The sequence below is a fragment of the Rugamonas sp. GW822-FHT03B10 genome (genome assembly GCF_058801745.1).
Genome location: NZ_JBXANP010000004.1, coordinates 276028 through 383110 on the forward strand (window position 1 = coordinate 276028; position 107083 = coordinate 383110).

The window sequence follows — 107083 nt, forward strand, 5'->3', positions numbered from 1 at the left end:
CTCTTTTTTTCGACATTCTGTGCACACGCAATGTGGGCCGCCATCAAAGTCGATTTACTGTCACGAGTTCCCTTGATTTCACACTGCGCTGGGCATACGCTCGTATCGACGCGATGAATACTGCGGCCAAACTTTTTGCTGCGATGTGCACCCATCCGTTGGATTGGCGCCTGCACGACCTGCAGACCGTGGCGAGGCGAAGCGGGATCGCATGGCATCAAGAGGGTAGCCACTGCGTATTCGTTGATCCCAATGGCCGGGTACTGTCGGTGCCGGCCCACCGGCCCATCAAGGCAGTGTATGTCAAACGGTTTGTCACACTCGTGCGGGAGCAAAAACATGGCACACTTGAATGATTACCCTTTTGAGATCACACCACTGACCGCAGCTGACGGCGGCGGCTTTCTGATTACCTATACCGATTTCGACGGCTGCATATCGGACGGCGAAACCGCCGAGCAGGCGCTGGCAAACGGTCGCGAGGCGCTGGCCGCAACCATCGCCACCCTGAAGAAACACCACTTGCCGATCCCGGCACCACATAGCGGCACCGCGCGCCGCCGCGCAAGCTGACCTGGCCCGCCCGTCGAGCAGGCTCCCCGCCCCAGCGCCGGCATCACGTCGCCTCCATTGCAACAGATTTCGCCTGAACGGGCCGATATCTGTCTTCTTTTTCCCGGAATTTCCCCCTGCCGGCGCCAAGGTCATGCGTTCGGCCGGCGACGTCCCTTATAATGGTTGCTTTCGCAAATTTAACTCACCAAATCATGGAATTAGCCAAGTCTTTCGAGCCCGCCGACATTGAACAATTCTGGCGCAACGCGTGGGAACAGCGCGGGTATTTCGCCGCCAAGCTCGACGCCGGCAAGCCGTCGTTCAGCATCCAGCTGCCGCCGCCGAACGTGACCGGCACCTTGCACATGGGCCATGCGTTCAACCAGACCATCATGGACGGTTTGACGCGCTACCACCGCATGCTGGGCCATAACACGGCCTGGATCCCCGGCACCGACCACGCCGGCATCGCCACCCAGATCGTGGTGGAACGCCAGCTGGACGCGCAGAAGGTGTCGCGCCACGACCTGGGCCGCGAGAAATTCATCGAGAAGGTGTGGGAGTGGAAGGAGAAATCCGGCAACACCATCACCGGCCAGATGCGCCGCATGGGCACCTCGCCGGACTGGAAACGCGAATACTTCACCATGGACGAGACCCGCTCCAAGGTCGTCACCGAAGTGTTCGTGCGCCTGCACGAGCAGGGCCTGATCTACCGCGGCAAGCGCCTGGTGAACTGGGACCCCGTGCTGGGCACGGCCGTGTCCGACCTGGAAGTGGTGTCGGAGGAGGAAGACGGCTCGATGTGGTACATCAAGTACCCGCTGGCCGACGGCAGCGGCGCGCTGACCGTGGCCACCACCCGTCCGGAAACCATGCTCGGCGACGTGGCCGTGGCCGTGGACCCGACCGACGAGCGCTACACGGCGCTGGTGGGCAAGCTGCTCAAGCTGCCGCTGTGCGATCGTGAGATCCCCATCATCGCCGACAGCTATGTGGACAAGGAATTCGGCACCGGCTGCGTGAAGATCACGCCCGCGCACGACTTCAACGACTACGCCGTGGGCCAGCGCCACAACCTCGGCATGCCATCGATCCTGACGCTGGACGCCAAGATCAACGACAACGCCCCGGCCGCCTACCGTGGCCTGGACCGCTATGCCGCCCGCAAGCAGATCGTGGCCGACCTGGAAGCGCAAGGCTTGCTGGAACAAGTCAAACCGCACAAGCTGATGGTGCCGCGCGGCGACCGCACCGGCGTCGTGATCGAGCCGATGCTGACCGACCAGTGGTTCGTGGCCATGAGCAAGCCGGCACCGGAAGGCACCTTCTTCCCCGGCAAATCGATCGCCGAGACGGCGCTCGACAAGGTGGCCAGCGGCGAGATCCAGTTCGTGCCTGAAAACTGGAGCAACACCTACAACCAGTGGCTCAACAACATCCAGGACTGGTGCATCTCGCGCCAGCTGTGGTGGGGCCACCAGATCCCGGCCTGGTACGACGAGGCCGGCAACATCTTCGTCGCCAAGTCGGAAGCGGAAGCCCAGGCCCAGGCCGCCAAGGCCGGCAGCACCGGCCCGCTGCGCCGCGACAACGACGTGCTCGACACGTGGTTCTCGTCGGCGCTGGTGCCGTTCTCCACGCTGGGCTGGCCCGAGCAGACCCCGGACCTGGAAGCGTTCCTGCCCTCGTCGGTGCTGGTGACGGGCTTCGACATCATCTTCTTCTGGGTCGCCCGGATGGTGATGATGACGGCCCACTTCACCGGCAAGGTGCCGTTCAAGACCGTCTACGTGCACGGCCTGGTGCGCGACTCGCAGGGCCAGAAGATGTCCAAGTCCAAGGGCAACACCTTGGATCCGATCGACCTGATCGACGGCATCGGCGTCGAGGCGCTGGTGGAGAAACGCACCACCGGCCTGATGAACCCGAAGGCGGCGGAAAAAATCGCCAAGGCCACGCGCAAGGAATTCCCGGAAGGCATCGCCGCCTACGGCAGCGACGCCGTGCGCTTCACCATGGCCTCGTACGCCTCGCTGGGCCGCAACATCAACTTCGACCTGGGCCGCTGCGAAGGCTACCGCAACTTCTGCAACAAGATGTGGAACGCCACCCGTTTCGTGATGATGAACACGGAAGGCAAGGATTGCACGGAGAGCGAAGCCGACCTGTCGATGGCCGACAAGTGGATCATCTCGCTGCTGCAAAAGGCCGAGCTCGACATCGCCAAGGGCTTCGAGGACTACCGTTTCGACAACATCGCCTCCACCATCTACAAGTTCGTGTGGGACGAGTACTGCGACTGGTACCTGGAAGTGGCCAAGGTGCAAGTGCAGCACGGCACGGAAGGCCAGCAGCGCGCCACCCGCCACACGCTGCTGCGCGTGCTGGAAGTGGTGCTGCGCCTGGCCCACCCCATCATCCCGTTCGTCACGGAAGCGCTGTGGCAGGCGGTGGCCCCGCTGGCCGGCAAGATCAAGGCCGACGGCGAGCCGAACAGCGAATCCATCATGCTGCAACCGTACCCGCTGGCCAACACGGCCAAGATCGACGAGTCGGCCGAGGCGTGGATGCAGCAACTGAAGGCGCTGACCGACGCCACCCGCAACCTGCGCGGCGAAATGCAGCTGGCGCCGTCGCTGCGCGTGCCGCTGATCGTCGAGCCGGGCAACGCCGCCGACAAGGCCGCGCTGCAAATGTTCGCGCCCTACATCCAGTCGCTGGGCAAGCTGGCCGAAGTGCAGATCGTGGACGCGCTGCCGGAATCGCCGGCCGCCGTGTCCATCGTCGGCACCACCAAGCTGATGCTGAAGGTCGAGATCGACGTCAAGGCCGAGCGTGAGCGTCTGAGCAAGGAAATCACGCGCCTGGAAGGCGAGATCGCCAAGGCCAGCGGCAAGCTGTCGAACGAAAGCTTCGTGGCGCGCGCGCCGGCCGAAGTGGTGGCGCAGGAGAAGGAACGGGTCGCCAACTTCTCGGCCACGCTGGCCAAGATGCGCGAGCAGTTCGCCAAACTGCCAGCAGCCTAAGCATTACGGGGGTAAGCCCATACACCGGGGTCAGGTCATGCATTCAAGCATCTTGCTTGAATGCATGACCTGACCCCGGTTTTTCTTTGGGCTGGCAGATGGTCGTTGCGGATTAGAATCAAAATAGCACGAGTGGTCATTTTTTTTGCAACATGCGCTAAAATTGTGGCTCCAGTTTGCTAAACTGCCAAATACACAACAACTACTCCCGGAGACTTCATGATGCGTTCTTTGAAACAAGTAACCACGATCTTTGCCATCGCAGCGGCCAGCCTGGCGGCCAGCGCGCTGGTGGCCCCCGCCTGGGCGGACACCAATTCGCCCGTTGGCCTGTGGAAAAATATCGATGACGTGACGGGCAAGCCCAAGGCGCTGATCCGCATCACGGAAAGCAATGGCGCGCTGCAGGGACAGATCGAAAAGCTGTTCCGCGCGCCCACGGAAGACCAGAACCCCAAATGCGAGAAGTGCGAAGGCGCCCGCAAGGACGCGCCCGTGATCGGCCTGGTCATCATGTCCGGCCTGAAGAAGGACGGCGATGAATACACGGGCGGTGAAATCCTCGACCCGGACAACGGCAAGGTCTACAAGAGCAAACTGAGCCTGGGCGACGGCGGCAAGAAACTGAACGTGCGCGGCTACATCGGCATCTCGATGTTCGGCCGCTCGCAAACCTGGGTGCGCCAGGAGTAAGCGCGTCCCGCCAGCAACAAGAAACCGGCCACGTCACACTGGTCGGTTTTTTTATGCCCGCACGGTTGCAGGCGCCACCAGCCCTACCGCTGCGACAACAGCCGCGAATTGGCGTCGCTGCGAAACACCAGCGGCGCCTCCCTGCCCGCAGCCTCCTGGCTGGCCTGGGCCTGGCGCACGATGCGCACGATGTCGCCGTGCTGCGGCGACTTGCTGCACACGGGGTCGGCGTTGGCCGCGTCGCCCGTCAGCGCCAGCGCCTGGCAGCGGCAGCCGCCGTAGTCCTTGTGCTTGTCGTCGCAACTGCGGCACGGCTCCTTCATCCACGCGTCGCCGCGAAACTTGTTGAAGGCGTCGCTCTCGTACCAGATGTCTTTCAGGCTCTGCTCGGTCACGTTGGGGAAGGTCATGCCCGGGATGGTGCGCGCTGCGTGGCAAGGCAAGGCCGCGCCGTCGGCCGCCACGGCAAGGAACACGGAACCCCAGCCATTCATGCAGGCCTTGGGGCGCGACTCGAAATAGTCGGGCACCACGAACAGGATGCGCAGCCGTGAACCGATGCGCTCGCGGCAGGCATTCACCACCGCCTCGGCCCGCTCCAGCTGTTCGCGCGTGGGCATCAGCTGGGCACGGTTGACCATGCCCCAGCCGTAGTACTGCGTGTTGGCCAGCTCAAGATATTCCACGCCCATCTCCAGCGCCATGTCGATGATGCGCTCCACGTGGTCGAGGTTGTAGCGGTGCAGCACCACATTGAGCACCATCGGATAGTCGTACTGCTTGATCAGCTTCGCCACGCGCGCCTTCAGGTCGAAGGTGCGCGTGCTGCTGAGGAAGTCGTTCATCTCCTTGGTCGAATCCTGGAACGACAGCTGAATGTGGTCGAGCCCGGCCGCCTTGAGGGCGGCGATGCGCTGCTCGGTCAGGCCGACGCCGGACGTGATCAGGTTGGTGTAATAGCCGAGCCGGTTGCCGGCGGCCACCAGTTGTTCGAGATCGTCGCGCAGCAGCGGTTCGCCGCCGGAAAAACCCAGCTGCGCCGCGCCCAGCGCACGGCCCTGGCGCAACACTTCCAGCCACTGTTCCGTGCCCAGTTCATTGCGGTTGGCCGCATAATCGACCGGGTTGTAGCAGAACGCGCAATGCAGCGGGCAACGGTAGGTCAGCTCAGCCAGCAACCACATGGGCGGCGCGATGGCCGCCGTGCTGACCTGCGGGGTGGCCGCGCTAGCCAAGCCAGCCTCGCCGTTGCGCTTCGTCGAGGAAGGCCCGCACGTCCGCGTCCAGATCGCTGGCCTGGAACGCCGTTTCGAGCTCGCGCACGATGTCGGCCACTTCGCGCTTGCCGTCGCAGCGCTTGAGGATCTCAGCCGCGCTGGGGTTGAGCCGCACCAACCCTTCCGGGTACAGCAGCACGTACGCTTGCTGCGCTTCCTCCCATTGCAGGCGGAACAGCCTGGACAGTTTGGGCGTCGTCACTTCGGTCAGCATGATGGGTATCCCCGTTCAGTCGTAGGCGAGCGCGATGGCATCCATCATCGCCCACAGGATGTCGAGTTTGAATTGCAGTATGCCCAGCGCCTGCTCCTGCTGCGCGCGCGTGGTGAAATGGGCCAGCGTGACGGCCAGGCCGTGTTCGACGTCGCGCTCGGCCAGCGAGATGCGGCTGCGGAAGTAGGCCAGCCCTTCCGGCTCGATCCACGGGTAATTCTTCGGCCAGCTGGCCAGCCGGTCCTTGTGGATCTTGGGCGCGAACATCTCCGTCAGCGACGAGCAAACGCCCTCCTGCCACGGCGCCTGGCGCGCGAAGTTGACGTAGGCGTCCACCGCGAAGCGCACGCCGGGCTGCACCGCGCGCAGCGACCACAGATCGTCACGCGCGATGCCGACCGCCTCGCCCAGCCGGCTCCACGCTTCGATGCCGCCGGCGTTGTCACCAAGGCCGTCGTGGTCGTGGATGCGCTGCACCCACAGCCGGCGCGTTTCGCGGTCCGGGCAGTTGGCCATGATGGCCGCGTCCTTGCGCGGGATGTTGATCTGGTAGTAGAAGCGGTTGGCCACCCAGCCCCGGATCTGGTCCGGCGTCAGCGTGCCTTCTTGCATGCGCACGTTGAAGTGATGGTGGATGTGGTAGCCCGCGCCCTTGGCCATCAACTGTTCGGTGAATTCACGCTCGTCCCACGCTGGCCGGCGGTCCGGTTCTGGTCGCGACATCATGTTCATAAGGAAATCTCCATACCGTCATAGGCCAGCTCGATGCCGTGCGCGCCCAGCGTGGCGTGCTGGGGCGAGTCTTCATCGAGGATGGGGTTGGTGTTGTTAATGTGGATCAGGATCTTGCGGGCGGCCGGCATCTCATCGAGCACGGCGATCATGCCGCCCTCGCCCGACTGCGGCAAATGGCCCATGGACGCGGCCGGATTGGGCGAAAAGCCGAGCGCGATCATTTCGTCCTCGGTCCAGAACGTGCCGTCCACCAGCAGGCAATCGGCACCGCGCATGACGGCCGTGGTGGCGGCGTCGAGGCTGCCCAGGCCGGGCGCGTAGAACAGCGTGCGCCCGGTCATCAAGTCCTCCACCAGCAGGCCGATGTTGTCGCCCGGCTGGGGCCGTTCACGGTGCGGCGAATACGGCGGCGCCTTGCTGTGCAGCGGCACGGCCGTCAGCCGCACGCCGCTCAGCGCGGGGATCTCGAACGGTTGCGGCGCGCCCGCCACCGGCAGCGGATGCCATTGCACGCCGCAATAGTGCGACAACACGTCTGCCAGCGGGAAGCCGGTCTGCAAATCGTCCCACACGGAGGCGCTGCAATAGAGCGGGATGCGGCGGCCTTCGCGCAGCATCATCAGGCCCGTCACGTGGTCGACCTGGGCGTCCATCAACAGCACGGCGGCGATGCCGGTGTCGCGCGCGGCGCGTGCAGGCTGCAGGGCCGGCGTGGCGCGGATCTGGGTCAGGATATCGGGGGAGGCGTTGACCAGCAACCAGTCCGTCCCGTTGGCGGAAATGGCGATCGACGACTGGGTGCGGGGGCGGCTGTTGATGCTGCCGTTGCGCACGCCGCTACAGTTGTAGCAGTTACAGTTCCACTGCGGATAGCCGCCGCCAGCCGAAGAACCGAGTACGATGATTTTCATGTTGCCTCGAATCGACTACGCGCCATGGCCGCCGGCAGACACCGGATGGCCACGGCGCACGCCTGTTAGCGGTTGGCGATGTACATCGTGATTTCAAAACCGAAACGGAAATCGGTGAACTCTGGTTTGCTCCATTGCATGGCTGTCTCCTTGAATGTAGATAGATTGAGTGACCGTCCTGAACCACGGGGACATGGTTTCCGGACCATCGCAGCTATCTACGCAAGTTCCATGCCGTCAAGTTTCGGACGACGTGCAAGGGCCGCCGGCGCGGTCGACTGCGCCAGCGTGCAACAAAAGTGTGGAGAAATGGAGCAGCGCCGTGTCAGCGCGGGCGCAGCCGTTGCAGATGACGGTCCAGGCTGTTGGCGAAGTTCTGGCGGTCGGCCTGGCTGAAGGCGGCGGGGCCGCCCGTGTCCACGCCGCTGCCGCGCAATTCGTCGAGGAAGGCGCGCATGGTCAGCATCTGCTGGATGTTGTCGCGGGTGTAGAACTCGCCGCGCGGGTTGAGGGCGTAGCCGCCCTTGTCCAGTACGTCGGCGGCGAGCGGGATGTCGCCCGTGACGACGAGGTCGCCCGCCGCCAGCCGGCGCACGATCTCCTGGTCGGCCACGTCGGCGCCGGACGGCACCTGCAGGGCGCGGATGAAGCGCGACGGCGGCACCCGCATCAGCTGGTTGGCCACCAGTGTCACCTGCAACTGGGTGCGCTCGGCCACCCGGTACAAAATCTCCTTGATGACGGCGGGACAGGCGTCCGCGTCGACCCAGATCCGCATGGCCGCGGCCGGCGCGGTCAGCTCTCCCACAGCTCGCCGTTCGGATTGACGCGGGGCGGGTTGACGCCGAAATGCAGGTAGGCGGCCGGCGTGGCCACCCGTCCGCGCGGCGTGCGCTGCAGGAAACCTTGCTGGATCAGATAAGGCTCCAGCACGTCCTCGATGGTGTCGGCGGCCTCGCCGATGGCGGCCGCCAGGTTGCCGATGCCGACCGGGCCGCCGCCGAACTTGAACAGCACCGCCTCCAGCAGCTTGCGGTCCATCACGTCGAAGCCGACCGTGTCCACGTCCAGCATGACGAGGGCCGCGTCCGCCACGTCCTTGGTGATGTCGCCGTTGCCCTTCACCTCCGCGTAATCGCGCACGCGGCGCAGCAGGCGGTTGGCGATGCGTGGCGTGCCGCGCGCGCGGCGCGCCACCTCGGCCGCGCCGTCGGGTGCGATCTCGGCCTTGAGCAAGGCGGCGCTGCGGGTGACGATGCGGGTCAGCTCGGCCGTGTTGTAGAACTCCAGCCGCGCCACGATGCCGAAGCGGTCGCGCAGCGGATTGGTCAGCATGCCGGCGCGCGTGGTGGCGCCCACCAGCGTGAACGGCTGCAAGTCCAGCTTGACCGAGCGGGCCGCCGGGCCTTCGCCGATCATGATATCGATCTGGTAATCCTCGAGCGCCGGATACAGGATTTCCTCGACCACCGGCGACAGGCGGTGGATCTCGTCGATGAACAGCACATCGTTCGCTTCGAGGTTGGTGAGGATGGCGGCCAGGTCGCCCGGACGTTCGAGCACGGGGCCCGAGGTCTGGCGCAGGTTGACGCCCATCTCGCGCGCGATGATGTTGGCCAGCGTGGTCTTGCCCAGGCCGGGCGGGCCGAACAGCAAGGTGTGGTCGAGCGCCTCGCCGCGCTTGCGGGCGGCCTTGATGAAGATCTCCAGCTGGTCGCGGATCTTTTCCTGCCCGACATATTCATCGAGATGCTTGGGGCGCAATGCGCGCTCGATCGCCTCTTCGTTCGGCGAGGCGGGAGCGGCGTCGATGATGCGCTGCTCGGTGAAATTGTCGGTTTGGATGCTCATGCAGTGATCGGTCAGATTGGATGGTGCTATTTTAATGGTGCTGTTTGAAAGATTCGTTCCATGTAGCCGCTGATTTGCCTCTTGGTGGCCCTGAGCTGCTCTAATTCATCGTCCGATAACATCCTCGGCACACCCGCCAAATGCTGCGGCGTATCGATCTTTACCACCAGCGGCTCGACTTTCCCGTCAGCCAGCAATTTCCTCCAGGCGCGCAACGATTCTTTCGCTCGTAGGAGTTCGGATGAGATATCTGGCTTCTGACGCGGTGAGACACTCGAATCCGAAACCGAAGCGCTGCCTCCACCAGAATTCGATTGTTCCATGTTTCCTCCTTAGCTCGACGAGGCAACTATCAGTCAGTGCAAGGCTTGCCGAGTAACTTTTGCCAGTCAGTACGGTGGCACCCAGCACCTCGCTTCCCTGCTTCAAGATATGGCCTCGCAAATTGGCAAGAGTTCCCCCTTGTCCAATAAAATCGTCAACCAGCACATAGTGTAGGCCACTTGGCACAATACCGGAAAAAAGCGCCTGTCTTTGCAAACGCACGAAACCGTTTGCTCCAGTATGTCCCACCATATTGGCCTGAACCACATTGAGCTCAAGCGGCCACTTCAAGAAAGCGGAAATGGCTCCCGCCATTGCCTCTGGTATGGCGTTGACACCTGAGGCCTCGTCAGCGTGGGCGCTCACCAGTATCGGCTGCAGCGCATCAAAGACCTGCCACATATGGTCAAGGATATCCAGCGACAGCGTCTCCGCGACCAGTTCCGCCGCAGCGATAACGTCGCCCGCTTTCGCCGCCGCGTAGGCCCGATGTTGTTTCACCAGACTCTCTGGAGCGTGGATCAAAACATCTGGAAAATCACTCCATGGGAACCGCGCAACCCGATTCATTGGGGCCTCCTTCACCATGCCCAAATTCCAGCATAGGAAGGAGTACAAGTACGCTATTTGAGGTACATCAACCCTTCGACAGCGCCTTCAACGCCAGCTTGATGCCGTCCGACACACTGCCGCCGGCCGGCACGGTCTTCAACGCGGCCAGCGCCTCCTTGTCCGAGTAGCCCAGCGCCAGCAGCGCGTTCAGGATGTCGGACTGCGCGTCGGGCACGGCGTGCGCGCCGCCGGGGCCGATGTCGGCGCCCAGCTTGCCCTTCAGCTCCAGCAGCAGGCGCTCGGCCGTCTTCTTGCCGATGCCTGGCACCTTGACCAGCCGGCCCGATTCCTGCAACGTCACCGCCTGCGCCAGGTCGGCGATCGACATCCCCGACAGGATGGACAGCGCCGTGCGCGCCCCCACGCCGCTGATCTTGATCAGCTGGCGGAACACGGTCCGCTCCTCGGCGTTGCCGAAGCCGAACAGCAAATGCGCATCCTCGCGGATGGCCTGGTGCGTGAACAGCACCACCTTCTCGCCCACGTGCGGCAGGTTGTAGAACGTGCTCATCGGCACGTCCACCTCGTAGCCCACGCCCTGCACATCGACCAGCAATTGCGGCGGATTCTTTTCCAGCAGAACGCCGGACAGACGACCTATCATCGTGATACCTTTTTGGTATAAGTAAGGAGTTAACCGACCAGCCGGCCGCGCCGCACACGCAGCCCGGCCAGCGGCCCCGGCAGGCCGGCGGCGGCGACCGTGCCGCCGGCCGCGCCAACACCGGCGCCGGCGCTGGCGATCAGGGTCAGCGTCTCGCGGCTGTGGGCATGGCAGATGGCCACGCCGAGCGCGTCGGCCGCGTCCGTGCCGGGCAGGCCGGGCAGCGCCAGCAGCCGCGCCACCATCGCTTGCACCTGGGCCTTCACGGCCCGGCCCGTACCGACCACGGCCTGCTTGACCTGGGTCGGCGAGTACTCGGCCACGGCCAGCTCGGCCGTCACCAGCGCGCAGATGGCCGCGCCGCGGGCCTGGCCCAGCAACAGTGTCGATTGGGGATTGACGTTGACAAACACTTGCTCGATGGCCGCGCAATCGGGCCGGTACTGGCGGGCCACCTGGCCCACGCCGTCCAGGATCACCTTGAGCCGCGTGGGCAGATCGCCGTCGCCGCTCTTGATGGTGCCCGAGGCGACGTAGCGCAGCTTCGCACCCTGCTTGTGGATGACGCCAAAGCCGGTGGTGCGCAAGCCGGGGTCGATGCCGAGAATAATCATTCCCGGATTGTAACCGGGAAGATTGAATGCTGTATATAAAAACAGTGCGGCGGACCGCGCTGGTCCGCCGCACTGTGTCAACAACCTAAGTTGTTAATTTAACGTTTAATGACGGAAGTGACGGGTGCCGGTGTAGAGCATCACCACGCCGCGCTCGTCGGCCGCGTCGATCACTTCCTGGTCGCGCATCGAGCCGCCCGGATGGATCACGCAGGTCGCGCCCGCGTCCACCACCACGTCCAGCCCATCGCGGAACGGGAAGAAGGCGTCCGACGCCACCACCGAACCGGTCAGCGACAGGCCGGCGTTCTGCGCCTTGATCGAGGCGATGCGGGCCGAGTCGATGCGGCTCATCTGGCCGGCGCCCACGCCCAGCGTCATGTTGTTGCCGCAGAACACGATCGCGTTCGACTTGACGTACTTGGCCACGCGCCACGCGAACATCATGTCCTGCAGCTGCTGCTGGGTGGGCTGGAGCTTGGTCACCACTTTCAGGTCGGCGATCAGCACGTTCTTGGCGTCGGCCGACTGCACCAGCAGGCCGCCGCCGACGCGCTTGAAGTCCATCGCGTTGACACCGTTGCCCAGCGGGATTTCCAGCAGGCGCACGTTCTGCTTGGCCGACAGGATCAGCAGCGCTTCATCGGTGAACGATGGCGCGATCAGCACTTCCACGAACAGCTTGGCCAGTTCCGTGGCGGCCACGCCGTCCACTTCCGTGTTGAAGGCGATGATGCCGCCGAAGGCCGAGGTCGGGTCGGTCTGCAGCGCGCGCTTGTAGGCGTCCACCGCGTTGGCGCCCAGCGCCACGCCGCACGGGTTGGCGTGCTTGACGATCACGCAGGCGGCGCTCTGGTCGAAACCGCCCAGGCTCTTCACGCATTCCCAGGCCGCGTCCGCGTCGGCGATGTTGTTGTACGACAGTTCCTTGCCCTGCAGCTGGCGGTAGTTGGCCAGCGCGCCGGCCGACGGTTGCAGGTCGCGGTAGAAGGCGGCGCTCTGGTGGGGGTTCTCGCCGTAGCGCATGTCCTGCACCTTCTCGAACGCCACGTTCAGCGTCTGCGGGTAGGCGGCGCGGCTGGCGTGGGCCTTGTCGGCGCCCAGGCTGGTCAGGTAGTTGGTGATGGCGCCGTCGTACTGGGCCGTGTGGGCGTAGACCTTGGTGGCCAGCTTGAAGCGGGTGTCGTAGCTGACCGCGCCGGGGGCGTTGTCGGTGCCCTTCATCTCCGCCAGCACCACGCCGTAGTCGGCCGGATCGCAGATCACCACCACGTCCTTGTGGTTCTTGGCGGCCGAACGCAGCATGGTGGGACCGCCGATGTCGATGTTCTCGATCGCGTCTTCCAGCGTGCAGGTGTCCTTGGCCACGGTGGCCTGGAACGGGTACAGGTTGACCACCACCATGTCGATGGTCGGCATGTTGTGCTCTTCCAGCTTGGCCATGTGCTCTGGCAGGTCGCGGCGGGCCAGGATGCCGCCGTGCACTTTCGGATGCAGCGTTTTCACGCGGCCGTCGAGCATCTCCGGGAAGCCGGTGTAGTCGGCCACCTCGGTCACGGCCAGGCCGTTGTCGGCCAGCAGTTTGGCGGTGCCGCCGGTCGACAGGATGTTGACGCCCATGGCCGCCAGGGCGCGGGCGAAGTCCAGGACGCCGGTCTTGTCGGATACGGAGATGAGAGCTTGTTTAATCATGGCTATGGCTAGTTGGTTGAGTATTCTGGTGTTCAGGCCCGCCGGCGCCGGCGGCCATGCTCAGCCACCGAGGTGCCGGAAGGTCGCGCGCGCTTACAGCAGGCCGTGCTCTTGCAGTTTCTTGCGCAGGGTGTTGCGGTTGATGCCCAGCATTTGCGCCGCGTGCGACTGGTTGCCGTCGGCGCGCGTCATGACGACTTCAAGGATGGGCTTTTCCACGGTCAGCACGACCATGTCGTAAATATTCGATGCTTGCTGCTCGCCCAGGTCGTTGAAGTAATCTTCAAGGCTTTTCTGGACCACTTCCTGGATGCTTTCTTTGCTCATTTTGTTACCGTTCGGCTAATTGATCTGTTATGACGCCGTTGTCGCGGATCACGCGGCAGCAGCGTTTGCCCTTTTTTTTCTACCTTGTTTGAAGCTCCGGAGGACCGTTATGCGGCCTCCGCTGGTTCCGGGAGGCGGTATTGTAACCGCTCGCCAAAACGCCACTGCGATTCAAAGAACTGGTCGACGGCCTGCAACTGCTCGTCCGTCGATTCCAGCAAATTCATTTGCTGGCGGAACGCTTCTCCGCCCTCCAGGTCGCGCACATACCAGCCGATATGCTTGCGCGCCGTGCGCACGCCCAGGTATTCGCCGTAGAACGCGTAGTGGGCGCGCAAATGCTCGTCCATCAGCGTCCGCACCTCGTCCACATACGGCGCCGGCAGGTGAATGCCGGTGCGCAGGTAATGATCGATCTCGCGGAAGATCCAAGGCCGGCCCTGGGCCGCGCGGCCGATCATGACGGCGTCGGCGCCGGTCTGGTCGAGCACGTAGCGGGCCTTTTCCGGCGTCGTGATGTCGCCGTTGGCCACCACGGGGATGGCCACGGCCCGCTTGACGGCGGCGATGGTGTCGTACTCGGCGTCGCCCTTGTAGCCGTCGGCGCGGGTGCGGCCATGCAAGGTCAGCATGGCGATGCCGGCGTCCTCGGCGATGCGGGCGATGGTCAGCGCGTTCTTGTTGGCGCGGTCCCAGCCGGTGCGGAACTTGAGCGTGACGGGCACGTCGACCGCGCCCACCACGGCGTGCACGATGGCCTTGACCAGCGCCTCGTCCTGCAACAGGGCCGAACCGCACCAGCTGTTGCACACCTTTTTCACGGGGCAGCCCATGTTGATGTCGATGATCTGGGCGCCGCGCTCGACGTTGAAGCGTGCGCAGTCGGCCAGGTCTTGCGGATCGGCACCGGCGATCTGCACCGCCTTGGGCTCCATTTCACCGGCATGGTCGATCCGGCGCGCGCTCTTTTCCGTGGCCCACAGGCGCGGATTGGAGGCGGCCATCTCGGATACGGCGTAGCCCGCGCCGAGCTGCTTGCACAGCTGCCGGAACGGGCGGTCCGTCACCCCCGCCATGGGGGCGACGAACACATTGTTACGCAATAAATGAGGGCCGATTTGCACTGGACTTGCCTGAACTGGAACAAGGAACCTTCTATTTTAACCGAAGGACTGCTCAATTAATAAGCACTATTTTCAACAGAACTGTCGTCCAGGCGCTTGACAGACGCGAATTAATATTGCTGGCGTGGAAAAATTAGAACGCGCGTTCAGCTCAATTCATCGAGCGCGGCCGGGCTCAGGTGGTCGACTTCGCCCCAGCTGGCCAGGATCAGCTTGCCGTCGCCATAGGTGAAACGGTTGACACTGGCGTTCTTGACCTGGAAGTCGCGCGGGCTGTCGAGCGTCATGCCGACCGCTTCCCGGTACGCGCATTCGAGCACGCCGCCATGGGCCACCACGGCGATGGTCTGGCCCGGATGGCGGCCGGCCCAGTGGGCGATGCCGCCGATGGCGCGCCGGTAGAACTGGCGGAAGCTCTCGGCCGGACGGGCGCCGGCCGGCATCACGGCGTCCACGTCGCGCGCCTGCCACAGCGCATACTCGTCCGGATAGCGTTCGGCGATCTCGGCGTACAGCATGCCTTCGAACACGCCATAGCAGCGCTCGCGCAGGCCGGGGTCGGTGTGCACGGGCATGGCGTGCTGGCCGGCCACGGCATGGGCCGTCTGCACGGCCCGCTCAAGGTCGCTGGCGACGATGGCGTCCAGCCGTTCGCCGGCCAGCGCGCGGCCCAGCGCCTCGGCCTGGCGCAGGCCTTCCTCGTTGAGCGCGATGTCGGTGTGGCCCTGCAGGCGGCGCGCGGCGTTCCAGGCCGTTTCGCCGTGGCGAATCAGCAAAATATTCGTGTGTTTCATGCAATGTTATTTGTGAGGGGGCGCCAGCGCCAGGTTCAGCGCCGGGTTGAGCGTATAAGTGCCGATCAATTGTGCTTCATCAATAATATGGCCGTGGAGGGCGGCATAGGCTTCGGGGCCGGTGAAGCGCCCTTCCACCGCCAGCCTGGGCACATCGAGCGCATAGATGCGGAAGATGTAATGGTGCAGGCGCAGGTCGTTCCATGGCGGACAGGGGCCATCATACCCGTAATAGTCGCCGGCCATCCGCGGGTCGCCCGCGAACCAGTCCGTGTAATCGTTGACGCCCTGGCGCAGCGCGTGGGCGGCGCCATCGGCCGTCAGCGTCACGCCGGGTCCGCGCTTGCCGTGCGCCACCACGCCGGACGCCAGCGCGCCCTCGGGCAAGGCGCGCACGGTGGGCGGCAGGTCGATCAGGGTCCAGTGGAAGAAATCGCCGCGCGCCAGCGTGGCCGGCAAGGTGCGGCCTTCCTGGTTGACGTCGCCGCCGTCCAGGGGCGCGTCGCCGTCGATGCAGAACAACACCAGCGACTCGGTGCCGGCCGGCACCTCGCCCCAGGCCAAGTGGGGATGGCGGTTGTCCGACGGGCGCACCCGGTTGACGGGGTCCATGGCCGCGAACGCGCAGCCGGCGGGCATCGCGCCACCGTCACGGAATGTCTCGCTCCACAGTTTCATCGTCGCCCCGCTCCGCTCTCCAGGTCCCGGCCAGATCCGCGCGCCATGATGCGCGCGCGCAATCCATCATACTTATTTGGGCGCAGTTTGCAGCCAGAACGTCACGGGACCGTCGTTCGTCAGCGACACTTGCATGTCGGCGCCGAACTGGCCCGTGGCCACCACCGGATGGCGGGCGCGGGCCTGCGCGACGAAATGGGCGAACAGGCGGCGCCCGTCCTCCGGACTGGCCGCCGGCGTGAACGACGGGCGGCTGCCGGATTTGGTGTCGGCCGCCAGCGTGAACTGGGGCACCAGCAGCAGGCCGCCGGCCACGTCCGTCACGCTCAGGTTCATCTTGCCCGCCGCATCGGCGAACACGCGGTAGCCGAGCAGCTTGGTCAGCAGCGCATCGGCTTCGCGCTCCGTGTCGCCGCGCTCGGCGCACACCAGCACCATCAGGCCGGCGTCGATGGCGCCGATCACGGCGCCCTCCACCACCACGCTGGCGCGCGTGACCCGTTGCAGCAGCGCGATCATGCGCCCAGCGTGACCCGCGCGAACTTGCGCTTGCCCACTTGCAGCACGAAGGTGCCTGCCTCGATCTTGACGGCTTTGTCGCTGATCACGGTGCCATCGAGGCGCACACCGCCCTGGTCGACCATGCGCATCGCTTCCGAGGTCGACGGGCACAGGCCGGCCTGCTTGAGCAACTGGGCGATGCCGACCGGCGCGCCGGTCAGCGCCACCTCCGGCACGTCGTCCGGAATGCCGCCCTTGGAACGGTTGACGAAGTCGGCCAGCGCCTCCTCGGCCGCCTGCTGCGAGTGGAAGCGGGTCACGATTTCCTGCGCCAGCGCCACTTTCGCGTCGCGCGGGTTCTTGCCGTCGGCCACTTCCTGTTTCAGCTGGGCCAGTTCGGCCAGCGAACGGAACGACAGCAGCTCGTAGTAGCGCCACATCATCACGTCGGAAATGCTCATCAGCTTGGCGAACATGGTGTTGCCCGGTTCCGTGATGCCGATGTAGTTGTTCTTGGACTTGGACATCTTGTCGACGCCATCCAGACCTTCGAGCAGCGGCATGGTCAGGATGCACTGCTGTTCCTGGTCGTAATCCTTCTGCAGCTCGCGGCCCACCAGCAGGTTGAACTTCTGGTCGGTGCCGCCCAGCTCCAGGTCGGCCTTGAGCGCGACCGAATCGTAGCCCTGCATCAGCGGGTAAAGGAACTCATGGACCGCGATCGGAGTCCCACTCTTGAAGCGTTTGCTGAAATCGTCGCGCTCCATCATGCGCGCCACCGTGTAGCGCGAGGCCAGCTGGATCATGCCGCGCGCGCCCAGCGGATCGCACCACTCGGAGTTGTAGCGGATTTCCGTGCGGGAAGGATCGAGCACCAGCGAGGCCTGCTTGAAATAGGTCATCGCGTTCTGCTCGACCTGCTCGCGGGTCAGCGGCGGACGGGTGACGTTGCGGCCGGACGGGTCGCCGATCATGGAGGTGAAGTCGCCGATCAGGAAGATCACCTGGTGGCCGAGGTCCTGCAGCTGGCGCATCTTGTTGAGCACCACGGTGTGACCCAGGTGCAGGTCGGGCGCGGTCGGGTCCAGGCCCAGCTTGACGCGCAGCGGCACGCCGCTTTGCTCGGAACGGGCGAGCTTTTGCGCGAACTCGCTTTCGACCAGCAACTCGTCGACACCGCGCTTGGTGATGGCAAGAGCTTCCTGGACGCGGTCGGACAACGGCAGGACGGGGGCGGGTGCCTTCTTAGGCGATGCAGACGAGGTATCCATATGTTTGTAAACGATTTTCCGAAAAAGGTAGGCTGGCTCAGGAGTTTGATATAATGCTCGATCCCATCAATCTTGCCGTATGAAAACGAACCGAATAAAGAATAAGAAAAATTAAACGTTCCTGAATAGTTCAAGCGGCAAATTTTAACTGATTGCATGAACCCTACAAACAAAATCACAAGCTCACGCTTGTTCACACTGCTAGGTTCGACGCGCAAGGCACGCATCATCAGCGCCTCCGCACTGTTTCTGGCAGTGTGCGCGTTTGGTGCGGCCGGCGTCGCGCCACTGGCGCCGGACGCCTCGGATCTGCCAGTGAAATCGGTGTCAGAGGAACTGGCGCTGCCCAACCTGTCCACCCAGATCGCGGCGCTGGAACAACAGCAAACCAACGCGCACTACATCCACGAGGAGAAAGTCCGCGCTGGCGACACGCTGGCCGCGCTGCTGAACCGCCTGGGCGTCGACGACGAAGCGGCCGAGACCTTCATCAAGAAGGACAAGGTCGCGCGCGGCGTGATGCAACTGACCACCGGCAAGCGCGTCCAGGCGCAGACCGACGACGAAGGCAACCTGCAATGGCTGCAAGCGACCGTGGTCGATGGCAAGGACATGCCGGTCAAGAACATCTCGATCACGCGCAAGGGTGACGGCTTCGTGGCCACCGAAGAGGCGGCCAAGCTGGAGCGGCGCATCGAGATGCATGCGCGCACCATCAGCTCGACGCTGTACGCGGCCACCGATTCGAGCGACGACGGCGCCAAGCTGCCGGACACGATCGTCAAGCAGATCATCGAGATGTTCTCCACCAACATCGACTTCCGTGGCGACCTGAAGCGCGGCGACCATTTCAACGTGGTCTACGAAACCTTCTGGCAGAACGGCGAGTTCGTGCGCGCGGGCCGCATCCTGGCCGGCGAATTCACCAACCACGGCACCACCTACCAGTCGGTCTGGTTCGAAGACCCGCAAAGCAAGCAAGGCGGCGGTTACTTCAGCTTCGACGGCAAGTCGCTCAAGAAAGCCTTCCTCAAGTCGCCCGTTGAATTCAGCCGTATCTCATCCGGTTTCGCCATGCGCGTGCACCCGATCTCGGGCCAGTGGAAGCAGCACAAGGGGATCGACTTCCCCGCCCCCACCGGCACCCCGATCCGCGCGGCCGGCGATGGCGTGGTCGACTTCGAGGGCACGCAGAACGGTTACGGCAACGTGATCGTGCTCAAGCACTGGGCCAACTACAGCACCGCCTACGCGCACATGAGCCGTTTCGCGCCCGGCATCAAGAAGGGCAGCAAGGTCAGCCAGGGTGACGTGATCGGCTACGTGGGCACCACCGGCTGGTCCACGGGCGCCCACCTGCACTACGAATTCCGCGTCGGTGGCGAAGCCAAGGACCCGTCCAAACTGAACGTGCAAGCGCAGGCGCCGCTGACGGCGGCCGAAATGGCCCGCTTCAAGACCTACGCCGCCGACATGTCGCACCGCTTCGCGCTGCTGCAACCGGTCGGCGCCGGCAGCACCCGTGTGGCTGCCAAGTAAGCCCGGCCAGCGCCGACGAGAAAACAGGCCCGCGCGGCCTGTTTTTTTTTAACAACGCTCTACCAAGGATGTCCTCATGGCCCTGTACATCGGCCTCATGTCCGGCACCAGCCTCGACGGCGTCGATGGCGCGCTGGCCGACTTCGGCGGCGGCGCCGTCCGCACGCTGGCCGCCGCCTACCTGCCCTTCCCACCCGGGCTGCGGGCCGAACTGCTGGCGCTGCAGGCGGCCGGCCACAACGAAATCGAACGCGAGGCGCTGGCCGCCAACCAGCTGGCCGCATCCTATGCTCATTGCGTGGCGGACTTGCTGGCGCAAGCCGGCCTGGGGCCATCGGCCGTGCAGGCCGTGGCCGTCCATGGCCAGACCATCCGCCACCGGCCCGAGCTGGGCTTCACCCGCCAGACCAACAATCCGGCCCTGCTGGCCGAACTGTGCGGCATCGACGTGATCGCCGATTTCCGCAGCCGCGACATCGCGGCCGGCGGCCAGGGCGCGCCGCTGGTGCCGGCCTTCCACCAGGCCATGTTCGGCCTGCCCGGACAGGCGCGCGTGGTGGCCAACATCGGCGGCATCGCCAACATCAGCGTGCTGCGTGGCGATGGCCGCGTGACCGGCTTCGACACCGGCCCCGGCAATGTGTTGATGGATGGCTGGATCGCGCGCCACCAGGGCCAGGCCTACGATGCGGACGGCGCCTGGGCCGCCAGCGGCGCCGTCATCACACCGCTGCTGCACGCCATGCTGGCCGAACCGTTCTTCGCCCTGCCCGCCCCCAAGAGCACGGGACGCGACCTGTTCCACATGGACTGGCTCGACACCCATCTGGCATCGTTCCCCGGCGCCGCCCCGGCCGACGTGCAAGCGACGCTGACGCAACTGACGGCGACCACGCTGGCGCAGGCGATCGAGCGTGACGGCGCGCAGGCGGACGCGGTCTATGTGTGCGGCGGCGGCGCTTGCAACAGCACCTTGCTGCGCATGCTGGCGGTGGCGCTGGACGGTAAGGTGAACGTGGCGTCGACCGACGCGCTGGGCGTGGCGCCGAACCGGGTCGAGTCGCTGGCGTTCGCCTGGCTCGGCCACCGCTTCACCGAGCGGCTGGCGGGCAACCTGCCGGCGGTCACGGGCGCGGCCGGCGAACGGGTGCTGGGTGCGCTGTATCCGCGCTGAGTCAGCCGCAGGTCAGAAATGACCAGGCACAAATAACAACGGCGGAGCAGCTTGCGCTGTCCGCCGTGGATGCGAAAACGCCACAGCCGCGCGTGCGGCTGTGCGTTCGACGCCGTAACTCAGACCGAGAACGAGGAACCGCAGCCGCAGGTCGAGCTGGCGGTCGGGTTCTTGATCACGAACTGGGCGCCTTCCAGGTCATCCTTGTAGTCGATTTCCGCGCCCACCAGGTACTGGTAGCTCATCGAATCGATCAGCAGCGTGACGCCGTTCTTGATCATGGTGGTGTCGTCTTCATTGATGATTTCATCGAACGTGAAGCCGTACTGGAAGCCGGAACAGCCGCCACCTTGCACGAAGACGCGCAGTTTCAGGTCAGGATTGCCCTCTTCCTCGATCAGCTGGGCGACCTTCTCAGCCGCGCTATCGGTAAAATTGATAGGCGACGGGATTACATCTTGCGCTTCAGCAACAGCACTCATATCAGACTCCTACGTAAAATCATTCCGTACATTATAGACCTTTGGCGCAATTTATGCTCCCAACCGTGCCATTCGCCGCGTCGTGGCTGACCGTGCCGGCGGCGTCGCGCCAGGCCAGCCGACCCAGCACCTGGGCGCCACCGTGCATTTCCAGCACCTTGTAATACACATCCCCTACGATACGGGCTTTGGGCTGAAATTCAACCCTTTCCGTCACATGGATAGCGCCGCGGATTTCGCCGTTGACGATCAAGTGGTCGCAGCGCACCTCGCCCTCGATGCAACCATGTTCGGACACCACCAGGTAACTATCCTGACCAGCTTCCGCGCACACGCTGCCCACCACTGTACCATCGATGCGCAACCCGCCCCGGAACCACACATGGCCATCGATCCGGGTGGCCGGGCCGACCAGGCTTTCCATCGGATTACGGGCTTTGGCGAACATGGCACTCCCCGGCAAGGCCGGCACCGGATGCCGGCATGCCTGACTATGCCCAAGTTTGGCGCCGTCCGCCTTGATCTGTCTCGCCGTTTTCGGAAGCCGCGCGCGGCCGCAGCAACGCGCGGCCGCGCCTCAGGGCAGCAGCGCGACCTGATTCAGGCCCTTGCCCTCGTCCAGGCCGAACATCAGGTTCATGCACTGCACGGCCTGGCCCGAGGCGCCCTTGACCAGGTTGTCCTGCACCACCAGCACGATCACCGTGTTGCCGTTGCGGTGCAGCGCCAGGCGCAACATGTTGGAGCCGCGCGTGGAGCGCGTTTCCGGGTGGGAGCCGAACGGCATCACGTCCACGAACGCCGCGTCCGCGTATTGCGCCTCGAACAAGGCTTGCAGTTCCTCGTTGCTGATGTCGCGCGTCAGGCGCGCGTACAGCGTCGAATGCATGCCGCGGATCATCGGCACCAGGTGCGGCGTGAAGATCAGGTTGACGGGCTGGTCGGTGAAGGTCTGCAGCTGGGCCACGGTTTCCGGCGTGTGGCGGTGGCCGGCCACGCCGTAGGCCTTGAAGTTGTCGCTCGCCTCCGAGAACAACGTGGCGATCTCGGCCTTGCGACCCGCGCCCGACACGCCGGACTTGCAGTCGGCGATCAGGCCGCCCGCGTCGACCAGGCCGGCCTTGAGCAGCGGGTGGAAGCCCAGCTGCATCGTGGTCGGGTAGCAACCGGGGTTGGCGATCAGCTTGGCGCCCTTGATGGCGTCGCGGTTCAGCTCAACCAGACCATACACGGCCTGCTCCAGCAATTCCGGGCAGGTGTGGGGAATCTTGTACCACTGCTCGAACGTGGCCCGGTCCTTCAGGCGGAAGTCGGCCGCCAGGTCGATCACCTTCACGCCGGCCGCCAGCAAGGCGGGCGCCTGGGCCATGGCCACGCCGTGCGGGGTGGCGAAGAACACCACGTCGCACTGGGTCAGGTCGGCCTTGTCGGGCGCCGAGAACGCCAGGTCCACGCGGCCGCGCAGCGAGGGGAACATGTCGGCCACGGGCAAGCCGTCCTCCTTGCGCGAGGTGATGGCCGTCAGCTGCACATCGGGGTGAACGGCCAACAGACGCAGCAATTCCACTCCCGTGTATCCGGTGCCGCCGACGATGCCAACTTTGATCATGTTCTTTCCTTGAAGGGTGGGGGTAAATGGAGAATGGCTGCCATTTTATCAGGCATGGGCGGCATCCGTGCGGCGCCGCAGCATAAAACAAAAAAGCCGCCAGACGGAGTCGGCGGCTTTTTTGGCACAGCGCACTGCGGGCAGCGCGCTGACAAGGCGTGAAATTAACGCTTCGAGAATTGCTTTGCGCGACGTGCTTTGCGCAGACCAACTTTTTTACGTTCAACTTCACGTGCATCGCGGGTCACGAAGCCGGCGCGGGCCAGATCGCCCTTCAGGCCTGCATCGTAGTCGATCAGGGCGCGGGTGATACCGTGGCGCACTGCACCTGCCTGGCCGGACTCGCCGCCGCCGTGCACGTTGACTTTGATGTCGAAACGCTCGACGTTGCCGGTCAGTTCCAGCGGTTGACGGATGACCATCAGGCCGGTTTCGCGGGAGAAGTACTCAGCCGCTGGCTTGCCGTTGACGATGATTTGGCCAGTGCCAACTTTGATGAACACGCGAGCCACTGCACTCTTGCGACGGCCGGTGCCGTAATTGTAGTTACCGATCATGTCAGTTCCTTAGATTTCGAGTGCTTTAGGTTGCTGAGCAGCGTGCGGGTGCGAACCTTCGGCGTACACTTTCAGCTTCTTGATCATGGCGTAGCCCAGCGGACCTTTAGGCAGCATGCCCTTGACCGCTTTTTCCAGCGCACGACCTGGGAAACGCTGTTGCATTTTCAGGAAGTTGGTTTCGTAGATGCCGCCTGGATAGCCCGAGTGACGGTAGTAGGTCTTCTCGGTGGCTTTGGTGCCGGTCACGCGCAGTTTGCCTGCGTTGATGATGACGATGAAATCGCCGGTATCGACGTGAGGAGTAAATTCTGGCTTGTGTTTGCCGCGCAGTCGGAGTGCCACTTCGCTGGCAACACGTCCGAGGACTTTGTCCGTCGCGTCAATCACGAACCAGTCGCGCTGGACTTCATGTCCTTTAGCGGAAAAAGTTTTCATGTTGACTTCCTAAATGAATTACACACGCTCATATGGTGGTTCCGCCATGGTTTCAGCGGACTCGGCCTTTTTGTTGATTCTTTCCTGAGCGAACGGAAAGCCGGCAATTATAACCGTCGAACGGCGGCCGGGTCAAGCGCCATGCGGCTTTGGGGCGCCCCGCCACAGGGCCGGGCCGCCTCCATTACAATACAGTCCAGTTTTTTAACCGGAGAATGGCATGGAATGCAAAGTGAGCTGGAACGGCCCCTCGGGCATGAGTTTTTTGGCACAGACGGGCTCCGGCCACCTGGTCAACATGGATGGCGCGCCCGAGGGCGGCGGCCACAACCTGGCGCCGCGTCCGATGGAAATGGTGCTCCTGGGCACGGGCGGCTGCACCGCCTATGACGTGGTGCTGATCCTGAAAAAAGGCCGCGAGGACGTGCGCGGCTGCGAATGCACGCTGAAGGCCGAGCGGGCCGACACCGAACCGAAGGTCTTTACCAAGATCAACTTCCACTTCACCGTCACCGGCAAGAACCTCAAGCCGGCTTCCGTGGAACGGGCGATCAAGCTGTCGCACGAAAAATATTGCTCGGCTTCCATCATGCTGGGCAAGACGGCCGAGATCACCCACTCGTTCGAGATCGTCGAGGTCGCTTAACGAGGTTGCTTAACGAGGTTGCTTAAATGTAGTAGGCGCTGCCGGTCATGACCTTGGCCATGGCCGTCATCGCCAGTTTGACCGGCACCGGCGGCTCGACGGCGCCCAGCGCCTGCGCGGCCGCGCCGTGCGCCACTTCATCGACCCGCATCTGCTCGACGATGGCGCGCGACTTGGCGTCCTGCGGCGGCAGTTTTTCCAGGTGGCTGGCCAGATGCGCTTCCACCTGGCGTTCCGTTTCCACCACAAACCCGAGGCTGCGGGCGTCGCCCAGATAGGCGGCCACCGTGCCCAGCGCGTACGCGCCGGCGTAGAAGAACGGGTTGAGCACGCTCGGCTGCGAGCCGAGTTCGGCCAGCCGCTGCGCGGTCCACGCCAGGTGATCCTCCTCCTCGCGTCCGGCCTGCTCGAACTGGGTGCGCATGGCGTCGCCGTGGGCGAAACGGGCCTGGGCGTCGTACAGGGCCTGGGCGCACACTTCGCCCACATGGTTGACGCGCATCAGGCCGGCGCTGTGGCGCTGCTCGGCCTCGCTCAGCACGGCGTCGGCCGCGTGCGCGCCCGGCGTGGGGCGCGAGGCGGAGGCCACGCCGGTGATCACGCGCAGCGCCTTGTCGGCGCCGGCGATGAAACGGTCCAGGGGATGGTGGTAACGGTTCGCTGCCATGGTCATCATCACAATCATATGGAAAGCGCCATTATAGGACGATCGCGCGATGCTGGCGCCCGATGGGCGGCGCTCAGGCTTCCGCTTCCTCGCGCAACTGGCGCTGGCGCTCGATGTAGTCGGCCACCGGGCCGCGCACGTCGATGCCGGAAATATCCTTGGCCACGCCCAGGTTCAGGCCCAGCAGGAAGGGGATGCTGTCCACCGGCACCTCGGGACAGTGGGTGGCGAACGCCTGCAGGAAGCGCTTCGATTCGACCACCGGCACCACCTTCTCGCCGCTCATGAACTGCAGCACGCTGGTGATGCTGTGTCCCTTGCCGATGCTGCGGTAGATGAAGCGGTTGTAGGCGCGGTCGATCAGCTTGAAGTCGAGCTTTTCCTTGGTCATCAGGCTGGCCAGGTAGCACAAGCCCGTGGCCACGCGGAAAAAGCCGGTGCCCTCGCTCTTGCTGGTGCCGCAACGTGTCACGGCCAGGATGTTTTGCTGCAGTTGCGGATTCATGGGGCAGACTATAGCAAGAGATTCTCCGCTTGTGCCTTGCACGCCAGAATTTTTACATGCTACTCTTGCTTACCGACCCAAGAGGATGGCCCGATGATCGAGGTCAAAGGTTTGGCCAAGCGTTTTCGCCTGCCGTCGCACAAAGGCATGCCGTACCAGCTGCATGATCCGCGCGAGCATGACGGCTGGTTCCATGCCGTGCGCGACGTCAGCTTCCGCTGCGCGCCCGGCGAGGTGCTGGGCCTGCTCGGGCCCAACGGCGCCGGCAAGACCACCACGCTGCGCCTGCTGTCGACGGCGCTCAAGCCCGACGCCGGCAGCGTCATGGCCAACGGCGAGGACTTGCTGGCCGACCCGCTGGCGGCACGCCAGCGCATCGGCTTCCTGTCCGGCACCACCGGCCTGTACGGCCGCCTGACGGCGCGCGAGAACATCGAATATTTCGGCCGCCTGCACGGCATGAGCGCGCCCTACCTGAAACGCCGCTGCGACGAACTGTTCGAGCTGCTGCAGATGCATGATTTCGGCAACAAGCGGGCCGACCAGCTGTCCACCGGCATGAAGCAGAAATGCGCGATCGCCCGCACCGTCGTGCACGAGCCGCAGATCGTCATCCTCGACGAACCGACCACCGGGCTGGACGTGATGTCGTCCAAGATCCTGCTCGACTTCATCGCCAGCTACAAGGCCTTGCACATCCCGCTGATCTTCTCCACCCACCACCTGCACGAGGTGGAAAAGCTGTGCGACCGGGTCTGCATCATCAACCACGGCAAGACGGCCTTCCACGGCACCACGCAGCAATTGCGCCACCTGGGCGGCAGCGCCGACCTGTACGACGCCTTCATCTGCGTCATCAACCACGGGGGCGCGCCATGTGGACCATCTACCTGAAGGAAATGCTGGAGCTGGTGCGCGACCGCAAGACCTTCATCTTCACGGTCTTCATCCCCATCTTCGCCATGCCGCTGATCTTCACCGGCTTCGGCTACCTGTCGTCGTCCATGTTCCGCCACGCCAGCACGGCGGAAATGACCTACAGCATCTTCGGCCAGCAAAACGCGCCCGGGCTCAGCGCCCGCTTCGCGCGCGAGAAAGGTTTCCGCGAAGTGAAGCTGGCCGGACCGGATGAGATCAAGGCCGCCATCGCGGACGACCGCATCAAGTTCGCGCTGGTGATCCCCGACGGCTTCGAGGCCGCGCTGGCGCGCCAGCAGCAGGCGGCCGTCGCCCTGCACTACAACAACGCCACGCCGATCGACGTGACGCGCAAGCGCGTGATGGCCGTGATCCATGCGCAGAACGGCGCGCTGCGCGCACAGGTGTTGCTCGCGCTGGGCCTGAGCCAGAACCAGCTGCGCTTCGCGCTCGACCCGATCACGCTGGAGGAACATTCGACGGCCGACAAGCGCGAACAGATCGGCGCCCTGTTCGGCGGCTTCCTGCCCTACATCCTGCTGATGGTGTGCCTGATGGCGGCCATGTACCCGGCCATCGACACGGCGGCCGGGGAGAAGGAGCGCGGCACACTGGAAACGCTGCTGCTGGCGCCGGTGGCGCGCTCGGCCATCGTGGTGGCCAAGTTCCTGGTGCTGTTCACCATCGGCCTCACCTCGGCCCTGTTGATGGTGGTCAGCCTCGGCCTGCTGCTGTTCTTCTTCGGCCACGCCATCGAGGGCAACCTGGCCCTGGTGCTGCACGCCATCGGCGTGCTCGACCTGGCCATGGTGGCGCTGATGCTGATCCCCACGGCCGCCATCTTCGCCGCCATCCTGCTGGCCATCTCAGTCTACGCCAAGAGCTACAAGGAAGCGGCCGGCCTGATCTCGCCGTTGATCATCGTCACCATCCTGCCCACCATCGTGGCCCTGCTGCCGGGCGTGGAAATGAACTGGTTCTGGGCCATGGTGCCGCTGACCAACGTGTCGCTGGCCATGAAGGAGCTGGTCAAGGGCACCATGGATTACCGCATGTTCTCGGTGATCCTGCTGTCGACCACGGTGACGGCCGGCGCCACGCTGGCCCTGTGCCGCTGGTGGTTCAACCGCGAACAGGTCCTGTTCCGCAATTAAGCCGGCCCGCGCCCCCGTCCGGACGGTCCGCGTTCCAGTGCGCCGATTGCGCACTCTGGCGCATCCTTCGCGCCGCCTGTCGCAATCGCCCCCCGCGGCTGTCCCAAATTCAATACAATGCACCATGTAAAAAGTGCTTATTCGTTCTGCAATGGCGCAAACCGGCCGTTACAGAGCCAAGACAGGAGTCCCAATGGAATTGCGCATCAGCAACTTGTCCAAGACCTACGCCAACGGCGTGGTGGCGCTGGACAATATCTCGCTCACGATCCCGGCCGGGATGTTCGGCCTGCTCGGCCCCAACGGCGCCGGCAAGTCGACCCTGATGCGCACGCTGGCCACGCTGCAGGAATGCGACAGCGGTTCCGTGTTCTTCGGCGAATACGATGTGCTCGATGAAAAGGATGAGATCCGCCGCCTGCTCGGCTACCTGCCGCAGGACTTCGGCCTGTACCCGAAGGTGACGGCCTACGAATTGCTCGACCACTTCGCCGTGCTGAAAGGCTTGTCGCACCGGGGCCGGCGCCGCGAGGTGGTGGAAGGACTGTTGCAGCAAACCAATCTGTACGACGTGCGCCACCAGCGCCTCGGCGGTTTCTCGGGCGGCATGCGGCAGCGCTTCGGCATCGCCCAGGCGCTGCTGGGCGACCCGCGCCTGATCATCGTGGACGAGCCGACGGCCGGCCTGGACCCGCAGGAGCGCGTGCGCTTCCACAACCTGCTGTCGGACATCGGCGACGACCGCACCGTGCTGCTGTCGACCCACATCGTCAGCGACGTGGCCGACCTGTGCGCCAACATGGCCATCATCAACCACGGCCACGTGCTGCTGTGCGGGCCGACCCAGCAGCTGATCGACGAGGTGAGCGACAAGATCTGGGTGCGCTTCATCGACAAGCGCGACCTGCCGAGCTTCCAGCTGCGCCACCCCGTGATCTCGTCGCGCCTGCTGTCGGGCCGCACGCTGATCCACGTCTACAGCGAGGACGATCCGGGCGACGGTTTCGAGGAAGCCATCGGCGACCTGGAGGACGTGTATTTCGCCACCATCGCCGGCCGCCACCACGCCGCCCAGCCCTGTGCGTAACGCCAACGGGAAAGGCCAGCCATGTTAGCCATCGCCCTGTTCGAGGCGCGCCAGCGGCTCAAGCTGCTGTCGACCTGGGTTTATTTCGGCATGTTTCTGTTGCTGGCCCTGCTGTGGATGGCGGCCGCCGGCGGCGTGTTCAAGGCCGCCGTGGTGTCGTTCGGCAGCGTGGCCATCAACGCGCCGCGCTCGGTGATGATCACGGTCAGCTACCTCGGCTCGCTGGGCGTGATCGTGATGGCGGCCATGATGGGCCGCTCGGTGCAGCAGGATTTCGAATACGACATGCACCATTTCTTCTTCAGCGCGCCGATCGGCAAGCACCAGTACATCTTCGGCCGCTTCCTGGGCGCCTTCCTGAGCCTGGCCGTGATCTTCACCAGCCTGCCGCTGGGCGCCTGGCTCGGCACCTATCTGCCCGGCATCGACGTGGAACGGCTCGGCCATCCGGGGCCGCTGGCCTACCTGATGCCGTACCTGAACACCATGCTGCCCGACATCTTCATCTTCGGCGCCGTGTTCTTCGTGCTGGCCGCGCTCACGCGGCGCATGCTGCCGGTCTACATCAGCAGCGTGGTCATGCTGATCGGCTACATCGTCGCGCCCGACCTGGCGCGCGACCTCGACTACAAGACGCTGGCGGCCCTGATCGACCCGTTCGGCACCACGGCCATCATCCGCCTGACCGAGTACTGGCCGATCGCCGAGCGCAACACGCGCATGGTGTGGCTGGAGGGCGTGTTCCTGCTCAACCGCGCGATCTGGTGCGGCCTGGGCCTGGCCGCACTGCTGCTCGGCTACTGGCGCTTCCACTTCATCGCCAGCGTCGACAGCGGCGCCGACCGGCGCGCCGACAAGGAGGCCGCGCCGCCGGCCCCGGCCACCGCCGCCACACAGGAGCGGCCCGATTTCGCGGCCCGCAACCTGGGCCTGCTGCTGGCGCGCATGAGCTGGCTGAACCTGCGCGAGACGACCAAGAACATCTACTTCCTCGTCATCGTGCTGGCCGGCGTGCTGATGATGTACGCCAGCGCAATCGACCTCGGCTCCATGTTCGGCACCAACACCTACCCCGTCACCTACATGGTGCTCGACGCCGTGTCCAGCATGTTCGCGCTGTTCATGCTGATCATCACCACCTTCTACGCGGGCGAACTGGTGTGGCGCGAACGCGAGGCGCGCATGGCGCAGATGCTCGACGCCCTGCCCGTCCCCAGCTGGCTGCCGCTGATGGCCAAGCTGATCGCGCTGGTCGGCCTGCAGGCGCTGCTGCTGGTGGTGGTCATGCTGTGCGGCATGTCGATCCAGATCTTCAAAGGCTACTTCGTGCTCGAACCTGGCCTGTACCTGTTCCAGCTGTTCCTGATCCAGCTGCCCGGCTACGCGCTGGCGGCCGTGCTGGCCATCACGCTGCAAGTGCTGGTCAACCAGAAATACCTGGGCTACTTCGCCATGATCGTCTACTACCTGGCGACCATCACCCTCAGCACGATCGGCCTCGACCATCCGATGCTGCTGTACGGCGTCACGCCCACGCTGGTCTACTCGGCCCTCAACGGCTACGGCCACGCGCTGGCGCGCGAATGGTGGTTCGACCTGTACTGGGGCGGCGCGGCCGTCGTGCTGGTGGTGCTGTCGCTGCTGTTCTGGGCGCGCGGCACCAACGCCGAATGGCGCCAGCGGCTGCAGCTGGCGCGCCACGGCCTGACGGCGCCCGTGCTGCGCACGCTGGCGGCGGGTTTGCTGATATTCGGCGGCGCCGGCGGCGTGCTGCTCTACAACATGCACATCGCCAACGATTACCATTCGACCTGGGGCAAGGAGGAGCAGCGGGCCCGCTACGAGCGCCAGTACAAGAAATTCGCCGCCCTGCCCCAGCCCCGCATCACGGATGTGACGCTGAACCTCGACATCGTGCCGGAACAGCGCCGGCTGCTGGCCAAGGGCCGCTACGTGCTGCGCAACCGCACGCCGCAGCCCATCGCCACCGTGCTGGTGCAGCAGGACATGACGGCGACCATCCGCGCCATGCGTTTCAGCCAACCCGTGCGGCCCGGCCTGCGCGACACGGAACTGGGCTTCTACAGTTATCAACTGGCCACGCCGCTGGCGCCGGGCGCCGCACTGGCGCTGGAATTCGACCTGGAATTCGCGCCCAAGGGCAGCTTCGGCCTGGGCCAGGAGACGCCGGTGGCGGCCAACGGCACCTTCTTCAACAACGACGTGCTGCCCCACATCGGCTACCAGCAGCGGGCCGAGCTCGACGACGCGCGCGACCGCCGCCGCCACGACCTGCCCGCGCGCGAGCGCATGTTGCCGCGCGACGATCCGCGCGGCCTGGCCAACAATGAGGTGAGCAACGACGCCGACTGGATCAACTTCGACGCCACCGTCAGCACCAGCGCCGACCAGACCGCCATCGCGCCCGGCACGCTGGAGAAGGACTGGCGCGCCAACGGCCGCCACTATTTCCACTACAAGGTGGACCAGCCGATACTGAACTTCTACGCCGTGCAGTCGGCCCGCTACCAGGTGCGGCGCGACTGGTGGCAGGACGTGGGCATCGAGCTGTACTACCATCGCGGCCACGAGTTCAACCTCGAGCGCATCGCCCACGGCCTCAAGGACGGGCTGGCCTACTGCACCAGCAACTTCGGCCCCTACCAGTTCAAGGTGCTGCGGGTGGTGGAGTTCCCCCGCTTCGCCGCGTTCGCGCAATCGTATCCGAACACGATCCCGTTCTCGGAGAGCGTGGGCTTCATCGCCAAGGTGGACGACGGCAATCCCAAGGACATCGACTACCCGTTCTACGTCAGCGCGCATGAGGTGGCGCACCAGTGGTGGGGCCATCAGCTGGTGGGCGGCAACGCGCGCGGCGCCAGCGCGCTGAGCGAGACGCTGGCCGAATACTCGGCGCTGATGGTGATGCAGCAGCGCTACGGCGCCGGCAAGATGCGCCGTTTCCTGCGCTACGACCTCAACAAATACCTGCTGGGGCGCGCGCTGGAACGCAAGAAGGAATTGCCGCTGGCCGAGAACGAACACCAGGACTACATCCACTACAGCAAGGGCAGCCTGGCCATGTACCTGCTGCAGGACCGGATCGGCGAGGCGCGCGTCAACGCCGCGCTGCGCACGCTGCTGGCCGACTACGGCAAGCGCAGCGGCCCCTACCCCGGCGTGAACGTGCTGGTGGACGCGCTGCGCCGCATCACGCCGCCCGAACACGCTTACCTGATCGACGACCTGTTCGAGCGGATCGTGCTGTACGAAAACCATGCCGTGTCGGCCACGGCGCGCAAGCTGGCCGACGGCCGTTATGAGGTGCAGCTGGCCGTCAGCGCGGCCAAGGTGCAGGCCGACGAACAGGGCGCAGAACAGGACATGCCGCTGCACGACTGGATCGACATCGGCCTCGACGATGCGAACGGCAACCCGCTGCTGCGCCAGCGCGTGCGCATGGACCGCAGGGACAACCGCTACACGCTGCTGGTGCAAGGCCGCCCGGCCCGCGCCGGCATCGACCCCGACAACAAGCTGATCGACCGCAAGCCGGACGACAACATGGTCAACGTGGAGCTGGAAACGCGCTGACGACGTCCAGCGGGTCAGGCGGTCGCGAACAGGGTGCTGACGAGGCTGGAGTCGACGGACGCCTGGATCACGGCGCCGGCCAGCGAGGGGTTGGTCTTGAGCAAGTCGGCCCAGTTGGCCGACGCCTGCGTGGACGGCAGGCCCGACAACACGCCGGCGCCGTTGTAGATGCCGGACGTGGTCGTGGTGCTGGTGTCGGTCAGCGTGCCGATCACCCCCAGCTGCAACGCCTGCTGGGCCAGATCCGCCGTATTACTGCCCGGCACCGGCACGGTGGCCGGTTCCGCCAGGATGCCCGCCTGCTGCAGCGATGCCAGCAAGCCGCTGGGCGTGTACACGGTCACGCCGGTGGAGCCGCCGAGCGAAGCGACCACCGCTTCCTGTGCCGACAACGCGACGGCGGCAGCGGGCAGGCCGAGGCCGCCGTTGGTCTGGGCCGGCGGCACATAGGTCTGGTACGGCGACGGGTAGGTCACGGAATTAAGGGCGCTGGTCATGGCTGACACTCCTGACCATTTCACTATAGGTGGCGAACCCGGCGCACGCAAGTGTGGGCCACGGCCGGGGACGACAGCATGGGCAGGCCAGTCGTGACGCCGGCGCAACAGTGGCGCACAAAAGGTGACTGGCCAACTGCGCCGCGCAGCCCCGCCACCTATAATGGTCATAAATTCATCCCGCCGCGGCGCATGCGCCGTCGCCCTCCTGCCCATGCCCTCATCTTCCGCCGTAGACCACAGCACGCCCCTGATCATCAACCTCGCCCCCACCGGCATGGTGCCGACCCGCGCCATGTCGCCGCACGTGCCGCTGACGCCGGAGGAAGTGGTCGAGGACGTGGTGCAATGCGCGGCATTGGGCGCGGCCATGGTGCACTTGCACGCGCGCGCGCCCGATGGCACGCCTACCGAGGATCCCGCCGTCTACGCACGGATGATAGGCGCGCTGCGGGCCGCCGCGCCCGACCTGATCGTGGTCACCTCCACCAGCGGCCGGCTGGTGCGCGAAGTGGAAAAGCGGGCCGCCAGCCTGTTCCTCGAAGGCGATCTCCGACCCGACATGGCCAGTCTGACACTGGGCTCGATGAATTTCGCCACCACCGCCAGCGTCAACGAACCACAGACCATCATGCGGCTAGCCCAACTGATGCAGGAGCGCGGCATCAAGCCGGAACTGGAAGTGTTCGACCTGGGCATGGTGAATTTCGCCAAGGTCATGATCGACAAGGGCTTGCTGGAGCCGCCCTTCTACTTCAACATCCTGCTCGGCAACCCGGGCACGGCGCAAGCGACATTGATGCACCTGGCCGCCATCGTCGGTGACTTGCCGCCGCAATCGTACTGGTCGCTGGCTGGACTTGGCCGTTTCCAGGCCCGCGCCACGGCGCTGGGCGTGGTCATGGGCCACGGGGTCCGCATCGGACTGGAAGACAACCTGTGGCTGGACCAGGAACGCACGGCGCTGGCCACCAACGCCCAGTATGTGCAGCGCATCGTGGCCCAGGCCCAGGCCATGGGCCGGGCCGTTGCCACGCCGCGCACCGTGCGCGCCATGCTGGGCCTGGCGCAGCGAGGCTGACGATGGACGCACAAAAACTGGTCATCTTTGGCACCAGCAACATCCTGTCCGACCTGTTCGACTGTGCGCTGGCGCGCGGTCTGCAGCTGCACAAGGTGGTGCCGCATCTGGGCGAGGAGGTGGGCCAACGCGACGTCAGCCTGGCCGAGCGCCTGCGCCAGTTGAGCCAGCATTGCACGCCGCCCCAGATCGAGCCGTTCGACGCATTCCGGCCGGAACCCGGTGAGCTGTATCTGTTGGGGCCGACCACGCCGGCCCGGGCCGCGCTGGCCGACGAGCTGACGGCGCGCCACGGCCTGCGCTTTCACACGCTGGTGCACCCGACGGCTTATGTGTCGCCGCTGGCGACGCTGGGGCCGGGCGTGTTCGTGGGCGCCAACAGCGTGATCGGTCCGGGCGCCGTGCTGGCCGAACATGTGTTCGTCAATCGTGGCGTCACCATCGGGCACGACACCCGGATCGGCGCGTTCTCGCGCATCCAGCCCGGCAGCAACCTGGGCGGGCTATCCAACATCGGCCGCGGCGTCACGGTCGGCATAGGCGCCACCCTGCTGGAACGGCTGGTGGTGGGCGACCACGCCTTCATCGGCGCCGGCGCCGTGGCCACGGCCGACGTGCCGCCGGCCACGCTGGTGGTCGGCATTCCCGCCAAGTTCAAGAAGACGCTGGCATAGCGCTCCGGCGCTGGAACAACGCCAGCGCCGCCTCACTGGCCGCGCGCAGCGCGCCGCCGCCGCGTGCCAGGTCCAGCGTCTCGGCAAACAACTCCCGCATCGCCGAACCGGCGCGGACGCGGGCGGCCGGATCGGCCATCAGCATGCCCAGCGCGGCGAAATAGGCGTCGCTGTCGTTGACGGCCGCCGCGCCGATCTTGTCACCGCCATCGGAGCCGGCGAACGCCACCACCGGCAAGCCGGCCGCCATCGCTTGCGCCACACTCAGGCCGCCGCCCATGCGCGGCGGGTTGACGCAGATATCGCAGCACGCGAGCACCTCCTGCACATTGGACAGGTGCCCCATGGCGCGCACCCGCTCCGGCGGCAGCCCCTGCAGCGCGGCCGGCACGCTGGCGCAGCCGGGCAACAACCAGACCGCGTCCGGCGCCGCCAACATCATCGCCACCATGCGCTCCGCCCACGGTCCGGCGATCTCTTCGCCCAGCCGGTAGCCGACCGACACCAGCACCAGCGCCGACGCCGGCAAGCCCAGGGCCGCACGCGACAGCGGCGCCCCGGGGCGCTCCAGTTGCACCCGGTACGGGTAATGCCAACCCGTGCTGGGCGGCATGTCCGGTCCCCATGGCGCGCGCGCCATACCCGCTTGCGCCGCGTCGGCCGCCAGCCAGACATCGACCGGCGCGATGGGTGCCGTCGACTGCACCGACAAGCCCAACACGGGGCGTTGCGGATACAGCAGTTCAATCCACGGTGAATACAGGCCGACAAACAAAATCAGGTCGGGGTCGAACGCCACCATCCGTTCCAGCAAGGCGCTCCAGCGCCGCAGCAACGACATGCGCACATCGGCCAGGTGGATCGTCATCGGCCGCCGCAGCGCGCGCGCCCATGCGTCCGGCGCCGGCAGCTCACTGGCCGTGGTACGCCCGCAACCCAGCAGGTTCGGCATCTGCGAGATGTTCAATTCACGGGCGCAGTACAGCTCCACGCTCATCCCGTCGGCCTGCAGCATGGCGCCGTGCGCGAACGCCATCCTGGTCGGCGCGTGGCCGGCCAGGCCTAGTTGTGGCACCACCAGCGCCACCCGCTCGATACGGGTGACGGCACGCGTCGGCAAGCGCAGCGCCGTGTGCGCCGCCAGCCGCTGGCCGGCGCGGCGCGCCAGCGCCGGCATCTGCATGGCGCGCATGGCGTCCACAAAGGCGCTGCGACCCGCCTTGCCCGCCAACGCGTCGTACCAGCTGACCCCCATGTGGGCGGCAATGCGGTCGGCATCGACTGGCTGCAGCGCCAGCAGCGCGGCCGACGCGGCCTGGTACCAGCGATCTTCGCGGGTCACGAACGCGAGGAAGGACGCGCGCAGGAAGCCGGGCACCCCGCCCTCGTCCACATGCTGCGCCAGCATGGCAAGCACCGCCGACTGCAAAGGCTGCGGGGCGGCCTCGTACAGGGGACGCAGGCGATGCCAGCAATGCGCGGCCGAGGGGTTGCAGAGGACCTGTTCCAGCGCATCTTCTAGCAAGTGTCGGGTGACGGTTTCCTGGTTCATAGGCAGATGGTCGAATGGGCGCATGGCGCCGTTGGCGGCGCCTGAAACTATACGGGCGGCGGCGGCGAATTCCAAGCTTTCGCTGGACGGCGCTGTTGCATTTGCGTCCCCATCCACGCCCGCCAGCCGCTTGGACGGGAGAATTGCGGCGTTTGTTTGATCCATTCGACACCACCTCCCTGCGCGGCCTGCGCCATCGATGTCATAGTAGGCCACTGTACCCGCCCTGAACGACTTGGCCGCAAGCGGGTATATACGGAAGCCGCTGGTCACCCCAACTGGCGCAACACCGGAGGACACCGCCATGCCCGCACACCGCCCGCCACCTTGGCGCCGCACCGCCGCCGCCCTCGCGCTGTTCTGTGCCGCCGGCACGGCGCAGGCCGTGCCCAGCTTCGCCCGCCAGACCGGCCTCGATTGCATGACCTGCCACCTGAGCTGGCCCGAGCTGACGGCCACCGGCCGCCAGTTCAAGCTCAACGGCTACACGCTGGGCGACCGTTTGCGCCTGCCGCTGGCGGGCATGGTGCAGGCCTCCGCCACCTCCACCGCCAACGTCGATCCGCGCCTGGCCGACAGCTTCCCCAAGGACGGCCAGGCGACGCTGCAGCAGGCCAGCGTCTTCCTGTCCGGCAAACTGGCCGACCACGTGGGCCTGTTCTCCCAGTACAGCTATGACGGTGTGGAACACCACGCCAGCATCGACAATGTCGACCTGCGCTACGCCAACCACGCGGGCCAGGGAACAAGCAAGCTGGTGTACGGCTTCACGCTGCACAACAACCCCACCGTGCAGGATGTCTACAACACGGGGCCGGCCTGGGGCTTCCCGTACGCCAGCTCGCCGGTGGCGGCCGCGCCCAACGCGGCCACGGCCATCGAAAGCCTGGGCCAGCAGGTGGCGGGGCTGGGCGCCTACGCCCTGTGGCGCGACACCGTGTACGGCGAGCTCAGTTTCTACCGCACGGCCGACGGCCCGTTCTCGCCGCTGCGCCTGGGCACCGACCATGCGGAGGACGCCGCGCTGCGCGGCTATGCGCCGTACTGGCGGCTGGCCCTGCAGCACGACTGGGACCATGCGCGCCACTCGGCCATGGTGGGCGCCTACGGCCTGGTGCTCGACCGCTATCCCGACAACACGGTGCGCAGCGGCCCCACCGACCATTACCGCGACCTCGGTGTCGACGCCCAATACCAGTACATCACGGACCGGCACCGCGTGTCGGCCCAGCTCAACTACGTGAGCGAACGGGCCCGCATCGGCGCGGCCAGCAACGCCAGCGACGACTTGCACAGCCTGCGCGCCAAGGCCACCTACTACTTCGACAAGCGGTTCGGCATCAGCATCGGCCGCTTCGCCACCCGGGGCACGGCCGACGACGCGCTGTACAACACAGGTGAGCCCGTCAACGGCAGCGCCACGGGCAGCCCCAACAGCGCCGGCTATCTGTGGGAGTTCGACTACCTGCCCCGGCGCGACGTGCGCCTGATGCTGCAATACACGCGCTACAACAAATTCAACGGCGCCGCCACCAACTACGACGGCCAGGGCCGCGACGCGCGCGACAACAACGCGCTGTACCTGATGCTGTGGCTGATGTTCTGAATCCTGAAACGGTATAAACGGTATAAACCAGATCGAAAGGAGTACACCATGGACAAGGAAGCACCCTCCCGGCGCCGGGCGTTGCGCGGCGCGCTGGCGCTGGCCGCGCTGGCGGCGGCCGGCGGCCTGGCGCGGCCCCGCATGGCACTGGCGGGCAACGGCGCCAAATCGGATTTCCAGTACCAGGACCACCCGCAGGACGGCCACCGCTGCGCCCAGTGCGCCGCGTTCCAGCCCGGCGCCGATGGCGAGCCCGGTAGCTGCCGCCTGATCAGCGGCGCCATCAATCCGAACGGCTGGTGCATCGCGTTTTCGAAACGCTAGACCGTCAAACTTGTTACGTCCCCATTTGCCCATTTACCCGAAACGGGCGAAAAAAAACCGGGACGCTGTGGTCCCGGTTCCGTTTTACTCCGCTGCCGCCGCCGTCTTTCTGGCCGCGGGCTTCTTGGCTGGCGCCTTGGCCGCCGTGGCCCGTTTGGCTGGGGCCTTGGCCTTGGTGGCGGTGGCTTTCTTGGCCGGCGCCTTGGCCGCCTTGGCCGCCTTGGCTGGTGCATCCGCCGCTTCCGCGCCGGCGCCGCCTTCCGCGCCCTCGTCCGCTACCGCCCCGGCCTTGGCCTTGGCGCCGGGCTTGGCCTTGCGCTCCTCGAACTCGAAGCTGATCTTGCCATCCTTGCCTTTGACGAGGAAGGCCTTGAACGGCCGCCGCGTGCGCTGCGAGATGAAGCCCGGCAGCAAGTCCGTCTTGCCGTCGTTGAGCAACTTGGCCATCTGCTCGGGCAGGATCTCCTGCTGCAGGATGATGCGGCCGCTGCGGAAGTCGCAGGTCTTGGGTTTGGCCACGCTGTGCTCGCACACATAGGCCAGGCCCATCTCGTACACGCCGCCCGTGCATTTCGGGCACGGGCCGAGCGGGGTCTGGCCGGTGAAGTCCACGCCCTCGCCGTCCTCGCCCGCCTCATCGTTCTGGCCGAAGTCGAACTCCAGCTTGAAGTTGTTGATGTCCTCGTCGCGCACGATGCGCAGGATGGCGGCGAACGGCCGGCCCATCTTGGAGCGGAAACCCTGCAGCGGACCGATGGTGCGGTTCTTCAGCAGTTCTTCCACTTCCTCGATCTCGAACTGGCGGCTGCCCGGCGTCTTGCTCATCGAGAAGTCGCACTTGGTGCAGGCGAAACGGCGGTAGTTTTCCTTGACCACGCCGCCGCAGTTCGGGCATGGCGTGTGCATCGTGTGGTAGTCGCCGGGGATGGTCTCGTTGTCGTATTCCTTGGCGCGCTTGACGATGATCTGGGTCATCTGGGCGATTTCACGCATGAACTCCTCGCGCGAGATCTTGCCCTTCTCCATCTGCGACAGCTTGTATTCCCATTCGCCCGTCAGTTCCGGCGCCGTCAGTTCGTTCACGCCGAGGCCGCGCAGCAAGGTCATCAGCTGCGACGCCTTGGCGGTCGGGATCAGTTCCCGGCCTTCACGCACCAGGTAGCGTTCCGTCAGCAAGCCCTCGATGGTGGCCGCGCGCGTGGCTGGCGTGCCCAGGCCCTTGCCGGCCATGGCGTCGCGCAACTCGTCGTCCTCGACCAGCTTGCCGGCGCCTTCCATGGCCGACAGCAGCGTCGCTTCCGTGTAGCGGGCGGGCGGCTTGGTGACCAGGCCGTTGGCCGTCACTTTGTCCGTGTGCACGTTCTCGCCCTTGGCCACCGGCACCAGGTTGCCGCCCGTGTTGTCGGCCTTGTCCTCGTCGGACGACGCTTCCTTGCCGTAGATGGCCAGCCAGCCGGGGTTGGTCATCACCTTGCCCTCGGTCTTGAACTGGTGGCCCGACACTTCCGTGTAGCGGGTCGTCACCTGGAACTCGGCCGGCGGGAAGAACACGGCCATGAAGCGGCGCGTGACCAGGTCGTACAGCTTCTGCTCGGGCTCGGACAGGTTCTTGGGCGCGATCGTGGTCGGGATGATGGCGAAGTGGTCCGAGATCTTGGTGTTGTCGAAGATGCGCTTGTTCGGCTTGACCCAGCCCTTGTCCAGGATCTGCTTGGCGAACTGGTGGTAGTTCGGGTTGTCCTTCACCACCTCCAGCGCCTGCATCACGGTCGGCATGTAGTCTTCGGGCAGGTGGCGCGAATCGGTACGCGGGTAGGTCAGCACCTTGTGCTTCTCGTACAACGCCTGGGCCAGGCCCAGCGTGTTCTTGGCCGAGAAGCCGAAGCGCGAGTTGGCCTCGCGCTGCAAACTGGTCAGGTCGAACAGGGCCGGCGCCATCGAGCTGGTCGGCTTGGCCTCCTCGGTCACCTTGCCCTGCTTGCCCACGCAGGCCATGGCGATGGTGTCGGCCGCGGCCTTGCTCCACAGCCGCTCAGCCTTCTTCTCGGGGTCGGTGTCGTCCTTCTTGAATTTGGTGTCGAGCCAGCGGCCTTCATACACGCCAGCCGCGCACACGAACTGCGCGCGCACTTCCCAGAAGTCGCGCGGCACGAATTTCTTGATCTTCTCCTCGCGCTCGACGACGATCGACAAGGTCGGGGTCTGGACCCGGCCCACGGTGGTCAGGTAGAAGCCGCCCTCCTTCGAGTTGAAGGCCGTCATGGCGCGCGTGCCGTTGATGCCGATCAGCCAGTCCGCCTCCGAGCGGCAGCGGGCCGCGTCGGCCAGCGGCAGCATTTCCTCGTCGCTGCGCAGATGACTGAACCCGTCGCGGATGGCGCCCGGCGTCATCGACTGCAGCCACAGCCGCTTGACCGGCTGCTTGGCCTTGGCGTTCTGCGCGATCAAGCGGAAGATCAGCTCACCTTCGCGGCCCGCGTCGCATGCGTTGATGAGGGTGGTGACATCCTTGCGCTTGATCAGCTTGTTCAGCACCTTGAGCCGCGCTTCCGTCTTGGCGATGGGATTGAGCGCGAAATACGGCGGGATCATGGGCAGGTGGGCGAAGCTCCACTTGCCGCGCTTGACGTCGTGTTCTTCCGGTACGGCAATTTCCAGCAAATGGCCGACGGCGGAGGACAGCACGTAATCGTCGGACTCAAAGTACTCATCGTGCTTGGTAAAGCCGCCCAGCGTCTTCGCGATGTCGTTCGCGACAGATGGCTTCTCGGCGATGATGAGGGTTTTGCTCATATTTTGTTGTCTCGTAGTTACTCTGGGGGTGGGTACAGCATGCGCATCATACATGGGCAATGCGGCCAAGGCTGAATTTTCGCGGTCCCGGACGGTGGCGACTTGTCAAAGCGCCAATAATAAACGGGTTGCGGCGCAAAGGGCAAGCGCGCCGCGCGGCGCCGCTGAACGGTCCGTCCGACACGAACGGACGGCGGGAACGCGGCGGAAGCGCGGCATCGACCGGGCCGGCGCGCCGGCGAATGCTAGTGCAGCAGGCGCGGCGCCTGGTCTTCGTCGGCGCCGAACAGGTCGTCGAACATCAGCGCATCCGGCTCCTTGCCCTGGCTCCACAGCAGCATCAGCACGATGACCTTGAGCTTGGCCAGCGACACGGGCACCTCGTCCAGCGCCAGCGCCCGCTCGATGACGATCTCGCGTTGCAGCGGCGACAGCACCTTGGCCGATTCCAGGAACTGGATGAAGCCGATGGCCGCCGTGCCCAGCACGTCGTGCTCCTCGTCCACGTAGTAACGGGTGCCGGTGGAGGAAGCGGTCAGGGTCTGTTCCATGCCGGCCATGGCCGTCAGGTCCGTCAGCCATACGAGCGCCTCGGAAATGTCCACGTCGTCGAAACCGACGGCCGACAGTTTCCTGGCCAATGCCTCCGGTTCCGGACAGGCATCGGGACGGTAATAGGTCTCGTAGAGATAAACAAGGATGTCGAACATGGCGCTACTCTATCAGTTAAGTCAGATTCGGCACAAGTGGCGCACGGGCCGTGCAAGCCACTCCCCTATCGCCCGCAACGCTGGAACACGCCGCCCGGCAAGCGCTCGACCAGGCCGGCCAGCTCCAGCGCCAGCAACTGGTTCTGCACGGCAGGCAAGTCCAGGCCGCGCCGCAGCGCCAGCAGGGCCGGCGTGGCCGGGTCGTCGCCCAGCGCCGCCAGCAGCGGATCGACGAAGCTGTCGTCGGGCGCCGCCAGGGCCACGCCCGGCGGCTGCCCGGCCAGCGCGGCCAGCACGTCGTCGGCCGATTCGACCAGTCTGGCGCCCTCTTTAATTAGTGTGTGGCAGCCCTTGGCCAGCGTGGCGTGGATCGAGCCGGGGATCGCGTACACGTCGCGCCCCTGCGCCAGCGCCAGCCGGGCCGTGATCAGCGAGCCGGAGCCGGCCGCCGCCTCCACCACCAGCACCGCGCGCGCCAGGCCGCTGATGATGCGGTTGCGCTTGGGAAAATTGGACGATTGCGGCACCGTGCCCAGCGGATATTCGCTGACCAGGCAGCCGTGCTGCGCGATGCGGCCGGCCAGCTCCGCGTTGCGTTGCGGATAGATCACATCGATGCCGGTGCCCAGCACGGCCACCGTGCCGCCCGCGCCGCGCAGCCCGCCTTCGTGGGCGGCCGCGTCGATGCCCAGCGCCAGGCCCGACACGATCACCAACCCCGTTGCCGACAGCGCCTCGGCCATCCGCGCCGCGTTGCTGGCGCCCTGGGCGCTGGCGTTGCGGCTGCCCACCATGGCCAACGCGTCGCGCGCCAGCAGTTCGGCCCGGCCCTGCACGTACAGCAACAGCGGCGCGTCGGGCGTGGCGCGCAGCGCGGGCGGATAATCGGGGTCGTCCAGCGCCAGCACGCGGCGCTCCGGTTGCCGCCGCCAGTCGTCGATGGCGTCGAGCTGGGCGGCCACGGCGCCGGCCGTCTCGCCCGAGGTGGCGGCGGCCAAGGCGCGCGCCTGGGCGGCGTTGAGCCAGTCCGGCAATGCGGCATGGCCGGCGGCGAAGATGGCTGTCGGGGAGATGAAGTCAGCGAGCAGGCGGTGCGCCGTCAGCAGCCCCACGCGCGGCGTCAGGCTCAGGCGCAGCCAGTCCGCCAGCGGCGCGCGGGACGCTGGCGGGGGTGTCGCGGCTAGGGTATCCGTGGCTTGCACGGCGCGGCTTACTCCGGTGACTGGGCAACGTCGCCCACCTCGACCGGCGCCGTGACCTGCATGATCAAGCCGTACGAAATATGCTTGAACACGCGGAAGATAAACAAGCTGCCCACTTCCTCGTCCGGCAGCTTGACCTGCGGATCGCTCATGCCGTGCCAGCCCTTGCTGGCGCCCGGATCGCTGACGGTCCTGCCCGTATGGTACAGCTGCAGCACGGAGCCGATATCGAGTCCGTCAAGCTTGCCGCGATTAATGCTCACCACCTGGTTCTGGCCCGCATGGGTCACGCCGCCGTAGATGGCCGCCACCCGCGCCTCCACCCGCTGCTCGGGCGGATGCGGCACATAGTTGCGCATCGGCGTGGGCGGCGCCTGCATCAGCTGGTCGCCCACGCCCATTTCCTCCTTGGCCGTGGCCACGGTGAAGGTGTGCACGTCGCTGCCCGGCTTGGCCGGGGTGCGCAGCTTGAGCGTGCCCAGATAGAACGCCTCGTAACCGATCACGGCCTTGGTGACGGGGTCCTTCAGCGCGTTGCCGGGGCGGAACGCCTGGAACGAGGTGCCATCCTTCAAATCGCCGCGCACATAGGCCTTGTCGTCCTTGCCGAGGAACACGTGGCCCTCCTGGGTGGCGATGATGCGCGGCGCGTTGTTCAGCTCGTCGTTCTCGATGATCAGCGGCTGGGTCAGGAACGGTTCGATCACCCCGGACGGGATGGACGGCACGGCGTCCTTGCCCAGGCCTTCCGTGCGCACCTGGGGCGACAGGCGCAGCGTGTTGGCGCCGCTGCCGTCGCCGGCCTCGATCTTGTTGCCCAGCCGCAGGCGGCCGGCGGCGCGGTCGAACCAGATGATCTGGCCCGGATAGATCCAGTGCGGGTTATGGATCTGTTCCTTGTTCAAGTCCCACACTTGCGGCCAGCACCAGGGCTTTTCCAGGAAGCGGCCGGAGATGTCCCACAGCGTGTCCCCTTTGACCACCAGATGCTGGTCCGGCGCGTCGGGCCGGAACTGGCAGTCCATGGCCTGCGCCGGGAGGGCGGCGGCCGCCGAAAAAAGGGCCGCCACGAACAAGCGGGTGCCGACTGTGCTAAAATTTTTCATTCATAATGTCCGTTAAGTGCAGCTCGGCGCTGGGCCGGGGGGCCTGCCCGCCACAGCAAAAAAGAGCGGCGATACGCTACCCTTTCGATGCGTGGGGAACGAGAAGGCTGGCCTCGGGCTTGCCATACTGAATCAAATTCTGCCCACAAAACCCTCAACTAGCAAGCGAAACCACGCTCAGGCGGCGGGCGCGGCTGTTGCATTTTTGACGGGGCCGGCGCACGATTTGCCGCACGCGACACCACGCCAGTTGTTAAGGCGATCACACAGTTATTAATTCGCTTACCCAGTTAAACTTAGTCAAAGTCAGCATGTCCATACTCAATATCCTGCGTTACCCCGACCCGCGCCTGCACAAGGTCGCCCAGCCCGTCACCCAGTTCGACGCCCGGCTCGAAAAGCTGGTGGCCGACATGGCCGAAACCATGTACGACGCGCCCGGCATCGGCCTGGCCGCCTCGCAGGTGGACGTGCACGAGCAACTGATCCTGGTCGACATTTCCGAAACCAAGGATGCGTTGGTCGCCTACATCAATCCGGAAATCATCTGGGCCAGCGACGAGATGCAGGTCTACGACGAGGGCTGCCTGTCCGTGCCCGGCATTTACGACGGCGTGGAACGCCACGCGCGCGTCAAGGTGCGCGCGCTGGACGTCAAGGGCCAGCCGTTCGAGGTGGAGGCGGAAGGCCTGCTGGCCGTGTGCCTGCAGCACGAGATGGATCACCTGAAGGGCAAGGTGTTCGTCGAATACCTGTCGCCGCTCAAGCGCAACCGCATCAAGGCCAAGCTGCTGAAGGAAGAACGCGGCATGGTGCGTGAAACGAGCCTGCGCGCCCAGGGCCGCCGTCACTGATCCCTCCCCGCCGCCCGGCGCGGCGGCACGCGTCACCAAGGAACAATAAAAATGAAAGTGATCTTCGCCGGCACGCCGGAATTCGCCGCCGTGGCCCTGCAGGCGCTGCACGAGGCGGGCTTTGAGATTCCCCTGGTGCTGACCCAGCCCGACCGCCCGGCCGGGCGCGGCATGCATCTGCAGCCATCGGCCGTCAAGCAATACGCCGTGGCGCATGGCATGGAAGTGCTGCAGCCGCTGTCGTTGCGCATGGACGCCAAGGACCCGCAACGCGCGGCCGAGGCGAAGGCGGCCCACGAACGCCTGCTGGCCACCGACTACGACGTGATGGTGGTGGCGGCCTACGGCCTGATCCTGCCGCGCAGCACGCTCGATATCAAACCCTGCCTGAACATCCACGGTTCGCTGCTGCCGCGCTGGCGCGGCGCCGCGCCCATCCACCGCGCCATCGAAGCGGGCGACGCGGAGACGGGCATCACCATCATGCAGATGGAGGAAGGACTGGACACCGGCCCCATGCTGCTGGTCGAACACGTGGCCATCGGCGCCGACGACACCACCGGCACCATGCACGACAAGCTGGCCGCGCTCGGCGGCACGATGATCGTGCAGGCGCTGCGCAAGCTCGAACAAGGCACGCTGGAAGCGGTGCCGCAGCCGGAAGCGGGCGTATGCTACGCGGCCAAGATCAGCAAGGACGAGGCGGCGCTCGACTTCAAGCTGAGCGCGGAGGAAATCAGCCGCAAGATCCGCGCCTTCAATCCCTTCCCTGGCGCGCACGCGAACGTGAACGGCACCACCGTCAAACTGTGGGGCGCCACGGTGCTGGACGAGGACTGCACGGCGCCGGCCGGCCACGTGATCGCGGCGGACCAGGAGCATGGCATCGTCGTCGCCTGCGGCGCCGGCGGACTGCGGCTGACGGAGCTGCAAAAGCCGGGCGGCAAACGCATGCCGGCCTCGGAGTTCATCAAGGCCTTCCCGCTCGAAGACCAGCGCTTCGCGTGAACGCGCACACTTCCCTCCTCGCCTGACCGGCCGCATGGACCAGCTGGCGGCCATGCGCGCCTTGCGCCGGGTGGTGGAACTGGGCAGTTTCACGGCCGCCGCCGACGCGCTTGGCGTCTCGCACACGGTCGTGTCGCGCCAGATCAGCCACCTGGAAGCGAAGCTGGGCGCGCAACTGCTGAACCGCACCACGCGTCGTTTCGCGCTCACCACGGCCGGCACGGAATACTACGCGGCCTGCAAACACATCCTCGACGCACTTGACGACGCCGACCGCGCCGTCGGCCAGCACCAGGCCAATCCCAGCGGCACCTTGCGCATCAACGCGCCGATGGCGTTCGGCACGCAGGAACTGGCGCGCTGGCTGCCGCAGTTCATGGCCAGCTATCCCGAACTGCGGGTGGACCTGGTGTGCAACGACCGCATCGTCGACCTGATCGAAGATGGCTTCGACGTAGCGCTGCGGCTCGCGCGCGAGCTGCCCGATTCCACCTTGATCGCCAAACGGCTGGCCAGCAGCCGCGTGATGCTGGTGGCCTCGCCCGACTATCTGCGCCGGCACGGCGCGCCGCGCACGCCGCACGATCTGCTGGAGCACAACTGCCTGACCTACACCCAGGTGGCGCGGCCGCAGGAATGGCGCTTCACGGCGCCCGATGGCGGGGATGTGGCCGTCACCGTGCGCGGCAGCCTGCAAGCCAACACCGGCATGGCCTTGTGCACGGCGGCGCTGGCCGGCACTGGCATCGCGACGACGGCATCGTTCATCGCCTACGCCGACCTGCGCAGCGGCGCGCTGGTGCAAGTGCTGCCCGACTACCCGATGCGCCCACGCGAGCTGTATGTGCTGTACCCGCACAACCGCCACCTGTCGCCGAAGGTGCGGGTGTTTGTTGACTTTGCCGCCGCACTCTACGCGCAACGGCAATGGGATTGAGCAGGCCTACCGTCCCAGCAACATAGGCTGCGCTTGCGGCAGCCCAGTTCAAGCAATCACCGGCAATTCCAGCAGCGTATTGGTGGTCAGCACCTGCGCGAAGTTGTCGGACAGGGCCGTCAACGTCACGTTGTGCAGGTCGGCCGCGCTGCTCACGCCGCCGTTCCAGCCGTCGATGTCGCGCGAGGCGCTGGCGTCGGCCACCACCAGCACGTCGTATTTCTGCGCGCCGAACTGGCGCGCGTCGCGCGCGGCCGTGGACACGCACATGTGCGTCATCAGCCCCGCGATGATCAGCGTGCGGATGCCGCGCGCCTGCAACTGCGCGTGCAGGTCGGTGCCGGTGAAGCTGCTGACGCGGTCCTTGCGCACCACGACATGCTGCGGCCGCACGGCCAGTTCCGGGTGGATCTCGGCCATCACGCTGCCTTCCGCAAAGATGGGCGCGGCCGGGCCGTTCACATGCTGGATGTGGAACACGGGCATGCCGTGGGCGTCGGCCAGCGCGGCCAGGCGGTTGGCGTTGCGCAGCGCCGGCAGGCCGTCCGGGATCGGCACGCGGCCGTTGTAGTACTCGTTCTGGAAATCGATCAGCAGCACGGCGGTGCTGGCGGCGGCCAGTTGCTGGACGGGGGCGATGCCGGCGATGCTGCGCAGGGTGGCGGTCATGGTGTGCTCCTCAAGAAGTGGTCAGTGCAGCCATCTTATTTGCACGCCCAACGTCACACCAGACGCTATCCATCACATGATTTGTGCATATTTTGCACAAATAACCCCCTTGTTGCTGCGACGCAGCAGCCGCCTGAAGCTTCCGCCGCGATGCCGTATAATTTTAGACCGCCGTCAACTTTTCCAGCGGCCGCCCTCCCGCCCACAGAAAGTATCAAATGAACAATACCGTGTCCCGTCCCGCCATGTCCAAGACCGATGCCCAACTGCGCGAGATCCTGTCGCGCCGGATCATGATCCTCGACGGCGCGATGGGCACCATCATCCAGCAGTACAAGCTGGACGAGACGGCCTACCGCGGCGGCCCCGCCGGTCGCTTCATCGACTTCGCCGCGCCGGTCGACAGCGGCGCGCGCGAGCTGTTCGTCAAGGGCAACAACGAACTGCTGACGCTGACCCAGCCCCAGGTGATCCAGGAGATCCACGAACGCTACCTGGCCGCCGGCGCCGACATCATCGAAACCAACACCTTCGGCGCCACCACGATCGCCCAGGACGACTACCACATGGCGCACCTGGCGCGCGAGATGAACGTGGCCGCCGCCAAGCTGGCGCGCGCCGCCTGCGACAAGTACAGCAGCGCCGACAAGCCGCGCTTCGTGGCCGGCGCGCTCGGCCCCACGCCGAAGACGGCCTCCATCTCGCCCGACGTGAACGACCCGGCGGCCCGCAACATCACCTTCGACCAGCTGGTGGCGGCCTACCACGAACAGGTGGAAGGCCTGGTCGAGGGCGGCGTCGACATCCTGCTGGTGGAAACCATCTTCGACACGCTCAACTGCAAGGCCGCGCTGTTCGCCATCGACCAGTTCTTCACCGACCACCCCGAGGTGCCGCGCCTGCCGCTGATGATCTCGGGCACGGTGACGGACGCCTCGGGCCGCATCCTGTCGGGCCAGACCGTGCCCGCGTTCTGGAACTCGGTGCGCCACGCCAGGCCGCTCACCATCGGCCTCAATTGCGCGCTGGGCGCGGCCCTGATGCGCCCCTACGCCGAGGAGCTGTCGCGCATCGCCGACACCTACGTCTGCATCTACCCCAACGCCGGCCTGCCCAACCCGATGAGCGACACCGGCTTCGACGAGCTGCCGGCCGACACCTCGGCCCTGCTGCGCGAATTCGCCGACGCCGGTTTCATCAACGTGGCCGGCGGCTGCTGCGGCACCACGCCCGACCACATCCAGGCCATCGCCCAGATGCTGGCCACGACGGCGCCGCGCACCGTGCCCACCGTGCCGGTGGCGCAGCGCCTGTCGGGCCTGGAGCCGTTCACCATCGACGACGACTCGCTGTTCGTCAACGTGGGCGAGCGCACCAACGTGACCGGCTCCAAGGCCTTCGCGCGCATGATCCTCAACGAGCAGTACGACGAGGCGCTCAGCGTGGCGCGCCAGCAGGTCGAGAACGGCGCCCAGGTGATCGACATCAACATGGACGAGGCCATGCTCGACTCGCAGGCCGCCATGACGCGCTTCCTCAACCTGATCGCGTCCGAACCGGACATCTCGCGCGTGCCCATCATGATCGACTCGTCCAAGTGGTCGGTGATCGAGGCGGGCCTCAAGTGCGTGCAGGGCAAGTCCATCGTCAACTCAATCTCGATGAAGGAAGGCGAGGAGGAGTTCATCCGCCAGGCGCGCCTGTGCCTGCGCTACGGCGCGGCCGTGATCGTGATGGCCTTCGATGAGAAGGGCCAGGCCGACACCTTCGAGCGCAAGACCGAGATCTGCGCGCGCGCCTACAAGGTGCTGACCGAGCAGGTCGGCTTCCCGCCCGAGGACATCATCTTCGACCCCAACATCTTCGCCATCGCCACCGGCATCGAGGAGCACAACAACTACGCGGTGGACTTCATCAACGCCACCCGCTGGATCAAGGACAACCTGCCGCACGCGAAGATCTCGGGCGGCGTGTCGAACGTCTCGTTCAGCTTCCGCGGCAACGACCCGGCGCGCGAGGCCATCCACACCGTGTTCCTGTACCACGCCATCAAGGCCGGCATGACCATGGGCATCGTCAACGCCGGCATGGTGGGCGTGTACGACGACCTGCCGGCCGAGCTGCGCGAGCGGGTCGAGGACGTGGTGCTGAACCGCCGCGAGGACGCGACCGAACGCATGATCGAATTCGCCGGCACGCTCAAAGCGGGCGGCAAGCAGGAGGCGCAGAACCTCGAATGGCGCGGCCATCCGGTCGAGAAGCGCCTGGCGCACGCGCTGGTGCACGGCATCACGCAATGGATCACCGAGGACACCGAGGAGATGCGCCAGCAGGTGGCCGCGTCCGGCGGCCGTCCGATCCACGTGATCGAAGGCCCGCTGATGGACGGCATGAACATCGTCGGCGACCTGTTCGGCCAGGGCAAGATGTTCCTGCCGCAGGTGGTCAAGTCGGCGCGCGTGATGAAGCAGGCCGTGGCCCATCTGATCCCGTTCATCGAGGAGGAAAAGCTGGCCGAGGAGAAGCGCACCGGCATCGTGGCCAAACCGAAGGGCAAGATCGTCATGGCGACGGTGAAAGGCGACGTGCACGACATCGGCAAGAACATCGTGTCCGTGGTCCTGCAGTGCAATAACTTCGAGGTGGTCAACATGGGCGTGATGGTGCCGTGCTCCGAGATCCTGGCGCGCGCCAAGCTGGAGAACGCCGACATCATCGGCCTGTCCGGCCTGATCACGCCGTCGCTGGAGGAGATGGCCCACGTGGCCAAGGAACTGCAGCGCGACGAGCACTTCCGCATGATGAAGATCCCGCTCTTGATCGGCGGCGCCACCACCAGCCGCGCCCACACGGCTGTCAAGATCGCCCACAACTATGAGGGCCCCGTGGTGTACGTGCCGGACGCGTCGCGCTCGGTGTCGGTGGCGCAGTCGCTGCTCACGCCCGAGAGCCGCGAGCAGTACATCGCCGAGATCGCGCAGGACTATGTGCGCATCCGCGAGCAGCACGCCAGCAAGAAGGCGCTGCCGATGGTGACGCTGGCCCAGGCCCGCGCCAACAAGGCGGTGCTGCCGTTCGCGCCCGTCAAACCCAAGTTCATCGGCCGCCGCGTGTTCAAGAACGTGGACCTGGCCACCATCGCCCAGTACATCGACTGGGGCCCGTTCTTCCAGACCTGGGACCTGGCCGGCCCCTTCCCCGCCATCCTGAAGGACGAGGTGGTGGGCGAGGCGGCCAGCAAGGTGTACGAGGAAGGCCAGGCCCTGCTCAAGAAGCTGATCGACGGCCGCTGGCTGACCGCCAACGGCGCGGTGGCGCTGCTGCCGGCCAACAGCGTCAACGACGACGACATCGAGGTCTACACCGACGACAGCCGCGAGACCGTGGCCTTCACCTACTACGGCCTGCGCCAGCAGGGCGTGCGCCCGGTGATCGACGGCGTGCAGCGCCCCAACCAGTGCCTGGCCGACTTCATCGCGCCCAAGGCGTCGGGCGTGCACGACTACATCGGCATGTTCGCGGTGACGGCCGGCCTGGGCATCGAGAAATACGAACAGCGCTTCGAGGATGCGCACGACGACTACTCGTCCATCATGCTCAAGTCGCTGGCCGACCGCCTGGCCGAGGCGTTCGCCGAGTACCTGCACGAGCGCGTGCGCAAGGACCTGTGGGGCTACGCCACGGCCGAGACGCTCAGCAACGACGACATGATCGCCGAGAAGTACCAGGGCATCCGCCCGGCGCCCGGCTATCCGGCCTGCCCCGAACACACGGTCAAGGCCGACCTGTTCAAGGTGCTGCAGGCCGAGGAGATCGGCATGGAACTGACGGAGTCGTTCGCCATGTATCCGGGCGCGGCCGTGTCAGGCTTCTACTTCGCCCATCCCCAGTCGAAATACTTCGTGGTCGGCAAGATCGGCCAGGACCAGCTGGACGACATGGCGGCCCGCCGCCACGTCAGCAAACAGGATCTGGAACGCTGGCTGGCGCCGAACCTGTCGTAATTCCCGGCCGTCCGGCGGGCGGCCGCGCCAGCAGCCGCGAATCGGGCGGCAGGCTGGCCTGCAGCAGCTTGAGCGCCTCGGCCGTCAGCGCCACGAAGGCGTTCTGGTGCTCGGCCAGCTGGCGCGTCATCCACTGCCAGCCTGCCTCCGTCTCCTGCAGCCAGACGCTGCCGTCCGGGAACGCGGACGGCAGCGCATCCAGATCCGCCCGCAGCACGATCTTGCTGCGCGGCCCCCACAGGTAATCGGGCGGCGTCTCCTTGCGCCACGCGAAACCATTCCTCTCCGCGTAGGTATGGTTGTGGCGGAACGTCAGGTCCACCACGTCCGGCTCGCCGAGCCCGTCGGCCGACTCGATCCAGCAGTGATAGGCGCCGCCGGCCGGGTTGGCGAACGCCGCGTCGTCGGCCATGCGCATCAGCTGGCCGCCGCCGCAATCGACGGCCGCCAGCCCCGCCACGGGGCGGTACACGCGATCGAGCACGATGCTGATCAGGTTGGCGCCGACCACCGCGTACACATGGCATAGCGAGCAATACTGCCGCGGATAATAGGTCCGTATCGTCTGGTTGACGCAGTGGGCGATCAGCGACTGGATGGCGAGGGGCATGGGACTGCTTTCGAAACGCGCTTGTATCCTTATGTAACGGCATGTTTCAAGGAAACTTTACCCTAAGGCAACTCACTTCGCACGGGCAAGCGTGCGCCATGGGGCGGCGGGAACTGGCTACCATGGGTCTTCGCTAGCCCCCGGCCCACCGCCGCAGCGACCGGGCCGGGAACTTTTGGCGTGAACGGCGGCCTAATATGCATGGCCGCCGCAGGCGCCGGCCATCATTTCATGGAGGCATTTATGGCAACCAATCCCGATACCACGTCCATTTCGGCCCGGCGATGGCAGGACCAGCTGATCCTGCTGCTGGGGCTGTGGCTGTTCATCACCCCCTGGGTGTTTTCCTACGCGATCCCGTCGGCGCCGGCCTGGAACGCGTTCATCTCCGGCGCCGTGATCGCGGTGCTGGCCGCGTTCGAGCTGTACCGCACCTACTTCTGGGCCGTGCTGCTCAACCTGTTCGTCGGCTTGTGGGTGGCCATCTCGCCGTGGGTGCTGAAGGTGGCGGACCAGCGTCCGCTGATGTGGAACGAGCTCATCGTGGGGCTGGCCGTGGTCGTGCTGGCGCTGTGGGAAATGCAGACCGATCCCGAATTGCACAAGCACTGGCCGGGCGCCGGGCACGCCACCTGAACCTGGCGGCCGAAAAAAAAACGCCGCGCGGGGCGCGGCGGTCGGAGCAAGGCGGCCGGTCGTTACAGCGCGTAGCGCACCACGTTGTCGCTCCATTCGAAGGCGGCCATTTCCAGCTCCACCAGTTCATCGGTGGACATGGCCAGGTCGCGCAGCGTGGGGATGATGTGCTGATCCATCTCCTCGATGCGCTCGATGCATTCGGCCAGCTTGAGCAGGTCGCCGAAGAAGCCGCCGCGGAACATCAGCGCCTCGGCCACCTCGTCGTTGACGGGGATCTGCTGCAGGATGTCGGCCATCGGCATGCCGAACAGCGTGTCCATCAGCGACATGATGCCGACCGTGAACGCGATGTCGGCCGCGTGGCGGTGGCTGGGCCGCAGCTTGCTGGCCAATAACTCCAGCAGGCGGCCGCGCGTGGTGGCCAGCATCAGCAGCGGGGTCATGCTATGGCCCCGCTTGCTCGGTTCCGCGTACAGCATGATCTGCAGCCAGCGCTGCAGCTGGCGCCGGCCCAGGATGGTGACGGCCTGGCTCAGCGAGTCGATGCGCTGGCGCGCGCCCACGGCCGGCGTGTTGACCAGGCGCAGCAGGTTCAGGGCCAGCGACACGTCGCGCTTGATGGCGCGTTCGATCTCGAGGTTGTCCGCGTCCGACGTCACCAGCGTCATCAGCTCCATGACGGCCAGTTGCGACGGCGACAGTTTCTTGCCGCTCATGATGACGGGCTTGGCGAAGTAATAGCCCTGGAAGTAGTCGAAGCCCAGATCGAGGCAATTCTTGAACTCGTCGCGGGTTTCCACTTTCTCCGCCACCAGCTTCTTGTTGTCCTGGCGGAAGCGCGGCGCCAGCTTCATCAGATCGGCCAGCGGCATGTGGCGCATGTCCATCTTCACGTATTCCACCAGCGGCAACAGGGCCTGGACGTGGCCCGTGTCGGAACTGACGTCGTCGAGGGCGAAGCTGAACCCCTGGCCCACCAGCTCCGTCATCCGGCGCAGCACGTCCGGCGCGAGGGCCACCGTGTCGGCCACCTCCAGCACCACCTTCTCGCGCGGCAGGAAGGAGAAGATGTCGCTCATGATGACGTCGGCGTCGGCGTGCACGAAGCCGAGCGCGTCGCCCACCACCCGCTCCATGCCCAGCTGGGCCGCATGGGCGATGACGGAGGCGGTGGCCGACAGGTCGTTGGTGACATGGGCCGGCCCCACGGGCGCGTTGCGGAACAACAGCTCGTAGCCGAACAGCGCCTGCTGGCGGTCCAGTATCGGTTGACGGCCCAGGTAAAACTCGCGCACGCGCAAGCTTTGCGGGGACGTATCGTTGCGGGATAGATCGATCATTGCCTGGTCTGGTCGGGCGGCAGCGGCGGCTCACAGGCGACACCCAACACCACTGCGCGCGGTTGAAAACGGAGAATGGCTCTACTTTACTGCATTTATTCCCTATTCCTCATATTTTGCCGTCCGTGGCCGCCCGATACTTATACTATTTCAATGCTATCCCCTACTTGCGGCATGCCATCTACAAATAGTTTCAGTTCGCCTGGCACGAACGGCGTCCACTGCTCGTTGGTCGTCAGCGGCTGGGTGACGATGATGGCCACCCGGTCGTCCGGTGTCGTCACCTGCGAAAAGTCGACGCTCACATCCTCGTCCGACAGCTTGGCCGTGTCGAACGGGTATTGCCGCACCAGGTAGTACAGGGCCGTGGAACAGTGGGCGAACAGTTCCGTTCCGCTCGACAACAGCATGTTGAACGTGCCGTGGGTCGCGATCTCGCGCACCAGTTCGCCCAGCGCGGCCCGCAATTGATGGAGCGGCGGGCGCGTGTCGCCGAAGCGGGCGCGCAGTTGCTGCAGCAGGTAGCAGAAGGCCCGTTCGCTGTCCGTGTCGCCCACGGGCCGGTAGGCGCCGTCGAGCACGGGCGCGAATTGCTTGAGGTCGCCGTTGTGGGCGAACACCCAGTAGCGGCCCCACAGCTCGCGCACGAACGGATGGCAATTCTCCAGCGCCACGTGGCCCTGGGTGGCCTTGCGGATATGGGCGATGACGTTCCTGGACTTGATCGGGTAGCGTTTGATCAGCTCGGCCACGGGCGAGGCCACGGCCGCCTGGTGGTCGACGAAGTGGCGCACGCCGGCGCCCTCGAAAAAGGCGATGCCCCAGCCGTCGTGGTGGGTATCGGTCTGGCCGCCGCGCATGGCGAAGCCGGTGAAGCTGAACACGATGTCCGTGGGGACATTGCAGTTCATGGCGAGAAGTTGGCACATGGTTCGGTGTCGGGAAAGGCGAAGCAAATCCCAACCATACCATGGCCCGGAGGCGGCGTCGCCGGAATCCGGCGCCCGCCCCCGTCATCCGTGCGGCGAACGCTCAGTGCAGCAGGACGGGCTGACTCATCAGCGAGTCATAATTGCCGAGGAATTCGTCGATCTCGGCCATGGTCGGTTCGCCGGCGATCAACTGGTTGACGTCGCGCCGGAATGACTGGGCAAGCACGCCGGCGATGAAGATTTCACGTTTGCCGCCCTTGTCGACGATTTCATAGCCGCCGAACCGCAAGGCCTCAAGGTCCCGGTCGGCGCCGAACTCGACCACACTGTATTGCTCGCTGTTGTAGATGAGATTCATTTTGCTTCCTTCACGCTAAGGGGCGGAACGCCGGCGATCCGCCTTCAGCAACCACGTGGGGCTGGCGGCGGGCGTTTTCAAGGGACCGCAAGACGGCCCGCGAAGCAAGCGGGGTCAGGCCGCGATGTCGGCTTGCAATGCCAGCAAGGAACCATAGGGCGCCTCGGACAGCCAGCTGCGCAGCTGGTCGAGGTGGCTGGCCGTTGCCAGGCTGATGTAGAGCCGCGCGGGGGCATGGCGCAGCACACGGTTCAATGTTACGCGCAAAACGAGATTGCCGCTGCAATGCAGGCAGCCCGGGGCGATACGCAACAGTTGCGGCGCCGGGGACGCGGGCGCCGCCCCCGCCGGATCGGCAGGATCGGCCGGATCGGCCAGGTCGGCCAGCGCGGAGTTGCCATCCGACAATCCCTCGAGGATGACGGTGGTGGCCAGCCCCGGCCGCAGGTGGGCGGCGATGGCGGCCTCGCGGGCCCCGGCGGACGGGCCCGTGACCAGCCAGGTGGCGACGGGGGCGCGCGGCGCGGGGCCGCCCGCCCGCCCCTGCGCCGTCATGCGTTCTTCTTAGCCAGCTTGCCCGGTTCCACGCCCAGTTGCTTGAGCTTGCGGTACAGGTGGGTGCGCTCCAGGCCCGTCTTCTCGGCCACGCGCGTCATGCTGCCGCCTTCGCGGCCCAGGTGGTGCTCGAAATACATGCGCTCGAACGCGTCGCGCGCTTCACGCAGCGGCAGATCGAACGACAGGTTGAACATGTGGTTGTCGCCACCGGCGATGGTCGCGCCGGGACGGGCCGCGGCCGCCTGCGGCGCCTGGGCGCCGAAGCCGCCGCCGGCGCTTTCCTCGGCCTGGGCCTGCTGGGCGGGACGGGCCGCCAGCGCCGGCGCGCGCACGGTTTCCTGGGCCCGGGTCAGGCCCTGCTGCACGGCCTTGAGCAGCTTTTGCAGCGCGATCGGTTTCTCCAGGAAGTTGAGCGCGCCGATGCGGGTCGCCTCGACGGCCGTGTCGATGGTGGCGTGGCCCGACATCATGATCACGGGCATGGTCAGCAAGCCGTCGCGCTGCCATTCCTTGAGCAGGGTGACGCCATCGGTGTCCGGCATCCAGATATCGAGCAGCACCAGGTCGGGCGCCCCGCCGGCGCGCGCTTCGCGCGCCTGCTGCGCGTTCTCGGCCAGCTGAATTGCATGTCCTTCATCGCTGAGGATTTCCGAGAGCAACTCACGGATCCCCATTTCATCATCCACTACCAGTATGTTTGCCATCTATCCCTGCCCTTCCTCATTTCGCCGCTTTATTCGGCAATGATTTTTTGTGGTCATTGCAACGTTAGGTATTTTGCGTCGCCGGCGCTAACTTTAACAGCAAAATCAGCACGGACGCACCACTTCTATCGACATGGTTCTGGATATCGATCCTGCCGCCATGTTCGTCGATAATCTTTTTCACCATCGCCAGGCCCAGGCCGGTGCCGCGCGCCTTGGACGTGACATACGGTTCGAACGCCCTGGCCAGGATCTTGGGCGCGAAACCGGGGCCGTTGTCGGCGATGGCCAGCCGCACGGCCGTGCGCGTGCTGCCGTCCGCGCCCTGATAATGAATGGCTTCCGTGACGACGTCAATCCGCGGCGTCACGCCGCCCGCGGGCAGCTCGGCCATCGCGTCCTGGGCGTTCTGCAGCAGGTTGTGGATCACCTGGCGCAGCTGGGTCGGATCGCCCATCACCAGCGGCAGGCCCGGGGCCAGCTGCGGGTGGATGATGTCGTCGCCCTCGCCGCTCACGTACAGGTGCAATATCTCGTCGACCAGCCCGTTCAGGTCCAGCGGCTCCAGCACGGCCGGCGGGGTCTTCGCGTAGTCGCGGAAGTCGTCGACCATGCGCTTCATGGCCGCTACCTGGTTGACGATGGTGGTGGTGCCCCGGTTCAGCAGCTCCGCCTCGGGCGGGGCCAGCTTGTCCTCCAGTTTCATCTGCAGCCGCTCGGCCGACAGCTGGATCGGCGTGAGCGGGTTCTTGATCTCGTGCGCCAGCCGGCGCGCCACCTCGCCCCAGGCCACCGAGCGCTGGGCCGAGATCACGTCCGAGATGTCGTCGAACACGACGATGTAGCCGCTGCCGCTTTCGACCGGCAGGCGCGAGCCGCGCGTGAGCAGGGTCAGCTCGCTGTCCTCGCCGCCGCCGGGACGGCGCGGCACCTCGATCTGGCGCTGCCAGTGCAGGCGCCCGGCGCTGCGGCCGGCGGCCGACTGCGCGCTCTGGGCCGCGAACGCGTTGACGATGGCGCCGCCGAACTCCTGCAGCCCGTCCACGTCCGTCAGCCGGCGCCCGATCAGGGCCGGGCCCGGCTGCTGCAGGATGCGCTCGGCCGAGTCGTTGCAGCTGACCAGGTGGAATTCGCCGTCCAGCACCACCACCCCGGCCGACATATTGGCCAGCACCGACTCCAGGTGGGCCTTGGCGTTCTGCAGCGCGGCGCGGTTGCGCTCGACGGCGCTGCGCGCCTCCGACAGCTGGCGCGTCATGGTGTTGAACGACTGGGTCAGCGTGCCCAGCTCGTCGGAGGTGGCCACGATGGGGCGCGGCGACAGGTCGCCCTCGGCCACGGCGCGCGTGCCCTCGGCCAGCAGCAGCAGCGGCTGGGCCAGGTCGCTGGCGATCAGGAAGGCGCTGGCGATGGCGCCGAACACGGCCAGCAGCAGGGTCAGGGTCAGCGTCTCGATGTACATCTTGCGCAGGCCCACGCGGGCCACGAAGCGCTCCTTGTATTCGCTGTAGGCGCTGCGGATGGTCTCGCCGTTGCTGGCCAGCTGGGCCGGCGCCAGCTGGATCAGCTGCAGGAAGCGCGGCGCCAGGTGGGTGCCGTTCGGCTGCACATGGTCGGGGATGGCCATCAGCACCCGCAGGCGCAGCGTGCTGTTGGCTTCGGGTAGTTCGCGCGGGGCCGTGATCATGTCGCTGCGCAGCTCGCTGCCGCCCTCGGCCGCGCCGTACGAGGCGTCGGTCTTGGCCTTGTCCATCATCTCGGTGGTGGGCAGGTCGGCCGACAGGTTGCCGCTGTTGTTGGCGCGCGCGCTGACGATCAGGCCGCCCTCGGCGTCGACGATGATGGCGTTCTGCATGCCCGGCTGCAGCTTGACCAGGCGCGCCAGCATGGCCGGCTCGCTGCCGTAGGGGTTGTCGGCCAGCTGCTGCACCGTCTTGCGCGCCGTGCTATCGAGCTCGGCCAGCACCGTGTCCAGCCCGGCCCGGCCCAGGTTGATGCCCGATTCGAGCGCCTCCTCCACGTGCACGTTGAACCACGATTCGATCGAGTGCGACACGAACTGCACCGAGACCAGGAAGATCACCAGGCCCGGCAGCACGCCGATGGCGGCGAACAGCAGCACCAGCCGCGTCATCAGGCGCGAGCCGAACTTGCCGCTCTTGAAGCGCGCGTACAGCCGGAACAGCGACACGGCCACCAGCACCAGCAGGGCCACGGCCATGGCCGCGTTCAGGCCCAGCAGCCAGGAATAGTAGCGGTCGAAGAAGCCGGAATTGTCGGACGCGGTGGCCAGCAGGAACAACAGGATGCTGACGATGGCGCCGCCAACGACGAACAGATACCGCAGGGCCTTGGTCACTTACTCCGCCCTGTACTGGAAGGTCTTCTTGTCCGACGCCAGGCGCCATTCACTGTTGTTGAAGGCGTTGACCTGGATCGGCTTGGGCAGGTAGTCGCGGTCCATGCCCATGCGCAGCGTCACGTTGTAGGTCTCGCCCACCTTGAGCGCGCCGCGCGGCGCCACCACCCAGCGGCTGGGCCGGCGGATCAGGAACAGCGCGTCCTCCAGCGACGAGAAGCTTTGCTGCACGCTGCCGATCACGGCCACGTGGTACTGGCGCGTGAGCACGTTGTAGGAGATGCGGGCCGTCTGGTGGGCCACGATGGCCTTCTCGTCGAACCAGTACCAGCGCGGGCGCGTGAATTCGATTTCGGTGGTGAAGTACAACTGCACGCCGTGCTGGATGGCGTCCTCCAGCCCGTGATTGAGGTCGAACGCGTAGTTGGCGGCCAGCCGGTAACCCTCGTCGGACGCCTCGATGTAGGCGCGCTTGATCTCCACCCCCTCGGCCGCCCGCGCCGCCGGCGCCAGCGCGCAGGCCACCATCAGCAGCAATTGCCAGGCGATGAGTCGGAGGATGCGTCGTGTCACGAGTGGGCCGGTGTTCAGTGGATCCGTCGGAAAATGGCGGGCAAAACGGTCACGCATTTTTCTGGAACAGCGCGTAAAACAATCCATCGTGATCGTGCTCCTGGTCGCCCACCGGCAGCAACTGACCGGGCGCCGCCAGCCGCGTCGCCCCGTGACGGACGGCGAATGCGGCCGCTTGCGCCTCCGATTCCTGCGGCCACAAGGAGCATGTCACGAACAGCAATTTACCACCCGGTGCCAGCATCTGCCAAAGGTTGTCGAGGATTTTGGCCGAAAGTGTTGCAAGTTGGAGCGTGTCGCCCTTGCGCCGCAACCAGCGGATATCGGGGTGGCGGCGCACGATGCCGGAGGCCGTGCACGGCACGTCGGCCAGGATGCGGTCGAACGGGCGGCCATCCCACCAGCCGGCCGACTGGGCCTCGGCGGCCCGCAGCGTGGCCTTCAATCCCAGCCGCTCCAGGTTCTCGCCCACGCGGGCCAGGCGCTTGGGGTCGGCGTCGAGCGCCGTCAGCGCGGCGTCGGCCAGCTCCAGGACGTGGCAGGTCTTGCCGCCGGGGGCGGCGCAGGCGTCCAGCACGCGCATGCCGTCGGCCACGTCCAGCAGCGGCGCGGCCAGCTGGGCGCCGGCGTCCTGCACCGACACCACGCCGTCGGCGAAGCCGGGGATCTGGGCCACGGCCACCGGCTTGACCAGCCGCACGGCCCACGGGCCGATCTGGGTGGCGGCCATGCCGGCCGCCTCCAGCGTGGCCAGGTATTGGGCCACCGTGGCCTTGCGGGCGTTCACGCGCAAGGTCAGCGGCGGCGCCATGTCGCCGGCCGCCAGGATGGCTTGCCATTGCTGGGGCCAGGCGGTCTTCATCGCGTCCAGCCACCATTGCGGGTAGTTCCATTTGGCCAGCGGCTGCAGCCGGGCCGTGTCCAGCAGGGCCTGGCGCTCGCGCAGGAAGCGGCGCAGCACGGCGTTGACCATGCCTTTGGCGCGCGCCGTGTCGGGATGGGCGTCGGCCGCCGTCACGGTCTGGTCGACCACGGTGAACGCCTCGTACGGGGCCACGGCGTCGGGCGCCGTCAACAGCGCCAGCGCGCAGGCCAGCAGGGCCGCCACCAGCGGTTCGGGCGCCTTGGGCGCCATCAGGCCGATCAGGGTTTCGCTCAGGCCCAGCTGGCGCATGCAGCGGTAGGCGATGTCCTGCATGGCGCCGCGCGCCTGCGGCGGCGCGTCCTGTTTGGCGAACACGTTGGCCAGCGCCTGCGGCAGGGCGGTGCCGGTGCGCACCTGGGCCACGGCGTGGGCCGCGCCCAGCAGGCAGAAGGCCAGCGCGTCGGGCTTGAGCGTCGTCTGGAAGCCGGTCTGCAGGGACGGCTTCAGCGCGCGCGCGTGGCTGGCCCGCAGCTTGGGCGCCGCCGGGGCGGAAGACTTCAAGGTGAGCGTCGGACGCTTGTTCATATGCTAATTCCAGGTGGGTTCCGCGCGCGATCCAGGGCGGGCCGGCGGCCGCGATCGCGCAGTATACAGCAGTGCCCGCAAGATGGGCCATGCGCGCGGCTTCGGCGGCCGGTTTGTATCGATGTTTTTACCGATAGTAGCAGGCCGCGGCCCCGGGGCCCGCTCCGCACGCCCGCGCCCCGCCCGCGCGGTGACCCGGCAGCGGCAAACCAGTATAATTACCGCTGTTTGGCCGGTGCCCGTGCGCCGGCCGTTTTCGCTTACGGACGTTTTTTTAGCGCGGCCCGGCCGCCAGATCGCACATGCTCGCCCAACAAAAACAAGATATCACCGCCCTGTTCCAGGCCGCCCTCGCCCCCCTGCTCGACGGCACCGGCATCGCCGCCAACGTCGTGCTGGAGCGCCCGCGCGACCCGTCGCACGGTGACGTCGCCTGCAACATCGCCATGCAGCTGGCCAAACAGCTCAAGATGAACCCGCGCGAACTGGCCACCAAGGTGGTGGCGGCGCTGCTGGAGAACCCGGCCGGCAAGGGCCTGGTGGAATCGGCCGACATCGCCGGCCCCGGCTTCATCAACCTGCGCGTGACGGCCGCCTCCAAGCAGGCCGTGGTCAAGTCCGTGATCGAGCAAGGCGCCGGCTACGGCATGAGTGCGGCCGGCACCGGCAAGCATGTGATCATCGAATTCGTGTCGGCCAATCCGACCGGCCCGCTGCACGTGGGCCACGGCCGCCAGGCGGCGCTGGGCGACGCGCTGTCGTCGCTGTTCATCTCGCAGGGCTACCAGGTCACGCGCGAGTTCTATTACAACGACGCCGGCGTGCAGATCCAGACCCTGGCCACCTCGGTGCAGGCGCGCGCGCGCGGCTTCAAGCCGGGCGACGCCCAATGGCCGGAATCGGCCTACAACGGCGACTACATCCAGGACATCGCCAACGACTTCCTGGCCGGGAAGACGGTGTCGGCCTCGGACGGCGCGCCCGTCACCGGCTCGGGCGACGTCAACGACATCGAGTCGATCCGCGCCTTCGCCGTGACCTACCTGCGCAACGAGCAGGACATCGACCTGCAGGCCTTCGGCGTCAAGTTCGACAACTACTACCTCGAATCGTCGCTCTACAAGGATGGCAAGGTGAACGCCGCCGTCGAGGCGCTGGTCAAGTCTGGCAAGACCTACGAGCAGGAGGGCGCGCTGTGGCTGCGCACCACCGAGTACGGCGACGACAAGGACCGCGTGATGCGCAAGTCCGACGGCACCTACACCTACTTCGTGCCGGACGTGGCCTACCACATCGTCAAGTTCCAGCGCGGCTTCACCCAGGCCATCAACGTCCAGGGTTCGGACCACCACGGCACCATCGCGCGCGTGCGCGCCGGCCTGCAGGCGGTCGGCATGGGCATCCCGCAGGGCTACCCCGACTACGTGCTGCACAAGATGGTGACCGTGATGAAGGGCGGCGAGGAGGTGAAGATCTCCAAGCGCGCCGGCTCCTACGTGACCGTGCGCGACCTGATCGAATGGTCGGGCGGCGGCGACATCGGCAAGGGCCGCGACGCCGTGCGCTTCTTCCTCATCTCGCGCAAGGCCGACACCGAGTTCGTGTTCGACGTGGACGTGGCGCTCAAGACCTCGGACGAGAATCCCGTGTATTACGTGCAGTACGCCCACGCGCGCATCTGCCGCATGCTGGAGCAGTGGACCGGCGACGAGGCCGCGCTGGCCGGCGTCGACCTGTCGCCGCTGACGGCGCCGTCGGAGGCGGCCCTGCTGGCCACGCTGGCGGCCTACCCCGAGGTGCTGGCGCGCGCCCAGGCCGAACTGGGCCCGCACCAGATCGCGTTCTACCTGCGCGACCTGGCCGCCAACCTGCACAGCTTCTACTTCGCCGAGCGCGTGCTGGTGGACGACGAGGCGCTCAAGCTGGCGCGTCTGGCGCTGATGGTGGCCACCCGCCAGGTGCTGCGCAACGGCCTGGCGCTGATCGGCGTCTCGGCTCCCGAGAAAATGTAATTGCGAAGGACATCGCCCACAATGAATCACCGCTCCGGTTTTATCCCGCGTCAGCGCCAGCAAGGCAACTTCCTGATCGGCTTTATCAGCGGCCTGGTGGTCGGCCTGGCGATCGCCGTCGTGGTCGCCCTGATGATCACCAAAGGCGCCTCGCCGTTCACCGACAAGGGCAAGACCGGCAGGGCGGCCGAGCCGACGGCCGGCCAGGTGGCCGATCCGAACAAGCCGATGTACGGCAACAAGGATGCGGCCCGCGAAGCGGCCAAGGACTTCGCGCGCGAGCCGAAGCCGCCGGCCGCCGATCCGCTGCAGCAGGCCGTCGACAGGATCCAGGCCGCGAGCGACGCCGCGCCGGCAGCCAAGGTGCCGGCGGCCCCCGCCGCCCCGGTCGTCGTGGACAAGGCCAAGCCGGCCCTGCCCGCGGCGGCCACGGCGCCGGCCGCGCAAACGGCGGCCGCCGCCTCCGGCGAGGACAAGTACATCTACTATCTGCAGGCCGGCGCCTTCCGCGAACTGGCCGACGCCGAAAGCGCGCGCGCCAAGCTGGCCCTGCTGGGCTTCGAGGCCAACGTTTCCGACCGCAGCACCGACACGGGCGTGCTGCACCGCGTGCGCCTGGGTCCCTACACGCAGGTTGAGGCGATGAACCGGGTGCGCAGCAAACTGTCCGAGAACGGCGTCGACGTTGCCGTTGTACGCAATCAAAAATAACCCACAGGAGTAGCAATGCGATTTCTGAAGCTGATTTTGGGCGCGCTGACCTTGAGCGCCATCGCCGTCACCGCCGCCGCCTCGCCGGCCGATCCCAAAGCGGGTGTCGAGTACCAGGTGCTGGCCACGCCGCAGCCCACGGACACGGGCAAGAAGGTGGAGGTGCTGGAGTTCTTCGCCTACTACTGCCCCCATTGCTACGCCTTCGAACCCTCGCTCGAAGCGTGGATCAAGAAGCAGGGCGACAACATCGTCTTCAAGCGCGTGCACGTGTCGGGCGGCGACGCCGTTTCGCCCCAGCAGAAGCTGTACCTGACGCTGGACGCGATGGGCCTGATGAACGACCAGATGCACAACAAGATCTTCAACGAGATGCATGTGGCGCACAACCGCCTGAACCGCGACGATCTGGTGTTCGACTTCGTGGCCAAGCAGGGCATCGACCGCCAGAAGTTCATCGACGCCTACCGCTCGTTCGGCATCGGCGGCCGCATCCGCCACGTCAACGCGCTGATGGAAGCCTACCACGTGGACTCGTGGCCGATGGTGGCCATCGACGGCCGCTTCATCACCTCGCCCTCGCTGGCCGACGCGGGCAGCAGGTCCGCCAACTCGGAGGCCCAGCTGCACGCGGAGGCGCTGCAGGTGATGGACGCGCTGGTGGCCAAGGCCAAAGCGGAGAAGAAATAACGATGACGGCGACCGGCGCGCGCGCACCCGCAGCATGACGCCGCAGCGCGTCTTCATCACCGGCGCCTCGAGCGGCATCGGCGCGGCGCTGGCCGCGCGCTACGCCGCCCAGGGCGCCACGCTGGGATTGCTGGCGCGCCGCAAGGACGCGCTGGACCAGCTGATCGCCACCCTGCCCCATCCCGAACGCCACCGCGCCTACGCGGCCGACGTGCGCGACCACGCCGCCATCGCCGCCGCCGCGCAGGCCTTCATCGCGCACGCCGGCGGCGCCGACGTGGTGATCGCCAACGCCGGCATCTCGGCCGGCACGCTGACCGAACACGCGGAGGACCTGGCCGCGTTCGAGGCCATCATCGCCACCAACGTGGTGGCCACGGCGGCCACCTTCGCCCCCTTCATCGCCACCATGCGCGCCCAGTCCACGCCGGCGCGGCTGGTGGGCATCGGCAGCGTGGCCGGCATCCGCGGCCTGCCGGGCGCGGAGGCGTACAGCGCCTCGAAGGCGGCCGTGATCAGCTACTGCGAATCGCTGCGGCTGGAACTGAAACCGTACGGCATCCGCGTGGTGACGATCTGCCCCGGCTACATCGACACCCCGATGACGCGCCACAATCCCTATCCGATGCCGTTCCTGATGCCGGTGGAGCGCTTCGCCGCCGCCGCCGTGCACACCATCGCGGCCGGCCGCAGCTACGCCGTGATCCCGTGGCAGATGGGCATCGTCGCCAAGCTCCTGCGCCTGCTGCCGAACGCGCTGTACGATCTGGCCTTCGGCAAGGCGCCGCACAAGCCGCGCCAGCCGGCCAAAGCCCTGTGACGCCATGAACAGCACCGCCTTACCCGCCCTGTCGGCCGGCGCCATCACCGACCGCTGCGCCTCCAGCGCCAGCCACGTGGCCATCGAAGTGGTGGCCGAAACCGGCTCCACCAACGCCGACCTGCTGGCGCGCCTGGGCCAGTTGCGCGGCCCCGTGCTGCGCATCGCCGAGCGCCAGACGGCGGGACGGGGCCGGGCCGGCCGGCCATGGCTGTCCGCGCCCGGCGCCACGCTGACGTTCTCGCTGGCCTGGCACTTCAAGGGCGGCCTGCACACGATGGCCGGCCTGCCGCTGGCGGTGGGCGTGGCGCTGGCCGAAACCCTGGGTTCGCTGGGCGTGCCGGTGCGGCTCAAGTGGCCCAACGACGTGCTGCGCGACGGGAAGAAGCTGGCCGGCATCCTGGTCGAAGCCCAGCAGGGCGCCGACGGCGGCTACTGGGCCGTGGTCGGGGTGGGCCTGAACCTGATCATGCCGGACGAGCTGGAAGCGCAAATCGGGCGCGACGTGGCCGGCGCCCCGTGGCTGGCCCAGATGGACCGCAACACCCTGATGGCCACCCTGCTCAGCCGCCTGGCCGCCGTGCTGGCCGAATTCGACGACACCGGCTTCGCCCCGTTCTGCGAACGCTGGAACGCATTGCACGCATGGCAGGGCCAGGACGTGACCATCATCGATGGCGGCCAGGTGCTGCAGCAGGGGCGCGCGGCCGGCGTCGACCACTGCGGCCGCCTGCTGCTCGACACGGCCCTGGGCCGGGCCGAGGTGCTGTCGGGCGACGTCTCGTTGCGGCTGGTGCAGCCATGATCCTGCTGATCGACGCCGGCAACACCCGCGTCAAATGGGCGCTGGTGGCGGCCGACGCGCCGCTGGCCGCGTGGCTGGCCACGGGCGCCGTGCTGCACGCGGAACTGGAACAACTGCCGGCGGTCTGGCAACGGGCGCTGGCCGGCCGCACAGCCACCCGCGCGCTGCTGGCCAACGTGGCCGGCGCCGCGCTGCGCGAACGGCTCGAACGTCTGCTGCCGGCCGGACTGGCCGAGGTGGCGTGGTTCGCCTCGCTGCCGGAGCTGGCCGGCGTGCGCAACGGCTACCGCAATCCGGCCCAGCTGGGCTGCGACCGTTTCGCCGCCGCCATCGGCGCGCACGCGCTGGCGCCGGGGCACGACGTGATCGTGGCGACCTGCGGCACGGCCACCACCATCGACGCCGTCACGGCCGACGGCGCCTTCCTCGGCGGGATGATCCTGCCCGGTCTGGGCCTGATGGCCAGCGCGCTGGCGCGCAACACGGCGCAGTTGCCGCAGATCGCGCAAGACGGTAAGCTGCCGGCTGGATTTGCCGACAACACGGACGACGCCATCCTCAGCGGCTGCCTGGCGGCCCAGAGCGGCGCGATCGAGCATGCGTGCACGCTGCACGGCGCCAGCCTGTGCCTGATCTCGGGCGGCGCCGCGCCGTTCGTGGCGCCGATGCTGAAGGTGCCGTACCGCGTGGTCGACAACATCGTGCTGACCGGCCTGCACGCGGCGTGCGGCGCCGCCCCCGTAACCACCCTGGATAGCCCGTGCTGAAATTTATCTTCTGGTCGCTGCTGGCCATCAATGGCGCGCTGTTCGCGTATGGACAGGGCTACCTGGGCCACTTCAGCGGCAACGAGCGCGAACCGGCGCGGCTCAAGAACCAGCTCAACGCCGACAAGCTGGCCGTGATCCCGGCCGGGATGGCGGCGGCCGCCGCGTCGGCATCGGCCAGCGCGGCCGCGTCGGCATCGGCATCGGCATCGGCCAAGGCCGGGCCGCAAGCGCTGGCCTGCGTCGAGGTCGGCAACTTCGTGATCGCGGAAGCGCGCCGCTTTGAAAAGCTGCTGGAACCGCTGGACCTGGGCGACCGCCAATCGCGTCACAACCTGCCCGGCACGGAAGTATCGAGCTACATCGTGTTCATCCCGCCGCAAGGCAGCAAGGAAGCGGCCGACAAGAAGGCGGGCGAGCTGCGCGCGCTGGGCGTGACCAATTATTTCGTGATGAGCGACTCGCAGACCATGCGCTGGGCCATTTCGCTGGGCGTGTTCAAGACGGAGGGCGCGGCCCAGAATCAGCTGGCGGCGCTGGTCAAGCAGGGCGTGCGCAGCGCCCGCGTCGCGCCGCGCATGAGCGGCGGCAAACTGCTGGCCTTCCAGTTCCGCGACATCGACACGGACATCAAGGCCCGCCTCGACGAACTGCGCGCCGCCTTCCCGAACACGGAAACGCACGCCTGCAAATAGGTCGCTAGTTCAAGGCACGACCGCGTTCAGCCCCAAATGGCTGACGAAGGGCTTGAAGTCCCTGTCGCTGTAGAGCAGACGAAGTCCATCCTCTATGCACCGGGTAGCGATAATCGTGTCGATGGACTTGCGGATCGTAATACCGCGTGCCCGCAACATGCGGAAGTTTCTGGCGGCCTTGACGGCGATATCGCGACCGCCGATGTCGATCATGCACAGTGAAGTCAGCAGTCTTTCCGCACGGTTGAAGTCGCGCTCGCTCGCGAAACCCTGCAACACCTCCATCAACACGAGGTCGCCGGTCGCGATCAATACTGTTCCAAGCAGTCGATCCAGACTATCCGTCTGAGGCGTCCTGACGCCCCTGAAGTAATCTATCCAGACACTGGAATCGACCAGTATCATTTATCCGTCCGCATGGCATCGAGGTCACCGTGCCATTGCAGTTTGCCTCGATAACGACGAATCTCTTCCTGCTGCCGCAAACGCAGCAAAGTACGCAAGCCAAGTTCGACAACCGCACGCTTTGTCTTCAAGCCGGTTGCCCGCAAGGTCTGCGCCATTAGCTTGTCATCGATCACGATGTTGGTTCTCATAACGTTTAGCCCCCGCCCAAGTATCAATACAGGATTGAGATACCCATCCTAGTTGGCGAACTGCGCAAACGCAATGTTAAAGCGCCATCGAATTTGACGCTCCACAATAAGCAGCTTGCCCCGCGACGTCCGCTCAGCGCTGGATCACGATCGGCTTCAACGCCAGCGCCACCGGCAAGGCTTGCGCCGCCTGCATGGCCGCCTGGCGGCTGGCGAACGGGCCGCTGAACAGGCGATGCACGGTGCCGCCCTGCACCACTTCCAGCGCGCCCAGGTTGCCGATCACGCGCGCCAGCCTGCTGCGCACGGCCTCCGCGTTTTCAGCGCGGGAGAATGCGCCCAGCTGCAGATAAAAGCCGCCCTTGTCGGCGCCGCCCGCACCGGCGGGCGCGCCACCGCCCTGCCCCGCGCCCTGCACCAGCGCTTCGAATTCCGGCGAGCCGGCCGCTGTCGCCGGCGCGGGCGACGTCGTCACCGGCTTGGGCGCCAACACCAGCGGAGTGGCCGATTGCCCGGCCGCGCGCGCGGCCAGCATGCGGTCGATCTCGGCCGGCAGGATGCGCTCGATCTGCAGCTCGTGGCTGCCCTTGCCCAGCAAGCCCAGTTTGAGCGCGGCCGTGTACGACACGTCGATCGCGCGGTTCGCGTGGAACGGGCCACGGTCGTTGATGCGCACGATCACCTGCGTGCCCGTGGCCAGGTTGGTCAGCCGCGCGTAGGACGGGATCGGCAGCGTGGGATGGGCCGCCGTCATCTTGTACATGTCGTACAGTTCACCCGACGAGGTGCGCTGGCCATGGAACTTCTTGCCGTACCAGCTGCCGATGCCCTTCTGGACATAGGGCTGGTCGTCCGTGATCGGCGTGTAGGTCTTGCCGAAGACGACGTAAGGCCGGTTGGAACGGGGCAGCAGCGGGTCGTTGCGCACTTCCGCGTCCGGCACCTCGGCCAGGTTGGGCGGCGGATTGTCGCCCGGCCCGTCGTCCTGGTAGTAGCCGCCACGGCCGGAGCCGGCCGCCGGCAGGGCCGGCACGCCCGGCGCGGCGCGTCCCGGCGCCTTGGCCACGCCGCCCGCCGGTTTGGGCACGGTGGCGGACGGCGCGCCCTGCTGCGGCACCGTGCCGCAGGCGGCCAGCGCCAGCATCGACGCCAGCCCCGCCGCTTTCAAGTAACCGTTTTTGTACATAACCATCTTGCCATCCTTGTTATTTTTACCCGGGCGGCATGCCGCCGCCGGCCGGCGGCGCGTGCGCCGCCAAGCGTGCATTATCGCTCAAACGGCCGGACGGCCGCGCCACCGTGGTTTCAGCGCCGCCGGCAAGGGGGCGCCGCGAAGGAAGGAATCAGGTCTGCACCAGCTTGCGGTGGCGCTGGATGCTCATCAGGATGCCGCCGCCCAGGCCCAGCGTGAGCAGCGCCGTGCCGCCGTAGCTCATGAACGGCAACGGCACGCCCACGACGGGCAGGATGCCGCTGACCATGCCCATGTTGACGAAGGCGTAGGTGAAGTAAATCATGGTGATGGCGCCGGCCAGCAGGCGCGTGAAGAAGTTGGGCGCGTTGGCCGCGATCATCAGGCCGCGCCCGATCAGCAGCAGGTACAGCACCATCAGGATCAGGTTGCCCGTCAGGCCGAACTCCTCCGAGAACACGGCGAAGATGAAGTCCGTGGTGCGCTCGGGGATGAACTCCAGGTGGGCCTGGGTGCCGTGGGTCCAGCCCTTGCCCGTCAGGCCGCCCGAGCCGACGGCGATGGTGGACTGGATGATGTGGAAGCCCTTGCCCAGCGGGTCGGAGGTGGGGTCGATCAGCGTCATCACGCGCTCGCGCTGGTAGTCGTGCATGACGGACCAGATCACGGGCAGGCTGGCCGCGCCCATCACGAACAACGCCACCAGCGCCTTCCACGACAGCCCGGCCAGGAAGATCACGCAGAAGCCGGCCGCCACCACCAGCAGCGCCGTGCCCAGGTCCGGCTGCTTGGCGATCAGGCCCACGGGGATGGCCAGCAGGATGGCCGCGATCAGATAGGAATGCCAGCGCAGCTGCCCGGCGCGCTGCTGGAAGAACCAGGCCAGCATCAGCGGCATGGCGATCTTCATGAATTCGGACGGCTGAATGTCGACCCCCACGTGCAGCCAGCGCCGCGCGCCCAGCTTGACGGTGCCGAACAGCGCCACCGCCAGCAGCAGCGCCACCGCCACCACGTAGGCGGGAACGGCGATGCGCATCATCATCTGCGGCGTGACGTTGGCCACCATCCACATCACGAGGAAGGCCATGAGGATGTTGCGCAGCTGGTCCTCGACCTTGCCGGGGATGCCGATGCTGGCCGAGTACAGCGTCACCAGCCCGGTGCACAGCAGCATCAGGATGATGATGGCCAGCGGCCCGTCGAACACGGTGAAATAGGGGCGCACGCGGCGCCACAGCGAGCGCCTTTCGTTGATCGGCATGATGGCTTCCTTATTCGGTGTTGCCGGGCGTTTCGGCGCCGGGCTTGGGTTCGCCGCTCACGCCCTGCTCGGCCTTGATGTCTTCCACGGAGCGCAGCTCGGCGTCCTCCTTCGGCACCTTGGTGGTCTCCTTCTCCTGCGGGCGCTTGCCCAGCAGGTAGAAGTCGAGCGCCTTGCGCACGATGGGCGCGGCCACGCCGGCGCCGAAGCCGCCGTTCTCCACCACCACGGCGATGGCGATGCGCGGCTTGTCGGCCGGCGCGAAGGCCGTGTACAGCGCGTTGTCGCGCAGGCGCTCGGCGATCAGGTTGGCGTTGTACTTCTCGTTCTTCTTGATGGCGACCAGCTGCGCCGTGCCGGTCTTGCCGCCCGAGGTGTAGCCGGCGCCGGCGAAGGCCCTGGCCGCCGTGCCGCCCAAGGTCACGCCCACCATGGCGTTCTTGATGATGTCGATGTTCTCCTGCTTGAGCGGGATGCGGTAGCTCTCCTTGGGCACGGTCAGCTTGCGCGCGCGCGTGACGCCGTCCTCGATGATCTTGACCAGGTGCGGCTTCATCACCACGCCGTTGTTGGCCAGGGTGGCGATCGCGTGGGCCATCTGCAGCGGCGTGTAGCTGTTGAAGCCGTTGCCGATGGAGACCGAGATGGTGTCGCCGCCCACCCACTTCTGGGCCGCCGGATTCTTCTTGAAGCGGTTGCGCTTCCATTCCTTGGACGGCAGGATGCCGGCCTTCTCGTGTTCGAGGTCGATGCCGGTCAGCTCGCCGAAGCCGAACGGCTTCATGAAGTCGTGGATGGCGTCGATGCCCATGTCGTTGCCGAGCATGTAGTAGTAGGTGTCGCACGATTCGACGATGGACTTGTACATGTCCACCGTGCCGTGGCCGCCCGGTTTATCGTCGCGGAACTTGTGGCCGCCCAGCGTGAACGAACCGGGGTCGAAGATGGTCTGGCCCGGCGTGCGCTTGCCCAGCTCCAGCGCGGCCAGCGCCATGAAGGGCTTGAAGGTGGAGCCGGGCGGATAGGTGCCCGACAGCGGCCGGTTCACCATCGGCTTGTCGAGCGAGGTGTTGAGGTCGGACCAGCTTTGCGAATCGATGCCGTCCACGAACAGGTTGGGGTCGTAGCCGGGGCGCGACACGTAGGCCAGGATGTCGCCCGTCTCCGGCTCGATCGCCACCAGCGCGCCGCGCCACTCGCCGAACGCCTCCTCGATCACCTTCTGCAGTTCGATGTCGATCGACAGGATCAGGTTGTTGCCCGGCGCGGCCGGGGTGCGCGACAGCGTGCGGATGGCGCGCCCGCCGGCCGACACCTCCACCTCCTCGTAGCCGGTGGTGCCGTGCAGCTGGCGCTCGTAGCTCTTTTCCAGCCCTTCCTTGCCGATATGGTCGGTGCCGTTGTAGTTGGCCGCGTCGTCGGTGTCCTCGATGGCCTTGGCCTCGGCCTGGTTGATGCGGCCGATGTAGCCGATCACGTGCGAGGCCAGCTCGCCGAGCGGATACTGGCGGAACAGGCGGGCCTGGATCTCCACGCCGGGGAAGCGGAAGCGCTGGGCCGAGAAGCGCGCCACCTCCTCGTCCGTCAGGCGGGTGCGCAGCGGCACGCTCTCGAAGTTCTTCGAGTCCTCCAGCAGCTTCCTGAAGCGCTTGCGGTCCTTGGCCTCGATCTGCACCAGCTTGGCCAGTTCGTCGATCGTCTCGTCGAGCGTCATGCGCAGCTTGGACGGCGTCACCTCCAGCGTGTAGGCCGAGTAGTTGCGGGCCAGGACCACGCCGTTGCGGTCCAGGATCAGGCCGCGGTTCGGCTCGATCGGCACCACGGCGATGCGGTTCTCCTCGGCCTGCGCGGCGTAGTCGCTGTGCTTGACCACCTGCAGCCAGATGAAGCGCGCCAGCAGCAGGCCAAAGCAGACGAACACCATCAAGCCCAGCGCCGTCAGGCGCAGGCGGAACAGGTGCAGTTCGCGTTCCGTGTTCTTCAGTTCAGTCATGCGGGTACGTCGGATGCGTCAAAGATGCGTCAAAGGGGGCGGCGCTCAGATCGGCCGCGTGTGATCGCGGTCGACGGCGCGCCGCTGGGGCGCCAGCAGCAGCCACGTGGCCACCGGCCACAAGGCGACGGCCACCGCGCTTTCCAGGAAATAGAACCAGCCGGGGAATTTGCCCGACACCATGAAGCGTATGCCCAGCTGCACCGACTGCGCCATCAGCAGCAGCGGGAACACGTGCATGGCCTGCGTCATCAGCGGGAACCACAGCACGCGCCGGTGCAGCATGATGGCGAAATAGGACAGCAGCGTGTAGGCCAGCGCGTTCTCGCCCAGCAGCGTGGAGTCGTGCACGTCCATCAGCAGGCCGAGGAAGAAGGCGGTGCCGATGCCGACCTTGCGCGGCTGGTGCACGCCCCAGAACACCAGCACCAGCGCCACGAAGTCGGGCGTGCCGATGAAGTTCCCCCACGGCAGAAGGTTGAGCAGGAAGGCGCAGAACAGGCTGAAGGCGATGAACAGCGGGCTGACGGGCAGCAGGATGTAATGCGGACGGTTCACTGCGCGGCCTCCTTCGGTTTGGGCTGGGCCGGCGCCACGGCCTTGGGCGCAGCCGGCGTGGTCGCCGGCGCGGCCGGAACGGCCGCAGCGGCAGCCTTGGTCGCCGCCGGCGCGCCGGCGCCGGGGACGGCGGCCGGCGCCGCGGCGCCCGGCGTGGCGCCCTGGATGGCGCCCGTCTCCTTGACGGGGCCCATCTTGCCCACGTGCTTTTTCGGTTGACGCATTTCCTCCTCCGGCGGCCGGGGCGGCATGTCCGGTGGCGTCATCAGGATCAGCAACTGGGTGTGGTTGGAGATGCCGGCCAGCGGCTGGCACACGACGCCGCCGAACGAGCCGCCGGCGCTGTTTTCCACCTGCGTCACGCGGGCCACGGCCAGGCCGGCCGGGTACACGCCGTCGAGACCGGAGGTGACCACCACGTCGTTGACCTGGATGTCGGCGTTGGGCGCCGTGAAGCGCAGCTCCAGCGTGCCGGATTTGCCGCGGCCATAGGCCACGCTGCGCAAGCCGGTGCGCAGCAGTTCGACGGGGATCGCTTGTTCCTTGTCGGTCAGCAGCGTGACCTCGGCGGTGAACGGGAACACGCGCGTGACCTGGCCCACCACGCCCAGGTTGTCGATCACGGGCAGGCCGAGCGACACGCCCTGCTGGGTGCCCCGGTCCAGCACGATCTTGCGGCTGTTGGGGTCGCGCGCGTCGTACAGCACCTCGGCCAGCATCGATTTGACGGGCAGGCGCTGGCGCGCGTCCATCAGCTTGCGCAACTGGTTGTTTTCGGCGGCCTGGAACTGGGCCTGCTGCAGGGCCTGGGCGCTGGCGATCTGCTGGCGTTTGAGCTCGCGCACCTGTTTTTCCATCGACGACAAGGTGGAGAAATAATCGCCGACGCCGTAGATGGCGTCGCGCGGCAGCAAGGCCGCCATTTGCAGCGGATACAGCACGGTGCCAGCCACCTGGCGCACCGTGGCCAGGCTATGCATGCGTGAATCGACCAGCAGCAGCGCGATCGAAATGCACGCGAACACCATCATCTTGACGCGGGCCGGGGCGCCTTGCTTGAATAGTGGCGGAGGACTGTATTCCATGACTTCCAATTATCGGGCGCTCGCGCGCCAACCAACCAACGGCCTGAGTTTAGCCTGTCACGCTTCCACCAGCCCGGCGCCACCGGCGGCGCCGGGCCACGGCATCATTCGTAGGAGAAGATGGAGCCCAGCTGGTCCATGCGCTCCAGCGCCATGCCCGAGCCGCGCACCACGCAGGTGAGCGGGTCCTCGGCCACCAGCACGGGCAGGCCCGTTTCCTCCATCAGCAGGCGGTCCAGGTCGCGCAGCAGCGCGCCGCCGCCGGTCAGCATCATGCCTTTTTCGGCGATGTCGGCGCCCAGTTCCGGCGGCGTCTGCTCCAGCGCGTTCTTGACGGCCGAGACGATGTTGTTGAGCGGGTCGGTCAGCGCCTCGAGGATCTCGTTGGACGAGATGGTGAACGAGCGCGGGATGCCTTCGGACAGGTTGCGGCCCTTGACCTCCATCTCCTTCACTTCCGAACCGGGGAAGGCCGAACCGATGGCCTTCTTGATCGCCTCGGCCGTCTGTTCGCCGATCAGCATGCCGTAGTTGCGGCGGATGTAGTTGACGATGGCCTCGTCGAACTTGTCGCCGCCCACGCGCACCGAACCCTTGTACACCATGCCGCCCAGCGAGATGATGCCCACCTCCGTGGTGCCGCCGCCGATGTCGACCACCATCGAGCCGGTGGCGTCGGACACGGGCAGGCCGGCGCCGATGGCGGCCGCCATCGGTTCCTCGATCAGGTACACCTGCGAGGCGCCGGCGCCGAGCGCCGATTCGCGGATCGCGCGGCGTTCCACCTGGGTCGAGCCGCACGGCACGCAGATGATGATGCGCGGCGACGGGCGGAAGAACTTCGAGTCGTGCACCATGCGGATGAACTGCTTGAGCATCTGTTCGGTGACGGTGAAGTCGGCGATCACGCCATCCTTCATCGGGCGGATCGCCTCGATGTTGCCCGGCACCTTGCCCAGCATCTGCTTGGCTTCCTTACCGACGGCCTGGATGGTCTTCTTGCCGTTCGGGCCGCCCTCCTGGCGGATCGCGACGACCGATGGCTCGTCCAGGACGATGCCCTGGCCGCGTACATAAATCAGGGTGTTGGCCGTGCCCAAGTCAATGGCCAGATCGGTGGAAATATACCTGCGTAAAAAACCAAACATGAGTATCCTGTGGCGCCTCTACAGTGCGCATAAGCCGTTATTAGGGAGTATCGGCGCGCCCGCCCGGGGGGCGCTGCGCGATCAGTTCCGACGCGGCGGCAGCTTCATTCGGCGCCGGCAACGCATCAACCCGCCATTCTACCTTATAATTTGAATGCGATTTGCCGAAAATCCAGTCAAAAGTGTGTCCCTTCAGGCCAGGATTTAGAGGGCTTTCACGAACTTTTGGCGGCTGATTGCCGTAAATTCCAGATTTTTATTAATATTACAATTAAACCGCGCGGCCCGGCCGCGCCTATCGCCATGTCCCTGACCCTATCCGACGTAAAACGCATCGCCCACCTGGCCCAGCTCGAGATGAGCGAACCGCAGTCCGCCACGGCGCTGGGCCAACTGAATGGCATCTTCGCGCTGGCCGAGCAGATGCAGGCGGTCGACACCGACGGCGTGGCCCCGCTCAGCCACCCGCTGGCGGCCCACATGCACAACATCGCGCTGCGCCTGCGCGAAGACGTGGCCACCGAACCGAATCGCCGCGACGCCTACCAGGCCGTCGCCCCCAAGACCGAGGACGGCCTGTACCTGGTGCCGAAGGTGATCGAATAAGGGCGCCGCGCCGCGCTCCACCGCACCGAACGCCCGAACCACCGCCGCACCGTCATTCCCGCGCAGGCGGGAATCCATACCCGGCATGGGTCCCCGCCATCGCGCGGACGACGTGCCCTGAATTGACTGAAACGCCATGCACACCAAAACAATCAAAGAGCTGTCCGCCCTGCTGCAAAGCAAAGCGATTTCCGCCACCGACCTGGCCAAGCACTTCCTGGACCGCATCGAAGCGAGCGACCTGAACGCCTTCCTGCACGTGGACCGCGCGCTGACGCTGGCCCAGGCGGCCGAGGCGGACGCCCGCATCGCCGCCGGCACGGCCACGCCGCTGACGGGCGTGCCGATCGCCCACAAGGACATCTTCGTCACCCAGGGCTGGCGCTCGACGGCCGGCTCCAAGATGCTGGCCAACTACGTCAGCCCGTTCAACGCCACCGTGGTGGAAAAGCTCAACGCGGCCGGCATGGTCACGCTGGGCAAGCTCAACTGCGACGAATTCGCCATGGGCTCGGCCAATGAAAACTCGGCCTTCGGCGCCGTCAAGAACCCGTGGGACAAGACGGCCGTGCCGGGCGGCTCCTCGGGCGGTTCGGCCGCCGCCGTGGCCGCGCGCCTGGCGCCCGGCGTGACCGGCACCGACACCGGCGGCTCGATCCGCCAGCCGGCCTCGTTCTGCGGCATCACCGGCATCAAGCCCACCTACGGCCGCGTGTCGCGCTTCGGCATGATCGCGTTCGCGTCCTCGCTCGACCAGGGCGGTCCGATGGCGCAGACGGCCGAGGATTGCGCGCTGCTGCTGTCGGCCATGGCCGGCTTCGACGAGCGCGACTCGACCAGCCTGACGCCGGAACAGGGCGGCGTGGCGGAGGACTTCACGCGCGCGCTGAACCAGCCGCTGACGGGCCTGCGCATCGGCGTGCCCAAGGAATACTTCGGCGAAGGCCTGGCGGCCGACGTCGAGCAGGCCGTGCGCGCCGCGCTGGCGCAGTTCGTCAAGCTGGGCGCAACGCTGGTCGACATCTCGCTGCCCAACACGGCGCTGTCGATCCCGGCCTACTACATGATCGCGCCGGCCGAGGCGTCGTCCAACCTGTCGCGCTTCGACGGTGTGCGCTACGGCCACCGCGCCGCCGAGTACAAGGACCTGCAGGACATGTACAAGAAGACCCGCGCCGAAGGCTTCGGCGACGAGGTCAAGCGCCGCATCATGGTCGGCACCTATGTGCTGTGCCACGGCTACTACGACGCCTACTACCTGAAGGCGCAGAAAATCCGCCGCCTGATCGCGCAGGATTTCGAGGCCGTGCTCAATGGCCCCAACGCCGTGTGCGACGTGATCATGGGCCCGGTGGCGCCCACCGTGGCCTGGGACCTGGGCGACAAGTCGGACGATCCGGTGGCCGCCTACCTGGCCGACATCTTCACGCTGTCGACCAGCCTGGCCGGCCTGCCCGGCATGTCCATCCCCTGCGGCTTCGGCCAGGGCGAGAAGAACGGCAAGCGCCCGGTGGGCCTGCAGATCATCGGCAACTACTTCGGCGAGGCCAAGCTGCTGAACGTGGCGCACCAGTTCCAGCAAGCCACCGACTGGCACCTGCGCGCGCCGGCCGGCGTGTAACGCGCCCGCCAGCCTCCCAACAACGAATACATCAGCGAGAACACCAATATGGAATGGGAAGTCGTCATCGGTCTTGAGAACCACGTGCAGCTCACGACCGAATCTAAAATTTTCAGCGGTTCGCCGATCAAGTTCGGCGCCGAACCGAACACCCAGGCCAGCCCCGTCGACCTGGCGCTGCCGGGCGTGCTGCCGGTGATGAACAAGCAGGCCGTGGACCGCGCGATCCGCTTCGGCCTGGCCGTGGGCGCCAAGGTCGCGCCGCAGTCCGTGTTCGCCCGCAAGAACTACTTCTACCCCGACCTGCCCAAGGGCTACCAGATCAGCCAGTTCGAGGATCCCGTGGTGCAGGGCGGTTCGCTCACCTTCGGCTACGAGAAGGATGGCGAATTCGTCACCAAGACCGTCAACCTGACGCGCGCCCACCTGGAGGAGGACGCCGGCAAGTCGCTGCACGAGGACTACCACGGCATGAGCGGCATCGACTTGAACCGCGCCGGCACGCCGCTGCTGGAGATCGTGTCCGAGCCGGAAATCCGCAGCGCCGCCGAAGCTGTGGCCTACGCCAAGGCCCTGCACTCGCTGGTGATGTGGCTGGGCGTCTGCGACGGTAACATGCAGGAAGGCTCGTTCCGCTGCGACGTGAACGTGTCCGTGCGCCCCAAGGGCCAGACTGAATTCGGCACCCGCTGCGAGATCAAGAACCTGAACTCGTTCCGCTTCATCGAGGAAGCCGTGCACGTGGAAGTGCGCCGTCAGATCGAACTGATCGAAGACGGCGGCAAGGTGCAGCAGGCCACCCGCCTGTACGATCCGGACCGCAAGGAAACGCGCGAGATGCGCAGCAAGGAAGACGCCCAGGATTACCGCTACTTCCCCGACCCCGACCTGCCGCCGCTGATGATTTCGCAGCAGTGGATCGACCAGGTGAAGGCCACCATGCCCGAACTGCCGGGCGCCATGCGCGCGCGCTTCGTGAGCGAGTACGCGCTGCCCGACTACGACGCGCTGGTGCTGACCCAGTCGAAAGCCATGGCGACCTACTTCGTGGCCGTGGTGGAGAAGGCCGGCAAGGAGAACGCCAAGGCGGCCGCCAACTGGCTGATGGGCGACGTGTCGTCCACGCTGAACCGCGAGAACGTGGACATCGCCGACGCGCCGGTATCGGCGGCGCAGCTGGCGGCGATGCTGAAGCGGATCGCCGACGGCACCATCTCCAACAAGGCCGCCAAGGAAGTCTTCGCCGGCATGTGGGAGGCCAAGTCGGCCGACGAGAACCTGGTCGACACGGTGATCGAAGCCAAGGGCCTGAAGCAGATCTCCGACACGGGCGCGCTGGAAGCGATCGTCAACGACGTCATCGCCGCCAACGAGAAGTCGGTCGAGCAGTACCGCGCCGGCAAGGAAGCGGCCATCAACGCCCTGATCGGCCAGGCCATGAAGGCGTCGCGCGGCAAGGCCAACCCGGCTCAGCTGACCGAGCTGCTGAAGGCCAAGCTGGCGGGCTAATCGCACAAGGCATCACACCATGGCCGGGGAGCGATCCCCGGCTATTTTTTTTGGAGCGATTGGAAGAATATGGCGCGCGATTACGCCGACGGCTTTTGCGCCAGCACGGCCAGCGCCTGCTCCGACCATTCGATCCAGAACGTTTCCATCTTGATCCCGGCGATCAACACCAGGTGCTGCAGTTGCTGTTCGCGGCTTTGCCCATCGGGCGGAAAGTCGCGCGCTTCGATCTGCTCATACAGCGCCAGCTGACGGCGGTGCATGTCCAGCCGGCGGGCGATGTCCTGATCCAGCCCGGTCGGGCCGATCACCGCCTCCGCGCGCAGGCGCAGCATCAGTTCATTGCGCATCGGCTTGGGGTCCTGGCTCTCGGCCGTCCAGCGCCGCAGCTCATCGCGCCCGGCCGGCAGCACGCGGTAAGCGCGCTTGCGCCCGCGTCCCGACTCCGGCTCCAGCGATTCCACCCATCCCGCCTGCTCCAATCGCCCCAATTCACGGTAGATCTGCTGGTGCGTGGCGTGCCAGAAAAAGCCGATGGATTTGTCGAAACGGCGCGCCAGTTCCACGCCGGAGCAAGGACGCTCCAGCAAGGCCGTGATCAAGGCATGGGGTAAGGACATGGTGTTCGCAGGCGTGGCCCGATGTGGCAAAGGCGACATTATCCCATGCCGCCCGTTATCGTTGCAGGCGGCCTAGCCTTTGAACGCGGGGATCAGGTGGCCGATACGCTTGCCCATCTCCGCACCGAGTGCCTGCAAACCGCTCAACGGGCGCACCATCACCTCGAACTCGACGATCATGCCATCCTCGTCGAAGCGGATGAAATCGGCGCCCTTGAGCTGCTTGTCGCCCACGCGGGCGCTGAACTCCAGCACCACGCTCAGGCCATCGCCGGTCGCGAACTGGCGGTGGTAGACGAAGTCCTCGAACACGTCGATCACCGTGCCCAGCACCAGCACCACGGCCTGCGCCGACTGGTAGGGCGTGAACGCCAGCGGCGAACGGAACACGGCATCCGGGTGGACGATGGACGGCAGCGCCGCCAGGTCGCGCTTGCGCAGCATGTCGTGCCAGCTGGCCAGCGATGCCGCCACGGAAGGATGCAAGGATGCGAGTTGCTCTGTCATGCCGTTCTCCACCAGTTCAGGGTTGGGCCGGTTGGCCGGGGTTGGATCAGTTCGTGGATCAGATCGTGGCCGCCAGGCGCACGCCCTGGTCGATGGCGCGCTTGGCGTCCAGTTCCGCCGCCACGTCCGCGCCGCCGATCAGGTGCGCGGCGCAGCCGGCCGCCTGCAACTGGTCGTACAGTTCGCGCAGCGGGTTCTGGCCGGCGCACAGGATCACGTTATCGACCGGCAGCACCTGGTCTTCGCCGTCCACCGTCACGTGCAGACCGTCATCGTCGATCTTGCGGTAGCTGACGCCCGAGGCCATGGCCACGCGGCGCGCCTTCAGGCCGGTGCGGTGGATCCAGCCGGTGGTCTTGCCCAGATTGGCGCCGACCTTGCTCTCCTTGCGCTGCAACAGGTAGACGCGGCGCGGCGACGCTTCCACGTCGGCCTTGCGCAGGCCGCCGGCCTCGCGGTAGGCCGTGTCGATGCCCCACTCGGCATAGAACTTCTCCGGATGCAGGGTGGCGCTTTCGCCGCTGTGGGTCAGATACTCGGCCACGTCGAAGCCGATGCCGCCGGCGCCGATGATGGCCACCGATTTGCCGACCGGCTTGTGCTCGCGCAGCACGTCCAGGTAGCCCATCACCTTCGGATGGTCCACGCCTTCGATGTCCGGCAGGCGCGGCGTGACGCCGGTGGCCACCACGATCTCGTCGTAACCGCCCTCCTTCAGCAGCGGCGCCGTGGCGCGCGTGTTCAGCCTGACCTGCACGCCGCGCAGCTCGATCTGCTTGCCGAAGTAGCGCAGCATCTCGTAGAACTCCTCCTTGCCCGGCACCTGCTTGGCCACGTTCAGCTGACCGCCGATCTCGCCGGCCGCTTCGAACAGTTCCACCGCATGGCCACGTTCCGCGGCCGCCACGGCGAAGCTCAAGCCCGCAGGGCCGGCGCCCACCACGGCCACGCGCTTGAGCTTGGCCATCGGCTGGAACACCAGTTCCGTCTCATGGCAGGCGCGCGGGTTGACCAGGCAGGACGTGATCTTGCCGCTGAACGTGTGGTCCAGGCAGGCCTGGTTGCAGCCGATGCAGGTGTTGATCTCGTCGGCGCGGCCCTGCTCGGCCTTGACCACGAATTCGGGGTCGGCCAGCAGTGGACGGGCCATCGACACCATGTCGCTGCAGCCATCGGCCAGCACCTGCTCGGCCACTTCCGGGGTGTTGATGCGGTTGGTGGCGATCAGCGGGATCTTCACGTGGCCGCGCAGTTGCTTGGTGACCCAGGCGAAGGCCGCGCGCGGCACCTTGGTGGCGATGGTGGGGATGCGCGCCTCGTGCCAGCCGATGCCGGTGTTGATGATGGTGGCGCCGGCCGCTTCCACGGCCTTGGCCAGCGCGATCACTTCGTCCAGCGTGGAGCCGTCCTCCACCAGGTCCAGCATCGACAGGCGGTAGATGATGATGAAGTTGGGGCCTACTTTCTCGCGCGTGCGGCGCACGATCTCGACCGGGAAGCGCATGCGCTTCTCGTAGCTGCCGCCCCACTCGTCGTCGCGCATGTTGGTGCGGGCGGCGATGAATTCGTTGATCAGGTAGCCCTCCGAGCCCATGATCTCCACGCCGTCGTAGCCGGCCGACTGGGCCAGGCCGGCGCAGCGCACGAAGTCCTCGATGGTCTGCTCGACTTCCGCCGTGGTCAGCTCGTGCGGCTCGAAGGCGTTGATCGGCGCCTGCAGCGCGCTCGGGGCCACCAGGCCGGACTGGTAGGAGTAACGGCCGAAGTGCAGGATCTGCATGGCGATCTTGCCGCCGGCCGCGTGCACGGCCGTGGTGACCTGGCGGTGGTGCTCGGCGTCGGCCTCGGTGGTCATCATGGAGCCGCCGCGCATGGGGCGGCCGGCCTCGTTGGGCGAAATGCCGCCGGTGACCATCAGGCCCACGCCGCCGCGCGCGCGTTCGGCGTAGAACGCGGCCATGCGGGCGAAACCGTTGGGCGCCTCTTCCAGGCCCACGTGCATGGAGCCCATCAGCACGCGGTTGCGCAGCGTGGTGAAGCCCAGGTCCAGAGGGGTCAGCAGGTGTGGGTATGCGGTCATGCGGGTCTCCGTTTATGCAATCAGTTGCACGATTGTAGGGGTGTTTTTTTGATTGCGCAACCAGTTGCACAAATGGTTGCATGAATCCTCTAAACCTCGATTCGGCGCGGACTCCCGATTGCGCATTGTGAAAATTGTGAAAACAAGCGTCCGTCCCCCAATTCGCCGGGTCAGGCCGGCAAGCCGTGCGCGCCCATCCATCGCAGGATGGCGGCGAAAATCTGCTCGCGATTGAGTTCGTTGAAGTTCTCGTGGTAATTCTGCGGGTAGCGGTGCAGTTCCACCAGTTCCGGCTTGATGGTGCGCAGCATGGCCTCGCCCGCGTCGGCGTCGGCGAGGCGGTCGTCGCCGGCGATGGCGGCGAACAAGGGGTAGCGCCAGGCCGGCATGTGGGCCGCCAGCCCCGCCTGCGCCTGGTTCAGCGCGTGGCCGAAACGCACCGTCACCTCGGTCGCGCGCACTTGGTCGCGCTCGTCGGCGTGGTGGCGGGCCGTGATGGCGGCGTCGTGGGTCAGCACGTCGGTCAGCGCATCGAGCGGCACCTTCATGCGCGGCAGCAGCGCGGCCAGCACGCCCGACAGCGCCAGCAGCGCGGGCGCCACCTTGATCGCGTTGACGTAGTACGGCGAGGACAGGATGAAGCCGTTGACGGCCGGATCGGCCGGCAGGCGGTGCAGCGCCAGATGGGTGGCGATCAGGCCGCCCATCGAGTGGCCCATGATGAAGATGGGCAGGCCCGGATACTGGCGCTTGACCCAGGCCAGCAGCAGTTCGCTCTCGTCGAGGAATACGTGGAAACCGGGAATGTCGACCCGGCGCGCCATCTCGTGGCCCACCATGTCGTAGCTGACGGTGGCGATGCCGTGGGCGCGGAAGTACAGGGCCGGCGTCACATAATCGCCGGCGTGGGCCATGCCGCCGTGCAGCGCCATGATGACGGCGCGCGGCGCGGCCGGTTCCCAGATGTGGATCTGGCGTTCAGTCTGGCCGCCAACTGGCAGGCGGGCCAGTCTGTCTTCGGAAAATCGCATCGCTACACTCCAGTTGTGCTTTTGGCAAAACCGTTAGCTTAGCGTAATTTCCAGCGGGCGGCGAGGTCCCGGCGGCCGTTACGAGGCAATACTGAGGGAAATGCCCATGTCGACCAACAAGCGCAAATCCGACAATTCGAAGTCCAGGCTGGGCACGACGGTTTCGCCATCGGTGTGGCTGACGGCGATGCGCAGCTCGGCCGCCACGTCGGAACGTTCGAAGTGGATGCCGCGCGCCGAGCATTCGGACAGGTAGGAGCGGATCTGGCGCAACAGCACGTCCGGGTCCTGGTGCGTGGCCACGCCCAGGTAAAAGCCGGAGTCGATGCGGACCCGGCCATCCGGACGGGGATCGCCCTTGCGCCAGGTGTGGTCGGGCTCGGTGGGCAGGCCGTCGCGGATGTCCGCCAGGCCCTCAGCGTCGCCGTGCACTTTCAATGTCGCGATGTTCATCATTCAGCCTTTATTTTCCCGGCCGGGGCCGATCAGCAATACGCTTGAGACTACGATTGAATGTTACGCCAAAGCAATTTCAAAGTCCATGCGGCAACGCTGCGCGGCATCAAGCCGCGGTGGCCACCCCGTAGCGGGCCCGGTAGGCGGCCACGGCGTCCTTGTACTGCTGCAGCTGGGGATCGGCGCCGGCACCGTTCAGGTAGCTGAACAGGTCATCGAGGTTGCCGATCGAGATGACGGGGATGTTATACGTCTTGCTCACTTCCTGCACCGCCGAATTGGCCGACAGCGCGCCATCCTTGCCCGAGCGTTCCATGCGGTCCAGCGCGATCAGCACGGCGCATGGTTCGGCGCCGGCGGCGCGGATCATGTCGACCGATTCGCGCACCGAGGTGCCGGCCGAGATCACGTCGTCGATGATGACGACCTTGCCCTGCAGCTTGGCGCCGACGATGGTGCCGCCCTCGCCGTGGTCCTTGGCTTCCTTGCGGTTGAAGGCGAACGAGGTGTTGCGGCCCTTGCCGGCCAGCGCCACGGCCGTGGCCGAGGCCAGCGTGATGCCCTTGTAGGCGGGGCCGAACAGCATGTCGAACTCGACGCCCGAGTCGAGCAGGGTCTGGGCGTAGAACTGGGCCAGCTGGGCCAGCGTGGCGCCGTCGTGGAACAGGCCGGCGTTGAAGAAGTACGGCGACTGGCGTCCGGCCTTGGTGGTGAACTCACCGAAGCGCAGCACGCCGGTGGCGACGGAGAACGCGATAAATTCCTGTCGCAAGTTGCTGGTATCGTTGCTCATAATGCCTCATTTCGTAAAAGTGCCTGTATTTTAATCCGCGCGCCCCCACAGGACAATCGAAGCCGGCCCGCCGGCGCGGACGGGGCCGCGCAAAACACGCTACACTGGCGACTTTTCCCCTCGGGCACCGCCCGCCACGCCACGTACCGCCATGCCAAAAATCATCTCCGCCAATCTGAACGGCATCCGTTCCGCCGCCTCCAAGGGCTTCTTCACCTGGATGGCCGCGCAGGACGCCGATTTCGTCTGCGTCCAGGAACTCAAGGCCCAGCAGGCCGACATGACGCCCGAATTCCTCAACCCGGGCGGCTACCACGGCCACTTCCACTACGCCGAGAAAAAGGGCTATTCCGGCACCGGCGTCTATAGCAAGCTGCAACCGGACCGCGTGCTGATCGGCTTCGGCAGCCCCGAATTCGACGCCGAGGGCCGCTACGTGCGCTGCGACTTCGGCCAGCTGACCATCATCTCCGTCTACTGCCCGTCCGGCTCGTCCGGGCCCGAGCGCCAGGAGGCGAAGTTCCGCTTCATGGACCTGTTCCTGCCGCACCTGGCTGCGCTGCGCGCCGAGGGCCGCGAGGTGGTGATCTGCGGCGACTGGAACATCGCCCACCACGAGATCGACTTGAAGAACTGGAAGGGCAACAAGAAGAACTCCGGCTTCCTGCCCGAGGAACGGGCCTGGATGACCCGCATCTTCGACGAGGTGGGCTATGTGGACGTGCACCGCGGCCTCGACAAGCGCGAGGAGCAGTACACGTGGTGGAGCAACCGTGGCCAGGCCTGGGCCAAGAACGTGGGGTGGCGCATCGACTACCACGTGGCCACGCCCGGCATCGCGGCGCAGGCGCGCGCGGTGGCCATCTACAAGGATGAGCGCTTCTCCGACCACGCCCCGCTGACCATCGAATACACGGCCTGAACGGCCACCCTGCCCCTCCCGCGCGCCCTACGCCATGCCCCGGCGGCGGCGCCTACAACGTGCGCCGGCTGAAGAACTGGCGCCGCTCGCCCGTGAACGGGTCGTCGAAGGCGATCGCGCGCGCCAGCAGTTTCAACGGCTGCGACACGTCGTCCTGCTTGCACGGCAGCGCCACCGGGTAGAACGCGTCGTTGACGATGGGCACGCCCAGCGCCGCCATGTGCACGCGCAGCTGGTGCTTGCGGCCCGTGTGCGGCCGCAGGCGGTACAGCGTGGCATCGGCCCGGTGTTCGATCACGTCGATCACGGTTTCCGAATTGGGCTCGCCCGGCTCCTCCTTCATCACGAAGAATTTCTCGCCATCGACCATGCGGCTGCGGTAGGTGAACGGGAAAGTGCGGCCTTCCAGCGGCGCGGCCAGCGCCTCGTACTCCTTGGCGATGGCGCGCTTCTGGAACAGCGACTGGTAGGCGCCGCGCGTGACCTGGCGGCACGAGAAGATCACCACCCCGGCCGTCTCGCGGTCGAGCCGGTGGATGGGCGTGAGCTCCTCCATGCCCAGCTTCTTCTTCAACCGCACCAGCAGCGATTCATGCAGGAAGCGCCCGGTCGGGATCATGGGCACGAAGTGCGGCTTGTCCACCACCAGCAGGTCGTCGTCCTGGAACAGGATCTCCTCGTGGAACGGGATCGGCGTCTCCACATCGAGCTCGCGGTAGTAGAAGATGCGGATGCCGCGCCGGTAAGGGCTGTGCGGCAGCAGCGGCGTGCCGCTGGCGTCCACCACCCCGCCCTTCTCCATGCGCGTGCGCCAGTCCTCTTTCGTCACGGCCGGAAAACGCTCGGCCATGAAGGTCAGCATGTCCGGCCAGTCGCCGCCCTGCAGCCACAAATAGCTGGGCATGACGCCGTCGCGCATGGGCAGCGGCGGCTTGCCGTGCTTGTGTGCATTGGCCGCCATGTCAGCGCCGGCTGATGGCCATCGAGTGGTACGGCGGCAGCGCGTTCGGGTCCAGCCCGCGCGCGCGCGCGAACACCGGCAGCACCAGCGGCATGTTGCGGTTCATGTCGTCGATGCGCGAATTGCCGCTCGGGTGGGTGGACAGGAATTCGAGCGGCTGGCCCTGGTTGAGCTGGCCCATCTTGGTCCACAAGGCCACGCCCGCGCGCGGGTCGTAACCGGCGCGCGCGGCCAGGTCCAGGCCCACGTCGTCGGCCTCGCTCTCGTCCTCGCGCGAGAACTTGAGCACGGCCAGTTGCGTGACGGCGTTGGCGCCGGCGTCCGTCAGGCGCTGGTCCACGCCCAGCCAGGCCGACAGGCCGATGCTGGCCACGCGGCCGAACAGGTTGGCCGTGGTGGCCTTGCCGGCCTGCTCACGGCCATGCTCGCGCAGCGCGTGGCCGATCTCGTGGCCCATCACGATCGCCACTTCGTCGTCCGTCAGGTTGAGCTTGGTGAGGATGCCGCTGTAGAAGGCGATGCGCCCGCCCGGCATGCAGAACGCGTTCACGGTGCCGGAATTGAGCAGGTTGACCTCCCACTTCCAGTTGGCCGCCTGCGGATTCCAGCGCGTGGTGAACGGGATCAGGCGGCGCGCGATGGCGCGCAGGCGGATCACCTGCGGGTGGTTGTCCGGCATCAGCGCCTGCTTCTGCTGCGCCTGGCCCAGCAACTGGGCGTACTGCTGGCGCGACTGCTGGTCGACCTGTTGCTGGTCTTCGAAATTGCGGAACTTCGACATCGGCTTGACGGGGATGCCGTCCGAATAATTTTGCGTCGATGCCATCGGCGCGGCGGCCAGTCCGGCCACCAGCGCCAGCGCCAGTGCGCTACGTTTGAGGGTGTTCATGTGGTGCATTCCATGGTGCGATTTTCGGCAGCATCATCATGGCAGGAAATGCAAGGACGAAGCACACGATAAAGAACGTGAACCAGCCCGTTTCGGCCACGATGAAGCCGACCGAGGAATTGATAAAGGTGCGCGGCACAGCGGCGAGGCTGGAAAACAGCGCGTATTGGGTGGCAGTGTAACGCGGATCGGTCGAGCGCGATATAAACGCCACCAGCGCGGCCGCGCCCAGCCCCGTGCTGGCGAACGCCTCGAAGCCGTACACGCCGCTCAGCAGCACGGGCTGCGGCCCCACCTGCGCCAGCCACGCGAAGCCCAGGATGGCCAGCGCCTGCAGCACGCCGAACACCCACAAGGCGCGGTTGATGCCGAGTTTGACCATCCACACCCCGCCCACCACACCGCCGGCCAGACTGGCCCACCAGCCGGTGGCGTTGGCCGCCAGGCCGATCTGCCTGGTGGTGAAGCCGAGATCGAGGAAGAACTTGGTCGACAAGGCCGTGGCCATGCTGTCGCCCAGTTTGTACAGCAGCACGAAGGCGACGATCATGAACGCCTTGCTCCAGCCGTCGCGCCGCACGAATTCGCGGAACGGCAGCACGATGGCCTGCTGCATGTTGCGCGGCGGTTCGCCGTACACGGCCGGCTCCTTGACCAGCAGCGTGCAGGCCAGCCCCGGCAGCATGAAGGCGGCCACGATCCAGAACACGGTCTGCCACGGCATGCTGTCGGCCAGCACCAGCCCCAGCGCGCTGGGGATCAGGCTGGCCGCCTTGTAGGCGTTGACGATGACGGCCGCGCCCAGGCCCTGCTCGGCGTCGCTCAGCGACTCGCGCCGGAACGCGTCGATCACCACGTCCTGGCTGGCCGACAGGAAGGCCACGCCGGCCACGAACACGGCGATCAGGCCCAGCTGGGTTTTCGGGTCCAGCATGCCCATGGCGCCCATGGTCAGGAACAGCAGCAGCTGGGTCAGCGCCATCCAGCCACGGCGCCGGCCCAGCGGGCCGAGGCTGTAGCGGTCCATGAACGGCGCCCACAGGAATTTGAAGGTGTACGGCGACGTGACCAGCGCGAACAGGCCGAGCGCCTTCACGTCCAGGCCCGACGTGGCCAGCCAGGCCTGCATCAGGTAGATCAGCGTGTACAGCGGCAGGCCGGAGCTGAAGCCCAGGAACAAAATGGCCACGGTTCGGCCATTCAGGTAAGTGCGCCAGCCGGTCGCGGGTGCGGCCGGCTGGGGTGCCACGGGCTCCGGCGCCGCCATCAGGCCAGCGCCTTTTTCCGCAGCCGGAACACGGCCAGGTCGCCGCGCAGGTTGGGCAGCACGGACACCTGCTCACCGGCGGCCAGCGCCACGCATTCGAGCACCTCCAGCCCGCACTCCTCGGCCAGTTCGCGGAAGTCGTTGATGGTGGCGCAGCGCACGTTGGGCGTGTCGTACCACTGGTAGGGCAGCGACTTGGAGACGGGCATGCGGCCCTTGAGCAGCGCCACCCGGTGCGGCCAGTAGGCGAAGTTGGGGAACGAGACGATCGCCTCGCGCCCGACCCGCACGATGTCGCGCAGCAGCGGTTCCACGTGCTTCATCATCTGCAGCGACGACAGGCACAGCACCGTGTCGAAGGAATTGTCGGCGAACAGGCCCAGGCCCTTTTCCATGTCCTGCTGGATCACGCACACGCCGCGCCGGGTGCTGTCGAGCACCTTGTCGTCGGCGATCTCGATGCCGTAGCCGCTGCACTGGCGGTCGGTCTGCAGGTAGTCGAGCATGACGCCGTCGCCGCAGCCCACGTCCAGCACGTGCGACTGCTTGGGCACCCAGTGGGCGATGAAGGCGAGGTCGGGACGGGCGCTGCTTAACTGTTCAAAATTCATGCGTACTCCTTCTTGCTGCCGGCGGGCGCCGCCTGCGCGCGCGCGCCCAGCTCTTTCCACACCTGCTCGTAGTAGGCGCGCACCAGGTTCATGTAGCGCGGGTCCTCCAGCAGGAAGGCGTCGTGGCCGTGCGGCGCGTCGATCTCGGCGTAGGTGACGGGGCGGCGGTTGCGCACCAGCGCCTGCACGATCTCCTGGCTGCGCGCGGGCGAGAAGCGCCAGTCGGTGGTGAACGACGCCAGCAGGAATTTGGCCTTGGTGCCGGCCAGCGTTTTGGCCAGGTCGCCGCCGTGGATGCGCGCCGGGTCGAAGTAGTCGAGCGCCTTGGTGATCAGCAGGTAGGTGTTGGCGTCGAAGTATTCGCTGAACTTGTCGCCCTGGTAGCGCAGGTAGGACTCGATCTCGAAATCGACGCCGAAGCCGAACTTGTAGTTGCCGTCGCCATTGCTGGACACGTCGCGCAGCTTGCGGCCGAACTTCTCGGCCATGTCGTCGTCCGACAGGTAGGTGATGTGGCCGACCATGCGCGCCACGCGCAGGCCGTTGCGCGGCACCACGCCGTGCTCGTAGAAGTCGCCGCCATGGTAGTCCGGGTCCGACAGGATGGCCTGGCGCGCCACGTCGTTGAAGGCGATGTTCTGGGCCGACAGCTTGGGCGTGGAGGCGATCACCACGCAGTTGCGCAGCCGGTCCGGGTACATGATGCTCCAGGCCAGCGCCTGCATGCCGCCCAGCGAGCCGCCCATGACGGCGGCGAACTGCTGGATGCCCAGCCGGTCGGCCAGCAGCGCCTGCGAGGCCACCCAGTCCTCCACCGTCACCACGGGGAAGGCGGCGCCATAGGGCTTGCCGGTGGCCGGGTTGGTGTGCATGGGGCCGGTGGAACCGAAGCAGGAGCCGAGGTTGTTGATGCCGATGACGAAGAACTTGTCGGTGTCGAGCGGCTTGCCCGGCCCCACCATGTTGTCCCACCAGCCGGTGCTTTTCGGCTTGCCCTCGTATTCGCCGGCCACGTGGTGCGAGGCGTTCAGGGCGTGGCAGACCAGCACCGCGTTCGACTTGTCGTCGTTCAGGGTGCCGTAGGTTTCATACATCAGCGTGTAGTCTTGCAGCGTGGCGCCGCTCTGCAGCGCCAGCGGCTGCGGAAAATGCATGGTCTGCGGCGACACGTATCCAATGGATGGCATGTGTTGTTTGCTTGTTTAGGGGGCGGCCCCACGGGCCAGATAATCAATGCGGAACCGCGAGGGTGGGTTCCGCAGGCTTGCCAGCAATGCCGAGATTGTACCGCGATGATGGTTACATCAGCTGCAATTGCTGGACCGCGTCGGCGATGGCGTCCGGTTCCATCGACCGCATGATCTTGCGCGTCTGGGGCGCCAGGCGCGCCAGGTCGCTGTTCAGGATCTCCTGCTTGACCGACAACAGCTGCGCCGGGTGCATGGAGAACTCGCGCAGCCCCATGCCCAGCAGCAGGCGCGTGAGCTTGGCGTCGCCCGCCATCTCGCCGCACACGGCCACGTCGATGCCGGCCTTGTTGCCGGCCGCGATGGTCATGGCGATCAGCTGCAGCACCGCCGGATGGAGGGGATTGTAAAGGTGCGCCACCTCATAATCAACCCGGTCGATGGCCAGCGTGTACTGGATCAGGTCATTGGTGCCGATCGACAGGAAGTCCATGCGCTTGACGAACATCGGCAGCGCCAGCGCGGCGGCCGGGATCTCGATCATGGCGCCCACCTGCACCGTCTCGTCGAACTTGACGCCCTCCTCGCGCAATTCGGCCTTGGCCTGGGCGATCATGGCCAGCGACTGGTCGATCTCGAACGCGTGCGCCAGCATGGGGATCAGGATGCGCACCTTGCCGAACGCGGAGGCGCGCAGGATGGCGCGCAACTGGGTCAGGAACAGCTGCGGCTCGGCCAGGCAGTAGCGGATGGCGCGCAGGCCCAGCGCCGGGTTCAGGGCCGTGTGCTCGGTCTGGTCGAGCGGCTTGTCGGCGCCGATGTCGAGCGTGCGGATGGTGACCGGGCGGCCCTTCATGGCCACCACGGCCCGCTTGTACTGCTCGAACTGCTCGTCCTCGGACGGGATGCGGCTGTTGCGGCCCATGAACAGGAATTCGGAGCGGAACAGGCCCACGCCGTTGGCGCCGGCCTCCATGGCGGCCGCGCAGTCGTCGGGCAGCTCGATGTTGGCCAGCAGCGTGATGGCGGTGCCGTCCTTGGTGACGGCCGGGGTCTTCTTGAGCTTGTTGAGCTTCTTGCGCGCCCGCTGCAGGGCGTTCTGGCGCTCGCGGTACTGCTCCAGCACCAGCGCGCTGGGGTTGACGATCACCACCCCGGCGTCGCCGTCGATGATGATCCAGTCGTCCTGCTCGACCAGCGTGGAGGCCTGCGACATGCCGACGGCGGCCGGGATGTCGAGGCTGCGCGCCACGATGGCCGTGTGCGAGTTCTGGCCGCCCACGTCGGTGACGAAGCCGATGAACGAGCGGTCGCGGAACTGCAGCATGTCGGCCGGCGAGATGTCGTGCGCCACCACGATCATCTGGGCCTGGTAGCCGTCGGCGTCGACGGCCGCCAGCGGCTGGGCGCTGCCCATCAGCACCTTGAGCACGCGCTCGGCCACCTGCTGGATGTCGGCCTTGCGCTCGCGCAGGTAGGGGTCCTCGATCTCGTCGAACTGGGCCGACAACTCGTCGATCTGGGTCAGCAGCGCCCACTCGGCGTTGTAGTGGCGGTTGCGGATGATGTCGAGCGGCGCCTCCGAGATCATGGGGTCCGACAGGATCAGCGCGTGCACGTCGATGAAGGCGCCCAGCTCCGTGGGCGCGTCCTTGGGCAGGTCCAGCCACAGCGTCTGCAGTTCCTTGTGCACGGCCACCAGCGCCTGCTGCAGGCGCTGCACCTCGGCCTCCAGATGCTCCTCGGCCACCAGGTAGTGCTTGACTTCGAGCGCGGCCGCCGCCAGCAGGTGGGCCCGGCCGATCGCGATGCCGCGCGATACGGGAATGCCATGTAGCGTGAAGGATGCCATGGATGAACCTGTCGGGATACGTGGACGGCCGGCTTGCGCGAGCATTACTCGCCTTCGCCGAACTTGTCGTTGACCAGCGCGCTCAGCGCCGCGATGCATTCCTGTTCGTCTGCGCCATCGGCCTCCAGCGTCACCTTGGCGCCTTTGCCGGCGGCCAGCATCATCACGCCCATGATGGACTTGGCGTTGATGCGGCGGGCATTGCGGGTCAGCCAGACGTCGCTTTGAAATTTTGCTGCCAGTTGGGTGAATTTGGCGGAAGCACGCGCATGCAAACCAAGCTTGTTGATAATCTCAAGTTCTTGTTGAATCATATTTTTCTATTCTCAATCAGGAATGCGCACTGCAAACAAGGCCGCCATCAGCCACAGTGGCGGCCACTTAAAACCCGGAGCGGCTAGGCGGGGCCCAGCCGGATCCGGTTGTCGACCCGCACGGCGCCGCTTTGCGCGCCGGCCAGGGCCATTTCCACCACCACGTCGAGCGTGTCGCGCCGGTAGGTGATGGCCCGCAGCAGCATCGGCAGGCTGATGCCCGCGATCACCTCCACCCGGCCGGCGTCGGCCAGCTTGTTGCAGCAGTTGGCCGGGGTGCCGCCCTTGATGTCGGTGATCACCAGCACGCCGTCGCCCTCGTCGAGCCGGGCGATGGCCGCCGCCGCCAGCGCCTGCACTTCCGTCAGGTCCTGGTCCGCCACCACGTCGATCGCCTCCAGCCGTTCCGTCGGACCGCGAAAAACGTGGGCGCAGGCAGCGATGAACGCCTGCCCCAGCGGCGCGTGGGTCATAAGCAGTATGCCTACCATAAGTTTAAACCGCCAGTGAACGGCGCCGCTTTACAACGCGCGCCGTGTAATTTTTTTTCAATTCGGGACGTCATGCCTGCGCCGCGCCCTGCTCCACCGCGTCGATGAACATGGCCGCCACGTTGAAGCCGGTCTGCTGGGTGATCTCCTGGAAGCAGGTGGGGCTGGTGACGTTCACTTCGGTCAGGTAATCGCCGATCACATCCAATCCTACCAGCAACAGGCCGCGGCTGGCCAACACGGGGCCCAGCGTCTCGGCGATCTCGCGGTCGCGCGCGCTCAGCGGCCGGGCCACGCCGGTGCCGCCGGCGGCCAGGTTGCCGCGCACCTCGCCGGCCTGCGGGATGCGCGCCAGCGCGTATGGTACCGGCTTGCCGTTGATGACGAGGATGCGCTTGTCGCCGTTCACGATCTCGGGGATGTAGCGCTGCGCCATGATGGTGCGGCGGCCGTTGTCGGTCAGCGTCTCGATGATGGAGCCGAGGTTCATGCCGTCGGCCTGGACCCGGAACACGCCGGCGCCGCCCATGCCGTCGAGCGGCTTGAGGATCACGTCGCCGTGGTGGGCCTGGAACCCGCGCAACCGGGCCTCGCTGGACGTGACCAGGGTCGGCGCCGTGAACTGGCTGAACTGGGCGATGGCCAGCTTCTCATTGTGGTTGCGGATCGCGTCGGGCCGGTTGAACACGCGCGCGCCCTGGCGCTCGGCCAGCTCCAGCAGATAGGTGCCGTAGATGTACTCCATGTCGAACGGCGGGTCCTTGCGCTGGACGACGGCGTCGAACTCGGTCAGGGCGGCCTCGTGGTGCGGCTCCAGCCGGTACCAGTCGTGGGCGTCACCGGTGAGCAGGACGCGGGCCGCGTTGGCGTACACGATGCCGCCGTCGAGCGCCATGTCCTTCTGCTCGAACGCGTAGACGGCGTGGCCGCGCGCGGCCGCCTCCACCATCATGGCGTAGGTCGAATCCTTGTAGGTCTTGAAACCGGCCAGCGGATCGGCGAGGAATGCGATTTTCATGGGTGTATCCATTCGGGGTAATGCCTGATTTTAGCCGACAGTGGCCCCGGCCGTGCGGGCCGGGGTCACACCCCGGTCAATACACTTCCGGATTGGGGTCGGTGCGCTCCATCTCCAGCGAGGCGGCCAGCAGCGCCAGCCGCGCCACCACGCCGTACACGTAGAAGCGGTTGGGCGCGGCCGTGCCGGGCTTGGCCTTCAGGTCGGGCACGGCGTGCTGCTGGGCGAACGCCAGCGGCACGTATTCCGAGCCGGGCGCGTTCAGGTTCTGGTCCACGCCCTTCTGGCCGTGCACGCGGTAGAAGCCGCCCACCACGTAGCGGTCTATCATGTACACCACCGGCTCGGCCACGGCGTCCTTGATGCTCTCGAAGGTGGGCACGCCTTCCTGGATGATGATGTCGGTGACGGCCTTGCCGTCCTTGACGATGGCCAGGCGCTCGCGCTGCTGCGGCGTCAGCTGCTTGATCTCGGCCGAGTCCTTGATGGTCAGGATGCCGGTGCCGTAGGTGCCGGCGTCGGGCTTGACGATCACGAACGGCTTCTGATCCTTCATGCCGTATTCCTTGTACTTCTTCTTGATCTTGGCCAGCAGCGTGTCGATGTTGGCGATCAGGCAATCCTCGCCCTCGCCGGTCTGGAAGTTCACCTGGCCGCACTTGGCGTGGAAGGGGTTGAGCATCCACGGATCGACGCCGATCAGCTTGCCGAACTTCTTGGCCACCTCGTCGTAGGCGTCGAAGTGGTTGCTCTTGCGGCGCACCGCCCAGCCCGCGTGCAGCGGCGGCAGCAGGCTTTGCTCATGGATGTTCTGCAGGATGTCCGGGATGCCGGCCGACAGGTCGTTGTTGAGCAGGATGGTGCAGGGATCGAAATCCTTCAGGCCCAGACGGCGGCCGTTGGGCGAACGCACGAGCGGCTCGACCACCAGCATGTTGCCGTCGGGCAGGGCCAGCGGGGTCGGCTGCGTGACCTCCGGCGACAGCGAGCCGAGCCGCACGTGCAGGCCGGTCTGGCGGAAGATCTGCATCAGGCGCGCCACGTTCTGCCAGTAGTGGGGGCTGCGCGCCTTCACCTCGGGGATCAGCAGCAGGTTGCGGGCGTCCGGGCAGTATTTGTCGATGGCGGCCATGGCGGCCTGCACGGACAGCGGCAGCATCTCGGTGGCCAGGTTGTTGAAGCCGCCGGGGAACAGGTTGGTGTCGACCGGCGCCAGCTTGTAGCCGGCGTTGCGCAAATCGACCGAGCAATAGAACGGCGGCGTGTGCTCCTGCCATTCGAGACGGAACCAGCGCTCGATGGCCGGCGTGGCGGCCAGGATTTTTTCTTCTAGATCTAGCAGCGGTCCGGTCAGGGCCGTAACGAGATGGGGAACCATGATCACTTCCTTAATTGATGCGGGAGGACGACCCTCCAGGCACACTGAACCGCCTATATTACCGTGCAAATATACCAAATCGGGGCAATGTTGCCTTTTTAAACCCCCAATAACGAAAAAAGGCGCCCCTTGCGGAGGCGCCCTGGTGCGGCCAGCCAGCGGCGGGCCGTATGCGGTGCGACGGATCAGTTGTGGTAGGCCGATTCGCCGTGGCTGGTGATGTCCAGGCCTTCGCGTTCCTCTTCTTCCGGCACGCGCAGACCGATGACGATGTCGACCAGCTTGTAGGCGACGAACGAGACCACGCCCGACCACAGGATGGTGGTGCCGACGGCCGTGGCCTGGGTGGTCACCTGGCCGACGATCGAGTAGGCGTCGGTCGACATCTTGTTGGTGACGTAGTCGAAGATGCCCTGGCCGCCCAGCGATGGCGCGGCGAACACGCCGGTCAGCAGGGCGCCCATGATGCCGCCCACGCCGTGCACGCCGAACACGTCGAGCGAGTCGTCGGCGCCGATCAGGCGCTTCAGGCCGTTCACGCCCCACAGGCAGACCACACCGGCCAGCAGGCCCATGATCAGCGCGCCCATCGGGCCGACGAAACCGCAGGCCGGGGTGATGGCCACCAGGCCGGCCACGGCGCCCGAGGCGGCGCCCAGCATGGAGGGCTTGCCCTTGTGGATCCACTCGCCGAACAGCCAGGACATGGCGGCGGCGGCCGTGGCCAGCAGGGTGTTGACGAAGGCCAGCGCGGCCACGTCGCCCGATTCCAGTGCGGAACCGGCATTGAAACCGAACCAGCCCACCCACAGCAGCGAGGCGCCGATCATGGTCATGGTCAGCGAGTGCGGGGCCATCGATTCACGGCCATAACCGACGCGCTTGCCGATCATGAAGGCGCCGACCAGGCCGGCCACGGCGGCGTTGATGTGCACCACGGTGCCGCCGGCGAAGTCGAGCGCGCCCTTCTGCCACAGCCAGCCGGCCTTGGCCGATTCGGTGGCCAGGGTGGCGGCGTCCTTGATCGCGTCCGGGCCGGTCCAGAACCAGACCATGTGGGCGATCGGCAGGTAGGCGAACACGAACCACAGCACGACGAACGCCAGCACGGCCTTGAACTTGGCGCGCTCGGCGAAGGCGCCGATGATCAGGCCGCAGGTGATGGCGGCGAACGTGCCCTGGAAGGCGACGTACACGAATTCATTGAGCACCACGCCTTTGCTGAAGGTGGCGGCGGTCGAGAACGTGGCTTTGACCGGGTCCCAGATGCCGTTCAGGAACAGGCGGTCGAATTTGCCGAAGAAGGCATTGCCTTCCGTGAAGGCCAGCGAGTAGCCGAACACGCACCACAGCACGATGATCAGCGAGAAGATCGTGAACACTTGCAGCAGGATGGACAGCATGTTCTTGGTGCGGACCAGGCCGCCGTAGAACAGGGCCAGGCCGGGGATGCTCATCATGATCACGAGCAGGGTGGACGTCATCATCCAGGCCGTGTCGCCCTTGTTGGGGGTGGGGGCCGGCGCGGCGGCGGCGGCCGCAGGTTCGGCTGCCGCTGGCGCTGCGGCGGCCGCAGGGGCGGCAACCGGCGCGGGGGCGGCGGCCGGTGCGCTGGCGGCCGGCGCCGAGGCGGCGGCCGCGGCAGGCGTCTCGTCGGCGGCCACGGCCGGCAGTGCGGCGCCCAGGGCGAACAGCACGGTGAATCCGGCCAGCCAGGTTGTTATCGTTTTTTTCATCAATCTTCCCCTTAGAGAGCGTCGTTGCCGGTTTCGCCGGTACGGATACGGATCACCTGTTCCAGGTTGTACACAAAAATCTTACCGTCACCGATCTTGCCGGTGCGGGCAGCGCCCTCGATGGCCTCGATCGCCTGGTCGACGATGGCGTCGTCGACGGCCGCTTCGATCTTGGTCTTGGGCAGGAAATCGACCACATACTCGGCGCCACGGTAGAGCTCGGTGTGGCCTTTCTGGCGGCCGAAGCCTTTCACTTCGGTGACGGTGATGCCTTGCACGTTAATCGCCGACAAGGCCTCGCGGACCTCGTCCAGCTTGAACGGCTTGATGATGGCGGTAATCAGTTTCATGACAGTCTCGCTTAGAAGGTTTTCGTGATGGTCAGGACGGCGCCGGTCTTGGCCAGGTTCTTGCCGTTGGGAGCGACGTACGCCTCCGTGTCGGCGTAGATGGCGGCCAGCGCGACGGTGGCGAAACCGAAGTCCTTGGTCACGCCGATCTTGTAGTCGCTGTAGCTGTAGGCGCCATTGTTCTTCACGTTCTGGTGGCCCACGTGCAGGTTCACGGTGTAGCCGTCATAGACGTCGTAGTTGAAGGCCGCGTCCAGGTAGCCGCTGTTCTTGCTGTCGGCCGTGCCGAACAGGTTGGTGGTCGAATGCGAATACTTGAGCGAGAAGGGGCCGGCGCTGAGCTGGCCGTACAGTTCGAACGTGTTGGCGTTCGTGGGCAGGCCGTTGGATGGGTAGAAGTAGTACAGGCCACCCACGTCGTAGGCAATATCCTTGGTCACTTCGCCGCGCTTGCCGCCGTAGATATCCCACTCGACATCGCCGCTGCCGCCGGCATCCTTGGTCCATTTGATGGTCGACAGCCAGGTGCCGGCGTAGAAACCAGTCGGGTTATGGGTATAATCCGCACCGCCCTGCAACGCAGGATTCAGACGCGATTGCGAAATGCCGCGGTAGCGGTAATCGCTGGCCAGGCCGACGTTGTAGGTGATTTCATTGTCCGGTTTGGCCTCGGGTTTCGCCTCATCCGCGCGCGCCACGCTGGCGCCCAGGGAAGTGAATGCTAAAGTCAACGCAGCGGCAAGAGTCAGTTTCTTGGTAAGGCATTTCATAACGATTTCCTTTAGGTTGAACTTGGATGGCGGTTGCGGTTTACAATTCAGGCTGAAAAACAAACGTTCCCCCTGTCTTTAGCAGAATGCGTGCCAGCTTGCGCCAGGTAAAAGATCGCTATGAAAGTGGCAAGCGTGGGCCGCTTGCCGGGGCGGCGCGCCCTGCGCGCGCGCCGGCCGGGAGAACTATCACAGAATGCGCACCATCTTAAAGCCGGGGTGCACCGCAATGGTGCGATGCATCGCCGGCAATCTCAAGGACTATCATGGACATGAATACTTTTTTTAATGACTTGCAAGGCAAGATCAACCAGGCGATCGAGAATTCGCCGGCGAAAGATATCGAAAAGAACGTCAAATCGATGATGACCCAGGGCTTCGCCCGCCTGGACCTGGTCACCCGCGAAGAGTTCGACATCCAGGCCCAGGTGCTGGCCAAGACGCGCGCCAAGCTGGAGGCGCTGGAGGCGCGCGTGGCGGAGCTGGAAGCCCGCTTGACCGCCGAGAAGTAATCCCGCCCCCGGACCGGCCGTTCGCGCCGGTCCACGCCCCGCCCCCTTCCCTTGGGCCAGCTCAATACCGCCCGGCCATAACGTTCTACGATTTCAGCAGTCCGTCTTCCTCCCCCAAGGATACCGATGAGCTTAGCTGTGCTGAAAAGCCGGGCGCTGGCTGGCATGGAGGCGCCGGAAGTGGCGGTCGAAGTGCATCTGGCCAACGGCCTGCCCTCGTTCACCATCGTCGGCCTGCCGGACACGGAGGTCAAGGAAGCGCGCGACCGCGTGCGCGCCGCGATCCAGAACAGCGGCTACGACATGCCGGCCTACCGCATCACGGTCAACCTGGCGCCGGCCGATCTGCCCAAGGAATCGGGCCGCTTCGTTATGGCTCCTTTTTTCTGTTATAAATATTCTTCTTTTGAATTAATAAGTTAGTCTCTTGGAGGCAAGTAACAGTATGGGAGCTGGGAAAGGAACGATGCGACATTTGGCTGTGGATAACTCTCAGTTGGTGCGGTGGCGACGTACTTTCAAAGACGCGGTGTCGTTGATTACGGCTCGTGGACTCTGAAATGCGACTTATCAAATCAACCGCTGACTACAAACTCAGCAACCGGTCCGCACCTGGCTTTCCCATATTGCTCAACGGAGACATGTCGAGTTGCTGGGAGGCCAACGAGTTTTTTCGCTTCTACCTACAGCGTGGTGCGATTGAGTCGAAAAAGTCGTGGGAGCCCATCAGCAGAGCCATCTATGATTACTTCGGATTTCTCGAAGCGAACGAACTGGGGTGGATGGATGTAGATCGAGGTGAGGACAAGAATCTTTTGGCAGCTTATCGTGACTACAGCTTTGATTTCGCAAAGTTGGAACGAACTACAATCCGGCAGCGACTAACCTACATCTGTGAATTTTACAAGTACGCAGTGCGGCGCAATTGGATCTCGAAGCTCCCCTATGTTTTCGAAGTGCGGCATATAGCAAACGGTGGGCGTGGTTTCCTAGCACACGTCGACTCGCACGCTGCCTCGGTCGAGGCGAAGTCTGTAATGCCTCGGGCGCATCGAAGCCTCATCAAATTTCTTTCAGTGGATCAGGCGCGCATGCTCCTTGGCGCAGCAACCAACGTCCACCATAAGACATTGATTCGTCTAGCGCTTTCGAGTGGACTTCGCCGTGAAGAGTTGGCCACTTTCCCGTTGGTCTACGTATTTGACCCTGATCAAGCCGGGCACGAGGGAAACAACGTCTCTATAACGCTCGATCCTTCCGACGGCACGGGTATGCGCACAAAGGGGTCGAAGGCTCGGGTGATCTACATTGCGCGGGCGGTCATGAAGGGGTTAAAGCGCTACGCTGACCACTACCGCGGCGAGCGCTCGTTCCTTTCGCCAGAGCACCATGCACCGCTGTTCCTGAACCAGTATGGCCGCCCATTCGCGAAAGATGGCAAGGGGATCGAAGCAATCGTTCGGAAACTAGGCTGCAAGGTCGGCTTGCAAACCTATCCACACATTCTTCGCCACACCTACGCGACACACACCTTGGTCTCATTGCAGCGTCGGCGTGTGCACCGCCGCATCGAACCGCTAGTGTTCTTGCAACGACAGCTTGGCCACGCGTCGATTCAGACAACCATGGTCTATCTGCACTTGATCAATGAAATGGCTGACGATGCCGTGCTCACGTACGACAACGAAATCCATTCGTGGAGCGAGGAATAACACTTGTCCCCAAAACGCAAAATATTCATCAAAACCGATCTGAGCATCCCGAGAGTAGAGCACGAGTGGCAAGTTGACTCGGTAACTATCCCGCCAGAGGTATTTCCGCCAGCAGAGACACGAGTCATGCTCAGTGACATGTCGGGCTCGAATTGGACCTTTGACTTCGGGCGCTGGTACGGCAGCGGCATAGATGAGATCACCTATGCATGCCAACAGCAGATCCTTCGTTTTATCGCCAAACAGGATGCAGATCTATCCGCCTCAACGATCTTGGCGTATTGCCAAGCGGGGATGCGACATTTCCTTGAGTACATGGTCTTGCTGCGAGCGGCACTCGACCGCGACCTACGGCTTGCGGATATTAATCGAAGCGCTATCGACGGCTTCATCGGTTCAATCAGCGCCGAGTATTATTCCCCAGTTACTCGACGCTCCCGCTATAACAATACCAAGGCGGTTCTGAAGGCGCTGTGTGCACGGGGGCTGATTATTGAAGTGGTTGGTGGCGACAACGCCACGTTTCCTACTAACCCGTTTCCCGGCGCTGAATCGGCTGTAAAGGGAGCAAAGCCTCTCTCTAAAGTCGAACGTAAGGTTTTCGCCCAGGCAATTCGAAAGGCGGTGCTTCCACTGTTTGAGCCAGACGTAGTCGTAACGGCTGATCTGCTTGGCTACGCGTTACTCATCATCGCTCTGCACACGGGTCGAAACACTACACCCCTATTGGAAATGAGAAGCGACGCACTAAGACCCCATCCAAAGTCTGGCACCTCGTTCCTCGTGCTATACAAGCGACGCGGCCACTCGACCAGCAAGGTAGCCATTCGCGAATCAAGGAGCGATGCCTCAGAGATTGAATCAGTTCCAACTCTGCGCCCCACCATTGCGGCCGTTGTCCGTCGAGTCATTGAGCTCTCTCAAGCGTTGGTGGCTGACGCCCCAGCTGGAATTCAAGACAGGGTGTGGCTCTACCGCATGCGCAGTTCCGGCAGAGCAAAGGGATCTCCTGGAGCTGTTGCGGCACTCAAAGAATCCACGCTGGCGAACGCCATCACGAAACTCGTAAAGGAACACCAACTGGTGGACGCCGATGGCAACCCAATGCGAGTCAACGTTAGTCGACTTCGGAAAACATTCGTCAACCGAGTCTACGAAATTCTCGACGGCGACATCGCCGCCACTGCGGCAGCAGCAGGCAATACGGTGCGCGTAACGGCGACCAGCTATCTTCAGCCTAGTGAGGAGGCTGTCGGTAATTGGCGCTTTCTCGGTGAAGTGCTTACAACTGAGTTGCTTAATGGCACCATTGGAACAACCGAAAAGACACCAGTTGGCGGGTGCTCCGATGTCAAAGGCGGTGAGTATGCGCCAAAGAATCGCGCCGAAGTGTGTATGAGCTTCTTGAACTGCTTGCGCTGCAAGAACTATGTCGTAACCGGCGACGACCTCTATCGCCTCTTTAGCTTTTACTGGCGCATCTTGGCGGAGCGCTCCCGCATGGACGCTCGTCGGTGGAAAAGTCAGCTACGTCACATTGTCCGCCTCATTGACCGCGACGTTGTACAAGCCGGTCTAAGTCGAGGAGTTTTCAAACAGGAAATCGTGAACCGTGAGCGTGAGCGCGCTCGACACACCCCCCATCCGTTCTGGCGCAGTGAGCAATCCATTGCGGATTTTACTTCTCTTGGAGCCTTCTGATGAGTACCGCCTCTGAATTAGCCGATGACCACGCATCGCAGTTGTTGTCGCAACCGAACGATGTGCGCAACCTGCAATCATCCGAACGAGATCGCCTCATCGTCTCGATCGTTCGGGTCGACGGCAAAGCGCGCGTGTTAAGTAGCTATGGCGACAACATATGGTGGGCTCAAGGTATGACCACAAATACGCAACGTTCACGAGCAAAGATGGATTTCGAGCGCGTACCTGAGGTCTTCCGCCAGATGTCGAAACAGATCATGTATCGCTACATCCGTCGCGGTACAGCTGACTCGAGGCGTCCAGGAGCCAGCACTCAAGTACGCAATCACTTTCTGATTGTGTCATTCTTCCAGTATCTGAACTCTATCGGTGTCACTAGACTGAATCAAGTCACTCCGCTCATCTGCAACTCTTATGTTCAGCACCTTCGAGAGGGAAAGCGCCATACCATAGGCGACAGGCCGCCTAAAGTTCTGTCGGCGCCGGGCTTATACAAGAATCTCAAAATCGTCGAAGACATTTTTCATCTTAGCCAATACACGGACGAACCGATAGCTCAGCACCCATGGCCCGACTCATCCGCTGATCACATATCTGGCTACAGCAGGAGCAGGCCGAATGACGAATCTCGAACTCCTCTCATACCAGATGAGATATTCACGACGCTGTTTCAGCATGCATGGACGATCATCGAAAGAGCACCGGAGATTCTTGACCTACGTGATGAATTGCAGCGGCTAGAGACGGTAAAGTCTGATCTTCATCCACGCTATATCGCGTCCCTGAAGACGAAGGAGGTTCAACGGCACGGCTTCGGCGGCTACAAGGAATTCAAGAGCCTTGTTGCCGAGATCCGCACTGCAAGTTACATCGTTATCGCGAGCCTGTGCGGCTGCCGTAATCACGAGCTGGCCAATCTGCGCTCCGGCAGCTACTACAGCACGCAAGACGGCGAAGGCAATAGATTCTGGTGGATGAAGTCCAGATCTACTAAGACGTTCGAAGGCGATACCGAATGGCTCGTTCCAGAAGCGGCCGTAACGGCACTACGCATCATGGATCGATGGGCGCAACCATACCAGCAACGCCTGGTAAAAGAGATCGCAGACCGCCGCATAGCGGAACCAATGGATGTCAATATTGCCATTGCAACAGAGCACGTCGGCGCCGTGTTTGTTGCAATGGACCTGATGAATGGCAATCAGGTGCGAACGATGTCAACCACCACCTTGAACTCTGAATTGAAGCGTTTCTCAAATCGTTGCGATATTGCTTGGGACTTAGCCTCACATCAGTTTCGCAGGAAATTTGCCAACTACGCTGCCCGGAGCAAGTTCGGCGATCTTCGCTACCTGCGTGAGCACTTCAAGCATTGGTCGATGGATATGACGCTTGGATATGCCCTGAACGAGTCCCAGGAAATGTCGCTGTTCCTCGAAATCGGGGCCGAATTGGATGAACTGAAGGTCCAGACTGTCTCTTCGTGGCTAGAACAAGACGAGCCGCTAGCAGGTGGTTACGGCCAAAGTCTTGTGAACTGGCGTTCACGCGACGAGTGTATTACGATGTTCAAATCCCACGGTGCGATGGTTCGGTCCATCGCATTGAGCACACCGATTCGGAGCAATGGACACGCTTGGTGTACGGCTCAGGAAAATCAGTGTATAGGCAACGATCTCGATCGCACTCGGTGCGGCGACGGCTGCGAAAACGCCGTGATAGGGCGCCACCACACGACCATTTACCGCGCGCTTCATGATCAACTCGCAGAACTGCAAGAAGCCTCAGACATCGGCCCCGGCGGACGCGCAAGGGTCGCCCGGGACCTTCAACGTTGCGCGACAGTCCTGCAGCAACTTGCTGCCGAGCCCTTAGGACTTCAATGAACTCACGAAAAACTGCCGATCAACGGGAAAAGGATTTGCGGCTGGCAATCTTCCGCATTGAGCGCGGCCGTGCGCATAGCGGGGTCGGTAAACTGAACATCTCCGCCGTGGCGAAGGAAGCGGGTGTCACTCCCGCACTGATTCACAATCACTACCCTGCAATCGCAGAACAGATTCGCGTCAAACAGGGAGCATCGACCTCCGCACGTGCAAGAGAGAAATTTTCGGAATTACAGGCCGAGCGGAAGAAAAACGCGGACTTGCGTAGTGAGATCAAAGAACTTCAGGCCGATATCGCCCGGCTTGCAACGCTCAACGAGATGCTGCATGTGGATAACCAAACACTTCGGGCAGCACAGCAAAACAGAAACATCGTGGCAATCCGCCCGAAAAAGGGTTAACAGTCATAAACCGTTGTATCTATGTAACTTATAGCTAGTTAACAGTTAAGAAAGCGCCAAAAATATCGACCTGGCCATGGCGCTGGGCATACTGGCGGCGTCGCACCAGATTCCGGCCAACCGGCTGCACCACTACGAATTTGCGGGGGAACTGTCGCTGTCGGGCGAGTTGCGGCCGATCCGGGGCGCGCTGGCCATGTCCTATGCGATGCTGCGCGGGGGCAACCAGCGGGCGTTCATCCTGCCGCAAGCCAACGCCGACGAGGCGGCGCTGGCGGATGGCACCGTCATCCATCCGGCGCGCTCGCTGCTGCAGGTGTGCGCGCACTTCTCCTCCAGCGATGCCTCCGGCACATTGTCGCGGCATGTGGCCCAGATCGCCGAGATCCGCCGCGACTATCCCGATTTCGCCGACGTCAAGGGACAGGGTGTGCCGAAGCGGGTGCTGGAAATCGCGGCCGCCGGCTGCCACAGCGTGTTGCTGGTGGGGCCGCCCGGCGCCGGCAAGACCATGCTGGCCAACCGCTTTCCGGGGCTGTTGCCGGCGATGACGGCCGCCGAGGCGCTGGAAGCGGCGACGGTCCAGTCGATCACGGGCGAATTCCGGGCCGAGCAATGGAAACAGCGGCCATTTCGCGCGCCCCACCATACATCGTCGGGCATCGCGCTGGTGGGTGGCGGCAGCGTGCCGCGCCCGGGCGAAATTTCGCTGGCCCATTGCGGGGTGCTGTTCCTCGACGAATTGCCGGAGTTCAACCACCGGGTGCTGGAAGTGCTGCGCGAACCGATGGAATCGGGCCGCATCACCATTTCCCGCGCAGCCCGCCAGGCGGATTTCCCGGCCCGATTCCAGCTGATCGCGGCCATGAACCCGTGCCCGTGCGGCTACCTCGGGCATCCGGCCGGCACCTGCCATTGCCCGCCCGACGCCATCAGCCGTTACCAGAACCGCATCTCCGGGCCGCTGCTGGACCGCATCGACATGCAGATCGACGTGGGGCCGGTGGAGGCGGAAGTATTGGCCGCCGAGGTCGACGGCGAACCGTCGGCGGCGATCATGGTCAGGGTGGAACGCGCCTACCAGCGGCAATTGCGACGTCAGAACAAGAGCAACCAGCAACTGACGACGCGTGACATCGACCGTTTCTGCAAGCTCGACCGCGCCTCCGAACTGCGGCTGCGCACCGCCATGAAGCATTTTCACTGGTCGGGACGGGCTTACCACCGCGTGCTGCGGGTGGCGCGCACCATTGCGGACCTCGCCGGCAGCGACACCATCCGCAACGAGCACATTGGCGAGGCCATCCAATACCGGCGCGCGCTGCGCCCAGACTGAAGGCGGTCCCGGCGATTGCCTCAGCGCCACCGGCCCTGCTACCATCGGAACATGCGAAAAACCTCCCTCCCCCTCCTCCTGACGACGCTGCTGGCAGCGGGCCTGCTGGCCGCGTGCAGCCCCAAATACGACTGGCGCGACTACCGCGGCGACGATGCGCCGTACGCGGTGCTATTCCCCGGCAAACCGGCCAGCCAGACCCGCACCATCAACCTCGACGGTCAGGAAGTGAGCATGACGATGACGGCGGCCGAAGTCGATGGTGTGTCGTTCGCCGTCGGCAGCGCCCGGCTGGCCGACGCCACCAAGGCGCAGGCGGCGCTCGCTGCCATGAAGACGGCGCTGGTCAACAATATCGGCGCGGCCATTGTCTCGGACAAGACCACCGTGACCTCTTCCGGCACCGGCAGTCTGGCCGGACAGCAAACGCTGGTGGAAGTGGAAGCGAAAGGAGCGCACAATGGCGAGGCGACGTTGCTGATCGGTCATTTCATCGCCAGGGACAACCGGATTTACCAGGTGATCATCATGGGTGCGGAGAAAAATGTCGTACGCGACACGGTTGACACCTTCATGAGCTCCTTTAAACTAAACTAACAATAAGGCGCGGGGAGAAACTATGATGAATCGTCTTGCAAAATCCGCCTCACCGCCGGATGTTTGCCTGACCGGGAGTGGTTTGTCGGGACGTTGATGTCGATGTATGCGAACGGACAAGTCATGTTATCGTTATAAACAACAAGACTCGGAAAGTGCCTATGCTGATCACATTCAAATCCAAATCGTTGCCAGAAGTAATGATGTATCAGGAACATGCACAGCGCATCCTCGACCTGCTACACAAAAATCCCACCCGCGGGGTGATCACGGCGGCAGAAGCCGCCCAAGCATTATCTGTCCTGGAACACGAGGTCGCGCTGAGCAAACTGCATCCCGAAGTGGATGCGGAGCACGAGGTTCATACGCCCGAGCAAGAAGAGAGTGGAGATCTGCCCGAAAACAAGCGGCACTTACGTGTCGGCTTTGCGACGCGGGCCTTCCCCCTGTTGGAAATGCTGCGCAATGCCAAGCAAGAAGGTCAGGACATCATCTGGGGAGTCTGAGTGCCGGCAACATCGGCAAGCAGAACAAGAAGCGCTTCGTGATGAAGCGCTTTTTTTATGTCCGCGTTGGCTGAAGACGAAAAAAAACCCCGCCAACATTAAGTCGGCGGGGTTTTCTCATATAACTAGCTTGACGATAACCTACTTTCACACTGGTTGCAGCACTATCATCGGCGCAGAGTTGTTTCACGGTCCTGTTCGGGATGGGAAGGGGTGGGACCAACTTGCTATGGTCATCAAGCTTTGACTTGTATGGGTTGCGCGCTCATGCGCGTCACCCGGAATCTGGAAGAAGTAATTTTGGGTAATGAAGTTGTATCAACGAACGTTCCAACGCACTTCTCATTCACCACAACCTGCTAAGGTTATAGGGACAAGCCGTACGGGCAATTAGTATCAGTTAGCTTA

104 protein-coding genes, 1 rRNA gene and 2 pseudogenes are annotated in these 107083 nt (G+C 65.4%); 39 read left to right on the forward strand and 68 right to left on the reverse strand.

From position 1 onward, the window contains the following. The first annotated feature begins 339 nt into the window (after positions 1-339). The 3 genes from AC1RQG_RS09345 (at position 340) to AC1RQG_RS09355 (ending at position 4277) form a co-directional block, all read left to right on the forward strand. Positions 340-573 carry a type II toxin-antitoxin system HicB family antitoxin gene (locus tag AC1RQG_RS09345; RefSeq protein ID WP_493130550.1) on the forward strand — a complete coding sequence of 78 codons (234 nt, stop codon included), beginning with the start codon at positions 340-342 and terminating at the stop codon, positions 571-573. Positions 574-767: 194 nt separating this feature from the next. Continuing rightward, complete coding sequence (locus AC1RQG_RS09350) at positions 768-3584, forward strand: valine--tRNA ligase (protein WP_493130552.1); 2817 nt, start codon at positions 768-770, stop codon at positions 3582-3584. Positions 3585-3806: 222 nt separating this feature from the next. Continuing rightward, positions 3807-4277, forward strand: a complete 471-nt coding sequence (locus tag AC1RQG_RS09355; RefSeq protein ID WP_493130747.1) for a DUF2147 domain-containing protein — start codon at positions 3807-3809, stop codon at positions 4275-4277. Positions 4278-4360: 83 nt separating this feature from the next. On the opposite strand, the gene pqqE is transcribed toward AC1RQG_RS09355, so the two are convergent. The 17 genes from pqqE to tyrS all read right to left on the reverse strand — a co-directional run bounded on the left by pqqE (position 4361) and on the right by tyrS (position 17806). Beyond that, entirely contained in the window at positions 4361-5512 is a 1152-nt protein-coding gene (gene pqqE, locus AC1RQG_RS09360) for a pyrroloquinoline quinone biosynthesis protein PqqE (protein WP_493130554.1), read from the reverse strand. Further along, positions 5505-5768, reverse strand: coding sequence for a pyrroloquinoline quinone biosynthesis peptide chaperone PqqD (gene pqqD, locus AC1RQG_RS09365; RefSeq protein WP_493130556.1), 264 nt, complete (start codon positions 5766-5768; stop codon positions 5505-5507). Before pqqD ends, pqqE begins: the two co-directional genes overlap by 8 nt. Positions 5769-5783: 15 nt before the next feature. Further along, on the reverse strand, positions 5784-6494 hold the full coding sequence (pqqC, locus tag AC1RQG_RS09370; RefSeq protein WP_493130558.1) for a pyrroloquinoline-quinone synthase PqqC: 711 nt from the start codon (positions 6492-6494) through the stop codon (positions 5784-5786). 2 nt (positions 6495-6496) lie between these two features. Beyond that, positions 6497-7414 (reverse strand): pyrroloquinoline quinone biosynthesis protein PqqB, encoded by a 918-nt coding sequence (gene pqqB / locus AC1RQG_RS09375; protein WP_493130560.1) that lies wholly within the window; start codon positions 7412-7414, stop codon positions 6497-6499. A 65-nt stretch (positions 7415-7479) separates the two neighbouring features. Then, a complete protein-coding gene (gene pqqA / locus AC1RQG_RS09380) occupies positions 7480-7554 on the reverse strand; it encodes a pyrroloquinoline quinone precursor peptide PqqA (protein ID WP_493130749.1) in 75 nt (24 codons plus the stop codon). A gap of 185 nt (positions 7555-7739) precedes the next feature. Further along, entirely contained in the window at positions 7740-8192 is a 453-nt protein-coding gene (locus tag AC1RQG_RS09385) for a YaiI/YqxD family protein (RefSeq protein WP_493130751.1), read from the reverse strand. 17 nt (positions 8193-8209) lie between these two features. Next, entirely contained in the window at positions 8210-9265 is a 1056-nt protein-coding gene (gene ruvB, locus AC1RQG_RS09390) for a Holliday junction branch migration DNA helicase RuvB (RefSeq protein WP_493130562.1), read from the reverse strand. 186 nt (positions 9266-9451) lie between these two features. After that, a complete protein-coding gene (locus AC1RQG_RS09395) occupies positions 9452-10177 on the reverse strand; it encodes a phosphoribosyltransferase (RefSeq protein WP_493130564.1) in 726 nt (241 codons plus the stop codon). A gap of 49 nt (positions 10178-10226) precedes the next feature. Continuing rightward, entirely contained in the window at positions 10227-10805 is a 579-nt protein-coding gene (gene ruvA, locus AC1RQG_RS09400; RefSeq protein ID WP_493130566.1) for a Holliday junction branch migration protein RuvA, read from the reverse strand. A 29-nt stretch (positions 10806-10834) separates the two neighbouring features. Next, positions 10835-11419, reverse strand: coding sequence for a crossover junction endodeoxyribonuclease RuvC (gene ruvC, locus AC1RQG_RS09405; protein WP_493130568.1), 585 nt, complete (start codon positions 11417-11419; stop codon positions 10835-10837). Between the two features lie 105 nt (positions 11420-11524). Then, positions 11525-13111 (reverse strand): bifunctional phosphoribosylaminoimidazolecarboxamide formyltransferase/IMP cyclohydrolase, encoded by a 1587-nt coding sequence (purH, locus tag AC1RQG_RS09410; protein WP_493130570.1) that lies wholly within the window; start codon positions 13109-13111, stop codon positions 11525-11527. Between the two features lie 93 nt (positions 13112-13204). Next, complete coding sequence (locus tag AC1RQG_RS09415; RefSeq protein WP_008445162.1) at positions 13205-13438, reverse strand: helix-turn-helix domain-containing protein; 234 nt, start codon at positions 13436-13438, stop codon at positions 13205-13207. A 107-nt stretch (positions 13439-13545) separates the two neighbouring features. Continuing rightward, entirely contained in the window at positions 13546-14562 is a 1017-nt protein-coding gene (dusB, locus tag AC1RQG_RS09420) for a tRNA dihydrouridine synthase DusB (RefSeq protein WP_493130572.1), read from the reverse strand. A 146-nt stretch (positions 14563-14708) separates the two neighbouring features. Beyond that, positions 14709-15356: a histidine phosphatase family protein gene (locus tag AC1RQG_RS09425; protein WP_493130574.1), complete on the reverse strand. Its 648-nt coding sequence runs from the start codon at positions 15354-15356 to the stop codon at positions 14709-14711. Between the two features lie 6 nt (positions 15357-15362). Next, on the reverse strand, positions 15363-16034 hold the full coding sequence (locus AC1RQG_RS09430; protein WP_493130576.1) for a YbhB/YbcL family Raf kinase inhibitor-like protein: 672 nt from the start codon (positions 16032-16034) through the stop codon (positions 15363-15365). Between the two features lie 72 nt (positions 16035-16106). After that, positions 16107-16553 (reverse strand): D-aminoacyl-tRNA deacylase, encoded by a 447-nt coding sequence (gene dtd / locus AC1RQG_RS09435; RefSeq protein WP_493130578.1) that lies wholly within the window; start codon positions 16551-16553, stop codon positions 16107-16109. Continuing rightward, a complete protein-coding gene (gene tyrS / locus AC1RQG_RS09440; RefSeq protein ID WP_493130580.1) occupies positions 16550-17806 on the reverse strand; it encodes a tyrosine--tRNA ligase in 1257 nt (418 codons plus the stop codon). The genes dtd and tyrS overlap by 4 nt, the downstream gene beginning before the upstream one ends. A gap of 156 nt (positions 17807-17962) precedes the next feature. Between tyrS and AC1RQG_RS09445 the strand changes: the two genes are divergently transcribed. Continuing rightward, entirely contained in the window at positions 17963-19345 is a 1383-nt protein-coding gene (locus AC1RQG_RS09445; protein WP_493130582.1) for a M23 family metallopeptidase, read from the forward strand. 76 nt (positions 19346-19421) lie between these two features. Next, on the forward strand, positions 19422-20519 hold the full coding sequence (locus AC1RQG_RS09450; protein ID WP_493130584.1) for an anhydro-N-acetylmuramic acid kinase: 1098 nt from the start codon (positions 19422-19424) through the stop codon (positions 20517-20519). A gap of 119 nt (positions 20520-20638) precedes the next feature. Here AC1RQG_RS09450 and erpA read toward each other — a convergent pair whose 3' ends face one another. The 5 genes from erpA to rplM all read right to left on the reverse strand — a co-directional run bounded on the left by erpA (position 20639) and on the right by rplM (position 23605). Further along, positions 20639-21001: an iron-sulfur cluster insertion protein ErpA gene (gene erpA / locus AC1RQG_RS09455; protein ID WP_182160396.1), complete on the reverse strand. Its 363-nt coding sequence runs from the start codon at positions 20999-21001 to the stop codon at positions 20639-20641. Positions 21002-21032: 31 nt separating this feature from the next. Then, the gene (locus AC1RQG_RS09460; RefSeq protein WP_493130586.1) at positions 21033-21449 is read right to left on the reverse strand and encodes a bactofilin family protein; all 417 of its coding nucleotides are present in this window, start codon (positions 21447-21449) and stop codon (positions 21033-21035) included. A 129-nt stretch (positions 21450-21578) separates the two neighbouring features. Continuing rightward, positions 21579-22610 (reverse strand): N-acetyl-gamma-glutamyl-phosphate reductase, encoded by a 1032-nt coding sequence (gene argC, locus AC1RQG_RS09465; protein WP_493130588.1) that lies wholly within the window; start codon positions 22608-22610, stop codon positions 21579-21581. Positions 22611-22774: 164 nt separating this feature from the next. Then, the gene (rpsI, locus tag AC1RQG_RS09470; RefSeq protein WP_050409450.1) at positions 22775-23167 is read right to left on the reverse strand and encodes a 30S ribosomal protein S9; all 393 of its coding nucleotides are present in this window, start codon (positions 23165-23167) and stop codon (positions 22775-22777) included. Positions 23168-23176: 9 nt separating this feature from the next. After that, complete coding sequence (gene rplM, locus AC1RQG_RS09475; RefSeq protein ID WP_056157909.1) at positions 23177-23605, reverse strand: 50S ribosomal protein L13; 429 nt, start codon at positions 23603-23605, stop codon at positions 23177-23179. Between the two features lie 220 nt (positions 23606-23825). Between rplM and AC1RQG_RS09480 the strand changes: the two genes are divergently transcribed. After that, a complete protein-coding gene (locus AC1RQG_RS09480; protein ID WP_493130591.1) occupies positions 23826-24251 on the forward strand; it encodes an OsmC family protein in 426 nt (141 codons plus the stop codon). A 22-nt stretch (positions 24252-24273) separates the two neighbouring features. Here AC1RQG_RS09480 and coq7 read toward each other — a convergent pair whose 3' ends face one another. Together coq7 and AC1RQG_RS09490 are read right to left on the reverse strand one after the other, a co-directional pair. Continuing rightward, complete coding sequence (gene coq7, locus AC1RQG_RS09485; RefSeq protein ID WP_493130593.1) at positions 24274-24918, reverse strand: 2-polyprenyl-3-methyl-6-methoxy-1,4-benzoquinone monooxygenase; 645 nt, start codon at positions 24916-24918, stop codon at positions 24274-24276. A gap of 73 nt (positions 24919-24991) precedes the next feature. Next, positions 24992-25423: a hypothetical protein gene (locus tag AC1RQG_RS09490; RefSeq protein WP_493130595.1), complete on the reverse strand. Its 432-nt coding sequence runs from the start codon at positions 25421-25423 to the stop codon at positions 24992-24994. 93 nt (positions 25424-25516) lie between these two features. Here AC1RQG_RS09490 and AC1RQG_RS09495 point away from each other — a divergent pair, with 93 nt between their 5' ends. From AC1RQG_RS09495 to AC1RQG_RS09510, 4 genes are all read left to right on the forward strand, one after another. After that, positions 25517-26317 carry an ABC transporter ATP-binding protein gene (locus AC1RQG_RS09495; protein ID WP_493130597.1) on the forward strand — a complete coding sequence of 267 codons (801 nt, stop codon included), beginning with the start codon at positions 25517-25519 and terminating at the stop codon, positions 26315-26317. Next, on the forward strand, positions 26299-27495 hold the full coding sequence (locus AC1RQG_RS09500) for an ABC transporter permease (protein ID WP_493130599.1): 1197 nt from the start codon (positions 26299-26301) through the stop codon (positions 27493-27495). The genes AC1RQG_RS09495 and AC1RQG_RS09500 overlap by 19 nt, the downstream gene beginning before the upstream one ends. Positions 27496-27688: 193 nt before the next feature. Continuing rightward, the gene (locus AC1RQG_RS09505) at positions 27689-28582 is read left to right on the forward strand and encodes an ABC transporter ATP-binding protein (RefSeq protein WP_493130601.1); all 894 of its coding nucleotides are present in this window, start codon (positions 27689-27691) and stop codon (positions 28580-28582) included. Positions 28583-28603: 21 nt separating this feature from the next. After that, a complete protein-coding gene (locus AC1RQG_RS09510; RefSeq protein WP_493130603.1) occupies positions 28604-32176 on the forward strand; it encodes an ABC transporter permease/M1 family aminopeptidase in 3573 nt (1190 codons plus the stop codon). Between the two features lie 14 nt (positions 32177-32190). Here the strand turns inward: AC1RQG_RS09510 and AC1RQG_RS09515 are convergent, their stop codons facing one another. Further along, the gene (locus tag AC1RQG_RS09515; protein WP_493130605.1) at positions 32191-32673 is read right to left on the reverse strand and encodes a hypothetical protein; all 483 of its coding nucleotides are present in this window, start codon (positions 32671-32673) and stop codon (positions 32191-32193) included. A 214-nt stretch (positions 32674-32887) separates the two neighbouring features. Here AC1RQG_RS09515 and AC1RQG_RS09520 point away from each other — a divergent pair, with 214 nt between their 5' ends. Together AC1RQG_RS09520 and AC1RQG_RS09525 are read left to right on the forward strand one after the other, a co-directional pair. Further along, entirely contained in the window at positions 32888-33754 is an 867-nt protein-coding gene (locus AC1RQG_RS09520) for a beta-keto acid cleavage family enzyme (RefSeq protein ID WP_493130607.1), read from the forward strand. Positions 33755-33756: 2 nt separating this feature from the next. Next, positions 33757-34428 (forward strand): acetyltransferase, encoded by a 672-nt coding sequence (locus AC1RQG_RS09525; protein WP_493130609.1) that lies wholly within the window; start codon positions 33757-33759, stop codon positions 34426-34428. Here AC1RQG_RS09525 and AC1RQG_RS09530 read toward each other — a convergent pair. Continuing rightward, positions 34409-35980, reverse strand: coding sequence for a glycosyltransferase (locus AC1RQG_RS09530; protein ID WP_493130611.1), 1572 nt, complete (start codon positions 35978-35980; stop codon positions 34409-34411). The genes AC1RQG_RS09525 and AC1RQG_RS09530 overlap by 20 nt on opposite strands. Positions 35981-36284: 304 nt before the next feature. On the opposite strand from AC1RQG_RS09530, the gene AC1RQG_RS09535 reads away from it, so the two are divergent. Both AC1RQG_RS09535 and AC1RQG_RS09540 read left to right on the forward strand, forming a co-directional pair. Further along, entirely contained in the window at positions 36285-37586 is a 1302-nt protein-coding gene (locus AC1RQG_RS09535) for a cytochrome C (RefSeq protein WP_493130613.1), read from the forward strand. 48 nt (positions 37587-37634) lie between these two features. Further along, the gene (locus AC1RQG_RS09540) at positions 37635-37910 is read left to right on the forward strand and encodes a high-potential iron-sulfur protein (RefSeq protein ID WP_493130615.1); all 276 of its coding nucleotides are present in this window, start codon (positions 37635-37637) and stop codon (positions 37908-37910) included. An 84-nt stretch (positions 37911-37994) separates the two neighbouring features. Here AC1RQG_RS09540 and AC1RQG_RS09545 read toward each other — a convergent pair whose 3' ends face one another. The 4 genes from AC1RQG_RS09545 to AC1RQG_RS09560 all read right to left on the reverse strand — a co-directional run bounded on the left by AC1RQG_RS09545 (position 37995) and on the right by AC1RQG_RS09560 (position 43721). Then, positions 37995-40703, reverse strand: coding sequence for a DNA topoisomerase III (locus tag AC1RQG_RS09545; RefSeq protein ID WP_493130617.1), 2709 nt, complete (start codon positions 40701-40703; stop codon positions 37995-37997). Positions 40704-40948: 245 nt separating this feature from the next. Next, complete coding sequence (locus tag AC1RQG_RS09550; protein WP_493130619.1) at positions 40949-41413, reverse strand: Smg family protein; 465 nt, start codon at positions 41411-41413, stop codon at positions 40949-40951. Positions 41414-41478: 65 nt separating this feature from the next. Beyond that, complete coding sequence (dprA, locus tag AC1RQG_RS09555) at positions 41479-42615, reverse strand: DNA-processing protein DprA (RefSeq protein ID WP_493130621.1); 1137 nt, start codon at positions 42613-42615, stop codon at positions 41479-41481. A gap of 8 nt (positions 42616-42623) precedes the next feature. Then, on the reverse strand, positions 42624-43721 hold the full coding sequence (locus tag AC1RQG_RS09560) for a LysM peptidoglycan-binding domain-containing protein (RefSeq protein WP_493130623.1): 1098 nt from the start codon (positions 43719-43721) through the stop codon (positions 42624-42626). A 311-nt stretch (positions 43722-44032) separates the two neighbouring features. On the opposite strand from AC1RQG_RS09560, the gene def reads away from it, so the two are divergent. The 3 genes from def to AC1RQG_RS09575 are packed head-to-tail and all read left to right on the forward strand — an operon-like array spanning position 44033 to position 46520. Continuing rightward, positions 44033-44575 carry a peptide deformylase gene (gene def / locus AC1RQG_RS09565; protein ID WP_493130625.1) on the forward strand — a complete coding sequence of 181 codons (543 nt, stop codon included), beginning with the start codon at positions 44033-44035 and terminating at the stop codon, positions 44573-44575. A 51-nt stretch (positions 44576-44626) separates the two neighbouring features. Next, positions 44627-45583, forward strand: a complete 957-nt coding sequence (fmt, locus tag AC1RQG_RS09570) for a methionyl-tRNA formyltransferase (RefSeq protein ID WP_493130627.1) — start codon at positions 44627-44629, stop codon at positions 45581-45583. Positions 45584-45617: 34 nt separating this feature from the next. After that, positions 45618-46520, forward strand: coding sequence for a LysR family transcriptional regulator (locus AC1RQG_RS09575; protein WP_493130629.1), 903 nt, complete (start codon positions 45618-45620; stop codon positions 46518-46520). Between the two features lie 48 nt (positions 46521-46568). On the opposite strand, the gene AC1RQG_RS09580 is transcribed toward AC1RQG_RS09575, so the two are convergent. Next, positions 46569-47189: a cysteine hydrolase family protein gene (locus tag AC1RQG_RS09580; RefSeq protein WP_493130630.1), complete on the reverse strand. Its 621-nt coding sequence runs from the start codon at positions 47187-47189 to the stop codon at positions 46569-46571. 218 nt (positions 47190-47407) lie between these two features. Between AC1RQG_RS09580 and metH the strand changes: the two genes are divergently transcribed. Further along, positions 47408-51193, forward strand: coding sequence for a methionine synthase (gene metH / locus AC1RQG_RS09585; RefSeq protein ID WP_493130632.1), 3786 nt, complete (start codon positions 47408-47410; stop codon positions 51191-51193). On the opposite strand, the gene AC1RQG_RS09590 is transcribed toward metH, so the two are convergent. Continuing rightward, positions 51147-51803 (reverse strand): hypothetical protein, encoded by a 657-nt coding sequence (locus AC1RQG_RS09590; protein WP_493130634.1) that lies wholly within the window; start codon positions 51801-51803, stop codon positions 51147-51149. The two genes, metH and AC1RQG_RS09590, sit on opposite strands and share 47 nt — an antisense overlap. Positions 51804-52046: 243 nt before the next feature. Here AC1RQG_RS09590 and AC1RQG_RS09595 point away from each other — a divergent pair, with 243 nt between their 5' ends. After that, the gene (locus AC1RQG_RS09595) at positions 52047-52439 is read left to right on the forward strand and encodes an SPW repeat protein (RefSeq protein ID WP_493130636.1); all 393 of its coding nucleotides are present in this window, start codon (positions 52047-52049) and stop codon (positions 52437-52439) included. A 62-nt stretch (positions 52440-52501) separates the two neighbouring features. Here the strand turns inward: AC1RQG_RS09595 and AC1RQG_RS09600 are convergent, their stop codons facing one another. The 8 genes from AC1RQG_RS09600 to rsmB form a co-directional block, all read right to left on the reverse strand. Further along, complete coding sequence (locus AC1RQG_RS09600) at positions 52502-53782, reverse strand: EAL and HDOD domain-containing protein (RefSeq protein ID WP_493130638.1); 1281 nt, start codon at positions 53780-53782, stop codon at positions 52502-52504. A 140-nt stretch (positions 53783-53922) separates the two neighbouring features. Further along, complete coding sequence (locus AC1RQG_RS09605; RefSeq protein WP_493130640.1) at positions 53923-54711, reverse strand: class II glutamine amidotransferase; 789 nt, start codon at positions 54709-54711, stop codon at positions 53923-53925. Between the two features lie 103 nt (positions 54712-54814). Next, on the reverse strand, positions 54815-55072 hold the full coding sequence (locus AC1RQG_RS09610) for a BTH_I0359 family protein (RefSeq protein ID WP_182160367.1): 258 nt from the start codon (positions 55070-55072) through the stop codon (positions 54815-54817). A gap of 114 nt (positions 55073-55186) precedes the next feature. Then, positions 55187-55627 carry a GTPase gene (locus AC1RQG_RS09615; protein ID WP_493130642.1) on the reverse strand — a complete coding sequence of 147 codons (441 nt, stop codon included), beginning with the start codon at positions 55625-55627 and terminating at the stop codon, positions 55187-55189. Beyond that, positions 55624-56334 carry a response regulator gene (locus tag AC1RQG_RS09620; RefSeq protein ID WP_493130644.1) on the reverse strand — a complete coding sequence of 237 codons (711 nt, stop codon included), beginning with the start codon at positions 56332-56334 and terminating at the stop codon, positions 55624-55626. The genes AC1RQG_RS09615 and AC1RQG_RS09620 overlap by 4 nt, the downstream gene beginning before the upstream one ends. 64 nt (positions 56335-56398) lie before the next feature. Continuing rightward, on the reverse strand, positions 56399-58693 hold the full coding sequence (locus tag AC1RQG_RS09625; RefSeq protein ID WP_493130646.1) for a sensor histidine kinase: 2295 nt from the start codon (positions 58691-58693) through the stop codon (positions 56399-56401). After that, the gene (locus tag AC1RQG_RS09630) at positions 58694-59323 is read right to left on the reverse strand and encodes a DUF4390 domain-containing protein (protein ID WP_493130648.1); all 630 of its coding nucleotides are present in this window, start codon (positions 59321-59323) and stop codon (positions 58694-58696) included. Continuing rightward, positions 59316-60716, reverse strand: coding sequence for a 16S rRNA (cytosine(967)-C(5))-methyltransferase RsmB (rsmB, locus tag AC1RQG_RS09635; RefSeq protein ID WP_493130650.1), 1401 nt, complete (start codon positions 60714-60716; stop codon positions 59316-59318). The genes AC1RQG_RS09630 and rsmB overlap by 8 nt, the downstream gene beginning before the upstream one ends. Before the next feature lie 302 nt (positions 60717-61018). Here rsmB and argS point away from each other — a divergent pair, with 302 nt between their 5' ends. From argS to AC1RQG_RS09670, 7 genes are read left to right on the forward strand one after another with little or no spacing between them, the layout of a single operon-like run. Then, positions 61019-62728 (forward strand): arginine--tRNA ligase, encoded by a 1710-nt coding sequence (gene argS, locus AC1RQG_RS09640; RefSeq protein WP_493130652.1) that lies wholly within the window; start codon positions 61019-61021, stop codon positions 62726-62728. A gap of 21 nt (positions 62729-62749) precedes the next feature. Continuing rightward, complete coding sequence (locus AC1RQG_RS09645) at positions 62750-63439, forward strand: SPOR domain-containing protein (protein WP_493130654.1); 690 nt, start codon at positions 62750-62752, stop codon at positions 63437-63439. Positions 63440-63454: 15 nt separating this feature from the next. Continuing rightward, positions 63455-64129: a thiol:disulfide interchange protein DsbA/DsbL gene (locus AC1RQG_RS09650; protein WP_493130656.1), complete on the forward strand. Its 675-nt coding sequence runs from the start codon at positions 63455-63457 to the stop codon at positions 64127-64129. Between the two features lie 34 nt (positions 64130-64163). Next, positions 64164-64949 carry an SDR family oxidoreductase gene (locus tag AC1RQG_RS09655; RefSeq protein ID WP_493130657.1) on the forward strand — a complete coding sequence of 262 codons (786 nt, stop codon included), beginning with the start codon at positions 64164-64166 and terminating at the stop codon, positions 64947-64949. A gap of 4 nt (positions 64950-64953) precedes the next feature. After that, positions 64954-65754, forward strand: a complete 801-nt coding sequence (locus AC1RQG_RS09660) for a biotin--[acetyl-CoA-carboxylase] ligase (protein WP_493130659.1) — start codon at positions 64954-64956, stop codon at positions 65752-65754. After that, positions 65751-66521: a type III pantothenate kinase gene (locus AC1RQG_RS09665; RefSeq protein ID WP_493130661.1), complete on the forward strand. Its 771-nt coding sequence runs from the start codon at positions 65751-65753 to the stop codon at positions 66519-66521. The genes AC1RQG_RS09660 and AC1RQG_RS09665 overlap by 4 nt, the downstream gene beginning before the upstream one ends. Further along, on the forward strand, positions 66515-67216 hold the full coding sequence (locus AC1RQG_RS09670; protein WP_493130663.1) for an SPOR domain-containing protein: 702 nt from the start codon (positions 66515-66517) through the stop codon (positions 67214-67216). The genes AC1RQG_RS09665 and AC1RQG_RS09670 overlap by 7 nt, the downstream gene beginning before the upstream one ends. 9 nt (positions 67217-67225) lie before the next feature. On the opposite strand, the gene vapC is transcribed toward AC1RQG_RS09670, so the two are convergent. The 8 genes from vapC to AC1RQG_RS09710 form a co-directional block, all read right to left on the reverse strand. Next, on the reverse strand, positions 67226-67621 hold the full coding sequence (gene vapC, locus AC1RQG_RS09675; protein WP_493130665.1) for a type II toxin-antitoxin system VapC family toxin: 396 nt from the start codon (positions 67619-67621) through the stop codon (positions 67226-67228). Beyond that, entirely contained in the window at positions 67618-67812 is a 195-nt protein-coding gene (locus tag AC1RQG_RS09680; protein ID WP_493130667.1) for a type II toxin-antitoxin system VapB family antitoxin, read from the reverse strand. The genes vapC and AC1RQG_RS09680 overlap by 4 nt, the downstream gene beginning before the upstream one ends. 133 nt (positions 67813-67945) lie before the next feature. Further along, positions 67946-69004 (reverse strand): septal ring lytic transglycosylase RlpA family protein, encoded by a 1059-nt coding sequence (locus AC1RQG_RS09685; RefSeq protein WP_493130669.1) that lies wholly within the window; start codon positions 69002-69004, stop codon positions 67946-67948. Positions 69005-69155: 151 nt separating this feature from the next. Further along, positions 69156-70268, reverse strand: coding sequence for a rod shape-determining protein RodA (rodA, locus tag AC1RQG_RS09690; protein WP_493130670.1), 1113 nt, complete (start codon positions 70266-70268; stop codon positions 69156-69158). A 10-nt stretch (positions 70269-70278) separates the two neighbouring features. Beyond that, positions 70279-72261 (reverse strand): penicillin-binding protein 2, encoded by a 1983-nt coding sequence (mrdA, locus tag AC1RQG_RS09695; RefSeq protein ID WP_493130672.1) that lies wholly within the window; start codon positions 72259-72261, stop codon positions 70279-70281. A gap of 45 nt (positions 72262-72306) precedes the next feature. Next, complete coding sequence (mreD, locus tag AC1RQG_RS09700) at positions 72307-72819, reverse strand: rod shape-determining protein MreD (protein WP_493130674.1); 513 nt, start codon at positions 72817-72819, stop codon at positions 72307-72309. Next, the gene (gene mreC, locus AC1RQG_RS09705; protein WP_493130676.1) at positions 72816-73904 is read right to left on the reverse strand and encodes a rod shape-determining protein MreC; all 1089 of its coding nucleotides are present in this window, start codon (positions 73902-73904) and stop codon (positions 72816-72818) included. Before mreC ends, mreD begins: the two co-directional genes overlap by 4 nt. 104 nt (positions 73905-74008) lie before the next feature. Continuing rightward, the gene (locus AC1RQG_RS09710) at positions 74009-75052 is read right to left on the reverse strand and encodes a rod shape-determining protein (RefSeq protein WP_008445008.1); all 1044 of its coding nucleotides are present in this window, start codon (positions 75050-75052) and stop codon (positions 74009-74011) included. Between the two features lie 303 nt (positions 75053-75355). Here AC1RQG_RS09710 and gatC point away from each other — a divergent pair, with 303 nt between their 5' ends. The 3 genes from gatC to gatB all read left to right on the forward strand — a co-directional run bounded on the left by gatC (position 75356) and on the right by gatB (position 78788). Further along, positions 75356-75658 carry an Asp-tRNA(Asn)/Glu-tRNA(Gln) amidotransferase subunit GatC gene (gene gatC / locus AC1RQG_RS09715; protein ID WP_493130678.1) on the forward strand — a complete coding sequence of 101 codons (303 nt, stop codon included), beginning with the start codon at positions 75356-75358 and terminating at the stop codon, positions 75656-75658. Between the two features lie 136 nt (positions 75659-75794). Further along, the gene (gatA, locus tag AC1RQG_RS09720) at positions 75795-77279 is read left to right on the forward strand and encodes an Asp-tRNA(Asn)/Glu-tRNA(Gln) amidotransferase subunit GatA (protein WP_493130680.1); all 1485 of its coding nucleotides are present in this window, start codon (positions 75795-75797) and stop codon (positions 77277-77279) included. A 30-nt stretch (positions 77280-77309) separates the two neighbouring features. Next, complete coding sequence (gatB, locus tag AC1RQG_RS09725) at positions 77310-78788, forward strand: Asp-tRNA(Asn)/Glu-tRNA(Gln) amidotransferase subunit GatB (RefSeq protein ID WP_493130753.1); 1479 nt, start codon at positions 77310-77312, stop codon at positions 78786-78788. 80 nt (positions 78789-78868) lie between these two features. Here gatB and AC1RQG_RS09730 read toward each other — a convergent pair whose 3' ends face one another. From AC1RQG_RS09730 to pyrE, 6 genes are all read right to left on the reverse strand, one after another. Beyond that, positions 78869-79408, reverse strand: a complete 540-nt coding sequence (locus tag AC1RQG_RS09730; protein ID WP_493130682.1) for a PadR family transcriptional regulator — start codon at positions 79406-79408, stop codon at positions 78869-78871. A gap of 72 nt (positions 79409-79480) precedes the next feature. Continuing rightward, positions 79481-79915, reverse strand: coding sequence for a nuclear transport factor 2 family protein (locus AC1RQG_RS09735; RefSeq protein WP_493130684.1), 435 nt, complete (start codon positions 79913-79915; stop codon positions 79481-79483). Between the two features lie 58 nt (positions 79916-79973). Continuing rightward, complete coding sequence (locus AC1RQG_RS09740; protein WP_493130686.1) at positions 79974-81995, reverse strand: oxidoreductase; 2022 nt, start codon at positions 81993-81995, stop codon at positions 79974-79976. Positions 81996-82165: 170 nt separating this feature from the next. Further along, a complete protein-coding gene (locus tag AC1RQG_RS09745) occupies positions 82166-83026 on the reverse strand; it encodes an alpha/beta fold hydrolase (protein WP_493130688.1) in 861 nt (286 codons plus the stop codon). 78 nt (positions 83027-83104) lie between these two features. Further along, positions 83105-83482, reverse strand: coding sequence for a DUF4279 domain-containing protein (locus AC1RQG_RS09750; protein ID WP_493130690.1), 378 nt, complete (start codon positions 83480-83482; stop codon positions 83105-83107). A 106-nt stretch (positions 83483-83588) separates the two neighbouring features. Then, entirely contained in the window at positions 83589-84275 is a 687-nt protein-coding gene (gene pyrE, locus AC1RQG_RS09755) for an orotate phosphoribosyltransferase (protein WP_493130692.1), read from the reverse strand. Between the two features lie 151 nt (positions 84276-84426). On the opposite strand from pyrE, the gene AC1RQG_RS09760 reads away from it, so the two are divergent. Next, positions 84427-85197 (forward strand): exodeoxyribonuclease III, encoded by a 771-nt coding sequence (locus AC1RQG_RS09760; protein WP_493130694.1) that lies wholly within the window; start codon positions 84427-84429, stop codon positions 85195-85197. A gap of 52 nt (positions 85198-85249) precedes the next feature. On the opposite strand, the gene AC1RQG_RS09765 is transcribed toward AC1RQG_RS09760, so the two are convergent. The 13 genes from AC1RQG_RS09765 to AC1RQG_RS09825 form a co-directional block, all read right to left on the reverse strand. Then, positions 85250-86158, reverse strand: coding sequence for a pseudouridine synthase (locus AC1RQG_RS09765; RefSeq protein ID WP_493130696.1), 909 nt, complete (start codon positions 86156-86158; stop codon positions 85250-85252). A gap of 1 nt (position 86159) precedes the next feature. Then, positions 86160-87047, reverse strand: coding sequence for a M48 family metallopeptidase (locus AC1RQG_RS09770; protein ID WP_493130697.1), 888 nt, complete (start codon positions 87045-87047; stop codon positions 86160-86162). After that, positions 87028-88314 carry an AmpG family muropeptide MFS transporter gene (locus tag AC1RQG_RS09775; protein ID WP_493130699.1) on the reverse strand — a complete coding sequence of 429 codons (1287 nt, stop codon included), beginning with the start codon at positions 88312-88314 and terminating at the stop codon, positions 87028-87030. The genes AC1RQG_RS09770 and AC1RQG_RS09775 overlap by 20 nt, the downstream gene beginning before the upstream one ends. Continuing rightward, positions 88314-88925: a methionine biosynthesis protein MetW gene (metW, locus tag AC1RQG_RS09780; protein WP_493130700.1), complete on the reverse strand. Its 612-nt coding sequence runs from the start codon at positions 88923-88925 to the stop codon at positions 88314-88316. Before metW ends, AC1RQG_RS09775 begins: the two co-directional genes overlap by 1 nt. After that, positions 88922-90112 carry a homoserine O-succinyltransferase MetX gene (gene metX, locus AC1RQG_RS09785; protein WP_493130702.1) on the reverse strand — a complete coding sequence of 397 codons (1191 nt, stop codon included), beginning with the start codon at positions 90110-90112 and terminating at the stop codon, positions 88922-88924. Before metX ends, metW begins: the two co-directional genes overlap by 4 nt. A gap of 112 nt (positions 90113-90224) precedes the next feature. Further along, positions 90225-91964 carry a phosphoenolpyruvate--protein phosphotransferase gene (gene ptsP, locus AC1RQG_RS09790; RefSeq protein ID WP_493130704.1) on the reverse strand — a complete coding sequence of 580 codons (1740 nt, stop codon included), beginning with the start codon at positions 91962-91964 and terminating at the stop codon, positions 90225-90227. A gap of 44 nt (positions 91965-92008) precedes the next feature. After that, positions 92009-92278: an HPr family phosphocarrier protein gene (locus tag AC1RQG_RS09795; protein ID WP_493130706.1), complete on the reverse strand. Its 270-nt coding sequence runs from the start codon at positions 92276-92278 to the stop codon at positions 92009-92011. A gap of 83 nt (positions 92279-92361) precedes the next feature. Beyond that, on the reverse strand, positions 92362-92769 hold the full coding sequence (locus AC1RQG_RS09800; protein ID WP_493130708.1) for a PTS sugar transporter subunit IIA: 408 nt from the start codon (positions 92767-92769) through the stop codon (positions 92362-92364). A gap of 70 nt (positions 92770-92839) precedes the next feature. Beyond that, positions 92840-93787, reverse strand: a complete 948-nt coding sequence (gshB, locus tag AC1RQG_RS09805) for a glutathione synthase (RefSeq protein ID WP_493130709.1) — start codon at positions 93785-93787, stop codon at positions 92840-92842. A 76-nt stretch (positions 93788-93863) separates the two neighbouring features. Beyond that, a complete protein-coding gene (gshA, locus tag AC1RQG_RS09810) occupies positions 93864-95165 on the reverse strand; it encodes a glutamate--cysteine ligase (protein ID WP_493130710.1) in 1302 nt (433 codons plus the stop codon). A gap of 185 nt (positions 95166-95350) precedes the next feature. Beyond that, a complete protein-coding gene (locus AC1RQG_RS09815) occupies positions 95351-96901 on the reverse strand; it encodes an ammonium transporter (RefSeq protein ID WP_493130712.1) in 1551 nt (516 codons plus the stop codon). An 11-nt stretch (positions 96902-96912) separates the two neighbouring features. Further along, positions 96913-97251, reverse strand: coding sequence for a P-II family nitrogen regulator (locus AC1RQG_RS09820; RefSeq protein ID WP_182154433.1), 339 nt, complete (start codon positions 97249-97251; stop codon positions 96913-96915). An 11-nt stretch (positions 97252-97262) separates the two neighbouring features. After that, on the reverse strand, positions 97263-98021 hold the full coding sequence (locus tag AC1RQG_RS09825; RefSeq protein ID WP_493130715.1) for a TorF family putative porin: 759 nt from the start codon (positions 98019-98021) through the stop codon (positions 97263-97265). Between the two features lie 266 nt (positions 98022-98287). On the opposite strand from AC1RQG_RS09825, the gene AC1RQG_RS09830 reads away from it, so the two are divergent. The 9 genes and pseudogenes from AC1RQG_RS09830 (at position 98288) to AC1RQG_RS09870 (ending at position 106675) form a co-directional block, all read left to right on the forward strand. Next, the gene (locus tag AC1RQG_RS09830) at positions 98288-98533 is read left to right on the forward strand and encodes an accessory factor UbiK family protein (RefSeq protein ID WP_493130717.1); all 246 of its coding nucleotides are present in this window, start codon (positions 98288-98290) and stop codon (positions 98531-98533) included. 126 nt (positions 98534-98659) lie between these two features. Beyond that, positions 98660-98902 (forward strand): annotated as a pseudogene (locus tag AC1RQG_RS09835) (magnesium chelatase domain-containing protein); the annotation flags it as partial. A 191-nt stretch (positions 98903-99093) separates the two neighbouring features. Next, positions 99094-100245 carry a tyrosine-type recombinase/integrase gene (locus AC1RQG_RS09840; protein ID WP_493130719.1) on the forward strand — a complete coding sequence of 384 codons (1152 nt, stop codon included), beginning with the start codon at positions 99094-99096 and terminating at the stop codon, positions 100243-100245. Between the two features lie 3 nt (positions 100246-100248). Continuing rightward, a complete protein-coding gene (locus AC1RQG_RS09845) occupies positions 100249-101946 on the forward strand; it encodes a site-specific integrase (RefSeq protein WP_493130721.1) in 1698 nt (565 codons plus the stop codon). Continuing rightward, positions 101946-103835, forward strand: a complete 1890-nt coding sequence (locus AC1RQG_RS09850) for a site-specific integrase (protein ID WP_493130723.1) — start codon at positions 101946-101948, stop codon at positions 103833-103835. The genes AC1RQG_RS09845 and AC1RQG_RS09850 overlap by 1 nt, the downstream gene beginning before the upstream one ends. Next, positions 103832-104236, forward strand: a complete 405-nt coding sequence (locus AC1RQG_RS09855; protein WP_493130724.1) for a TetR family transcriptional regulator — start codon at positions 103832-103834, stop codon at positions 104234-104236. The genes AC1RQG_RS09850 and AC1RQG_RS09855 overlap by 4 nt, the downstream gene beginning before the upstream one ends. Positions 104237-104303: 67 nt before the next feature. Continuing rightward, a pseudogene (locus AC1RQG_RS09860) lies at positions 104304-105572 on the forward strand (YifB family Mg chelatase-like AAA ATPase); the annotation flags it as partial. 51 nt (positions 105573-105623) lie between these two features. Continuing rightward, a complete protein-coding gene (locus tag AC1RQG_RS09865) occupies positions 105624-106169 on the forward strand; it encodes a hypothetical protein (protein WP_493130725.1) in 546 nt (181 codons plus the stop codon). A gap of 161 nt (positions 106170-106330) precedes the next feature. Next, the gene (locus tag AC1RQG_RS09870) at positions 106331-106675 is read left to right on the forward strand and encodes a DUF1840 domain-containing protein (protein ID WP_493130727.1); all 345 of its coding nucleotides are present in this window, start codon (positions 106331-106333) and stop codon (positions 106673-106675) included. A gap of 128 nt (positions 106676-106803) precedes the next feature. Here the strand turns inward: AC1RQG_RS09870 and rrf are convergent. Then, positions 106804-106916: ribosomal RNA gene (gene rrf / locus AC1RQG_RS09875) — 5S ribosomal RNA — on the reverse strand. Between the last annotated feature and the right edge of the window lie 167 nt (positions 106917-107083).

Excerpts from the sequence above, each read along its gene's own strand:
- fmt (WP_493130627.1), top strand. The coding sequence starts at position 44,627 with ATGAAAGTGATCTTCGCCGGCACGCCGGAATTCGCCGCCGTGGCCCTG.
- vapC (WP_493130665.1), bottom strand. The coding sequence starts at position 67,621 with ATGATACTGGTCGATTCCAGTGTCTGGATAGATTACTTCAGGGGCGTC.
- AC1RQG_RS09480 (WP_493130591.1), top strand. The coding sequence starts at position 23,826 with ATGGAATGCAAAGTGAGCTGGAACGGCCCCTCGGGCATGAGTTTTTTG.
- AC1RQG_RS09450 (WP_493130584.1), top strand. The coding sequence starts at position 19,422 with ATGGCCCTGTACATCGGCCTCATGTCCGGCACCAGCCTCGACGGCGTC.
- AC1RQG_RS09710 (WP_008445008.1), bottom strand. The coding sequence starts at position 75,052 with ATGTTTGGTTTTTTACGCAGGTATATTTCCACCGATCTGGCCATTGAC.
- AC1RQG_RS09495 (WP_493130597.1), top strand. The coding sequence starts at position 25,517 with ATGATCGAGGTCAAAGGTTTGGCCAAGCGTTTTCGCCTGCCGTCGCAC.
- AC1RQG_RS09765 (WP_493130696.1), bottom strand. The coding sequence starts at position 86,158 with ATGGCGGCCAATGCACACAAGCACGGCAAGCCGCCGCTGCCCATGCGC.
- metX (WP_493130702.1), bottom strand. The coding sequence starts at position 90,112 with ATGCCATCCATTGGATACGTGTCGCCGCAGACCATGCATTTTCCGCAG.
- AC1RQG_RS09460 (WP_493130586.1), bottom strand. The coding sequence starts at position 21,449 with ATGTTCGCCAAAGCCCGTAATCCGATGGAAAGCCTGGTCGGCCCGGCC.
- AC1RQG_RS09525 (WP_493130609.1), top strand. The coding sequence starts at position 33,757 with ATGGACGCACAAAAACTGGTCATCTTTGGCACCAGCAACATCCTGTCC.
- AC1RQG_RS09540 (WP_493130615.1), top strand. The coding sequence starts at position 37,635 with ATGGACAAGGAAGCACCCTCCCGGCGCCGGGCGTTGCGCGGCGCGCTG.
- AC1RQG_RS09505 (WP_493130601.1), top strand. The coding sequence starts at position 27,689 with ATGGAATTGCGCATCAGCAACTTGTCCAAGACCTACGCCAACGGCGTG.
- AC1RQG_RS09560 (WP_493130623.1), bottom strand. The coding sequence starts at position 43,721 with ATGAAAAATTTTAGCACAGTCGGCACCCGCTTGTTCGTGGCGGCCCTT.
- AC1RQG_RS09615 (WP_493130642.1), bottom strand. The coding sequence starts at position 55,627 with ATGACGGCGCAGGGGCGGGCGGGCGGCCCCGCGCCGCGCGCCCCCGTC.
- erpA (WP_182160396.1), bottom strand. The coding sequence starts at position 21,001 with ATGAGTGCTGTTGCTGAAGCGCAAGATGTAATCCCGTCGCCTATCAAT.
- AC1RQG_RS09595 (WP_493130636.1), top strand. The coding sequence starts at position 52,047 with ATGGCAACCAATCCCGATACCACGTCCATTTCGGCCCGGCGATGGCAG.
- AC1RQG_RS09490 (WP_493130595.1), bottom strand. The coding sequence starts at position 25,423 with ATGAATCCGCAACTGCAGCAAAACATCCTGGCCGTGACACGTTGCGGC.
- rsmB (WP_493130650.1), bottom strand. The coding sequence starts at position 60,716 with ATGAACAAGCGTCCGACGCTCACCTTGAAGTCTTCCGCCCCGGCGGCG.
- AC1RQG_RS09680 (WP_493130667.1), bottom strand. The coding sequence starts at position 67,812 with ATGAGAACCAACATCGTGATCGATGACAAGCTAATGGCGCAGACCTTG.
- AC1RQG_RS09515 (WP_493130605.1), bottom strand. The coding sequence starts at position 32,673 with ATGACCAGCGCCCTTAATTCCGTGACCTACCCGTCGCCGTACCAGACC.
- coq7 (WP_493130593.1), bottom strand. The coding sequence starts at position 24,918 with ATGGCAGCGAACCGTTACCACCATCCCCTGGACCGTTTCATCGCCGGC.
- tyrS (WP_493130580.1), bottom strand. The coding sequence starts at position 17,806 with ATGGATACCTCGTCTGCATCGCCTAAGAAGGCACCCGCCCCCGTCCTG.
- mreC (WP_493130676.1), bottom strand. The coding sequence starts at position 73,904 with ATGGAATACAGTCCTCCGCCACTATTCAAGCAAGGCGCCCCGGCCCGC.
- rplM (WP_056157909.1), bottom strand. The coding sequence starts at position 23,605 with ATGAAAACTTTTTCCGCTAAAGGACATGAAGTCCAGCGCGACTGGTTC.
- def (WP_493130625.1), top strand. The coding sequence starts at position 44,033 with ATGTCCATACTCAATATCCTGCGTTACCCCGACCCGCGCCTGCACAAG.
- argS (WP_493130652.1), top strand. The coding sequence starts at position 61,019 with ATGCTCGCCCAACAAAAACAAGATATCACCGCCCTGTTCCAGGCCGCC.
- pyrE (WP_493130692.1), bottom strand. The coding sequence starts at position 84,275 with ATGAGCAACGATACCAGCAACTTGCGACAGGAATTTATCGCGTTCTCC.
- AC1RQG_RS09580 (WP_493130630.1), bottom strand. The coding sequence starts at position 47,189 with ATGACCGCCACCCTGCGCAGCATCGCCGGCATCGCCCCCGTCCAGCAA.
- AC1RQG_RS09770 (WP_493130697.1), bottom strand. The coding sequence starts at position 87,047 with ATGAACACCCTCAAACGTAGCGCACTGGCGCTGGCGCTGGTGGCCGGA.
- AC1RQG_RS09655 (WP_493130657.1), top strand. The coding sequence starts at position 64,164 with ATGACGCCGCAGCGCGTCTTCATCACCGGCGCCTCGAGCGGCATCGGC.
- AC1RQG_RS09530 (WP_493130611.1), bottom strand. The coding sequence starts at position 35,980 with ATGAACCAGGAAACCGTCACCCGACACTTGCTAGAAGATGCGCTGGAA.
- AC1RQG_RS09830 (WP_493130717.1), top strand. The coding sequence starts at position 98,288 with ATGGACATGAATACTTTTTTTAATGACTTGCAAGGCAAGATCAACCAG.
- AC1RQG_RS09510 (WP_493130603.1), top strand. The coding sequence starts at position 28,604 with ATGTTAGCCATCGCCCTGTTCGAGGCGCGCCAGCGGCTCAAGCTGCTG.
- AC1RQG_RS09385 (WP_493130751.1), bottom strand. The coding sequence starts at position 8,192 with ATGCGGATCTGGGTCGACGCGGACGCCTGTCCCGCCGTCATCAAGGAG.
- AC1RQG_RS09415 (WP_008445162.1), bottom strand. The coding sequence starts at position 13,438 with ATGAGCAAAGAAAGCATCCAGGAAGTGGTCCAGAAAAGCCTTGAAGAT.
- AC1RQG_RS09645 (WP_493130654.1), top strand. The coding sequence starts at position 62,750 with ATGAATCACCGCTCCGGTTTTATCCCGCGTCAGCGCCAGCAAGGCAAC.
- pqqB (WP_493130560.1), bottom strand. The coding sequence starts at position 7,414 with ATGAAAATCATCGTACTCGGTTCTTCGGCTGGCGGCGGCTATCCGCAG.
- AC1RQG_RS09825 (WP_493130715.1), bottom strand. The coding sequence starts at position 98,021 with ATGAAATGCCTTACCAAGAAACTGACTCTTGCCGCTGCGTTGACTTTA.
- AC1RQG_RS09425 (WP_493130574.1), bottom strand. The coding sequence starts at position 15,356 with ATGAAACACACGAATATTTTGCTGATTCGCCACGGCGAAACGGCCTGG.
- gatC (WP_493130678.1), top strand. The coding sequence starts at position 75,356 with ATGTCCCTGACCCTATCCGACGTAAAACGCATCGCCCACCTGGCCCAG.
- AC1RQG_RS09730 (WP_493130682.1), bottom strand. The coding sequence starts at position 79,408 with ATGTCCTTACCCCATGCCTTGATCACGGCCTTGCTGGAGCGTCCTTGC.
- AC1RQG_RS09760 (WP_493130694.1), top strand. The coding sequence starts at position 84,427 with ATGCCAAAAATCATCTCCGCCAATCTGAACGGCATCCGTTCCGCCGCC.
- AC1RQG_RS09355 (WP_493130747.1), top strand. The coding sequence starts at position 3,807 with ATGCGTTCTTTGAAACAAGTAACCACGATCTTTGCCATCGCAGCGGCC.
- mrdA (WP_493130672.1), bottom strand. The coding sequence starts at position 72,261 with ATGACTGAACTGAAGAACACGGAACGCGAACTGCACCTGTTCCGCCTG.
- purH (WP_493130570.1), bottom strand. The coding sequence starts at position 13,111 with ATGATTAAACAAGCTCTCATCTCCGTATCCGACAAGACCGGCGTCCTG.
- argC (WP_493130588.1), bottom strand. The coding sequence starts at position 22,610 with ATGATCAAAGTTGGCATCGTCGGCGGCACCGGATACACGGGAGTGGAA.
- AC1RQG_RS09500 (WP_493130599.1), top strand. The coding sequence starts at position 26,299 with ATGTGGACCATCTACCTGAAGGAAATGCTGGAGCTGGTGCGCGACCGC.
- ruvB (WP_493130562.1), bottom strand. The coding sequence starts at position 9,265 with ATGAGCATCCAAACCGACAATTTCACCGAGCAGCGCATCATCGACGCC.
- AC1RQG_RS09820 (WP_182154433.1), bottom strand. The coding sequence starts at position 97,251 with ATGAAACTGATTACCGCCATCATCAAGCCGTTCAAGCTGGACGAGGTC.
- ruvA (WP_493130566.1), bottom strand. The coding sequence starts at position 10,805 with ATGATAGGTCGTCTGTCCGGCGTTCTGCTGGAAAAGAATCCGCCGCAA.
- AC1RQG_RS09545 (WP_493130617.1), bottom strand. The coding sequence starts at position 40,703 with ATGAGCAAAACCCTCATCATCGCCGAGAAGCCATCTGTCGCGAACGAC.
- gatA (WP_493130680.1), top strand. The coding sequence starts at position 75,795 with ATGCACACCAAAACAATCAAAGAGCTGTCCGCCCTGCTGCAAAGCAAA.
- AC1RQG_RS09550 (WP_493130619.1), bottom strand. The coding sequence starts at position 41,413 with ATGTTCGACATCCTTGTTTATCTCTACGAGACCTATTACCGTCCCGAT.
- ptsP (WP_493130704.1), bottom strand. The coding sequence starts at position 91,964 with ATGGCATCCTTCACGCTACATGGCATTCCCGTATCGCGCGGCATCGCG.
- AC1RQG_RS09660 (WP_493130659.1), top strand. The coding sequence starts at position 64,954 with ATGAACAGCACCGCCTTACCCGCCCTGTCGGCCGGCGCCATCACCGAC.
- AC1RQG_RS09840 (WP_493130719.1), top strand. The coding sequence starts at position 99,094 with ATGCGACTTATCAAATCAACCGCTGACTACAAACTCAGCAACCGGTCC.
- metW (WP_493130700.1), bottom strand. The coding sequence starts at position 88,925 with ATGAATTTTGAACAGTTAAGCAGCGCCCGTCCCGACCTCGCCTTCATC.
- AC1RQG_RS09430 (WP_493130576.1), bottom strand. The coding sequence starts at position 16,034 with ATGAAACTGTGGAGCGAGACATTCCGTGACGGTGGCGCGATGCCCGCC.
- AC1RQG_RS09445 (WP_493130582.1), top strand. The coding sequence starts at position 17,963 with ATGAACCCTACAAACAAAATCACAAGCTCACGCTTGTTCACACTGCTA.
- AC1RQG_RS09650 (WP_493130656.1), top strand. The coding sequence starts at position 63,455 with ATGCGATTTCTGAAGCTGATTTTGGGCGCGCTGACCTTGAGCGCCATC.
- AC1RQG_RS09775 (WP_493130699.1), bottom strand. The coding sequence starts at position 88,314 with ATGGCGGCGCCGGAGCCCGTGGCACCCCAGCCGGCCGCACCCGCGACC.
- AC1RQG_RS09795 (WP_493130706.1), bottom strand. The coding sequence starts at position 92,278 with ATGATTCAACAAGAACTTGAGATTATCAACAAGCTTGGTTTGCATGCG.
- AC1RQG_RS09610 (WP_182160367.1), bottom strand. The coding sequence starts at position 55,072 with ATGAATCTCATCTACAACAGCGAGCAATACAGTGTGGTCGAGTTCGGC.
- gshA (WP_493130710.1), bottom strand. The coding sequence starts at position 95,165 with ATGGTTCCCCATCTCGTTACGGCCCTGACCGGACCGCTGCTAGATCTA.
- AC1RQG_RS09665 (WP_493130661.1), top strand. The coding sequence starts at position 65,751 with ATGATCCTGCTGATCGACGCCGGCAACACCCGCGTCAAATGGGCGCTG.
- pqqD (WP_493130556.1), bottom strand. The coding sequence starts at position 5,768 with ATGCTGACCGAAGTGACGACGCCCAAACTGTCCAGGCTGTTCCGCCTG.
- ruvC (WP_493130568.1), bottom strand. The coding sequence starts at position 11,419 with ATGATTATTCTCGGCATCGACCCCGGCTTGCGCACCACCGGCTTTGGC.
- AC1RQG_RS09605 (WP_493130640.1), bottom strand. The coding sequence starts at position 54,711 with ATGTGCCAACTTCTCGCCATGAACTGCAATGTCCCCACGGACATCGTG.
- AC1RQG_RS09855 (WP_493130724.1), top strand. The coding sequence starts at position 103,832 with ATGAACTCACGAAAAACTGCCGATCAACGGGAAAAGGATTTGCGGCTG.
- AC1RQG_RS09850 (WP_493130723.1), top strand. The coding sequence starts at position 101,946 with ATGAGTACCGCCTCTGAATTAGCCGATGACCACGCATCGCAGTTGTTG.
- rpsI (WP_050409450.1), bottom strand. The coding sequence starts at position 23,167 with ATGATCGGTAACTACAATTACGGCACCGGCCGTCGCAAGAGTGCAGTG.
- AC1RQG_RS09865 (WP_493130725.1), top strand. The coding sequence starts at position 105,624 with ATGCGAAAAACCTCCCTCCCCCTCCTCCTGACGACGCTGCTGGCAGCG.
- AC1RQG_RS09750 (WP_493130690.1), bottom strand. The coding sequence starts at position 83,482 with ATGATGAACATCGCGACATTGAAAGTGCACGGCGACGCTGAGGGCCTG.
- gshB (WP_493130709.1), bottom strand. The coding sequence starts at position 93,787 with ATGAAAATCGCATTCCTCGCCGATCCGCTGGCCGGTTTCAAGACCTAC.
- AC1RQG_RS09800 (WP_493130708.1), bottom strand. The coding sequence starts at position 92,769 with ATGGTAGGCATACTGCTTATGACCCACGCGCCGCTGGGGCAGGCGTTC.
- AC1RQG_RS09535 (WP_493130613.1), top strand. The coding sequence starts at position 36,285 with ATGCCCGCACACCGCCCGCCACCTTGGCGCCGCACCGCCGCCGCCCTC.
- AC1RQG_RS09395 (WP_493130564.1), bottom strand. The coding sequence starts at position 10,177 with ATGGTGAAGGAGGCCCCAATGAATCGGGTTGCGCGGTTCCCATGGAGT.
- AC1RQG_RS09520 (WP_493130607.1), top strand. The coding sequence starts at position 32,888 with ATGCCCTCATCTTCCGCCGTAGACCACAGCACGCCCCTGATCATCAAC.
- AC1RQG_RS09575 (WP_493130629.1), top strand. The coding sequence starts at position 45,618 with ATGGACCAGCTGGCGGCCATGCGCGCCTTGCGCCGGGTGGTGGAACTG.
- AC1RQG_RS09740 (WP_493130686.1), bottom strand. The coding sequence starts at position 81,995 with ATGACCGCATACCCACACCTGCTGACCCCTCTGGACCTGGGCTTCACC.
- AC1RQG_RS09620 (WP_493130644.1), bottom strand. The coding sequence starts at position 56,334 with ATGGCAAACATACTGGTAGTGGATGATGAAATGGGGATCCGTGAGTTG.
- rodA (WP_493130670.1), bottom strand. The coding sequence starts at position 70,268 with ATGCCGATCAACGAAAGGCGCTCGCTGTGGCGCCGCGTGCGCCCCTAT.
- AC1RQG_RS09345 (WP_493130550.1), top strand. The coding sequence starts at position 340 with ATGGCACACTTGAATGATTACCCTTTTGAGATCACACCACTGACCGCA.
- AC1RQG_RS09870 (WP_493130727.1), top strand. The coding sequence starts at position 106,331 with ATGCTGATCACATTCAAATCCAAATCGTTGCCAGAAGTAATGATGTAT.
- AC1RQG_RS09745 (WP_493130688.1), bottom strand. The coding sequence starts at position 83,026 with ATGCGATTTTCCGAAGACAGACTGGCCCGCCTGCCAGTTGGCGGCCAG.
- AC1RQG_RS09815 (WP_493130712.1), bottom strand. The coding sequence starts at position 96,901 with ATGAAAAAAACGATAACAACCTGGCTGGCCGGATTCACCGTGCTGTTC.
- pqqC (WP_493130558.1), bottom strand. The coding sequence starts at position 6,494 with ATGATGTCGCGACCAGAACCGGACCGCCGGCCAGCGTGGGACGAGCGT.
- AC1RQG_RS09600 (WP_493130638.1), bottom strand. The coding sequence starts at position 53,782 with ATGATCGATCTATCCCGCAACGATACGTCCCCGCAAAGCTTGCGCGTG.
- AC1RQG_RS09735 (WP_493130684.1), bottom strand. The coding sequence starts at position 79,915 with ATGACAGAGCAACTCGCATCCTTGCATCCTTCCGTGGCGGCATCGCTG.
- metH (WP_493130632.1), top strand. The coding sequence starts at position 47,408 with ATGAACAATACCGTGTCCCGTCCCGCCATGTCCAAGACCGATGCCCAA.
- AC1RQG_RS09350 (WP_493130552.1), top strand. The coding sequence starts at position 768 with ATGGAATTAGCCAAGTCTTTCGAGCCCGCCGACATTGAACAATTCTGG.
- AC1RQG_RS09685 (WP_493130669.1), bottom strand. The coding sequence starts at position 69,004 with ATGGTTATGTACAAAAACGGTTACTTGAAAGCGGCGGGGCTGGCGTCG.
- AC1RQG_RS09590 (WP_493130634.1), bottom strand. The coding sequence starts at position 51,803 with ATGCCCCTCGCCATCCAGTCGCTGATCGCCCACTGCGTCAACCAGACG.
- dtd (WP_493130578.1), bottom strand. The coding sequence starts at position 16,553 with ATGATCGCGCTGCTGCAACGGGTCACGCGCGCCAGCGTGGTGGTGGAG.
- AC1RQG_RS09630 (WP_493130648.1), bottom strand. The coding sequence starts at position 59,323 with ATGCGTGACCGTTTTGCCCGCCATTTTCCGACGGATCCACTGAACACC.